The following is a 111,705-nucleotide window of genomic DNA, read 5'->3' as shown; positions in this document are numbered from 1 at the left end:
CCACCAGCCTCGACCGGAACTCCTTCCCCCCGGCCCCCTACGTCCATGCCTACAACGCAGACGGCAAGGAGATCTACAACCAGAAGACGCAGCCCCGGCGCGACTCCTGAGTAGGGTCGGGGACTGGCGCGGTGGCTGATGCTCCGTTTCCAGTCCCCGCCGCTTCAAACCGTGCATGCAGTTCTCCCGCACACGGCTTTCCGACATCGTTCACCGGCTGGCATGCACCGTCGCCCCGCGTACGTTCCCGGTCAGGCGGTAGACCCCGAGCCGAGTGATCCACCCATAGGTGTAGCGGGTGGTCCAGTTCCGGCCCGCGAGTCCGTGTTTCCGGCTGGCGAAGATCGCCAGCCGCTCGTGAACGTAGCCGTCGACCGCGTTGAACTTCCGCCCGGAGTTCCCGTTACGGAAATACGCGGCCCACCCCCGAAGGACGGGGTTGAGGTTGGCCACCACGGCGGCCACCGGCCGTTCGGTCCGGGACCGGGAGGTCGCCGCGCGGATCTTCTCCCGCAGCACCCCCAACGCCCGCGCCGAAGGCCAGCGTTGCAGGTAGAACCTGCCCCGCCACTTCCACGACTCCACCTTCCGGTGATGGAATCCGAGGAAATCGAAACCCTGTCCGCCCCCGGTGAGGCAGACAATGCCGGACTTCTCCGGATGCAACCGCATCCCGAGCCCGCCCAGCACCTCCGCCGCCAGCTCACGCGCCTGCTCGGCACGCTGCATGGTCGGCGACAGGACCACGAAGTCATCGCAGTAGCGCACCAACGTCCCCAGCCGCCGGCCCCGGTCCTGCCACGCCTCATCGAGGACATGCAGGGCCACGTTGGCCAGCAGCGGGGAAATCGGTGAGCCCTGCGGGGTCCCCGCCCCGGTCGGGGAGGTCACCCCGCCCTCCAGCACTCCCATCCGCAGCCACGCCCGGATCAGCTTCAGCATCGAGCGGTCCACCACCCGCCTGGCCACCTGGGCCATCAACGCGTCGTGGTCGATCGTCCCGAAACAGTCCCGAATATCGGCCTCGAACACCCACTCCTGCCGCTGGTTCGCCGCAGCGCGCACAGCCTCGCACGCGTCGATCGCGGACCTCTTGGGCCGGAAACCGTAGCTCGCCTCGGTGAACCGGGCCTCGAAGACCGGTTCGAGAACCAGTTTCGCGGCCGTCATCACCACCCGATCCGCCACGGTGGGAATCGACAGCGGCCGCAACTCCCCCGGCCGCCCCAGCTTGGGAATCTGGACCCGCCGCAGCACCGACGGACGATACGTATGCGTCCGCAACTGCTCCGACAGGCCCTGGAGGAACTCATCCACCCCGGCGGCGACCGCCGCGTCGACGGTCACGCCGTCCACGCCCGGCGCGCCCCGGTTCGTACACACGCTGGACCACGCCCGCCACAAGACGTCCATGCGGTGGACGTGGCCATACAGGGCATGGAACCGGCGTTCGGGTTCTTGCTTGGCACAGCGGTAGAGCGTCCACTGCAAGGCTCGGACCTTGTCCAGAGTCCGGTTCCGCTGAGGAAGCCGTCGAGGATGTCGGAGCGGTACTGCAGTCGTTTGAGGCGGTTGCGGACGAGGGCTTCGAGCCGGTCGAGGGCGACACTGGCGAGGTTCGCCAGACTTCGTTTGACGTGGGCCCACAGGTACTCGACCGCGTTCAGCTCGGGTGCGTATGCGGGCAGCACGAACACCGTCAGCCAGTCCCGCGCGTCGATCAGGTCGCGCATCGCATGGGAGACGTGGGTGTTCAGCCGGTCCCACACCAGCACGATCGGCGCCTTGACCAACTGGTGGATTCCGTCTATCAGCCCGATGTAGTCGCGCTCGGACAGGCTGCGGCGTTCACCCTTGCGCCCGGTGTGGCGCCGCAGCCTGTGGCACAAGCGGGTCCGCGAGCCCGGGCGCATCGCGATCAGCCCGGCGATGGAGATCCTCCCCGAGCGGCTGCCGCTCACCTTCACGACCGGGGTGATGCCGCGACGTCCCCAGGTGCGTCCTTTGGACGGCCTGCGGGTGAACCCGGCTTCGTCCTCGAAGCAGAGCCAGCCGTCGCAGGCCGCCCGGGCGCTTCTACCTCCGCCCAGGTCGCCTCCCTCCACGCGGCCACGACCTGCTCGTCGCGTTCAGCGGCCCGCCGCGCGGGAACCTGCGGGGTGAAGCCGAGCCGACGCATCAGCCGGGTGGCCCCCGAGACGCTGTAGGACACGTGGAACCTGCGGCCGATCAGCGTCGCCACCCGCGCACCGGTCCACACCTGGTCCTGGTCCCAGCCGTGCACGGCCGGCCCCTGCCCGAGGTATTCGGCCAGCTTCTCCCGGCACCGCGCCGACAGCTTGCACCGCTGCCCGCCCGGTCCCCGTGAAGCCAGCGCCCCGACCCCGTCCTCCCGCCAGGCCTGGTGCCACTGGTAGGCCGATTTCGCGGTCACCCGCAGCCTGCGGGCAACCTCCCTCGGCGGGACACCTTCGTCGAACAACGCGGCGGCCTCCAGCCGTACCGCCTCTCGACACTGACGTGCCTTCGCCGTCAGCCCGCCCCCATCCGCATAGCGCATACCAACGGCATAGCGCGCAAATGACTGCCAGTCAGCTACACAAACAGGCCAATCACCTTGAAGCGCCGAGGGCAGTAAGGAAGTACTTGACTGTAAATATGTGCCGACTCATAGTTAAGTACATGCCTAACTATGCTGGATCGCTGGACCGGGTGTTCCAGGCGCTGGCGGATGGAACGCGCCGGGCGATGGTGCAGCGCCTGATCCGTGGGCCTGCGCCGGTCAGCGAACTGGCCAGGCCACTGGAGATGTCACTACCGGCGGTCATGCAGCACATCCAGGTGCTGGAAGCGTGCGGGCTGGTCAGATCCGAGAAGGTCGGCCGCGTCCGCACCTGCCGCATCGAGCCGGAGGTACTGCGGACGGCCGAGGACTGGCTTGCCGAGCAGCGCACGTCCTGGGAATGGCGCCTGGACCGGCTCGGCGACTACCTGCTCGATGATCCCGGCACACCGGAACAAGGGAACTTGTGATGATCGACCGTTCTGTCACGCACGCCACGTTCACCCTCGAACGCCTCTACCCGGCCACGGCGGCCCGGGTGTTCGCGGCATGGGCCAACCCGAAGGCGAAGGCCCGCTGGTTCTCCACCCCCGACGCGGAGCATGAACTGGACTTCCGGGTCGGGGGCCGGGAGGTCAACCGCAGCCACCCGGACAACGGCCTGTCGATGACGTTTGAGTCGTTGTACCGCGACATCGTCCGGGACGAGCGCATCGTCTACACCTCCGTGTTGCACGTGGAAGACGACCTGGCGACGGTATCGCTGACGACCGTGGCGTTCTGCCCGGCCGATGGGGGCACCCGGCTGGTCCTCACCGAGCAGGGCGCCTTCCTCGACGGCCGGGAGGAGCCCTCCTGGCGGAAGCACGGCACGGGCGACTGGCTTGACGCGCTGGGCGTCGAGCTGGGTACGGGAGGGCGCGAGTGAGCCCGCGGGCGACCGCCTTGAGATGGCGGGCGCTGGTGTTGCTGGGCACGGCGTTCTTCATGACCATCCTGGACGGGACCAGCTTGCTCACCGCCCTGCCGGCCGTCGAGCGGGAGTTTCGGGTGCACGGCACCGCCGTCCACTGGGCGGTCACGGCCTACGCGCTGGCCTTTGCCGGCCTGCTGCTGCTGTGCGGCCGCGCCGCGGATCTGCTCGGCCGCCGCAGGGCCTTCCTGGCCGGGATGTCGCTGCGCGTGTCGGCCTCGTTGGGACGCGGGTTCGCCCCGACGGTCGAAGCCCCGGTTGCGGCCCGCGCTTTGCAGGGTGTGTCGGCCGCCATCATCGCCCCCGCAGCCTTGCCCATGGTGATGAACGCCTTCGCCGAAGGCAGCGAGCGGAACAGGGCACTGGGAATCTGGGGGTGGGATCGGAGGGTTCGGTGCCACCGCCGGGCTGCTGCTCGGCGGCCTGATCACCAGTACGCTCGGCTGGCAGTGGGTCTTCTGGACCGACGTCCCGGTCGGGGTGGTGGTGCTGATCCTCGCGCCGGTGATACTGCCTCACGGCCGGGGTGATGACCGTGGCGGCCGTCGTCGGCGCTCTGGTCTGCCAGCGGGTTGTGACCAGGATCGGCGTACGTCCGGTCGCGACCGTCGGCACTGCCCTGCTCGGTGGAGCCTGCCTGCTACTCACCCTGGTGGTGCCCAAGCACAGCTCACCGGAACTGCTGACATTTGCCCTGTTGGTCTTCGGGGCGGGCATGGGCACCGCCACCGTCTGTACGCAGATCGCGGCGTTCACCGGTGCCGCTGAACGGCACTCCGGTCTGGCCGCCGGACTCGCCGATACCTGCTTCGCGGTTGGTACCGCCCTCGGCCTAGCCATCGCCGGCAGCGTTGTCGCCGCGCAGGCACCCACGCCTGGGATCGCCGCGCCGCAGACGCTGGTTCCCGGTCATCAGGCCGCGTTCGGCGTGATCGGCCTCGTCGCGGCAGTGGGCGTGGTCATCGCTCCGGCCGTGCTCGGCAAGCGATCGGCACCGGTCACCAGAGAGACCGCGGCGCCTCCCGTCGACCAGATCGTGACCGACCCCATTTCCAGCTGACCCATTGAGGAGCTTCCATGTCAGACCGTGACCCGGTCGCCGAGATCGGACCCTTCAGCGACTCAGGCGCCGACGCGACCCCCTGGCCGACCGCACTGCGTGAGCTGGAGCAGGCGCGACTGTTCTGGCTGTCCACCGTCCGGCCCGACAGCCGGCCCCACGTGACACCGTTGCTGGCCGTCTGGACCGGCGGCGCCCTGTACTTCGCCACCGGTGACCAAGAGCGCAAGACGCGTAACCTCCACGCGAACGACCACTGCGTCATGACGACCGGCACGAACGTCCTCGACGGTATCGACATCACCATCGAGGGACGTGCCGAGTTGGTGTGCGATCCGGCTGAACGCAGCACCACCGCCGACGCCTACGAGAGCAAGTACGGCGACCTGCTGACGAACCCGGACGGCACCTGGCACGGCCTCGGTGACACCATCCGCTCCGGCAAGGTCCTGCTGTACCGCATCGACCCGGAGGCCGGATTCGCCTTCGGCAAGGGCGAGACGTACAGCCAGACCCGCTACCGCTTTCAGCACTGACCGCCGACTCCGCGGGCGCGTGTCAGACGGCCGAGCGCTGGCCCGTGAACCCGCGCAGGATCACCTCGGTGGACGCGGTACGGGTCCGGATCGCGGTCGCGTACTTGACTATCTGATCGTGCTGCTGGGTGATGAGTTCCCAGCGGATCGGGCGGGTCAGCGCCGGGGCCAGCTGCGGGTAGGCGTCCGGCTCGCCGGCCCGGCCGGTACAGCTTCACCTTGTTGATCCGCTTGGTCCTCGGCAGCAGATCAAAGTTCAGCAGCCTCGTGACGCCGAACCCGATTTCCGACCTTATGTGGACAGTTCAAGTTGATCTTCCTTCGGCTTGCCGCTCGGGGCGTTGGCGGTGTTGGTGCGGGCCGGAGAAGCCGCGCGCATAGAGTGAGATCTTCGATGGAGTGGCAGGGGTGGAGGCCGTGGAAATCACCGTCCAGTGGATACGGACGTCCTGGACGAAGCAGTCCCGCGGAGGAGAGGCTGCCGCCCGGAGGAACGCGACCCCAGTCGGCTTCACTGTCCCGTATATGCCGCCCTCGTTTGCGCACGTAGTCCGCATGCATGAGCGAGACGGCTTCGAGCCCCATGGCGTCGAGGAAGACCTGCGCAAGGTCGACGTCCAGCTTCGCGAAGCCGACGGCCGACTGCGCGTCCTTCCCCGAGTGCAGCCCCTGTTCGCCATCCCACCTCGGCCGCGACGGCCCCCAGCTGTGCGCCTTGCCTCCGGCCAGTGGGTCCGCTGGCAGCTCAACTACCGTTTCAGCAGCGCGGCGGGTGTGCGGGGCTGGTCGTACTGGCTGGACACCTTCAACATCGCCTATGGCCCGGTGGATGCCGACGTGTTCTTGTCGGATCCCACTGTCCACGTTGACGAGCAAGGACCGCTCCGGTAGCTCAGCCATGGGGCAATCACGCACTGGAGCCGTCCTCCTCCGCTTCCGCGTTGACCGGCTGCCTGAGGTCGGCCAGGAGTCTTTCGATGCGTTCGCTGGTGCAGCGGTGGCGTTCGACCTCGCGGTCCCAGCCGCGTTCGGCCGCGTCGCGGGCGAGGGTCAGCTCGACCTCGCGCCGTGCCCGCAGTCGTGGTGCGTACTCGGGCGTGGTGACGAACTTTGCGCAGGTCAGGTAGAGGTCGCATTCGCAGGGGCCTTCGGCGGGGAGCCGGAGGCAGCGGCCGAGTTCGAGTTCGGTCTTGAAGAAGTTGGTCTTGAGCCAGTCGACCAACGTATCCGGCAACGTGCCGTTGCGCAGTTCGTCGGCGGCAGGGCCAGCGATGGTGGCGCCGGGGCCGAGCACTGCCTGGTAGTCGCGCAGGACTTCCTGGTCGCTGATCTGCGCGTAGACGAGGGCCATGTTCACGGAGGTGTGCCCGAGGACCTTCATGATGGTGTGGAGTTTCGCGCCGCGTTCGGCGAGCTGGGTGCCGACGGTGTGGCGGAAGCGGTGGGCCGAGACGGTGCCGCGGCCGGTGCCGCCGCGGCCGCCGGGGCGGACGAGGCCGGCGGTCTTGCAGGCGGCCTGGATCGGGGTCTCGAACAGGTAGTACGTCGACAGCAGCTTGCCGTGGCTCATGAACAGGTAGCGGATCTCCTCGCCGGTCCGCTCGTCGGTGAACGGCCGCTCCGGTGCGTGTCTGCGCAGGTCGATGACCTTCTGCAGGGCCTCGGCGGCGTCCTCGTGCAGCGGAACGACGCGCTCTTGGTAGGTTTTGCGGCCGGACAGGCGGAGCCGCGGGGTTCCGTCGGGGTAGCGGTCCAGGCAGTCCAGCGGCAGGCGCTGGATCTCGGTGCGGCGGGCTCCGGACCAGCGGGCGACCAGCAGGGCGGCTCGCTGGAACGGGCAGGCGATCGCGTCGATGGCGGGCATCAGCCGGTCGAGGTCCTGGTCGGGGATGAACTGCGGCACCTTCTCGGTGTACTTCGGTGCGTCGCCGGCGCCGATGAGGGTGTGGCCTGGCACGTCGTCGTACTGCCAGAGCGCGGTGTCACGGAAGAACTGCGACAGCCCGGAGATCCGCTGGATCCGTGACATGACGCCCAGCGGTTTGCCCGTGGTCGGGGCCGGGACCTCGGCGATGTGTCCGATCCAGTCCAGGCAGTGCTGACGTCTGACGTCGGCGAAGGTCGTGATGTCGGGGTGCTGTTCGCCGAGCCACTGCCCGAAGACCCGGACCGCGAGCTCCAGCTTCTCCACCGTCGAGGGTGCGTCGGTCAGTCTGCGGGCCGCGAGCCACTTCTCCGCGACGGCCTGCATCCGGGGAGGCAGGGCCAGGGGCGGTTTCCACGACGGCATCAGCTTGCGTGGCTGGACGGCGACCTGGCCTCGGTGGAAGAGCACCACCTCCAGCTGGTGCAGGTGCGTGATCCAGCACCTGGCCGGGCCCTCGTAGAACTGCTCGGCTGAGGGGTAGAAGGCCCCGAACTCTGGATTCTTCGGGAAGAGCCGGATGGCTTCGAGGACCTCGGCGATGTGCTCGCCGGTGATGTCGGCGACGTCGGTCAGGCCGTTGCGGAGCGCGATCCGGGCCACCGACCAGTGCATCGCCTGCTTTACCGCCGGTCCGCTGTAGCCGAGGGCGATCGCCTCCTCGACCAGCGCTGTGGTGCCCAGGTCGATCCCGGCGAGCGTGGCCTGGTCGTGAACACGCAACTGGCCGACAGCGAACATCCACGGGTAGTCGAACGTCGCATATCCGCGCAGGCCGAGGTAGGTGAGGTAGGGCCGGGCCTTGTGCGAGGCGGGAAACGGCGGGGAGTGGAAGGACTCGCCGGGCAGTCGGCCCACCCGGTCGGCCAGCGGCTCAGCGAACCACGCGGACAGGTCCGGCCACCGTTCGCGAAAGGCCCGGTAGAAGCGCAGTTTGGCGTTGAGGTAGTGGTGGTTGAAGCCGTCCTGAGCGCGGACGAATCGCACGTACTCATGGTCGGGGCAGTGTTGGGGGCGCTGTCGGCGGACCGGGTCCGGGCTGGCCGCCATGGCCGCAGTGGAGATCGGGCCACCCCTCATGAAGTGGCCTCCCGCGGCTTGCCCAGGGTGTCCAGGGCCCGGTGGCAGTCGGCGACGACGGCAGGGTCGGAGACCCGGGTGTAAAGACGCGTCGACTCCGGCGAGGCGTGACCGAGTCGCTTCTGCAGCGTCAACTCTCGCATTCCGCCCTCCCACATGCGGGTCGCGTGGGTGTGGCGCAGGGAATGGGGCGTCACCCAGGGCTCGCGGATCCCGGCGCGGGCGCAGGCCCGGGAGAACATCCGCACCAGCCCGTCGTAGCCGAGAGCTTCCAGGCGCCGGGTGCCGCGGCCGCCGATCAGGAACACGAGCCGGCTGTCGGCGTCCTGCGGGCGCTCGTTCATCACGTAGGCGCTGACCGTGGCCAGGGTCTCCGCCTCGTGCAGGTCGACGACCCGCTCGAACCGGGACTTTGACCGGACGCCCTTGGGATGATCGTCACGGTGCCGGACGACCACTCGGCGCCGTCCGTAGGCCAGGTCGTCCAGGTGCAGGCCGAGGACTTCGCCAGGCCGCAGACCACCGTGGAGCATCAGCAGCACGATCGCCCTGTCACGCAACCCACGCAGTTGCGCGAGCAGCAACTGGACCTGGTCGTCGTCCAGGGGGCGCGGTACCCGCTGAACGGTCTTGACACGCACGGCCCGCCGTACGGGGCGCTGCCGGCTGGCCCGTCCCATGAACGGGCGGTGGCGGTCGGAGACACGCTGCAGCGCAGGGTCCGGGCGCTTCTCGATCGGGTTGGCGCGCTCCAGCAGCCCCGCCAGGATCACGTACTCGTAGAACGAGGACACTGCGGCCAGGATCCGGTTCACGGTGCTCGCCGCGAGCTTGGTGGCCGGGCCCTCGGCGTCCATCGTGACCACCGACAGCGTCATGCGGCGGCGCGGCCGGCGGGACGGCACCGACCGCAGGTACTCCAGCAGCGCGATCGCGTCCGGCGGCCCGAACCGCTCCCAGCTCAGATCCTTGCTTGCGAAGAAGCGCCACAGGTGCCGAAGGTCGTAGGCGTACGAGACGAGGGTGTTCGGCGAGCAGTCCCGGGCGCCGAGGAACCGTAGGAACCCCGCAACGACCTCGACCGGCACACCGTCCTCGTCGACCAGCTGGACCAAGGTCGAGCCGTCCTCGTGACGCTGCTGCTGTACCCGCACGGAAGCCCCCGGAGCCATCGCACCTGACGGCACGACCGGCCGCCCCCGCCCCTCAACGAGGGCCAAGGTGTCCAGGTAACTAAATGGCCGTGCGAGTCCGTGTAGTTGGCCTCCACGTCCATGGTGGTGTCGTGCCGCATCGTGCCCTCGATCATCGCAGCGACCTCAGAGGCGGTGCAGTTGATCAGCTGGGAGTGGATGGCCAGGGACTTCTTATCCACGTGCCTTGTGATCGTCTCGGCGCCATGTGGCCACCGCACGCCGCGGGTCAACCGGATGTGGGCCGCAGATTGTTCATGAGCAGGCCGAGGGCGAACTCGAAGCGGTCGTGTCCGGTGCCGGAGATCAGCTCGGCGGCATGGCGTCGGGTGTGCGGGAACTTCTCGGCGGGCAGTGCGGTGAAGCGGTCCAGCAACTCCTCGTGGCTGAGCACCCATTCGTGATCCTGGTGCCGGCGCCGTTGCCGGACCAGCGACTGCTCCAGTGCATAGGCGCTGACGTAGAGGGAGAGCGCGTCGCGGGCCCATCCGGCCGTCCTCGGTTCGATGCCGCCCGCGAGCAGGATCGCCAGGATTCCTTCGCCGACTCGCAGCGTTTCCAGGTTGGTCGGCACCATGGCCAGCGCGGCGCGCGAGATTCCAGGGTATTCCAGGTACAGGTCGCGGATCTGTGTGTACACCCCGAGCAGCTGCTCGCGCCAGGCGGCCGGGTCCGGTTCGGGGAGCATGACCTCGGCGTAGAGCCTGCCGATCAGCAGATCGTCGATGTCGTCCTTGTTGACGATGTGCGCGTACAGCGACGACGGACCGGTGCCGAGCACGGCGGCGACCCGGCGGATGGTCAGCGCGTCATACCCCTCGGTGGCGACGACCTCCAGGGCGGCGTCGGTGATCCGTTCGACGGTGATCGGCTTCTTGCGTGGCGCCGACGCGGCGACCTCCGCTGCGGGTTGGGCGTGGCGAGCTGCGCGGCGTTGGCGGGGATCGGCGGACATGCCGACCACTATACCTTGACGCGATCTAAGTTCGTTGAGTAGAACTTAGATCACCGAAACGAACTAAGTTCGTACCGATGTTCCGGAGGTATGCGATGCGAGTTTCCATTGTCGGAGCAGGCCTGGGAGGCCTGGCCCTCGCGCAGGGTCTGCGCGGTGCCGGGATCGAGGCCGACGTGTTCGAGCGCGACCCGGGGATCGCCGCACGATTCCAGGGCTACCGGCTCGTCCTGGACCCGATCGGTTTCCAGGCGGTGCGCGACTGCCTGCCGACGCGCTGGCACCCGCTGCTGGACGAGATCGTCATGGACGCCTCCGCCGAGCAGCTGATCCTGGACCCGCAGCTGAACGAGATCGGCAGGCTCGGCGCGGGCCGGACCGGCATCGTGGTCGACCGGCAGGTGCTGCGACACCTGTTGCTGACCGGCCTCACCGTGCACACCGATGCCGCGCTGACCGGCTACGACGTGCTGGCCGACGGCAATGGCCAAGCCCAGTTCGCCCGCCGCGACCCGGCCACCGCCGACCTGCTCGTCGGCGCGGACGGCGTCACCTCCGCGGTCCGCGAGGTGCTGTCGCCGCAGACCACCCCGACCGACACCGGCGTCCGGTTCGTCATCGGCCGCACCCCGCTGACCGACGAGTTCGCCGGCCTGTCCAAGGCATACGGCTCGAAGATCGCGGGCGACGGCGTCAGCCTGCTGCTCGGCGCGATGCGCTTCCGTACCCCGCCGAAGCAGGCCGCCGAGCAACTGGCCCCCGAAGTCACGCTGCCCGACATCGGCGACTACGTGCGCTGGGCCATGATCCTGCCGCCGAACGGCTCACCGGAGAACCTGACCGCGCAGGACACCGTGCTGTCCAGGATGGAAGGGTGGCACCCGCGGCTACGCACGCTGATCGAGCAGGCCGACCCGGACAACAGCACCCTGCTGTCCATCCGGGTGGTCAGGCCCGGTGAGCGCTGGGCGTCCGGCCCGGTCACGCTGCTCGGCGACGCGATCCACGCCACCTCCCCGACCGGCGGCAACGGCGCGAACACCGCACTGCGCGACGCCGACCTGCTGCGCCGCTGCCTGATCGAGGCACGCGAAGGCCGGCAGGATCTGCTCAGTGCGGTCGACGACTACGAGCGGCAGATGTTCGAGTACGGCGCCGAGGCCGTGCGCAGCAGTCTCGAGAAGCTGCCCGCCTTCGCCCCCGAAGCGAAACTGTCCTGAGGTCGAAATTCACCTTGCGCGATCAACCGGACCCGCCCGCTCGTGGACATCCTGATCTCCGCCAGCTGACGACGCGGTCGACCGCTGGAGGCCAGCGACAAGATCGTTCGGCCGTTGGCAGCGCACGGCGGCGCGTCGGCCCCGCACGCGCGGGGGTGGCTCGCTCGGTTGGGTCGCCCGCCGGTCGAGCAGTCGCAGCCCGTCACGCGCCCGTGGGTCAGCCTTTGTCAGGGCGGGTCGATGTGGGTCGACGGTTCGGCTCGACGCGAGTGTGCGCTGGTGGTCCCCGGTCAGCGGCGGCCGGTGGCCAGGATGACGAGGAACTGGCCGCCGCCCGGCTCGATGTCGGCGGTCACCGGCAGCCCCGGTGCCAGTCGGGAGAACCGGTCCACCAGCCAATCCGCCGCGTCCTGGGCGTCCTGCCTGGTCGGACAACGGCCCACCATCTCGCGGCCCCCCTTGCGCTCCAGCCTCGCGGCAACGGTGATCAGCGGCGCGGGTTCGGCCACGTACAGGCGGTCCGGCCAGGCGATGACCACCTTGACCGCGCCCTTGCGGGTGTTGCACCCGCGGTGCGCGAGCCGCTCGGCGACCTTGGCCTTCCGGTCGGCGGTCCGGCTGTCAACGCTGGGCCCCCTGGGATCGTTCACCGACTTGTCGGGGTCGACCGGTTCGTCGCACACCCAGCATCGCCAGCCGTCGCGCTCAGCCACATCATCGAGGAGACTCACCCGGACAAACTAGCTTGCCCGGCCGCCACCCCGCGCACCAGGGCCTCGGCAACCCGGTGAGCGGTGGTCCACGTTGTTCCCTGAACAACGGGCGAATGATCGGGAATCTGCGGTCACCACCCGGCTTTGCCGGCCTCTGGAGGAAGGTCACCGTGGTGACCGTGCCCCGGAGGCCCGGCTTCGAACAGCGTACGGACCGCCCCCCGCCCGGCGTTCGGGCGTCCCTTCGGAGCTGTCAGCAGTGTGGTGCGGGGGCGCCCGCAGCGCCTGGCGGGTACCTGACATTTCCTTGGCTGTTCATCCGCCGTCTCCACTGCCTCGAAGCTCCCGGGGGAAGGCCACAGGTGGTCCGGTGCGGTGACATCCCGCACGCGCACCGGCGCGACGGAGAGGGTGGGGCTGATGTCCGGAATAACCCGACGGAGGCTGCTGGGATCGGCGGCCGGCGCGATGGGAGCGGCAGCGGCGATGAGCCTGCTGCCACCGAGTGTCCAACGAGCGGTAGCGGCGGGGGTACCGAAGGCCGGTTCGCTGCGGGACGTCCAGCACGTGGTCCTGCTGATGCAGGAGAACCGGTCCTTCGACCACTACTTCGGCACGCTGGCCGGTGTCCGCGGCTTCGCGGACCCGAACGCGCTGCGGCTGGACAACGGGCGCTCGGTGTTCTACCAGCCCGACAGCGTCAACCCGGACGGCTACCTGCTGCCGTTCCACCTGGACACCCTCACCACGAGCGCGCAGGCGATCCCGTCCACCAGCCACTCCTGGTCGGTGCAGCACCGGGCCTGGAACGGAGGGAAGATGGACCGGTGGCTGTCCGCGCACCGGTCCGCCGACGGCGTCAACGGCCCGTACGTGATGGGGTACTACACCCGGGAGGACATCCCCTTCCAGTTCGCCCTGGCCGAGTCGTTCACCATCTGCGACAACTACTTCTGCTCGGTCCAGGGACCGACCTGGCCCAACCGGCTGTACTGGATGACGGGTTCGATCGGAGCCGACGGCGGCCAGGGCGGCCCGATCATCAGCAACTCGGCGCCCGAGCCGCTGACCTGGAAGACCTACCCCGAACAGTTGGAGGCGGCCGGCGTCAGCTGGCAGGTCTACCAGGAAGCCGACAACTACGGCACCAACATGCTCTCGCTCTTCAAGAGCTTCCAGCAGGCCGCGCCCGGCAGCGCACTGCACCGCAAGGGCATGACGGCCCGGCCGGCCGGCACCTTCGAGGACGACGCGCGCAACAACCGGCTGCCCGCCGTCTCCTGGATCCTGCCGACCGGCTACCAGTCCGAGCACCCGGACTACCTGCCCGCCGCCGGTGCCGACTACGTCGCCTCCAAGATCGAGGCGGTCGCCTCGAACCCCGAGGTCTGGGCGAAGACAGTGTTCATCCTCAACTACGACGAGAACGACGGGCTGTTCGACCACGTGCCGCCACCGGTGCCCCCGACCGCGACGCCGGGCGAGTTCGTCGGCGGTCTGCCGATCGGCGGCGGCTTCCGGGTGCCGTGCATCATCATCTCGCCCTGGACGGTGGGCGGCTGGGTCGCCGGCGAGGCCTTCGACCACACCTCGGTGCTGCAGTTCCTGGAACGGTTCACCGGAGTCCGGTCGGCCACCGTCACCGACTGGCGTCGCAACGCCTTCGGGGACCTCACCTCGGCCTTCCAGTTCAACGGCGGCGTGTGCAAGGCCCCGGCGCTGCCCCCGACCGCCGAGCAGCTCGAACTGGCCAAGTACGAGGTGTCGAACTATCCGGCGCCCGCCTTTCCGGGCGCGGGCCAACAGTTCCCCACCCAGGAACCCGGCGACCGGCCGCACCGGCCGCACCGACCCCGATAGCGCCCAGTAGCACCCGGCGGCCTTCGGCCAGGGCCCGGGCCGAAGGCCGCTGCGCACCGCCAGCAGGGCCTACGCCACGTCAGACCGGCGTCCCAGCCACCGCGACGCTGTTGCCGATCGTCAACGTGACCGCCCGTCCCCGAGAGTGCGGTCCGGGAGGTCCATGCTGAACCCGCGACGGCCACGGCCACCGGGGGTTCGAACTGCACCGAAGCGCCGAGCAACTCGACAGCCTCACCGACGTCCCCGAAGCATCAGGCCGCACCATCCGATGGCGGCTGTCCGACAACGTCGCGGTCGAGGAGTTCCGGAACCGGAGCAGCGACGCGCCACGTCGTCGGCGCGCATTCATCTGGAGCCGAGGTGAATCCGGCCGACGCCAGGTGGAAGAGGCCGCTGCACGAGCAGCAGCCGCACAGCAGATCACGACAGCCACCGGATGACGACCGCTGCCTGACGGAGCTGATTCCACACAATGATGCGGTTGACGGTCCTTCGACCGTGCCGGAGCGGTAAGTTGACGGCTGCCGACTATGGAAAGAAGCACCGACGTGACCATCGACCAGGCTGCCCTCGGCAGCGCCGTGAAGGCAGTCGCCGCCGCCGCACACGCCGATGACCCGGCTGCGCTGTACCGCGCCGTGATGCCGCCGGCGGGCACGGACACGCCTCCGGCCGAGGCCGCCAGCTGGTTCGGGTCGCTCCTCATTCACCTGGCGCTCGCCGCGGCGAGCGCTTCGCGGTTGGAGCGGGGCTGCCCCCGGGAGACCGTCGCGGGGTGGATCGGGGAGGTGCTGGGCCCGCTGCCCACCCCCGCGCTGCTGCGCGCTGCGGATCCCGGCCGCATCGACCACGTCGAGGCGGTGCGCGCCGTAGCGGACTACTCCCGGTGCCGCGAGTACGCCGTCGACCTGGTCCGGGTGGGCCTGACCGAGCCGGATGAAGCACCGGACGAGCGAGGCGTCGATGCCCACTGTGCGGTGACGAACGACAAGGACGCGCGGATCACCGTGATGGCGATGCTCGGCCGCCTCGCCGCCGTTCCCGGCGGGCGAGGTTGACGGCACCTCCCCGGTGGTGCGCGGGGCGTCGGGCCGCCTTCGGGTTGCTCGGCTCGGCCTCGCCGCTCGGCCGGACGCCTTCGCCGGGCTGCCGGGGGATCAGGTCGGCGTAGACGATCTCCACGGCCGGCTCAGCCGCCCCAGCCGAAGCTGTCGAGGGTCACGGTCGGAACGGGGGCGCCGCCCGGGGCCGCACCGACCGGGCCGGTGCGGAGCGGGCGGCGGGTGTGCCGGGCCCGGGGTGTGGACGGCGCGGACCGGGACGACGTCCCGAACGGATAGGGACGGGGACGCCGGGCAGCTCTCCCGGCTGGTGTGACCAGGCGGTGCGCGACGAAGCCGAAGCGTGGGACGTGACGGAAATGTGTTCGCCAGCGGGGGGTACCGTTGCTATACGATCACTCGGCCGACCGTCGCGAGGCCGCGACTGGCTCATCCGTGTTGCAGATCCCGGGGGACCGTTGAAGATCCGTCATTCGCTCGCTGCCGTCCTCCTCGCCGCAGCCGCCGCGCCCGTCGCCCTGGGCGCCGCCCCGGCGTTCGCCGACACCGTCCCGATGGGGCAGGAGCAGACCGACCCGGCCGAGACCAAGGCGGACGAGGAGAACCGGGCGGCGATCGAGAGGCTGCTCGTCTACCCGAACGACTACCTGCTCACGGCTCCGAGCGACTACCTGCGCGAGCACGCGGGCCAGGCCCTCGCCGGCACCCCCGCGGACCGGGCGCACTTCCTCGCGGTGGAGGCGGACAGGATCCGCCGGGACGACGCGCGGATCGCGATCCTGCGGACCATGAACGCCGCCGGCCCGGCCGCCACGAAGGCCGCCAACGCCGTGTTCGGCTCGAACGACCTCGACGTGTTCCGCGCCTACCTGAACGTCGGCCAGTACACGGCCCGGACCGAGGACGAGAACCGCGCCAAGCTGCAGCACCTCCTCGACGACCCGAACAGCGGACCGGGTGTGCGCGAGGGCGCCCAGCAGGCGCTGGCGGGAACCGCCGCGGATGTCGAGCGCTTCCTCGACACGGGGCTGAAGACGGCCGCCGAGCACGACGACCGGGTCCTGCTCAGCCAGATCATGTCCCACGGCGGCCCGGCGGTGAAGAAGGCCGCCAACGCCGCGATGTCCGGTACCGTCGAGGACGTCCGCGCCTTCCTGAAGACCGGCCAGTACGTCGCCCGGGCGGAGGACGAGAACCGCGCCAAGGTCCAGGACGTCCTCGCCGACGCGGGCACCGGCCGCCACGTCCGGGAGGCGGCCGAGAAGGCGCTCGCCGGCAGCGCGGCGGACGTCGAGAACTTCCTGAAGACGCAGCTGGAGCCGCTGCGGGCGAGCGACGACCGGATCCACGTCTCGCAGCTCGTCGAGGCCGGGGGGCCCGAGGTCCGCAAGGCCGGCCTCGCCGCGCTCGACGGCGGCATCGGGGAGGTCCGGGCCTTCCTGAAGGAGGGCCAGTTCACCGCCCGGGCCAAGGACCAGGCCGCCGCGAAGACCACTGCCGAGACCGCTACGGAGACCTCGCGGAGCGGCTCCGGTACCACCCGGGCGGTCACCACCGTGACCCCCGACGCCACGGTCGCCCCCGTCTCGGCCGCCGGCGGCACGACGACCACCGCGACGACGACCACCGCCACCACGGACGGCCGGAGCACCGCCGGTGGCTCGCTGGCCGCCACCGGCTCGACCGCCCCGCTCGGGCAGCTCGGCGCCGCCGCCGGCGCGGCCGTCGTGCTGGGCGCCGGCGCGGTCGTCGCCTCGCGCCGCCGCTCGCAGGCCTGATCACCCTCCTCCGCCGGCCGGTCCACACCTCGCGCCGGCCGGCGGAGCGTTCCCTGCACACCCGCACCCCGTCCCGCGCCCACGGACGGGCCGCGCGCCCCGCGCTCGTCCCGGCCCCCGCCCGTACCCGCTCCCCCGTCCCGCGTGGTGCAGATCCCCTCTTCTCCAGCACGCGGGACGGACACCCGGCCACTGCTCCACACCCCGGCGCCGTCCACCCGGAGGCGCACGGCCGGCGTTGAGGCGCGACGGCCCCCGGGCGGGAGCGCCCGGGGGCGGCGGCGAGCTGCGGGGCCGCGGCGTCCTCGGCCCCGCTCGTCAAATGGTGCTGCTCACGAGCGGGCCCCGCAGGGGCGCCGAAACACCGGTGCTACTTCTGCCAGCCGATGGTCTCGGGCAGCGGGCTGTAGAAGATGGTGGCACCGACGTTGGCGAGGCCCTTCCTGATGCCGTAGGTGGAGGGGCCGCTGTAGAGCGGCAGGAAGGCGTACTGCTGGAGGGCCTTCTGCTCGACCTTGTTGACGGCCGCGACCTGCTGGCCGAGGTCGGCGATCTCGCCGGTGGCGCGGATCTCCTTGTCCAGCTCGGGAGTTCCGGCTCCGGTGATGTTGGAGTCGCGGTCCGAGCAGTAGAAGTCGCACAGGTATCGCGCGCCGAAGGGGTCCGTCGAGCGGTTGCCGGAGATGAACAGGTCGAAGCGGCGGTCGCTGAGCACCTTGGAGAAGTCGTTCTCGGAGACCTTGTTGACGTTCACCTTCACGCCGACGGCCTTGAGCATCGCGGTGAGCGCTCCGGCGGTGGCCTTCTCGATGGGGTCGTCGCCGAGCACGGTGTAGCCGAGCTCGAGTTGCTTGCCGTCCTTGGCGCGGATGCCGTCGGCTCCGGGCTTCCAGCCGGCCGCGTCCAGGGTCTTCCGCGCCTCCTGCGGGTCGTACTTCAGGACAGCGGCGACGTTGTCCTGGTAGCCCTGCTGGAAGCTGTAGAGCACCGCCGAGCCGGGCAGCGGCTCCGTGTAGTCGAGGCCCTGGAACCGGATCTTCGTGATCTGCGGACGGTCGATGCTCTCCTGCACCGCCTTGCGGACCTGGACGTCACCGAGGAACGGGGACTTGGCGTTGAGGTACAGCGCGTACTCGAAGGGGCTGCCGCCGCTGCGGATCTCGGCGTCCTTGACCGTCCTCACCTGCTTGAGGTTCTCCGCGGTCCCGACGGGGGCGTAGTCGAGTTCGCCGTTCTTGAAGGCGTTGATCGAGGCGGCGCTCTCCAGGTTGACGTAGACGCGCTTGTCGAGCTTGCCCGGCCGGCCCCACCAGTTGGGGTTGCGCACGAAGGTGATGTTGCCGGAGTGCTCGTCCCAGGTGCCCACGGTGTACGGTCCGGTGCCCCATTCGGGGTGGGCCGTCTTGACGTACGCCTTGTTGAAGTTGTCGACGGTGGCGGCCTGGGGGTGCAGGAAGGTGGTGAACAGCGCGGACCAGGAGGCGTTGACGCCCTTGAAGGTGATGACCGCCTGCTTGTCGTCGGCGCCCCGGGTGACGGAGGTGATGCGGTCGTAGCCGTCGGTGGAGGAGGCCGCGTAGTCCTTGTCCGAGCCGTTGTTGGCCTTCCAGGTGGCTTCGATGGCCCGCCAGTCGATGGGGGTGCCATCGTTGAAGACGGCCTTGGGGTTGAGGGTGATGACGACCTTCTGGTCGCCGCCCTCGACCGAGACCTTCACGTCGCTGTAGTAGTCCGGGTTGTACTGGACCTCGCCGGTGGGCGAGTAGGTGATGGCGTGGGCGTTGTACCAGGACCAGATCCGCGAGGAGTTCAGGGTGCCGTTGACGTTGAAGGGGTTGCCCTGCTCGTCGAAGGTCCCCGCGGTGGTGTAGGTGCCGCCGTCCTTGATGTTCTCGTACGGCTGGGGGTTGTAGTCGGTGACCGAGGACGCGATCTTGGCGGCGTTCTCGGCGTTCGGCCCGGAGGATCCGCCGGGGGATCCGCCGGGGGATCCGCCGGAGGCAGACGAGGAGGAGGACGAGGAGGAGGACGGGGAGGAGCACGCGGTGGCGGCGACCAAGACGGCCGCGGCGAGCGCGAGGGGTAGGGCGAGCTTCCGGCGCATGGGTTGTCCTTGGTGGGAATCGGTGAGAAGGGGGTGGGACGGGGCGGGTGTCAGACCGCGTGGCAGGCGTACTGGTGGTCGGAGCCGTCCGGGGCGCCGACGGTCGCCGGCCGCTCGGTGCGGCAGCGGGTCCGTACGCTCTCGTCGGCCTCCCGGTACAGCGGGCAGCGGTCGACGAACACACAGCCCTCCGGCAGCCGGGTGGCACTGGGCTGCTCGCCCGCGAGGACGACGCGCTCGCGGTGGCGCTCGCGCTCCGGGTCGGGCACCGGGATCGCCGACAGCAGGGCCTGGGTGTACGGGTGCCGGGGTCGGGCGAAGATCTCCTCGGTGGCACCGGACTCGACGATGTGCCCGAGGTACATCACCGCGATGCGGTCGGAGACGTAGCGCACCACGGCCAGGTCGTGCGCCACCACCAGGTATGCCAGGCCCAGTTCGCGCTTCAGTCGGGCGAGCAGGTTGATGATCTCGGCCTGCACGGAGACGTCCAGCGCGGACAGCGGTTCGTCCAGGACCAGGAGTTTCGGCTCGCGGGCCAGGGCGCGCGCGATGCCGACGCGCTGGCGCTGGCCGCCGGACAGGGCGGCGGGGAAGCGGTCGCCCATGGCGCGGTCCAGGCCCACCAGGTCCAGGAGACGGGTGACCCGGGACCGGATGGCCGTCCGGTCGGCACCGGCGGCCTGGAGCGGTTCGGCCAGCAGGTCGAAGACGGTCAGGCGGGGGTCCAGGGCGTCCGTCGGGTCCTGGAGGACGATCTGGACGTCGCGCCGCAGCTCGCGCACCTGGGCCGCCGACCGCAGCGTGGCGACGTCGGTGCCGGCCACTTCGATGCGACCGCCCTCGGGGGCGCGCAGCCGCAGCACCTCGCGCAGCGTGGTGGTCTTGCCGCTGCCGGACTCCCCCACCAGGCCCAGGGTCTCGCCCGCGCGCAGTTCGAAGTTGACGTGGTTGACCGCGTGCAGGGTTCCCACCCGGCGCTTGAGGAGGGCCCCCTTGGTGACGGGGAAGGTCTTGACCAGGTCCTCCACGCGCAGGACCACCTCGCCCGCGGTCCGCTCTCCGGCGCGGGACGGCGGCACGGGAGCGGCGCGCCCGGCCGGGTCGAGGGTTCCGTCGGCGATCTCCCGCGCACGGTGGCAGGCGACGCGGCCGCGCTGCCCGACCGGTGCGGTCGATTCCGGTGCGGTCGAGTCCGGCGCGGTCAAGTCCGATGCGGTCAGGTCCGGTTCGGTGGTCCGGCACACGTCCTGGGCCACCGCGCAGCGGGGCGCGAAGGGGCAGCCGCCGGGCAGGCCGACCAGGGAGGGCGGCTCGCCGCCGACCGGGATCAGGGGCCGTTCGACGCCGCTGTCCACGGTGGGGACGCTGGCCAGCAGCCGGGCGGTGTAGGGCATCGTGGGGCGGCGGAAGAGCTCGTCGACGCTCGCGTGCTCGACGATCCGTCCGGCGTACATGACGGCGACGTCGTCGGCGTGGCCCGCCACCACGCCCAGGTCGTGGGTGATCAGGACGAGGCCGGCGCCGGTCTCGCGCTGGGCCAGGCGCAGCACGTCGAGGATCTGCGCCTGGACGGTGACGTCGAGCGCCGTGGTGGGCTCGTCGGCGACGAGGACCGAGGGCTTGTTGGCGATGGCCAGGGCGATGACGACGCGTTGGCGCATGCCGCCGGAGAACTCGTGCGGGAACGACTTGGCGCGTTCGCGCGGGTCGGGGATGCCGACCAGGTCGAGCAGTTCCACCGCCTGCTCCCACGCGTCCTTCTTCGACAGTTCCCGGTGCACGCGCAGGGCCTGGGAGAGCAGCCGACCGACGCTGAAGATGGGCGTGAGCGCGGACATCGGGTCCTGGAAGACCATGCCGATGTCCTTGCCGCGCACCCGGGAGAGGCCCTTGTCGTCCATCGCCGCCAGGTCGCGGCCGCCCAGCAGGATCCGGCCGCCGAGGCGCGCGGTGGGCGGCAGCAGGCCCATGACGGCGAGGGCGGTGGCGGACTTGCCGGAGCCGGACTCGCCGACGATGCCCAGGGTGCGCCCTGGCAGCAGATCGAAGCCGATGCCGCGCACGGCCTCCACCGGTCCGGCCTCGGAGGGGAAGGAGACGCTCAGGTCGCGTACGGACAGGACGGGTGCGGGCTCGGTGGGCCCGGCCGGGGAGCCGGCCACGGGCCCGGTGTGGTGGGCGGGTGCGAGGGTCATCGTCGGCCTCCTGCCGCGCCGGTGGTGGACGTGGGGTCGAGGGCGTCGCGCAGGCCGTCGCCGACGAAGGTCATCGAGACGGTGAGCAGGACGGTCAGCCCGGCGGGGAAGGCGAAGAGCCACGGGGCGCTGGTGATGGTGCCCGCGCCGTCGGCGAGCATCGTGCCCAGCGACACGTCCGGGGTCTGCACGCCGAAGCCCAGGAAGGACAGGGCGGTCTCGCTGAGCACGGTGGAGACCACGCCCAGGGTGAGGTTGACGATGAGCAGTGAGCCCAGGTTCGGGATGATGTGGCGCACCACGATGCGCAGGGGGCGCACGCCCATGTACTCCGCGGCGCGCACGTAGTCACGCTCGCGCAGGGACGTGGACACCGACCAGACCACGCGCGCGGTGGACATCCAGCCGAACACCGTCAGCACGAGGATGAGGACCCGCCAGTCGCCCGCCAGCCGGTGCGAGACCAGGGCGAGGATGAGGAAGGAGGGCACGATCAGCAGGAAGTGGATGACGGCGAGGGTGGTCTTCTCCACCCGGCCCCCGAAGTAGGCAGCGCCCGCGCCCACGACCGCGGCGATGGCGACGGTCAGCACGGACACGCTCACCGCGATCACGAGCGAGCGCTGGAGGCCGTGCACGGCGGCGGCGTAGACGTCGTTGCCGCCCTGGTTGGTGCCGAACCAGTGCTCGGCGCTGGGGGCCTGGGTCAGTGCCGAGAAGTCGGCGTCCGCGTAGCCGTACGGGGTGAACAGGTCGCCGAGCGCGCTGAACAGCACGAGCAGCAGGAAGATCACCACGCCGGCGACGGCGATCCGGTTGCGCAGGAAGCGCCGTAGGTAGAGACGGCGCCGGCCCAGATAGTGCCCGTCGTGCCCGTCGTGCACGTCATGCACGTCATGCCTGTCGCGCCCATCGTGCCCGGTGGGCGGCGGATCGGCGGCTCGCGCGGGTGCGATGGCGAGTACGCCTTCGGAGGTCGCGTCGGGGCTCACAGGGGTGCCCATCTCAGCTCACCCGCACTCTCGGGTCGAGGAGAACGGTGGCGATGTCCGCGAGGATCGCACCGATCGCGGTCAGGGCGGCGGCGAAGGCGGCGGTCGCCACGGTGCCGTGCACGTCGTTCTTGCCGATGGTCTGGATGAAGTACTGGCCCATGCCGTTCCAGCCGAAGATCGTCTCCGTGAGGACCGCGCCGGTGAAGACGGCCGGGATGCTGAAGGCCACGGACTGTGCGGTGGGGATCAGGGCGGTGCGCAGGGCGTGCCGGCGGATCGCCTGGGCACGGGTGAGCCCGGTGGCCCGGGCGGTGCGCACGAAGTCGGAACCGATGACGTCCAGCAGCAGGGAGCGCTGGGTGAGGTGGTAGCCCACGTAGCCCGTCAGGGTGAGCGTCAGCGTCGGCAGGATCAGGTGCAGCAGCCGGTCACCGACCGTCGCCCAGAACCCTTCCACGCCGGGCGAGTTCTCCCCCGCGACGTACAGGAAGTGCCAACCGGCCTGCTCGTTCAGCCGGATGGCCAGCAGCACCAGGGCGAGGGCGGCGATGGACACCGGGACGTTGAACAGCGCCATGGAGAGGGCCTGGGCTGCCCGGTCCCTCCAGCCGTACTGGCGCGAGGCGGTGTGGACCGCGAGGGCGACACCGACGACGACCGACAGGACCGTCGCGCCGATCACCAGTTCGGCGCTGACGAGGGAGCGGTAGCCGATCTCCCCGTTCACCTGGACCCCGACCGGGGAGCGGCCCCAGTCGAAGTGCAGGACCACGCTGGTCAGCCAGTCCCACCAGCGGTGGAGCAGCGGCTCGTGCGGGTCGAGGTTGTAGGGGGCCAGGGCCCGGGATATCTGCTCCTCGGTGCGGACCGGACGCAGTTCCTTGAAGTTCGAGCGCGGGTCGAGGAACCAACTGGCGAGGAAGTAGGTGGCGTTGGTGGCCATGGCGATCACCAGGAACCAGCCCGCCGCCCTGCGTGTCACGTACCGGAGCACGGACGGCACCTCCCCACCAGGTGCGGCGGGTGCGCCTGGGGAACGTCGGGTCTGGAGGAGGTACGCATGCAGGTAGAAACCTTCTGGGGCGAGAGCCGGGTGCACGATCGTGCAGATGCGAGTCTGTGTACGACTGGTGCGCGACGCCAGTGATCTGGGCATATGTACATGGGAACGAAACACCCCCGCAGCAAAGAGGCGTTGAACCCACTCCCCCGTTCACATTCGCAGGTGGCCGGGTCGACGACGTCTTCCCGAAACACCTCGGCTCCCCACACACAGTCGAGCGAACCTGTGGGGCCATGGAGCACAAGTACCTGCTCAGGGGGCGGGCCGGGTACGCAGGGTGCGGTCGGCGAGGGTCGTCAGGACCAGGACGACACCGACGCCGACCATGATCCAGGCGATGAGGTGCATGCCGCGGTCGGAGACGTGGGTGCGGAAGACGATGCCGGTGATTGCGGAAGCGACGATCGAGCCGAGGTAGCCGAAGGTGCGCAGCAGGCCGGAGGCGGTGCCGAGTTGTTCGGCGGGGGCGTGTTCGTAGAGGGCGGTCTGGTTGCCCGCGCCGGACGTGCCCATGGCGACGCCGAAGATGAGCGTGACCACCACGACCCATCCGATCCAGCCCGAGGTGCTGAGCAGCAGTACGCCGGCGGATCCGATGAGGCAGGCCAGGGCCGCTGCTATGACCGGTCCGCGCACCGGGTTGTGCCGGGAGACGAGCGAGATCACCAGGCCGGACATGAGCGTCATGGGCAACAGGAGCAGTCCGGCTTCGGTCCCGGACAGGCCGCGGACGCTCTGGGCCCACTGGGTGACGCCGTAGAGCACGACGTACGCGCAGACCAGGACCAGGCCGTAGCGAAGGTAGGTGCCGGTCAGGGCCCGGTTGCCGGCGAGCAGGCGCAGGTCGAGGAACGGGGTGCCGGCTCGCAGCTCCCACAGCACCAGGGCGATCCACAGCACGGCGGAGATCGCCAGCAGGTACCAGTGGGCGTCGGGCAGGGCGAACAGGAACAGCAGCAGCGTGATCATCGCGGCGGCGAACCCGGCGATGCCGATGGCGTCCAGGGCGGCCGCGACGTCACGGGCGCGTCGGCTGCGGTCCGGTGGGCTGTCGGACGGGCTGTCCGGTGGGCTGTCGGACGGGCGGTCCGGTGGGCTGTCGGGTGGGACCCAGGCCACTGTCGTGACCAGCGCGACGAGTGCGACCGGAACGTTGATGAAGAACACGGACCGCCAGCCCAGCGCGGCCACCAGAACACCGCCCAGGGGCAGTCCGAGCGAGGCGGTGGCGATGCCGGCGATCTGCAGGCCGCCCAGCACTCCGCCCGGCGGCTTGTCCAGACCGGCGTCCTCGGCGCGGCGGCGGATCAGCAGCATGGCCGTCGGATAGGCGCACGAGGTGCCCGACCCGATCAGTACTCGGCTGATCAGGAGGATCGGAAGACTGTCGGCGGCGCCGCCCATGAGTCCTCCGACGATGACGAGTCCGATTCCGGCCAGGAACACCCGTCGTGGGCCGAACACCTCGGCGGCCTTGCCCGCGGTGGGCTGGGCGATCGCGCTGGCCAGGTACAGGGCCGTCACCAGCGCGGCGGTCTGCCCGATCGACACGCCGAGTCCGTGGGCGATCGGTACGAGGGCCGTGGCGATCAGCGAGCTGTTGATCGGGTTGAGCGCCGAACCTACGAACAACGGGGTGGTGAATCGCCAGGAGAACGGACGCCCGGGCGGTATCCCGTTCACCGGCGGGGCGTTGGTCGTCGGTCCGGGGGCTGGCATCGGAATCTCCAGTACATGGTGGTCGCAGAGGCTCGGCGAGGCGCCCGGGCGACAGCGTGGCGGCATCCGGGGTCGCGGGCTCATCGCTGGTGGAGGACTCGCCCAGGACGTCGGCGACGTGGTCGACGAAGGTGACGGCGGCGGGACGAGGCGTCGCACGGCGCACGCCGGACCAAGGCCTGCACGGCTGACGGCGTGGTTCGTTCGAGTGGATTCGTGTCGCGCAGCGGTGCGACGGCGGTGTGCGGAGGCGGGAGGCGGTCATGACGGTCCGTTGGCCTCCCCTCGTACGCGAGGATATGGGACTTGCGAGCTGAGGGAACATCAGTTCGCTGGAACCGACTTCGCGGTGGTGCGGATGATCTGGCCGTTTCCGTGGCGAGGGAGTCTGCCACTGGCGCAGCAGCAGGAGGTTCGCATGGTGGTTTAGGTTGGAATCCACGGGGAGTCGGCGACAGGTCCAACACGAGAGCCCACCAAGCAGTCGCCCGCCTCCTGCCCTGCTTCCCGCTCTGCTTCCTGCTCAGCTTCGTGCCCTGCTTCGTGCTCAGCTTCGTGCTCTGATCGGAGAACTCGCGTGTTCACCAACAACACACACCCCGTCGTGGTCCTGCACGACCTGGACGACGTCCGCGCCGAGCTCCTGGCGGAAATACAGACGGCGGGCGCGGCGGAGCGACCCGGGTTGGAGGCAGCCCTGCGTGTGGTGGATCGCCAGATGATCGTGGCGGACGAGGAGCGTGTCCGCCGGTGGGCAAGCCGGATCCTGTCCGCGGCGGACGTCGACCCCGCGCTGGACCCGGTCCGGGCCGTGAAGGTGCTGCGGGACGCCGTCCCGGGGCTGGGGCTCATTTCAGCGAACGACCTGGTGAAGTCCGTTCTCCCCCGCTGACACGGGCGAGGCGCGGCAAGCCGGGGCGGGGCCGCCGTGTACATCAGCTGAGGACCCGCGGAGCTGAGGACCCGCGCACCCGCGGCACGACCACGGCGACTGCCGCGGGTCGGACTGCCGCCAGGTCGGGCGCCCGCGTCGGCCGCCGCGCCGGCGAGGACGCCGCAGGCCCCGCCTCGGCGTCGAGCGTGGCCCGCGGCTGCCGGAGGACCGCGCTACCGGGGTCGGTTCGTCGGGCCCAGACCAGGAAGCGGCGTGGTCCACCAGCGGGCCTTGTACAGCTCGGTTCCGGTCAGGGCGAGCGTCCCGTCGGGGTGGTGGAAGGTGACGGCGGAGGTGCACCAGGAGCAGGGCCCCGCGTGATCGGGCGTGACGGTGAGCAGGCGACCGGTGACGGGCTCACTGCCCACGCTCTTGATCCCGCGGGCCGAGTCCTCCGCGCCCAGCCCGACGGCTTCGAAGCGGTCGAGGTGTGAGTCGTAGCGCCACAGGCGGTCGCCGGTGCTGAGCCAGAACGTCCCCGGCGCGGAGCGCACAGGTGCGAGGTCGTGTCCCCCGACTTCCGGAAGGGGGACACTGCGTTCGGGGGTGAGGGAGGGGATGTCGGGCGTGCCACCGACCCGGAGGGCCAGCAGGGTGTCGTCCCCGAGCACCCAGAGCAGCTCCGCGCCCTCGTCCCACTGCACGGCGTGGGCCCCGTCGAGTTCCTGCTCGGTATAGGTGGTGCTGCGAGGCCCCTCCGAGGCCGCGTACAGCCGCACCCATCCGCCGGTGCTGGCGACCACGGCGACGTTGCCGTCCGGTAGGAGCTCCGCGCTGTGGGGGTTGGCGGAGGTGCCGAGATCCGTGGCCCAGATCGGCGTGCCGGTCGCCGTGTCGACCAGGGCTGCCAGGCCACCCGAGGCGGTGACCAGGAGGGAGCCTTCACCGTCGAGCACCACGTCCCTGGCCTCGGTGGGCCTGGCCCAGCTGCGGGCCGGCTCCAGGTCGGCCAGCCGATCGTCGCCGTCAGCGGTCCACGACCACACCACCGGCAACCGGTCGGCCTCGGGTTCGGCCTCCCGCGCCGTCTCGCCGTCCAGGACGAGAACCTGCCGGGACGCCTGATCGACCGCGACGATCAGCGCACTGCCCCGAACGCCGGCCTGCCCGGACCCCGGGTCGGTCTGCCCGGGCCCCGGGTCGGCCGCAGCGAGCGGCGGACCACCCGGCACGGGTGCCCGCCCGGCCTCCTGATCAGCCGCGATGACCACCGCACTGCCGCGGGGCTCTCCGCCGCTGCCGTCCACGGCATGCGGGGCGGGGGTCGAACACGCCGTCAGCATCAGGCCGCCCAGGACGGATCCCACCCTGAGGCCCGCTCCGGCTCTTGCGCACACTGCCACGTCCCTTTCGCGAGATTATTTTCAGACTTTCCACTCTGCGTCCCGGCGCCCCGGCCCGGCGTCATCCTCGTCGCGGCGTCCGGGTGAACTCGCCCCAGCGGGCCCTTGACGTCATCCGTATAGACCGCGTGCGCGTCCGGTGGAAGCATTGGTGCCAACGGGTGACCTACAGTCACCTCGAAGTTCTCCCCAAGGAGAGTCATGCGGATCAGCACGCGCATGCGCGCCGCCTCGGCTGTGCTCACCGTCATCGCGGGCAGCCTCACGTTCGCCACGGTCGGAGCGGGAACCGCCAGCGCGGGCAGCCTCACGTTCGCCACGGTCGGAGCGGGAACCGCCAGCGCGGCCGACTGCGGCCAGGTGCTCGGACCTGCCCGCACCATCGTGGCCGGCGGCCAGTCGATCGGTCGGGCCTACCTCGCGTGGAACTCCTGCAGCAAGCAGGCCTACACCGAGATCAACCTGTGGAACACCAACTACGTCAACGGCAACTGGCACAGCGGACTGATCGACGTGAAGTCCAGCTCGAACTACAACTCGAACACGGGCTCGCCCCAGCCGAACGTCGGCTCGTGGTGGTGGGACTCCGGATACATTCCGGTGACCGGTGTTTCGAACACCCGCCTCTACCACGGCAACTGGAACTTCACCGCCGGCGGCCACAACTGCAACGGTCAGACCGTCACGTGGAACTTCTCCAACGGAAGCTACGACAGCAGCCAGGAGTCCCTGCCGCACTGCGACTGACGCTGACCGGCTCCCCCGGGCGGCCCCGTTCCCGCGGAACAGGGCCGCCCAGGCGGCGGACCGGTCGTCGGCGTCCGGGCGGGAGAGAGCGGCCCGCAGCTCCGGCTGGGCCTCCTCGGTGGGCGGGTACTGGCCAGCACCCGCATCCGCGCGCCGGCGCTGACACCGCGCGCCCGACGGGCCGCCCGCGGCTGGAGCCCGCCACCCGGGGAGGATGGCGGGCTCCTTCGCGTTCGGTCTCGCCGTACGTGCTCAGGCCCGGCGCAGCACCCGGCGCAGCCAGAGGGCGCCGGCCCCGGCGGCCGTCAGGGCGAGGCCGCCGAAGGCGAGGCCCGCGGTGTGGTCGGTCCCGGTGGAGGCGAGCTGGACGGATGACGGCGCGGCAGGCTGCGCGGCGTCGGCGACGCGGGCCTGCTGGATGGACGGCGCGGTGGAGGTGGTGGACGGGTCCGCCGGAGCCGAGGCGCTCGGGGCGCTCGGGGAGGACGCGGAGACCGGCACGGCGGCGCCGGCCGGGGCCGACGGCGCCGAGGAGGAGGACGGGCTCGGCTCGGGCGCCTTCGTGGCGGCGGGCAGCACCTGAATCGTCGAGCGGGTACCGCAGTTCGTGGTTCCCCGGAACGGCTGGCCCTCGTTGACGAACACGCACGGGCCGAGCGTGGTGGTGCCCGCCGGAGTCTTCGCGTCGTACGACACCCGCACCCGGGCGACGGCCTTGCCACCCGACCGGAGGCTGGAGTCACGGCCCTGGAGGTACACGCCGTAGGGGTCGTCGGGCGCGATTCCGGCCACCTTGTCCAGCGTCCGCCAGGCCCCGTCCGCCGTACGCACCTGCACGGTCGCGTACCGGTCCACGAACAGGACGTTGCCGAGGTTGGTGTAGTCGGACGGCGTGGGGTTGTCGAGGGTGGCGTCGAACTCGACCGGCGCGCCGCCCGCGACGACGGTCGCGGGCACGTGGTCGAGCGAGCTCGTGATCGAGGTGACCTTGATCGTGCGGGTCACCTCGGCCTGCGCCGCCTCGTGGGGGTCGACGACGACGGCGGAACGCAGGGCGATGGACCGGAAGCCACCGTTGGTGGCGCCGTTGTGGGGCAGGCCCATCGGCGCGCCGATCCGCAGGTCAACCCTGAGAGTCCCCCCGGCCGGGACGGTGAGCCCGGGCACCGTCCCGTCGTACACGACGCCTCCGGAGGTGCCGGTCATCACCAGCGGCACCGACTTCCACGTACCGTCGGCCGGGTCCCTGTAGTCGATGACGATCGCGTCCGGCGGCGTTCCGACCTCGGTGACGGTCTGCAGCTCCAGGTTGTAACCGGTGCTCTCCTGGCCCGAGTTGGTGATGTCCTCGGTGAACTCGACCGGCCCACCGGCGAATCCGACCGAGGCCGGGGCCTGGACGGAGAGCGAGGTGTGCGACGGCTCTCCCGCGAAGGCCACCGGGGCGGCGGCCACGACCGATCCGCAGACTGCGGCCACACCGAGGGCGGCGACGACGATGGCACGACGGGTACGACGAACATGAACGATGGCGGACACAGTTCTCCCCTGAAACCGTTCTGCGGGCAGGCCGCAGCAGCGCGCTGATGACTGATGACTGAATGACTGATGGCGAGCGGGCCGCAGCAGGTTTGTGTGCGGCCGGGGGGCGACCACGGCCCCGCTTCTCACTGTCATAGACGTGGAGCCCGGCCAAAGGTTGCAGGCGGTCGGAAAGAAATTCCTCCCCATCTCCGGACACCTGCCGACGACGAGCGATCTCGGCGCAGCCGGGCCGTCAGCCCCAGCGGGCGGATCCCGACAGGCCCCTGACACACCCTCAAGTTACTATCGGGTATTTTTAAGGGGCCTCACATCTCCACCCTCGCGCCGTTCCCCGACGGCGCGTTCCAGGACGCGATCGTCTCGGGCCTGAAGGCCTCGGTGGCGGCGGGCAACAAGCTGACCGTGCGGGTCCTGGTGGGGGCCGCCCCCCTTTACAACATCACCGCGCTGCCGACCAGTTACCGGGACGACCTGCTGGCCCGGCTCGGCCCGGCCGCCGCCGGCGTCACGCTGAACGTCGCCTCGATGACCACCTCGAGGACCGCCCTGTCCTGGAACCACTCCAAGCTGCTGGTGGTGGACGGCCGCAGCGTGATCACCGGCGGCATCAACAACTGGAAGGACGACTACATCGACACCACCCACCCGGTGTCCGACGTCGACCTCGCGTTGACCGGCCCCGCCGCCGCCTCGGCCGGCTCCTACCTCGACACCCTGTGGGGCTGGACCTGCAAGAACACCGGAGTGCTGTCGAGCGCCTGGTTCGCCTCCAGCAACGGCGCGCCCTGCCTGCCGAACCTGGAGAAGGACGCCAACCCCGGCCCCGTGCCGGCCACCGGCAACCTGCCGGTGATCGCGATCGGCGGTCTCGGCGTCGGCATCCGGAGCGCAGACCCGGCCTCCACCCACCAGCCGGACCTGCCGGCCGCCTCCGACGCCAAGTGCGGCCTGGTCGCCCTGCACGACAACACCAACGGCGACCGCGACTACGAGACGGTCAACCCCGAGGAGAGCGCGCTCCGGGCCCTGGTGGCCGGCGCCACCAGCCACATCGAGATCTCCCAGCAGGACCTGAACGGCACCTGCCCGCCGCTGCCGCGCTACGACCTGCGCCTCTACGACCTGCTCGCCGCCAAGCTCGCCGACGACGTGAAGGTGCGCATCGTGGTGAGCGACCCGGCCAACCGCGGCACAGTCGGCAGCGGCGGCTACTCGCAGATCAAATCCCTCTCCGAGATCAGCGACGCGCTCCAGGCCCGGCTGGCGGCCCGGACCGGCGACGCGTCCGGCGCGAGGGCCACCATGTGCCGGAACCTCCAGCTCGCCTCCTTCCGCGCGGCGCCGACCGCGACCTGGGCCGACGGTCACCCGTACGCACTGCACCACAAGGTCGTCGCGGTCGACGGCTCGGCGTTCTTCGTCGGCTCGAAGAACCTCTACCCCGCCTGGCTACAGGACTTCGGCTACCTGGTGGAGAGCCCGGACGCGGCCGCCCAGCTCGACGCGAACCTGCCGGCACCCGAGTGGCGCTACTCGCAGGCCGCCGCCACGGTCGACCACACCCGCGGCATCTGCCCGAGCTGAGCGCGTTCTCCGTCCGTCAGGATCTTCCGGGGCCGCCGACGTCTCAGCACCTCGGGGCGCCGGACGGTCCTGCCGACGTCGTAGCGGGGTGCCCGGTGTCCGTTCTCGGCACCGGGTGTCCATGAAGTCGCCCTCGATCAGGCAGTGCGCCGTGCTCGTCTCCTGCAGCACTGCCGACACCTCCCAGCCGACCGTCGTCTTTCCGACGCCCGCACCACCACCGATGAGCAACAGTTCGTAGGCCATGGCGGGCCATCATGGCAGGCCCGGGCCGCCGCCGCGATGGGAATTCGGCGGGCCCGCCAGGGTTCGCCGTCAGAGTTCGCCCGCCAGGATCCGGCGCTCCTTCTGCGGATCGATGCCGAGCACGTCGCCCTGTAGACCCTGGGTGTAGGGCTCCTCGCGCGGGCCGCGTTCCTGCAGCCAGGCCCAGGTGTCATGCACCGTCTCGGCGAGCGGGCGACAGCGCAGCCCGGCCGCCGCAGCTGCCCGGGAGTCCGCCCGCCAGATCGCGCCGGCGCTCCCGTTGTCATCGAACTCCGGGTACCAGAGTGGGAGTTCGCTCCACGGCCGGACGCCGGCCGCGCGCAGCCGCTGGTCCTCAACCCAGACCAGTTCGGCGTTCGAACCGCTGGCCGCCGCACAGGCCGTGAGCAGTTCGCCGTAGGTGCTCGACCCCGGCAGCGAGGTGGTCACGAACCGGCCGCCGACGCCGCGTTCCCCCAGGTCCAGCCCGAAGGCGGCGAAGTCCCTGGCATCGACCAGTTGGATCGGCAGGTCCGGCCTGCCGGGGGCCAGCACGCGCCCGCCGCGCGCCGTCCGCTCCAACCACCAGGGCAGCCGCCCGATGCTCTCGTGCGGGCCGATCAGCAGACCGCAGTTGAGGACGGTCGATCGATCGGTGCCGAACTGTTCGAGCACAGACCGCTCGCAGCCCGCCTTGAGCGCGGTGCTGAATGGCAGGCCGGGTGGCGAGTCGGCCGGGCAGTCGGGCCAGCGGGCGAAGGCGTGGACCGAGGAGACGAAGACATAGTGGCTCGCGTGCTCGCGCAGCAACCGGGCCGAGGTGGCGACGGCGTGCGGCTGCTGGCCGCTGGTGTCGATCACCGCCTCCCAGGCCCGGTCGGGGCCCGGCGCCCGCTCGACCAGCGCGGCCAGGTCACCGGCATTGTGGCGGTCACCGCGCACCGTCACGGTGCCCGGCAGGTCGGGTCCGGAACGGCCTCGGTTGAACACGGTGACCTCGTGGCCCCGGGCCAGGGCCTCCGTGACGAAGGCGCGGCCGAGGAACACCGACCCGCCGAGAACGAGGATTCGCATGTGACGATCATGCCCCGGAGGCCGTGCCGCAGAACCGTGCGGCATCCGGCGGGTTCTCCCGGTCCCGCTGAGTGGCCGAGGCCCGGGCCGGACCGGACCGGGCCGGGCCGTAGCCGTGGCAGCGGCGGTGACGCGTGCCGTGTCCGTGGGCGAGCTCGTCGCCGCACTGCGGGGGGGGCGGTGGTCAGCGGCAGGGGGGATCGCTTGGGAACGGTCCGGGGGCCGGGAGAGGAGAGCCCGGCACGGGCGAGGTGCAGGAGGCCAGTTCCCGAAGCAGCTCGGCGCGCAGTTCGAGGTCCGGGCCGGGGTCGGCGGCGAGTTCGCGGGTGGAGTCGATGGATTCCATGCATCCGGGCTCTCTCTCGCGCGGTATCCGGCATACGCCCGCGGACTCGTTGCGACCGATCCGGGCCGATCCGGATACTCGGTGCGCAAGCCGGCGCGGACCTGCGCGGCCGCCGCCGTCGAGGAAACGAGGAACGCATGCGACTGATCGCTGTCGAAGAGCACTTCCTGCCGTCCGAGCACGGAAAGGAGGTGATGGCCGGGTATGGCCTACCACCCGCTGCGGCGGGCCCGTTGGCGGATCTCGGCGCGGGTCGGATAGCGGTCATGGATGCGGCCGGCATCGATGTCCAGGTGCTGTCGGTGGTCGCTCCGGCCGCTCAGGAAGTACCTCGTCCGCGTGCGGTTGACCTGGCGCGGGCGCTGAACGACCGGGCGGCAGAGGCGATCCGGCAGTACCCGGGGCGATTCCGCGCGCTGGCGAGTCTACCCATGCCCGTCCCTGAAGCCGCCGCAGCCGAAGCCTTCCGTGCGGTGCGCGATCTGGGGTTCTGCGGAGTCATCATCAACGGCCATACCGGTGGCCGATTCCTCGACAGCGCCGAGTTCGAACCGGTCCTCGCGGCGGCGGAGGAGCTCGGGGTCCCCGTATACCTGCACCCGACATATCCGCCGGCTGCTGTCATCAAGGCATACGGAGCAGGTCTCGACCCGACTGTCGCTGCGTTGTTGGTGACAGCAGGGTGGGGCTGGCACGCCGAGACCGGGATGCACGTCCTGCGCATGGTGCTGGGCGGTGTGTTCGACCGGCACCCGCGTCTGCAGGTCATTGTCGGGCACATGGGGGAGAACCTGCCGTTCTCCCTGCTGCGTGCCGATGAGGTCCTCAGCCGTCTGCGGCCGGGGCACGAGTCCGTCGCCGACACGGTGCGCTCCCACGTCCACCTCACGATCAGCGGGTACACCACCGTCGCTCCCCTGCAATGTGCGCTGACGGTGTTCGGAGCCGACCGGCTGATGTTCTCCACGGACTATCCCTTCGGAGACCCCGTCCAACACGCCACGTTCCTGCAAACCGCTCCGCTCAGCCCCGAGGACCGCGACAAGATCGCACACACCAACGCTGAACGCCTTTTCAACATCTGAGACTTGATGTCGCCCTTCCAGGTGGCAGTGGCCGACGCGGCGCCAGCACGGGTTCTCCACCCATCCCCTTCGATCAAACACGAAGGCGCCTCATGCAAGTGACCCACCACCGAAACACCAGGGGCGGCACGCCACTCGTGAGCAGACCGCACAGACCGCAAAACAGCAGGCTGGCACGGCGCCGGGCACCAGAACGGCGTCCCGCCCGGGCGGTTCCCCGCAGGCCCGACGCCGCGCGCTCCGCTCAATGGAGAGTGCCTCCGATCCCCGGTACACCCGCTTCCTCCACACCGAGTCAACCGATCAGCTCGAACCGACGCCGAAGGTCCGCAGTTCGTAGTAGTCGCCGCTGTACGTGCCGTCGGGTCCCTTCTGGAGCATGAAGGCCACCGGGCCGGAGCGGTGGAGCGGGCTGTCGATGGGGGCCCGGCCGGCGGCGAAGGCGGTGTCCACTCTGGGCTTCATGGCGTCCAGCCAGGTCTTGGTGGACTCCGGTTCCGCTCCTGGGTGATCCAGGCCGGCGCAATCATGGAGGAAATCGGCTTGCTTCGCGGCGGTGGCCGTCACGTGGCAGGACCAGGTCGTCAAGTCGCCGTCGATGGTCCACGCCGCGGCGATCCACATCGCGGTGTTCCCGTCCTGCTTGACGCCCGAGGCGTGCCAGACCGTCGGCCGGCCGGGGAAGTCGACCTTCTCCCGGGCCTTCATGGTGATGCCCCAGGTGGTGGCCAGGTGGTTCAGATACGACTCGCCGGTGTACCCGGGCTCGATCACCTGGCTCCTGACCGTCGGAGCCTCGGCGGCGGCCACCGGCTCGGTGGGCCAGTCCGCCGGACTCCCCACGCTCGGGGCGGCGCTGGAGGGTGCTGCCGTGCCAGCCGGGGGCGGTAGGTCCGGGCCTTCGCCTGGGCCGAGCCGAGTGGCGGCTTCGACTCCGGGCCGGTGCGGCTCCTTGCCGTGCGAGGACGAACAACTGGCCAGGACGGCGAGGGTCGCTGCGGTCACGGCAAGGCGCGTCAGGGGGTGAGCGGCACTCAAGAACGGCTCTTTCGGGCTGAGGTGTCGCGCGGTCGACCAGGACGGCCCCGCTCGCCGACGCGAACGACGCCCTGGTCCCGCTTTGGGGGTCGTGATCCTAGCCGCCGCGATCGCCCTGCTGGCGGGTGCGACCGCGCTCCTCCTCAGCCGACGGCGGCGTCTGGAGGGCCGGCCGCAGGCCGAGCGGCTCTGGAACCAGGCCTGGTACTGCGCCCGGTGCGGCACCGCTCACTTCCCGCCCACCGCCGGGCAGGGCACCCAGGCACTCGTCCTCGCGGACTTCCGCAAGGCGGTCTGAACGGCCGGCGGCTACGGCGACCTCGCCGAGCAGTACCGGCCGTAGGCACACGTCCGCCCGGCCTGGCCCGGCTGGGGCGGGCGTGCGTCTGCGGGGCGGGTGAGGCGGTTCGTGCTGGTGGGGCCGTGTCAGCGGGAGGGGCCGATGCCCCAGGCGGCGGCCCGGGCGGCCGCGGCCGCGCGGTTGGGCAGGTCGAGCTTGGCGAGGATGTGCTCGATGTGGGTTCCCACGGTGCGGGGCGTGATGTGCAGGCGCTCGGCGATCTGCCGGTTGGTGCGGCCGGCGGTCAGTTCGGCCAGCACCTGGAGTTCGCGTGGCGAGAGCCCGCCGGGCCGGGGCGCGTTCGCGGCCGGGCCGGGCGCGGCGAACGCCTCGGGTGGCGGGCCCGCGTGGGCGGTGACGGCCGCCGCGAGGGCCTCGGTGAGGAGGGTGACCACGGCGCGCGCCGGATCGGGCGCGCGCCGCGGCCGGCGGGTGCTGACGTTCAGCATGCCGACGTACCGGCCGTCGGCGGCGAAGAGGCACTGGGCCACGCCGTCCTCGATACCGAGGGGGCACAGCACCTCCCGGAAGCCCGGGGATGCCGCCAGGAGCCGCCCGGGAACGTCCCCGAGCCACAGGGCGCCCCGGGCCGGCCTGCGGAGCACCGGGAACACCGGGTCGCGGTGCAGGCGGGTCTCGATGTAGGCCGTGGCGTCGTCCGGGTAGCTCCCGGCCAGGGTGGTGTGGCGCCGGCGCAGCGGATCCCACCTGGTCAGGGAGGCGTGGTCGTACTCCACCACCTCCGACAGCGCCGCCAGGACCGCGTCGACGCCGCCCGCACCGCTCGTGGCGCTCCTGGCGGCCTCGCGCACGCGCAGGGCCGCCTCCAGGATGTCCGCACCGCCGCGCCGTGTTGCCATCATCCAAGGATGATCATGTGCCCGGGTTGCGTCAATCGCGCAGGGTGTCGTGCACGACCTGCCCGTCCACGACGGTCAGGACGACGGGCATCGCCGGGATGTCGTGGGCATCGGCGGCGAGCAGGTCCCCGTCCAGCACGCAGAGGTCGGCGACCTTGCCCACCTCCAGGGAGCCCTTCCAGTCGTCGGCGAAGTCCTGCCAGGCCGCGTCGATGGTGTAGGTGCGGATCGCCTCGGCCAGACCGATGCGCTGCTCGGGACCGCTGACCCGGCCGTCGGCCTTCGACTCGCGCAGCACCATGGTCGCCACGCCCTGGCGCCAGTCCGGGAACGTGACCGGGGCGTCCGACCCGCTCGCGACCCGCACCCCGGCGTCGATGGCGTCCCGGTAGGGCCAGGCGTAGGCGGCCCGCTCGGCGCCGACGAAGTCCTCCTCCATGTCGGCGACGGTCCACTTGATGGTGGGGTTCATGTTGACGCCGAAGCCGTGCGCGGCCAGCACCTCCATGCCGTACGCGGTGAGGAAGTCGCCGTGGATGACGTAGTGGCGGGCGTCTGGCCGCGGGTGCTCGGCCATGGCCGCGGCGAAGGCGTCCGCGACGGTGTCGATGGCCCGGTCGCCGGTGACGTGGACGCCCACCTGGTGCCCGGCGGCGTGGGCGTGGCGGATGATGGCGGCGATCTCGGCGCTGCGCTCGGTGTCGCTCCGGCCGCCGACGCACAGCGAGCCGCAGCCGCCCCCGACGTACGGCTCGTGCATCCAGGCCGTCTTGTTGGGCACGACACCGTCGGCGAAGACCTTGACGCCGTGGATCGCGAGGCGGCGCGGATCGGCGCCGCCGGGGGCGGCGGGCTCGAAGGGTGCGCCGGGTACGCCGGACCCGCCGGGTTCGCCGAGGGCCGTGAGCGCGGCGAGGCCGCGGGTGAACTCCTCGGTGGTGCTGGCCATTCCGGTGGGCAGGAGCAGGACGCCGACGCGGGCGGTCAGTTCACCGTCGGCCAGCAGCCGGCGGTAGACGTCGAGGGTCTCCGTGCCGAGCGCGCCCCGCATGATGCCGTCGCCGCCGGGGCCGAGCCCGGGCTCGGTGTAGCTGGTCACGCCGAGCCGGGCGAGCGTGGCGAGGGCCGACCTGACCGCGCCGGTCCGTTCCTGTCGGCTGAGCGCCGGCAGCGCGTTCTGGACGAGGTCCTGGGCGCCCTCGTGGAGCAGCCCGGTGGGCTCCCCCGCCTCGTCCACGACGATGGCCCCGCCGGGCGGCGCGACGGTGTGCCGGTCGATCCCGATCAGCTCCAGCGCCTTGGAGTTGACCCAGGTGGCGTGCCCGGAGAAGGAGTACAGGACGACCGGGTGGTCCGGGCTCACGGCGTCGAGGTCGCGCCGCGAGGGCAGCCGCGACGGATCGGCGACGCACTCGTCGAGGTAGCCGGTGTCCCAGCCGTGCCCCGTGATCCACTGCCCGTCCGGGACCCGGCCGACGGCCTCCCGCACCGCCTCGGCCACGTCCGCGAGGGAGGACACGGCGGGGTGGCCGAGGTGGAGGGAGAGCGGCGGCGACGCCATGCCGAAGGCGCATCCGTGCAGATGCGAGTCGTTGATACCGGGAAGCAGCGTCGCCCCCCGCAGATCGACGACCCGGGTGCCCGGTCCGATGAACGGTGCGACGTCGTCGCGCCCGCCGACGGCACTGATGAGCCCGCCGGTCACCGCCAGGGCCGAGGCGACGGAGAACTCCGCGTCGACCGTGACCACCCGCCCGTCGAGAAACACCAGGTCCGCATACGTGTGCACAGAAAGGCCCCTTTCGAAGACCGGGCGCACCACGGCCGCCCGGAAACGCTCTCCCGAGGACTATGTCCGCGCACCCGTCCCTCGCACATCGGTCATCCCACCGATACACGCTCCTCCGGTAGCGGGGTGACACCCCACGGGTCAGGGCGGGGCCGTGCAGGGGCTACATGGTCCAGCGGATGGTCAACGGCTTGCCGTAGCCCGCGAGGCCTCGAAGGAGCAGCTCACCCAGGACGATTCCGCTGTCGGTGACGAAGAACGGCATGGAGTACGGGAAGTCCTTCGACCACTCGGGAAGCGCGATGACGGACCCGTCGGGGTTCCAGCGCTGCGCGTAGAGCTGGGCGCGGGCCGGCCACGGGTCACTGGTGTACCCGACGATGACGCCCTGGTCGTTGATACCGGTGGCGACGCTCGTGAGCGTGGTCGGCGCGAGCGGCAGAGGCGTGCCGTCGACGGCCCAGCGCGCTGCCTGTCCTCCCAGGCTGCCCACCACCGTGCCCGCGTTGTTCACGGCCTTCGCCTGGCTTCCCGCACCCAGGTCGGAGACGGCGCCGGCGGCGTTCCAGACGAGGGCGTGGTCCGCGCCCGGCTCACCGCCCGGCCGGCCGGCCCCGATCACGACGCCGGAGTCGGTGATGCGGGCCGCGCTGCTGGTCACGTAGCCCGCCGGCACGTCGAGCGCGGTGACGGTCCCGTCGGGGCTCCACGCCACCGCCCGCCGGGAGACGATACCGCCGGCCGGGTACGAGTAGCCGACCGCCGTACCCGAGCTGTTGACGGCGACGGCCTCGCTCTCGGTGTCACCCGGCAGCGGCGGCAGGACGACGGGGGCACCGCTCGGCGGCCACGCAACGGCGTGCTTCGCGGTCGCCGCGCCCCAGGAGGACCCCACCGCGGTGCCGTTGTCACCGATCGCGGCGGGGGCCGCCGTCGTGTCGCCGGGCAGCGGAAGCAGTTCGGTCGGTGTGGACGGGGAAGTCCATCGCACCGCGTGCTGCCGGCCCCCGACCTGCGCGGCGGAAGTCCCCACCACGGTACGGGCGTTGTTGATCCCGACCGGACTACCACCGGCGTCCCCCGGCAGCAGCGCGAGTGGTTCGGTCGACCAGTCCGCCCTCCAGAGCAACATGTACGTCCTGATGTTCTCGTTACGGGTGAGGTCCCCCACGATGACGAAGGAGACGCTGTCCCCGTTGCCGTTGGCGGCCTTGAGTTCACTGGAGTAGGTACCGGGCTCGATGGGCGGCGACCCGACCGAGATACCCCCGGGGTAAGGGTTGGCGGCCGCCGCCGGTGCCGAACCCACGGCCAGGGCCGCGGCCGTGGCGGCGGCGACGGCCGCCGCGACTGTGCGAGAGGTGCGCTTGCTCATGGGATGTGCAGCTCCTGTCTCTCGTTGACGTCACGGAGGCACCGTCGAGCCGATGGCACGCCGCTTCCCCGCCCCCGTGCCGCGCACCAGTCTCCGCCAGCCCGGCCGGGACGCGCAGCCCGATCGGTGATTTGCCCCCGACCGGTTCGTCACCGGATCAGCGCGAACTCGCCGACAGAACACGGATGTTGCGGCGCCGGAGGGCGGCTTGCGGCCGGACCCTGAGGAACGAGGGGCAGGTGTCCCGCTATGGTCGGCTGGGCACTCGGGATCCGGGGTACCGGTCATCGACGGAAGCGGGGCTGGAATCGTCATGGTCAGGTCTGTGGTGCGGTTGATCACCGGGGCACCGGGGGCGGGCAAGTCGACACTTCTGGGTCGGCTGCGGGAACGGCCGGTCACGGTGGTCGACTTCGACGAACTGCCCGACGACGACGGTCGGTTGCTCGGTATCGACATCACCTCCCCGGACGCGTCCGGCATCTGGCCCGACTACAACCGCCTGTGGGTGCGGATCGCGGGCATGCTCGCGCGGGGAGGCGGGCCCGTCCTGGTGTCCTGCCCCATCACCCCGGCCGAGTGGGAGGCCGCCGCGGCCGATGTGCCGGACGCCCCGGAGGTCGTCTGGGCGCGGCTGGACTGCGCGGACCACGACCGCCGCGTCCGTTTGGCCGCCCGCGGCTGGAGCGCGGAGCAGGTCGAGGAAGCCGTCCGGGACGCCGACGAACTGCGCGAACTCGTCCCCACGGCCTTCACCAGCTCCGACCGTGCCCCGGTGGAGGTCGCCGAGGACATCCTGCGGTGGATCACCGACTCCCCCAACGCCTGACCCGGCGACGATCGGAGCCGATTCCCTTCCCCCGGCCGGGTCGACCACGGCGACCGCTGCCGGCGGCTGCACGACCGGCGGCGGTGACCCCCGGCAGCCGGCCGTCGGCCGTCGGTTGTTGGGTGTTGGGTCTTGGGTGTTGGGTGTTGGGTCTTGGGTGTTGGGTGTTGGGTTGACGAGATCGTTCGTGCCCGGGAGCATGTGTCGCCGCGTGCGTGCGCGGGTGTGTGCAGACCGGATTCGTGGGGTGTGGGGTCATGAGGTTCGTGGTGTCCGAGCGGTGCGTGGGAAGGATCGGGCTGGCCGTCGGCGCGGTGCTGGTGTTGGCGGCCTGCGCGGTAGGCGGGGGCGATGGAGCGTCGGCCGGTTGGCCGGGGGCCGGCAAGCAGGCGTACGGCCCGGCCCCCACCGAGGCGGTCGACTCCCTCAGTTCCGTCGGCTCCGTCGGCTCCGTCGGCTCCGTCATGGCCGTCAGGGCCGCGTTCGGCAGGGCTGCCGGGACCATGGACCTCGCCGGGCCCGCCGCTGCGTCCGGCCCGGTGGCCGAGGTCCGGCAGGCCGGTGCACCCGCGACCACCCTCTCGATCACGGAGGGCGAGGTCGGCGAGGTGGGTCCGCACGGGACGATCACCTACCCGTCGGTGACCAGCTGCCTGGTCGTCACCGTCTACCTGCGGGACGGCGGCAAGGTCGGCGGCCATGCCAGCCTGTTCCAGGTCCCGGGGAAGTACTACTCGGACGAGGTCCTGCCGGCCATCAAGCGTGCCGTCGGTGGCCGACGGGTGGCGGCCGTCGACGTCAGCGGGGCCGTCGGGGCCTGGAACCCCTCCTACCTTCAGAAGGCCATCGAGCGGTACACCGACGGGTCGGTCCCCGAGCCGACGGGCGACGCGAAGGGGATCGGTGACGTGGTGGCCAAGATCCTGGGCCGACAGGGCAAGGAGGTCACCGTCCGGGACGTGCCGGACGGCGACATCACCAGGTGAGCACCGCGTCGACGGCCCGGCCCCGTACGCGAGGGGAATGACCACGGCCCGCGCGCCATAGCCTCCGAGGAGAACGAGCCGACGGGGCACCGACCACCGGGGCGCGGGCCCGGCCTTCGGCGGGACGGGGCACCCGCCGGTCCCACTCAGAGCGCCAGTTCGACGAGGCCTGCGAGCAAGCCGACGACGATGCCCAGGACCGCCACGGCCGTAAGCCCGATGAGGAGGCCGACCACCAGGGTCATGGCCTCCGGGGCCTCACCACGCCGGACTCCGACCAGCAGCCAGCCGGCCGGCACCGCGCCCAGTACGAGAATCATGCCCGCGCCGATGCCGTACTTCACGGCGGGCGCCGACGACGGCTCGTAGGCCACGCCCCGCACCAGCCGCACCGGGAGCCGGGTGCCGGCCCGGTGCTTGCCGGTCGTGCCGTTCACCACGATCGGGCGGGCCTCGCCCGCGGAGGCGCCGGCCGGCGTGAACCGCCCCTGGCAGTCGGTGCCGTCGCTGTTGCCCTCGCTGTCGGACACCTCGTAGCACCGGTCCACCAGCACCACGCCGTCTGGCGGGCCCAGCCCCATGGCCGCGCCCATCCGCTCCGCGCTCAGCCACCAGGCCAGCCACACCGCCCCGGTCAGGAGCGCCACCGCCAGCATCCCCGCCGCCACACGCACCGCCGCACGCGCTGCCACACCCCACACGCCGCCTCCCCGCGCACGCACCACGACCGCCGCCCACCGTTGTTGCTGCTGCGCCCACCGCCCCGCTACAAAGCCGTACGAGCCGCACGAGCCGCGCCCGCGGTGCGGGGCCTGCCCGACCGCCGGGACCGGTACGGCCAACTGAGGATGTCAGCAAGGCAGTTGGCACGCAATGCCCCACCCGGGCCCGGCGGCACCCGATGCCGATGAACGACGCGGTGCCGGACGGGCGCGCCCGTGCGCACGTGGAGGCGGTGTCGGCGCGGCGGAGGCCGCGGCCCAGTCCGCTCTTCTCCTCAGCTCGGCGCGGGCGCCGCACCGTCGAGGACGAGGTCGATGATCCGCCGGCTTGCCCGTTCCGGGTCCAGCTGGTCGGTGCTGCCCGATGCCATGCGGGCGAGGAGGGGGGACACGAGGAGTTCGGAGACCAGGTCGAGGTCGATGTCGGGGCGGATCTCTCCTCGTTCCACGCCGCGTCGCAGGACATGGTTCATGGCATTCCGGCGGGGAGTGACGATCTCTTCGAAGTAACGGCTGTGCAGCCGCGGGAAGGTTGCCGCCTCGGCGTTGAGAGCGCGCAGCATGCTGCTGGCCCGTTCGTCGACGACGCGCTCGGCCAGGGCCTGGAGAAGGACCGCGAGGTCGGCGCGGGTGTCGGCGCGGGTGTCGGCGCCGGCCGGCAAGGGCCGCGGTTCGTTGATCGTCTCCAGCACGTCGAGGTAGAGCTCGTCCTTGGTCTTCCAGCGCCGGTAGACGCTGTTGCGCGAGACCCCGGCCTGCTTGGCGATGGTCACCAGCGACAGGCCGGTGAGGGTGGCGCCCGAGGCGACCATGCCGAGGACCGCATCGATGATGGCCGTGTCGGTGGCGGGGTCACGCTGCCGGCCCCCGCGGCGGCTGGGGAGTTCCGTGGTCACGCCGGTAACGATACAGGCCTGTTGCGTTAGGGGGCCGCCAGCAGGCAATAATGGAACAGAGCTGTTCTGTTTCCTTTGGAGGGTCCATGCCGGTGCCAGGTCCCATCGCTCCCGCCACCAGGGCCGACAGCAGGACCGCTTCGTCCGCTGCCGCCCCGACGCCACCGCCCGCACGCGTCCCCGTCCTGATCGTGGGCGGCAGCATCGTCGGGGCTTCGGCCGCCCTGTTCCTCGCGGCCCGGGGCATCACCCCCGTCCTGGTCGAGAAGCACTCCGCGGTCTCGACCAGGCTGCGCGCCAAGCTGTTCTATCCGCGAACGATGGAGGCCTACCGCTCGGTCGGGGCCGACCAGGACGTCTACGCCGTCCAGCACCGACTCCCACCGGCCGAACACGCCGCGGTGGTCGCCTCGCTCAACGGCCCGGAGCTGCGGCGCTGGCGGCTACCGGCCGCAGCGGACTTCAGCCGCCTCTCGCCCTGCCCCAGCGCCTTCGTCAAACAGGCCGACCTGGAGGAGGTCGTCCGCGCCCACGCCCTTGCGGCCGGCGCCGACCTGCGCCTCGGCCACCGCCTTCTCGAACTGCGCCGCCACGACGACCACACCGTGGCCCGGATCCGCGGCGCCGACGGCGCCACCTACACCGTGGCCGCCGACTACCTGCTGGCCGCGGACGGCAACGGCAGCGCCGTCCGCGAGCACCTGGGCATCGGCCGCAGCGGCACCGAGGTGGTCGCGGACGTCATGGAGATCGGCTTCGAAGCCGACCTGCGCCAGGTGCTCGACGGCCGCCGGCTCGCCCTCGCCTTCACCGGCCCACCCGAGCACGCGTTCCTGAGTTGGAACACGGCGCAGGACCGCGGGACGGTGTCGGTGACCTACGACCCCGACACCACGGATCCAGCCGCGTTCGACGTCCAGCGCTGCCGCGGCATCGTCTCGCGCGCGCTCGGCCTGGCGCCATCGCACTTCACGCTCACCGGACACCGGCCCTGGCAGATGGGCGGCTGGCTGGCCGACTCCTACCGCGCCGGCCGCGTCTTCCTGCTCGGCGACGCGGCCCACGTCACCCCGCCGACCGGCGGATTCGGGGCCAACACCGGCATCCAGGACGCCTGGAACCTCACCACCAAACTCGTCTCGGTCCTGCGCGGCCACGCCGACCCGCGGCTGCTGGACGACTACGAAACCGAGCGCCGCGCAGTGGGCCGGATCACCGTGGACCAGGCACTCCTGCGCGCCCGCGACCGCGCCCGGGCCCCGATCGAGGACCGCCCGCTGCTCAGCGAGGCGGCAGTGGCCATCGGCTACCGCTACCCCATCCCCGGCGACGACCCGGCCGCCGCCCTCCCGGCGGCCGACGAGCCGGAACGCTGGCACGGCGAGCCCGGCACCCGGCTGCCGCACCTACCGCTCCCCGACACGGACCGGCCCCGCTCCACGCTCGACCTGGTCCGCGCCGGCCGCTACCTGGTTCTCGCCGGACCCGAAGGACACCCCTGGATCCGGGCCGCACGCGAGCTGGATCCGCACAACGCCTTCCTCGACACGGCACTCCTGCCCCGCCGGATCGCCCCAGCAACGGAACGGCCCGCCGACACCTGCGGCATCGGCGACCACGGCGCCCTGCTGGTCCGTCCCGACCACGTGATCACCTGGCGCACCGCCCACGCCGCCCCGAACCCCCTCACAGTCCTCGCCGCCGCCACGCGACGGGCGTTGGGTGGCTTTGTTCACAAAAGAACCGGTTCTGGTCCAGCTCCCTGGAATTGGCCAGAGCCGGTTCTCATGAACAAAGCCACGCTGGGAGCCGACCTCCCCTCAGCACGCTGAGAAATCCCAACAAAATGGGGTGGAAGATGCCTTCCGGCCGAGCGAGGATCTCTTACTACTCGCCGACGAAAGGGCAGCAATGGGCGACAGGTCGCCGAGGGAGCTCATCTACCTCGCCGATGACGAGGGGAACAGCGTCACAGTCAACGTCCTGGGGCGTAACCTCAGGTGGACCACCGGGCTCGACGCCGAGATCGTCGTCAAGACGCCCTTCGTGTCCGGCCGCATCGACCTGGCGTTGTCCGTTTCGAAGATGGAGAGTTGGGCCGACGCGCTGGACCGGCTCGACGCCGGCGAGGACGTTGCGTGGATGGAGATGAGCAGAGGGCCGTCCATCTTCATCCAGCTCACCGGCGAGCGTGACTGTCCGGAAGTGGTCGTAGAGGACGAGTCCAGGTCCATGGTCACTGTGCGGATCCCGCTCGTCCCGCCGGACGACTGGATCGCCGACCATCGCCAGCGTCTGCGCCAGGTGATGGATCACTGGGTTCCGATGCTGTCGAGGTAGGGAGACAAGCCGCCGCCGGCAGATGAGTGCGCATCCGAGAGTGAGGAAGGCTTCGTGGATTTCGTCGCGGATCTCTTCAGCGGATCCGCAGACGGCGGAACCAGTGCAGATGGGCGAACCCGCGCTCCACGAACCGGCGTTGAGTGCCAGGACCAGAGCCGTGGGAGGTACCGCGTCGGGCGATCACCGGCTTCACTCCGAGAGCCCGGACAAGGCGGCGGTACTTGTCGTGTTCGTAGCCGCGGTCGCCGAGCACGATCTCCGGGCGACGTCTGGGGCGTCCGCGCCTGCCGCGTACCGGCGGCACGGCTTCGAGTAGCGGGATGAGCTGGGTGACGTCGTTGTGATTGCCACCGGTCCGGATGCCGTTCGCGCCCCGGATGCCGAACCCGACGCTCGACCTTGGACAGCAGTGGCTCGACCACTGCCCACAACTCGTCATCGACGTCTCACGGCTTCGGTCGAGCCATCCCGCACCCCCGGATCCACGCTCCCGGAGTGATCCAACCACCTCGGAGATCATTTCGTGAGGGATTCTGAGGCGGCTTCGACCGGCGGCCGCAACCACGGTGCCGAGGCAGCGGAGTGCTCTACCGGTCGCGCCGAGGGCCGGGCGTCGTCGGGCGGCTGAGTGCCACGGCTGCCTGGACGGTGTTCGCCTGGTGCTCGGCCTGGCGGGCGACGGGCAGCCAGGTCGGCTGGAAGCGCCGCTGGTACTGGGCGCACCAGTCCTGGAGGAGGTGGTCGAGTCGGGCGGTGGCCGGTGTGGTGGGTGCCTTGGCCGCCTCGGCGGCGCGGCGGAGCAGCGCCGCCGCGCGGACCGGGATCCGGTGGGCCCACAGTTCGATGCCGGCGAGTTTCGCCTCCGTCATGGGCGTCGGGTGGAGGAGGCGCTGTCCGGCGGCCCGCGGGTCCCATGCGTGGGCCAGTTGTCGCGCTGCCGTCAGCGGCGTGCGCGCAGCCCGGAGCAGGGCGGTGTCGTCCAGGTGGGGCAGAGCTTCGTCCATCAGGTCGGTGAGCAGGCGCCCTCGCTCCCGGACCTGGCCGGCGCAGGCGGTCAGGCGCGCGTAGGGGTCGTCGGCCGGGCGGGTGTCCCCGAGGTGGGCGCCGGCCCAGGCCGGCGTCTCGACGATGACCGTCTCGCCGCCGTAGCGCTGGGGGGCGAACCAGGTGGTGGCGCGGACGCCTCCTGTCTCCTGCTGGGGCTGGGCGGTGTGAGGTTGGCCGGGGCGAGGTTGGCCGGGGCGAGGTTGGCCGGGGCGAGGTTGGCCGGGGCGAGGTTGGCCGGGGCGAGGTTGGCCGGGGCGAGGTGGCGCCAGCATTCCGGTGCTGCTTTCCTGCTGGTCGATGTGGTGCGGCGCCATCATGAAGACGCCCGGGCCCGCTTCGCGCAGCCAGAAGGCGTCGTAGGGGCCGGTCTCGACCGGGATCCCCAGTCCGGCGGCGGAGTTCGCGAACGGCTCGGCGAGGCCGGCCGGATCGCAGGTCGACTGGAGGAAGGTCCCGCCGACGTCGGCGCTGTGGAGGGAGAACTGGAGGGACGGCCGGAGGTCGTCGATCAGGTCGAGGAGGATCCGGCTCTCGGGAAGTCTCCCGCCGATCGCCGGCGCCCACTCGGGCTGCTCCTCGGCGGCGGGGCGGAAGTAGTGCTCGAAGTACTCGGGCAGGCTTCGGGTGCCGGCGCCGGCCTCTGCGAGGCGTGCTCCGTCGGGGTCGAGGCAGAGCAGGAAGTTCCAGGTCACCGCCTGGTGCAGAGACGGCTGCGCGAGGACGCGGTGGGCCAGTTCCACGATGCCGGCGCGGCCGGAGAACTCGTCGGCGTGCGCACCCGTCACGATCAGCACGTTGGCGGTGGCAGCGGCGTGGCCGATCGTCAGGAGCACCAGCGGCCGGCCGGCGCGGGAGGTTCCGACGGGGCGCGCGCGGCAGAGCTCCGGGTGTCTGGCGGCCAGCAGGTGTGCTGTGTCGGCGAGTTCTTCCAGCGTGGGGTACCGGTCATGAAGCAGGACCGCCCTGCCGGCGCTGGTCGACGTATCGGTCAACATCGGTGCCCTCCCTTGTCTGACCGTCCAGTCTCGCGCCAAAAGCGGCGGCCTGCACCTCGTGGTGCAGGCCGCCGCCCGGTGTGCGCGGCGTTGTCAGGCCGCGGTCCTCAAGTCCCGCCGTCGGCCCCGGTTCGCGTCCAGGTGAGCCGGTCGGTGAGCGGTTACCAGCTTCCCTTGAGGGGGATCCAGCCCGGGTTGCCGAACGTCGTGGTCACGGCGGCGGTGCTGTTGTCGTTGGTGAGGTAGAACGTCGCGGTGGCCGGGTCGTAGCCGCCGACGCTGTCCTTGCCGGAGCCGTTCCAGTCTCCGACGAGGGGCTTCCAGCCGGGGTTGCCGAACTTGGTGGTCACGGCGGTGGTGCTGTTGTCGTTGCTGAGGTAGAAGGTCTGGGTGTTCGGGTCGTAGGCGCCGATGCTGGTGACGCCGTCGCCGTTCCAGTCGCCGACCAGCGGGGTCCACCCCGGGTTGCCGAACTTCGCCGAGCCCGCGACGGTGCTGTTGTCGTTGCTCTCGTAGAAGGTGGCGGTGGCCGGGTCGTACGCGCCGATGCTGTCCTTGCCGTCCTTGTTCCAGTCGCCGACCAACGGGATCCAGCCGGGGTTGCCGAACTTCGCGGTCACGGCGGTGGTGCTGTTGTCGTTGCTGAGGTAGAACGTGGCGGTGCTGGGGTCGTACGCGCCGACACTGGCGACGCCGTCGCCGTTCCAGTCGCCGACCAGCGGGATCCAGCCCGCGTTACCGAACTTCACCGAGCCCGCAACCGTGCTGTTGTCGTTGCTCTCGTAGAAGGTCTGGGTCGCCGGGTCGTACGCGCCGATCCGGTCCGAGTACGGCTTGGCGTGGTCGGTGCTCAGGCCCGCGTTGCAGTTGGGCCAGGCACCCGGGCCCTGGCCGGCGAGGATCTTCTCCGCTACGAGGATCTGCTGCTTCTTGGAGGCGAGGTCGGGCCGGGAGGCGTAGGCCACGCCGCCGTAGGCCTTCCAGGTGGGCAGTGTGATCTGCAGGCCGCCGTAGTTGCCGTTGTTGGTGTTGATGCTCCAGTTTCCGGTGCTCTCGCACTGGGCGACCTTGTCCCAGGTGGCCACCGAGGCGGCTTGGGCCGGTGCCTGGGAGGCGACGGACAGGACGGCCGCCCCCAGGGCGACAGCGGCGAGCGAGCGGGTGCGACGGGTGTGACCGGTCTGACGGGCGGTCGACTTGTTCTCGGGCATGCTCGACTGACTTCCTCTCGTGTCGGTTGGGGGCGGACTACCAGCGGCCGGCGATCGGGACGTCGCCGGGGCTGCCGTAGACGAAGCTGGTGGCGGTGGTGCTGTTGTCGTTGCTGAGGTAGAAGGTCTGGGTGTTCGGGTCGTAGGCACCGATGCTGGTGACGCCGTCGTTGTTCCAGTCGCCGACCAGCGGGGTCCAGCCCGCGTTACCGAACTTCACCGAGCCCGCGACGGTGCTGTTGTCGTTGCTCTCGTAGAAGGTCTGGGTCGCCGGGTCGTAGGCACCGATGCTGTCCTTGCCGTCCTTGTTCCAGTCGCCGACCAGCGGGATCCAACCCGGGTTGCCGAACTTCGCGGTCACTGCGGCGGTGCTGTTGTCATTGCTGAGGTAGAACGTGGCAGTGGCGGGGTCGTACGCGCCGACGCTGTCCTTGCCGGAGCCGTTCCAGTCACCGACCAGCGGGATCCAGCCGGGGTTGCCGAACTTCGCGGTCACTGCGGCGGTGCTGTTGTCGTTGCTGAGGTAGAACGTCGCGGTGGCCGGGTCGTACGCACCGACGCTGGCGACGCCGTCGTTGTTCCAGTCGCCCACCAGCGGGGTCCAGCCCACGTTGCCGAACTTCGCCGAGCCCAGCGTGGAGCCCGCGTTGTCGCCTTCGTAGAAGGTCTGCGTGGACGAGTGGTACACGCCGGCCTTCGTGGCCCGGGTCTGGACGTCGTCGACGATGTTCTTGTAGCGCAGGGCCTTGTACTCGCTGTTGGGGTGCGAGTCGAGGGTGCCGTTGATGGACGCGCCGGTGACGTGCTTCACCGGGGTGGAACCGAAGGAGTAGTACGAGAAGGTGGTGTGCGCGGCGTCGTCCCACTTCTCGAAGAGGAGGACGTGGTTGTAGTAGCTGTTGAGGACGTCGCCGGCCTTGAGCTCGCTGCGCGGGATCTCGTAGGTGTAGGAGTCCGCGATGCCTTGGGTGTTGGGGCTCGCGCCCAGGTGCCAGGCCATGGAGACGTAACCCGAGCAGTCCGTACGGTAGTTGCGGCCGCTGGAGTCCGGGTAGGAGCCGCCCTGGTTGTAGGGGATCGACTTGCCCAGCCAGTACTGCGCCCGCTGGATGACCTCACTGCGGGTGACCTTGCCGTCGATCGAGGACGAGGCGGAGACAGCGGCGGTGGCCGCGTGAGCCGCGGTGGTGGTGACGGCCGTCGCGGCTATCGCACCGGAAGCGGCGAGGGAGGCGGCGAGGGCGACGTGGGCGAGCCTGGACAGCGTGGACGAAGGCATGGCGGAACTCCTCTTGCTGGTTGCGGGTTGCAGGGTCGAGACGGCATCGGATGCCGGACAGCGTCGTACGGGCGCAGCGGTACTGCGGGTTCAGCGGCGGCGTGGGTTCAGCAGCCGGGGGGCGCCGGTGGCTGGTAGCGCCGGCGCATCAGGGGTGAGGCCTGGTGGCCTCGGGCGATCAGGACGTGGGCCCGGCTCAGGGTGTCCTGGTCGACGGCGGGGTCACGGCTGGCGAGGTAGACGAGCAGGTCGACGCGGTCGGCCTCGCTTCGGACAGTGATGTGCTGGAGGCCGTCGTCGGGGCGGGCGTGGGCCCACAGGACGGCGCGGACCTCGGCCGCCTCGCCCGCTTTGTCCACCTCGGCCGCCTCAGCCGCCCCAGCCGCCTCGCCGGACGGGACCGGCCCGGCGCTCTGCCTGCGGTGCAGGGCGGCGTAGATGACGTCCATCCGCGGGTCAGCCGCCCCAGCCGAAGCTGGCGTTGACGGCGGTGTCCGGGGTGCTCACCGACAGGACGGCGGGGGCGGCGAGCAGCGCGCCCAGCGAGATGGCGATGGCCGCGGCGGCCTTGGCGATACGGTTCTGGATCACGATCGGCTGTCCTCAACTGTTGCTGACACGAAGGGATTTCTCCGATCGGTGCGTCCCGCGGTTGACGCTCCGTCCGGCTGCCGTCCGGGCTGTCTTCCTGGCGGCGATCACTAGCTTTGCCGGTCGGGGGGCGGCTCGGAAGGCCTTGCGGGTGTCGCCAACCGGCCTGTCCGACTCCGGACAGGCCGTCATGGACATGACCAGAACCGGGTGGCGCGGCCTGCCGTCGAGGCCGGATATTCGACCTTGAGGGCCGTGTCATCCCATGAAAGGATCATGAAGCTTCGTGTGCTGTCACAGCCACGAGAGCTCACGGATCATCACACAAGGGGGACACCATGTTGCAGGCGCTTGGACTATCGGCCCGCGCCGAACAGGTCTACCAAGCCCTGCTCGACCACCCCGCCGACGACGTCGAAGCGATAGCCGGGCGCTGCGCGACCACCGCCACCCAGGTCCACGACTGCCTCGACGAACTCGGCGCCCTCATGCTCGTGCGCGCCTCCGCCGACCACCCCGGCCGGATGCGCGCCGTCGACCCGGCCGTCGGCCTCGCCGAGATGCTCGCCCGCCAGGAAGCCGACCTCGCCGCCCGCCAGGCCGCCCTCGCCGCGTCCCGCGCCGCCGTCACCCGCATGGTCGCCGAGCGCGCCGAACACCACGCCGCCCACGGCGAACGCCTGCTGGGCATGGACGCCGTCCACCACCGCCTGGAACAGATGAGCCGCACCACCACCACGGAAGCCCTCAGCAGCCAGCCCGGAAACCAGCGCCCCGAGGACCTCGACTCCTCCCGCCCCGGCGACGCCGGCGCGCTCGCCCGCGGCATCACCATCCGCACCCTCTACCAGGACTCCACCCGCCACCAGCCGCACGTCACCGGATACGCCCACTGGCTGCTCAGCCAGGGCGGCGAAGTCCGCACCGCCCCCACGATCCCCCAGCGCATCGTCATCGCCGACCGCCGCGAGGCCCTCGTCCCCATCGACCCCGAGGACCACCGCAAGGGCGCACTGCACGTCACCGAACCCGGCATCCTCACCGCCCTGCTCGACCTCTACGAGCAGGCCTGGAACACCGCCGTCCCGCTCGGCGCCGCCTCCCCCGGCGACCCCACCACCGGACTCACCGCCACCGAGCGCGAACTGCTGCGCCTGCTCGGTAACGGTCTCACCGACGACACCGCCGGCCAGCGCCTGGGCATCTCCTCCCGCACCGTCGGCCGCCACATGGCCTCCATCATGGAGCGGCTCAACGCCAGCAGCCGCTTCGAGGCCGGCATCAAGGCCGCCCAGAACGGCTGGCTCTGACCGGCCCGAAGTACGCCGTGTCAACCCGCGGCGCCCCGACCGATTGTCACAGTCCGATCCTCGCGATGTCCTGGTGATTGTGACGCCACACGTGCCACCGAAAGCCACTGACCGACCGTCATGGTGGGTGTCCAGCAAGCCAGCACGCACCGTCATCGGGGAGCCACCATGTCCGTCCGCCGCCGTCGCCCGCTGCTCGTCACCGCCGTCCTCGCCGTCGGCGCCGGACTCGTCCTGACCGCCTGCGGGCCCGACAACACCGACCCGGCCGCCGGCCCGAAGGCCTCCCCCACCACCGCGGCCGTCACACCCGCCCCCACCGGCGCGACCCCCGCAACCGGGGCACCGACCGCACCGACCACGGGCCCGGCCTCGCACACCCCCACGGGCGCACCCCACACACCGTCCGGCACCAGCCCCTCCACCAGCACCCGACCCGGCACCGGCAACGCCCCCGCCCCCGCCCCCGCCGACGCCAGCCCGTGCGACATCAACAACCTCTCCATCCACGTCACCGCACGCCCCGGAGCACCCAGCCAGCGGGTCATCGACATCCACAACACCGGCACCACCGCCTGCAGCCTCAGCTCCTCCCCCGGCGTCAACCTCGGCAACTCCACCGCCCGCGACCAGAGCAACAACATCCGGCCCGTACTCGCCAGCGGCACCCAGCGCTTCCCCCTCCCCGCCGGCCAGAACGCCTACGCCGTCATCGACCTCAACCCCAGCGGCGCCACCACCGGCACCACCCCCGACATCAACGAACTCAACGTCCTCACCGACCAGGACGACACCAACATGCCCCTCGCCGCCACCCACAACTTCCCACTCACCAGCGACACCCGCGTCCTCAACCCCCACCTGGGCAACTACCGCGCCACCACCGCCGACGCCGTCACCTCCATGACAGCCGCAGGCAAGTAACCCCGACCACACCACCGGCACCCACCCACGGCCGGACCCGGGCGAGGCGACGAGGTCACGGGCCCGGTCGGTGTTCCGGTGCGACGGTGATCAGCGGGTGGAAGTGGGCGAGTTCGGCGGGCTCGTCGACGGGTTCGCCGTCGGCCTCGATCCACGCGTGGGCGCGGAACGGGGCGGTTCGCACGCCCGTGCGCCAGGTCGGCCAGGTGCCGCGCGTGCGGCACAACAGCGCTGCGGCGATCGAGCGTTGGAGACACCCCTGGCCGGCGCAGCGCATGCTGAGGGCGACCACGGCCTGCCGGGCGGCCAGCGCCTCGGCCCGGCCGGCGGGGCGGGCGCCGCGCCGCAGTGCGCTCATCAGCCGACGGATCCGGGCCGGGGGGAGCCGTTCGACCAGCCGCGCCGCGCCGATCGCCGCGAGCACGGCCGGCCGCAGGTGCCAGGGCGGCCGGCCCACGTGGTCGGCGTGCGCGTGCAGGCTCATCCGGTGACCAGCCCGGCGGTGCGCAGGCTCTCGTGCAGCCGGTCGACGTCGGAACGTGCCCGGGCCGCCGTGACCGGGAACCGGCCGCCGAGGTCGGCGGCGATCTCGTCGGCGGTCCGGTCCTCCAGCAGGGACCGCAGGATGAGCAGCCCGGTGCGGTTCAACTGGAAGTAGCGGCCGGAGCGTTCGTCCAGGACGACGGCGCCGTCGTCGGTCGGGGTGAGCGTCACGTCGGGGCGCAACCGGGTGGCCATTCAAGCTCCTTGGGCGGTGGTCGGGGAAGCGGGGTGCCGGCTCGTCCCGTGGGCGCGCAGCCAGTGCTCGCAGGCGAGCGTCGCGTCCAGGGCCGCGTAGGAGGTGCCGGGCGGGTACAGCCCGAGGCAGGCCTGCCGGAGGACGGCGGGGTCGACCAGTCCGGCGCGGGCCAGGGCGCTGTCGTCGATGAGCGCGGCGAGTTCGGCGCGGTGGCGGGCGAGCCCCTGGTAGGTGTCCGGACTGAAGTCGCCCTTGCCGGTGCGCCGGAGGAGGTCGGCCGGCACGTCGGGCGCGACGGCCGCGGTGAGCAGCGGCTTGTACGCGAAGGGCGTTCCGCGGGTGGCGGGGTCGGCGGCCAGGCAGGCGTCGAGGACCTGGTCGTCCAGGAAGGGCACGCTGTACGGCGTTCCCGCGCGGGCGGTGGCGTCGATCAGCTGCCGCATGGCCGCCGCGCTGTGCCGGACCATGCGCAGCGCCTGGTGCTGGGCGTGCTCCGGCGCCAGCGGTTCCGAGCCCTGGCCGGCCCGCAGCTGTTCGCGTACCAGTTCGGCGGTCCGGGCGGTGGCCCAGGGCGGCAGCCGGGGTGCCATCCCCCAGCCGAGCAGTTGGGTGGTGCGCGGCGGGTCGGGGTGGGTGAGGCGGTCGGCGGCGCGGGCGAGCCAGGCCGAATACGGCCGGGGGTCGCTGAGGGCGCTCAGGGCGTCCGGTAGCGTCCAGCGCAGGCGGGCCCGGTGTCCGCGCAGGTGGCGGGCGGCGGTGGCCGGGTGCCGTGGCAGGACGGTGCGCAGGTAGGCGGGCAGGGCCTGCAGCACCTCGTCGCCGCCTTCGCCGCTGATCCGCAGCCGGGCGCCGTGCGTCGCGAGCAGCCGGGCGACGGCTTCGTCGCGGGCTCTGGTCCGGGTCCAGGCGAACGGTTCGTCGCCCTGCGGTCCGGGTGTGTCGATGTCGGCGAACATCGCGGGAATGTCCTCGGCCGCCAGCACGAGTCGTCGGCCGGGCAGGTGGTGCGCGGCTCGCTGCGCCCAGGCGGCGTCCTCGTGGTGGGGGTCGACGGAGCCGATGGTGACGGTGAGCAGTTCGGCCGGGCCCGTGGCGGCCAGGAAGCACAGGGGTGTGGAGTCCAGCCCGCCGGAGAGGTCGGCGGCGATGAGCCCGCCGTCCCTGGTCCGGGTGTCGACGGCCCGGCGCAGGGCCTGGCCGAGCGCCGTCGCGGCTTCGGGCCGGGCTCGCCGCGGGGCCGGCGGGTGCCAGTGGGCGACGGTGCGGGCGGGGCGTCCGGGGGCGAGCACGGCCGCGTGGTTCGGCGGCACGGCGGCGAGTCCCGGCCACAGGGGCAGCGCGTCGACGGGGTGCGGCAGCGGCTCGGCGAGCCTGAGGGCGAGCCGGTCGAGGGACGGGCTGAGGCCCGCGGCGGCGGCCAGGACGTCGGCCCGGTCGGACAGCACGGGGACGCCGTCGACCTCGGCCAGGTGGAGTCGGCGCAGTCCGGACAGCGAGCCGCGCGCGGCCACGGTGCCGTGCACGGTGGCGAGGAGGTGGAAGCTGCCCGCGAGGTCGCCGCCGAGGGCGAGCACGTCCCGCGGGTCGCGAACGCGTTCGGCGTGGCGGCGCAGGCGGTGCGGGTCGGCGTCGGAGGTGCCGAACACGGCCAGCGCGACCGGTCCGGCCTGGGCGGTGACCGGCTCGTCGGCCGGCCAGTGGCCGAGGATCCAGGGACGCCCGCTGGGGTGGTGCAGGGCACGGCACTCGGCCGTGCCCCACACCGCGGCCGTCGCGGCCCCGGCTTCGGTGTCCGGAAGGACCACGAACCAGGTCCGCGGGTGACCGCTCATCGGCCGGTTCCTCAGGGGGCGAGGTAGTAGCCGTGGACATCGGACTGGTTGCCGATGTCGAAGCCCCGGGTGAGGTCCGCGAAGTCACCGAGTTCGATCAGCATCGGGGGCTCGTACACGTCCAGCGTCGGGGGCTCGTACACGTCGGTCATGACGATGTCCTCTCGTTCACAAGGAGTGGGACGCGATCACCGGCCGGTCGAGTACAACTGTTCTCTGCCGACTCCCCGATGGACAAGCGGTGCCGGAGGCTTCGGCCGGAACCTGACGGTCTCCCACCTGGGCGGCCGGTGCCGCTCCCGGGGCTGCCGGGCACGTGAGTGCCGGTCCGCGCGCACGGAGGGCGGAGGGGCTGGATCCGGCCAGAGGGAAACGCGGGAGAACGCGGGCCCGCCGCTGCCGTGGCCGCCGGCGGGCGCCGCGAGCCCTCGAAGCCCCGGACGTCACCAGAGGACCGGCATGCTCCGCAGGCCGAAGACGATGTCGTTGTGCTTGAACGCGGACTGCGCCAACGGCTCGGCCAGCCGTAGCCCCGGCACGCGGCGCAGCAGTGTGGTCAGCGCGACCTGCAACTCGATCCGGGCCAGCTGCTGGCCGATGCACTGGTGCGGACCGAACCCGAACGCCAGGTGTGTGCGGGGCGGTCGGCGCAGGTCGACGGTGTCCGGGGCCGGGAACACGTCCTCGTCCCGGTTTCCGGACGGGATCGCGGCGACCAGCCAGCTTCCCGCCGCCACCGCGGTACCGCCGACGGTGACGCCCTCCGTGGCGTACCGCAGCAGCCCGAACTGGATCACGGACAGGTAGCGCAGCAGTTCCTCCACGGCCGTGCCGATGGTGTCCGGGGCGGCCCGCAGCGCGGCCACCCGCTCCCGGTCCGCCATCAGCACCAGGGCGCTGAGCGCGATCATGTTGGCCGTCGACTCGTGCCCGGCGACCAGCAGCAGTACGCCGAGCGTAGCCAACTCCCCTACGGTCGGGGGGTGTTCGGTCGCCTCGCCGCGGACGATCAGCCGGCTCAGCAGGTCGTCCTGCGGCTCGGCCCGGCGCCGAACGATCAGCTCGCCGAGGTAGCCCTCCAGCCGTCGGGTGGCCGCGTCGCGAGTGGCCGCGTCGGCCCCGAAGCCGACCAGCACCTCGCTGTCGCGCTGGAAGGACTCGTGGTCGTCGTAGGGCACGCCGAGCAGCTCGCAGATCACCAGCGACGGGATCGGCAGCGCGAAGTCCCGTACCAGGTCAGCGCTCGACCCGGCGAGCATCGCATCGACGTGCCGGTCGGTGATCCGCTGGACGGACGGACGCAGCGCCTCCATCCGTCGCACGGTGAACTCGCCGATCAGCAGCCGTCGCAGCCGTGCGTGCTCTTCCCCGTCCAGCTGGATCATCGAGCCCGGGGCCGGGTCGCGCCGGTCGTAGGAGGGCAGCATGTGCATCGATCCCGCGCCGCGGGAGCTCAGCCGGGGATCCGTGAGCACGCTCCGGATGTCCTCGTAGCGGCTGACCAGCCATGCGTCCATCCCGGCCGGGCAGCGCACCGGTGACACCGGCGCGTGGGCGCGCAGCCGGGCGTAGGTCTCGTCGGGGTCGAGGGGGCGGGAGTCCGGCCGGGTGACCGGGAATTCGGGGAGTCCGGAGAGTTCTGATGCCGGGTCAGGGCTGGGTTTCGTCATGGGTGACGGCTCCAGGATGACGGAGGGAGAGCTCATCGCGCCGACGCGTACGGGGCCGGCCGTCCTCACGGACCGGGGTGGGTCCGGCGCGGCGGCCGCGCGGCCGGCTGAAGCGTCGGACCGCCGGGCGTTCGACCAGTGTGTAGAGGGCCGCCGCGAGGACGAGGCTGATCGCGACGGTGAGCAGGATGTGCACCAGCCGCGTCGACGCGGCGCCGCCCGCCGTCCCGCCCGTGGCGTGCACGCCGTCGATCGGGCCGTACTGGATGACGAGGTAGTGCACGAGGTAGAGGGCGAACGAGATCTCGCCGAGCCACACCATGGTCCGGCCGCTGAAGGGGGTGCGTGCGGTGCGTACGTCGGCGGAGGCGGCGGCCGCGATCAGCAGGGCGAGTGCGGCCGCGGTCGGTCCGGCGCAGAGGCGGAACACGCCGGGCAGGTGGGACTGGACCACCACGCAGGCGATGGTCAGCAGGAACGCCGGCGTCATGCCCAGACGGATCCACTTCCCCGAGATCACGATGCGCGCCATCAGGATGCCGAAGACGAATTCGAGCATCCGGTCAGCCCGCCGAGGGCGTCGAAGTCGGGAATCCAGGGCTCGATCAGCAGCAGCGGCGGGATCGTGTTGATCACCATGATCGGAACGCCCGCAGCGGCCATCAACGCCACGGTGGCCGTGAAGGTCGTCAGGTGATTCGGAAGGATCTTCACCAGGCGTCGGCGCCAGAACAGTCCGGCGGTGTCGTTCGGGTCGGCGACCCAGGTGAGGATGAAGCCGCTGAGCACGAAGAAGAACGCCACCCCGACCGGTCCGAGGGTCGTGATCAGGTACGGCAGACCGGGGTGTATCGATCCGACGATCTGACCGGCCAGGTGGGATACCAGCACGGCGAACGCCGCGATGAACCGCATACCGGTCAGCGACGGCAGGCGGCTCGGACGAGCGGACGGTTCCGGCGTCTGCATCACCGCTTCCCTGTCGATGACGACATCCACGCCACCAGGGCTTCCCGTGTGGAATCCGAGCATGTGCGCAGACTGTTTGGGCCACTATCAAATGGCCCCGCCGGAACGGTCAAGCGGATTTCCTCGATGCACCGCATCGCACCGTGCGGCCCAGCGGATCGGCCCAGCGGATCGGGCAGGCAGGCCGGCCCGGGCCGGCGGACAGGCGACCCGGCACACGTCCCGTCAGAGACGGAGGGCAGGGCCGGGAATTCACCCACGTCAGGCCCCGTATCGGTCGGCGAGTGCGCGGGCGGTCGCGGCCAGCCGGGCACGCAGCTCCGGTGGTTCGAGGACCTCCACGTCGGTGCCCAGTCTCAGGAACTCGTCGTGGGCGTGGCCAAGGGACTCGATGGGCACGGACGCCCTGGTCCAGCCGTCCGCCTCGGTCACCCCCGAATCCGCGACCGCCCGGTCGAACGCGCGGCCGAGCTGCTCGCGGCCCCGGGCGACACCGCGCGGCGACAGTCGCACCGTCGCCTCCGCGGTGTGCAGTCGGGCATGGAAGTCGGCGAGCCGGTCCCGCCAGTGTGCAGCCAGGTCGAAGCTCGCGGGTATCTGGAACTCCTCTTCCAGTTCTCGCAGTTCGAGGATCTGGTCGACCCGGTACGTACGCGGGGTGGCACCGCCCGCGGCAGCGACCAGATACCAGCGGCCGGCCTTGAGGACCAGTCCGTACGGCTCCAGTCGCCGTTCCACCTCGGTGGGCGCCTTCCACCGTCGGTAGCGGACCCACACCCTGCGCCGGTCCCAGAGCGCGGCCGCGACGGCCGCCAGGTGCGGCGTCTCGTCCACGTCCCCGTACCAGCCGGGCGCATCGAGGTGGAAGCGCTCCTGGATCAGCCCGGCCCGCTCGCGGAGCTCCGCCGGTAGGGCGGCCCGCAGCTTGAGCTCGGCGGCCGCCAGGACCTCGCCCAGGCCCAACTCGGCCGCCGGGCCGGGCAGCCCGGCCAGGAACAGGGCCTGCGACTCATCGGCGGTCAGGCCCGTCAGCCGGGTGCGGTACCCGTCGAGCAGCCGGTAGCCGCCGCCGTGACCGGCCTCGCCGAACAGCGGGATCCCGGCGGCGCCGAGCGCTTCGAGGTCCCGGTAGACCGTGCGGACCGACACCTCCAGCTCGTCGGCGAGCTGCCGGGCCGTCATCCTTCCCCGGTTCTGGAGGAGCAGGAGCAGCGAGATCAGTCGGCTGGCGCGCACAGCTGTCAGTATCCACTGACAGGAGGTGTCAGTGGACCGGTTCTAGCCTGCGGCCATGATCGATTCCGACTTCCTCCACGGTTCCCGGGGCATGGCCGTCCGCAGACTCACCGGGGTTCCGGCCGGCGGTGACAGCCGGGCGCAGGAGTTCTCCGTGAACGGCGGACACAGCAGGGCGCTCGACCGGGTCACGGAGCTCAGCCGTGTCCAGTTGCAGGACGCCTCGTGAGCATCGTCGAACTGCGCCAGTACACCCTGCACCAAGGTGCCCGCGACACTCTGATCGACCTCTTCGAGCGGGAGTTCGTGACCGGACAGCAGGCAGTGGGCATCACCGTCGGCGGCCGGTTCCGGGACCTGGACGACCCGGACCGCTTCGTCTGGCTGCGCAGCTTCCCGGACATGGCGTCGCGGGCACGAGCACTGCACGCCTTCTACTACGGGCCGGTCTGGAAGGAGCACCGGGACGCCGCCAACGCGACGATGGTGGACTCGGACGACGTCCTGCTGCTGCGCGGCCCGGGCTTCACCACCCCGGCCGACGCCGGACCGGTCGTCGCGACCATCTGCCACCCCCTGAACCCCGCCGCCTTCGCCGACCACTTCGAGCGGCGTCTGCGCCCGGAACTGGCCGTCCGGACCCCGCCGTTGGCGGTTCACCGCACCGAACACGCGGAGAACGACTTCCCCGCCCTGCCCGTACGGGCCGGCGAGGACGTCCTGGTGTGGTTCACCACGGGCGACACCGCCCCCCTGCCGGACCTCTCGACACACCTGCACTCCGCCCCGCAGCAACTGCACCTCTCGCCCGCGCGGCAACACTCCCGCTGAAGCCTGTCGCAGCGGGCCGTGGGTGGGCAGGCCGACGTCCGGCCTGACCTGCTGCGTCACCCGCCGAGCACGGGGTCGTGCGAGGTGGCGACGGCCTGCACCGCGCTGGTGCGGGCCGTCGCTCCCCGCTTTCGGGCCGGTGGCCGGCGGGAACGGAGCAGTCCGGCTGGAGGACTACGAAGCGGCCGGTGGTTCCACCCGGGCGTGCGTCTCCGGCGGCACCGGGAAGCGCCTCAACAACTCCTCCATCCAGGCGGCCGGATGGGTGGCCTTCGCCGCCCCGCCAGGGAGGGCACGCGCTTTGCGGATGCCCTCGATCAGTGCCTCGACGGCGGCCCGGGTGGTGTACCGGTCGGCGACCCACTGACGGCCCGCCCGCCGCACCTCGTCCTGGCCGGGCAGGTCGAGCAGCTCAAGGGCCTTGTCCGCCAACCGATCCGTTTCGAGCTCCGGGATCCGCCACGCGGACGGCGAGTCGAACAGTTCCGCTCCGCCGCCGGCGGCGTAACCCGTCACCAGGCAGCCGCTGGCCATCGCCTCGGCCGGCGGCAATCCGAAGCCCTCGCCCTCGGGCGCTCCCAACGCGATGAACACCGACGTGTCGGACAGGACGCGAGCGACCTCCTCGTGGGGGACCGCGTGGATGTCGTACAGCTCCACGCCCTCGAACCGCGGGTCGGCGTGCAGCAGACGGCGGAGCAGCGTGGTCTCGATCGGGCGCTTGCGGGACATCCACGCGATGCGCCGAACCCGCTCGGTCGACGCCGGTCGGAACAACTCGGTGTCAATGACGTTCGGCACCAGGTGCGGTTCGAACTCGGGCAGGGCGCGGCGGAACATGTCGACGCCCGCCTTCGAGATCGTCCACAGAGCCGGCCGGTCCGACCATCCCGGATACGGGCCGGGTTCGGGGCAGGTCAGGAAGTTGACGTAGTGCCCCTGCGAGTAGATCACCTTGTGGCCGCCGGGCGCCGGGTCGTGGCCCGGGACCACGCTGACCTCGTGCAGCACCAGCACGTCCTCGGGCCCGAGGTCCAAGGTCATGCCGGACAGCGTCGGCACGTCGTCGTCGAACCACGTGTAACGGAATCCCGGCGTTGGCGTCCAGCGGAACGCCTCGACGCCGACGGCCCGCAGCAGCGAGACCTGCTGGTTCAGCACCCGAATGCCGCCCAGCGGGAACTGGAACTCGAACGACGCGTAGATCACTCGGCCGGTCATCGTGCCTCCCTGAGAAACAACGATCGGTAGGACCAGACCACGGGGGTTACGGGCGTGGGCGGTTGGGCCGGGGAGGCGGCATCGCCTTCCCGGTGCCGTGGAGCAACGTCCGTGCACAGCGGCTGGGCCTGGCCCGTACTCATACGCTCAGGGTGGCAGCAATGCCCCCGCGTGTCACCGGCCCGACGCGGTCGAGGGCCGCCACTCTCGCCTGATCAACCCGGACACCCACGAGTCGGACACCTCGCCGTTCACGACGCAGTCTTCCCGCAACGTCCCTTCACGCACGAATCCGATCTTCTCCAGGACCTGGGCAGATGCCACCTTGCGCGTATCGGTCACGGCCTGCACCCGATTCAGGTCCAGTGCGTCGAATGCCCACTGCAGCACGGCGGTTGCGGTCTCCGCCGCGAAGCCGTGGCCCCACACCGCATCGTCGAGGCAGTAGCCCAACGACGCGCTGCGGTAGTCCGGGTTCCATCCGGTCAGACCGCACCAGCCGACGAAGGCCCCGTCAGAAGCACGGTCGATGGCCACCCGCGCCCCGGTGCCTTCGTCCGCCATCTTCCGGCACATCGCGATGAAGGCGCTCGGCGCGGGCCTGTTCGGTTCACGGCGGGGAGTCCCGATAGCGCATCACATGGGTGCTGCTGTGCAGCGCGAGGAGGGAGTCCGCTTCGGCGTCGGTGAAGGGGCGCAGTCGCAGGCGAGCGGTGTGCAGAACGGGGGTGGCCAAAGTCATGCGCACCATCTTGTGCCCTCTTGGGCAGGCAGAACACCGAATATCCCTCAGTGGGTACTGACGGCCGATAGGCCGAACAGGAGGGCCAGGGCGAGCTGGAGGGTTGCGGACGCCGGGCGCCGCCGCCAGAGGCACAGACCGCCGGTGACCAATGTCGCCGTGAACGCGACGACCAACCGAGGGACAGCAGTACGGGCGCCGCATTGACGTCCGCCGAGGGCCGGACAAAGTCCATGCCCAAGCGCGGCCTGAAGGACGGCCGCGAACAGGACGACATCCAGCGCCAGCAGACACGCCACCACGATCGGCGTGCCGTTCGAGCGATCCGACCGACCAGGCCGTCGAAGCCTCATGCATCCCCCAGGAATTGCGCCGCCGCGATGACCTCCTCGGCGTGACACCGAAGACCGTACAAGCCTCCGGCGACTCGACGCGATCGGCCGGCACCACCCCGCGCCGCCTCAACCCCTGGCCCGGCTCCGCGACTTCTCCTGAACCGGCCACATGAGGGCCGTCCCGGCCGGGGCGCGGGTCAGGTGGTGCGGGCTCGGATGCGAGGCGCGCCCACGAGGTCGTCGAGGGGCACGGCGTGGACCTCGGTGAGCGGCAGCAGCAGTTCCAGGGTGGGCTTGCGGGTGCCGCCCTCCAGGCGGGAGAGGGTGCACCGTGACGCGACCGCGGATAATGGCCGTGGCCGCGGGCCGGCGGCGCCGGCGGCCTCGATCGATGGAGAGGCAGAGGACGGATGACCCTGAAGGAAGGCCGGCGCGTCAGGTTGGCCGAGGATCTCGGGATCGGTGAGGCGGTCGCCGGGGAGCCCGGGGCCGTCGTCGGGTTCCTCTCACTGGGATCCGGGGTGGAGGGCACCGTCGAGCGGGTGGACGGGGAACTCCCGGAGAGCCATGAGGTTCGCGAGTACCAGCGGCTCAAAGCGCTGTTCGAGGACTACGGGCACACCATGCCGGTGGCGAGCCGCGAGCGCCTGGAGGCGGAGATCGCCGCGCTGGAGCCGCAGTGGACCGCGCACCGGGAACGGGGGAACCGGGTGACGGTCCGGGTCCGGCTGGACAACGGCTTCGTCCTCGACGGGGCGGACCAGGACATCCTCACTCCACTGTGAGGGAGGACGTCTCCGGGGCCTTCGTCGGGACGGGCGGCCGCCCGGGTGCTCGTACGCCACGCCAACTGACAAACGATGGACGGGCGTTGCGAACGGTGCGGTGAACGGCGCGAGCCGCACCGTCCATCGTTTGTCTGTCGGCGCGGCGCATCGTTCACCACGGCGCGGGACACCGCCCGCGCCACCCACCGAAGGCACACGGAATCGAGGGAACCATGCGTACCTCCGCACGCTTCGCGGCGCTGGCCGCGGTAAGCGCCATCGGGCTCGGCACCATCGCCACCGGCACCGCCCAGGCCGCCCCGGCCACCGCCCAGGCCACCACCCAGGCGGCCCGGAGCACCACGGTCCACCTGCACAACGGGACCGGCTGCTCGCTCTACCGGACCGGCTACGCTCTGGCCCACGGCATCTGGACGCAGGGCCAGGAGCCGCCGCAGACCCTGGGGAACACCGGCGACGCCACCTTCCAGTCGGAGAGCAACGGGTTCCTGACCGGCACCGAGGGCTGGGCGACGTTCAGCACGTACGGCTGCGAGGAAGGCTGGCGCAACAACAACACCGTCCAGCTGCACTGGGCCAACCCCTACACCGGTTCCAACAGCTACGACGAGAATGGCACCAGCAGCGTCTTCCGCACCACCCGTGAGAGCGGCTCCGGCGACAACGCCGACGTCTACTGGGGCGTGTGGAAGAACTGATCCCGGCCGTCGGGCACCGCCAGGGTCGCGCAAGCGCCGCCAGATAGTCCAGGATCTGTCCGGCCCCCGCCCCCCGGCGCCTGTATCGGGTGATCCGGCGCCTGTACCGCCGCACCGCTCGCCGCACGCCGCCGCATGAAAAGCATGAGAAGACGGTGCCCCGCCACTGGGTGCCGAACGGCCCGGGCCGTTCGGCACCCGCCGGCCGGCACCGCCGGGAAGCGGAGGAACCCGGGAACACCTCCACCACGCGCTCACCGCAGGTGCCGCAGCGACCGCCGAGCGCCGCACCAGCCCCCTCCGGCCCGGTAATTCGATGGCGCGCTGCGCGCCGAACCCCGAGCCTGGTCACCGTGTCAGAACCCAAGCATCGGATCCGCGCCCTCCACACGGCCACCACGGTGACCGTCTACCAGGCGTACCCTCCGGAGATCGGCCTGCCCGCCGCACAGGACGGCCACTTCCCGGCTGCCTGGAAGAGGGACCGAATGACGTGGATCAAACCGTCGTTCCTGTGGATGATGTACCGCTGCGGATGGGCGGGCAAGGAGGGCCAGGAGACCGTCCTCGCGGTCGAGATCACCCGCGAGGGCTTCGAATGGGCCCTGGCGAACGCCTGCCTGGCCCACTACGAACACGGGCTGCACCCCGACCGCGCCACCTGGAAGCGCCAGCTGAAGCGGGCCCCGGCCCGGGTGCAGTGGGATCCCGAACGCGATCTGCACCTACAGCCGCTCCCCCACCGCTCCCTCCAACTCGGCCTCGCCGGCGAGGCCGCCGAGCGCTACGCGGAGCAGTGGATCGTCTCGATCGACGACGTCACCGCACTCGCGCACACGGTCCAGGCCCAGGTGAGGGACGGGGCTCTGGATGCCGCCCGGCAGCTCCTTCCCGTCGAGCGCCCCTATCCGGCGGACGACGCGCTGCTGAACCACCTGTGCGGTTGAGCCGGTCCCGAGCGCTCGGGGCCACGGGCTGCTCGTTCCGTCGCCGTCCACCAGGGCAGCTCGCGACGGTCCGAGACGTGGTGCACCATCAGTTGACACCGGGGCCGGGGTAGCGTTGCCCGGTCCAGCCGCCGGTGGTCAGCCGTCGGCGGCGAGGCGGTTCAGCCACTCCCCCAGCAGATGCTGCTCGGCGCCGCTGAGCGTCGTCTGTTCGGGCAGTGCGGCGCGCAGGGCGCGGGCTGCGCCGGCCGGGCCCGGCTCGTTCACGGCCGGCTGCCGGTTGGTGACGGCGGCGACCATGCACTCCCGAAGGGTGGTCAACAGGGCCGGGTCGCGCCGGTCCCGGGGCAGGGACAGCCAGGTGAGCACGGCGCCGCGCGCCGTGGCGTGGATGATCTGGGCCGCGAGTTCCTCGTCGACGCGGAGCCAGCCGCCGACGGCGAGGCGTCGGATGCGGCCCATCAGGATCTCCATGCCGGCCTTGAAGGCGGCCGAGGTGGTCCCGGTGGGTTCGGTGTACATCAGCGTGTACAGCGCGGGGTTGGCCAGACCGAACTCGACCGCGACGTCCCAGCCGGCTCTCAGGTCCTCGATCGGGTCCCGGGGGTCGGGGTCGACGTGCTTGGTGGCGAGGAACGCGGCGAAACCGTGCTCGGCCACGGCGTCGAGCAGCCCGTCCTTGTCGCCGAACAGCCGGTAGATGGCCGGCGGCTGCAGGCCCGCCGCATCGGCGACCGCGCGGGTGGTGACCGCGTCGCGGCCCCCGCGCGTCAGCAGTCCGATGGCGGCCTCGATGACCCGCTGCCTGGTCTGCTCCCGGCCCGGGGAGGCGGGGGCGGACTCAATGGTGGACGCGGTGGCGGTGGCGCCGTCCCTGTCGCGTGAAGGCGATGGCATGAATCAACGATACCGCACCACTGGTTCCATCGTTATTATCAGTGATACCTTTAAAGTGTTTCCACTGGAACCACCTCGTCGCGACACGGGAGCACATCATGATCATCGTGACCGGAGCCACCGGACAGCTGGGGCGTCAGATCGTCGAGAGGCTGCTGACGCGCGTACCGGCGGCACGCATCGGCGTCAGCGTCCGCGACCCGCAGAAGGCGCAGGACTTCGCCGACCAAGGGGTACGGGTGCGCCAGGGCAACTTCACCGACGCCGCCGGCCTCGCGCACGCCTTCGAGGACGCCGCGCAGGTCCTCGTCGTCTCCGTCGACAAGATGGGCGAGGAGTGCGTCAGGCAGCACCGCACCGCGATCGAAGCGGCCGTCACGGCGGGCGCCCGTCGCATCCTCTACACCAGCCAGATGGGGGCCGGCGCGACGTCGCGCTTCCAGGCCTGCCGCGACCACGCCGCCACCGAGGAGGCCCTGCGCACCTGCGGCGTGCCGTTCACCTCGCTGCGCAACGGCTTCCACGCCACCAGCGCGGCGCACTTCCTCGGCAACGCGGCACAGTCCGGCCGGCTCGCGCTCCCCGCGGACGGGCCGGTCGCCTGGACCGCGCACGCCGACCTCGCGGACGCAGCCGCCGCCATCCTGGCCGACGAAGGCCGCTTCGACGGCCCCACGCCGCCGCTCACGGGCCGACAGGCGCTCACCTTCGACGACATCGCCGCCATCACCACCGAGCTCACCGGCCGCACCGTCACGCGGACCACCGCCCCCGACGACCAGTTCCGCACGCAGCTGACGGGCCAAGGCGTCCCCGCGGAAACCGCCGACCGGTTGCTCGGCATCTTCGCCGCCAGCCGCGCCGGCGAGTTCGCCGCCACCGACCCCACCCTGGCCGACCTGCTCGGCCGCGATCCCGTCACCCTGCGCACGGTGCTGCGCGAGCAGCTGTCCGAAAGCTGATCCACCGAGGGCGCCGGGTGCCGGATGCCGGTGCCCGGTCCTGGCCGCTCGGCGGCGGTCGGGCTTCGGGCCGCCGTCCGCGCCCCGCCTACACCGCCGTCCGGGACCACCTCCCGGACGGCGGCCCGGACGGCAGGGCACCCCGCTCCTGAGGGAGCGCCCCGGGTGTGCCGGCCCAGCGGAGTCGCCCGGTCAGGAGACGCGCTTCAGCTGCCAGGCGTTGTTGTTGAGGCTCGGGTTCGACCAGGCGACGCAGCTGCTGGTGTAGTACGAGCCGGTCTGGACCCAGCCCGCCGGCGGGTAGGTGGTGGAGCAGGCCTGGACCACGGTGCCGACGGGCAGTCCGGTGAGCTGCTTCATCTGCTTGATGTTCGGGCTGAAGCTCTGCGTGCCGCAACTGCTGCTGTAGCCCCAGCTCACGTCGACGTAGCCGGCCGGGGTGAGAACGCTTCCGCACGAGGTCGTGACGTCGCCCGGGGCGGCCTGGGCGGGCGCGGCGGTCAGGGCGAACGTCGCCGCGGCGCCGGCGATGGCCATACAGGTGCGAAGACGGATCATGGGCGAAAGCTCCTTCTGATCACGGGTGGGTGGCCGATCAGGCCGTGGAGCCATTCCTACGGTTTGATCACCGGCTTCGGATAGCGGCTTTCAGGCCTAAAGGCCCCCCGGGCAGGACGGCGTCCGGGCACCGGAACGGCGGCGTGGCAGGGGCGGCGTTGTGGTAAAGGGCGTTGTGGTCGACGCCGTCGGGCGGGACTGCGGGGAGTTGCGGATCCGCTCCGCCGCGGGGGTCCGGACGCTCCGGGCATCGGGATTTCTCCTGCGGTATGCGAACTTGTGCGGTCGTATCCGAACTTGATGCGATTTCCGGCCCTTCACCTGTCACACACACCAGTGAATGCGCCCCGAAACCAGGACGTGGACGACCGGTTGTCGCTCTCCTGGGGGTCCTGTCCGGATCGGGCAGATGTCCGCCGACCAGGAGAGTGGGGATCAGGTGGGGACGAGAAGGAGAAGGAAGGGCGTCGCGCGGGCCGCGGTGCTCGCCGCCGCGCTGTGCGGCGGCGGGGCGCTGACGGCGCCGGCGGCGTTCTCGCAGACGGAGGACGGGACGGTGACGGTCCGGGTGATCCGGGCCGTGGACTCCTCCGGGGTGTGGACGCCCGCGCTGGAGCCGGGGCTGGCGGGCGTGAAGGTGACGCTCACCGGCGAGGCGCGGGCCCACGTCGAGGGCACCACCGGGGCCGACGGGACGGTGACGCTGGCGCCGCCGCGGAGCCGGGAGCACGGCGGCACGTACCGGGTGCAGGTGGTGAATCCGAAGCCGGGCGTGCTGTTCCCGGCGTTCGCCTCGCGGCAGGGGCTGGACGGCGCGCCGAACCAGCTGAGCTCCAACGAGGAGTTCGTCGACCTCTCCGACGGCAAGAACGTCTCGTACACCACCGGGCTGTGGTACCCGGGGGACTACTGCCAGCAGAACGCGCCGCTGGTGACGACCTGCCAGAACACCACCTGGGGAGGCGGCGCGCAGCGCACGCTGGTGTCGTTCCCGTACCGCGCGCGCGGCCAGGACGGCGTGGACGTCAACGTCACGAACCTCGCCACCGACGCGCAGACGGGCACGCTCTACGGCATCGCGTGGAACAAGGCCGACCGGCGGATCTTCTCCTCGGCGGCGGCCAAGCGCACCACGGACTACGGCCCCGGCGGCGCCGGCGGCATCTACGTGACCGACCCGGCGCAGGGGCGGACCACGCTGTTCACCACCGTCCCGGACGCCGGCAGCACGGCGCACGGACCGGGGACGGACGACGCGTTCCTCGTCGCGCCGGGCAAGGAGAGCCTCGGCGGGCTCAAGGTGACGAACGACGGCAGGGACCTGTTCGTCGTCAACCTCAACACCCGCACGCTGTACCGCTACGACGCGACCGCGCCGACGGCCGCGCAGCCGAGGGGCGTCTACCCGGTCCCGGACCCGGGCTGCGCCTCGGCCGGGGACTGGCGGCCGTTCGGCCTGGGCCTCCAGGACGGCGTCGGCTACCTCGGCGGGGTCTGCTCGGGCGAGTCGACGGGCAAGGCCTCGGACCTGCGGGCGGTCGTGCTGCCCTTCGACCTGGCCACCGGCCGGTTCCGCGCGGCCGTGCTGGACCAGCCGCTGGACTACCCGCGCCAGTCGACCGTCGGATCGGGCCCGTGCGACGGCGCGGGCTGGTTCCCGTGGACGAACACCTACCCGACCACGCAGAACGGCCAGACCTGCGCCGGTTTCCGCGCGCAGCCGGAGCCGGAGCTGGGCGAGGTCGGATTCGAGACGGACGGCTCGATGCTGCTGGCCTTCCGCGACCGCATGGCCGACCGGGCGACGGGCCAGTCGGGGTCGGGCGCGGCGGTGGGCGAGGTGCTGTCGGGCGGTGACCTGAACAAGGCCTGCCTGAGCGGCGGCACCTACGTGCTGGACGCCAACACCGGCTGCGGGCTCTCGCCCCGGGGCGCCCGCTTCTTCGACACCAGCCGGATGGGCGTCCACCACAACGCGGCCTACGCCGGGATGGCGCTGTCCAAGGTCGAGAACACCATCGGGACCTCCGGGTTCGACCCCAACAGCACGGCCTTCGGCTACGGCACGTCGTTCGTCCAGCGCGACGGCAGGCAGGACCCGGCGTTCGGCCTGCGGCTCAACCCGGCGAACGTGCCCGCGCCGTTCGGCAAGGGCGCCTCGATGGGGGACCTGGAGGTGCTCTGCGACCAGGCGCCGCTGCAGATCGGTAACCGGGTCTGGTACGACGCCGAGCACAAGGGCATCCAGAAGCCGGGCCAGCGCCCGGTGGAGGGCGCCACCGTCCACCTGTACGACGGGCCGGGGAAGCTCGTCGGCACGGCGCGGACGACGGCGCGCGGCGAGTACTACTTCGACGACTCGAACGTGGACGGCGGGCTCAAGCCGCACACCAAGTACACGATCCGGCTGGACAACCCCGCCGACTTCGCCGAGGGTGGCCCGCTGTACCAGTGGGTGCCCACCCGGCACGACGTCGGCGACAACCCGTTCATCAACTCCAAGGGCGTCGTCCCGCCGGGCGGAACGTACGCCGAGCGGGAACTGACCACCGGCGGGCCGGGCCAGGACGACCACACCTTCGACTTCGGCTTCCGGCCGCAGGAGGGCGCGCTGACGCTGGTCAAGCACGACCAGGACGGCAGGCCGCTGGCCGGGGCGACGTTCCAGCTGTGGCGCTGGAACGGCGGGCCCAGCTGGCCGCAGACCGCCGGCGGGCACCAGGACTCGCCGGTCGGCGATCCCTGCACCACCGGGGCGGACGGCATCTGCCGGATCGTCGTCGGACCGGGGACGTACTACTGGGTGGAGGTGAGCCCGCCCGACGGCTACGCGGCGCCGGCCGTCACGGTCTTCGGGCCGCTGGTGCTCACCTGCGAGACCCTGGACGACGGGATCACGGTGACGGTCGTCAACCGGCTGCTCCCGTCGGCCGGTTCGGGCGCGGCCCCGTCGTCGCCGGATGCGGTCTCGACCCCGACCCCGCCCCCGACACCGAGCCCGTCGTCCTCGGTGGCGGCGGTGGCGTCCTTGTCGCCGCCGTCGCCGCCGTCGTCGCCGAGCGCCTGGCCGTCCCGGCCCGATGAGCGGCCCGGCGGCGCGCTGCCGACCACCGGGGCCGGCAGCGTGCTGCCGCTCGGCGTGACCGGTGCGGCGGCGCTGCTGGGTGCGGGCGGCGTGCTGGTCGTGGTCGCGCGCCGGCGCGGGGCGCGGCACGCGTAGTGGAACCAGGCCGGGCCCGTGGCGAGTTCGACGGCCACGGGCCCGGCCGGGCGGCCCGTACGGCTTCACCCAGGGCAGAACGCCACTCCCTTCCCCTGGTGCCCCGGATCCCTAGGCTGGAGGGGTGAGCACTCATGCGCCGAACGAAGCCCGCGTCATCCCCCTGCGCCCGCACACCTCGTCGCCCGGTTCCGGCGGGGCGACCCGCGCCCCGCAGCGGCCGGCGGGAGCGTCACCGGCGCCCGCGCCCGCGCCCGCGCCGAGGGAACCCCTGTGGCGCGACCTCGTCGGCGACGCGTTGCGCCGCGAACGGCTCGCCCAGGAAAGGACGTTGAAGGACGTGGCGGAGGCGGCCCGGATCTCGATCCCGTACCTGTCGGAGCTGGAGCGCGGGCGCAAGGAGGCCTCCTCCGAGGTCCTCGCGGCCGCCGCCCGGGCCCTCGGGTTCGGCCTCGCCGACCTGCTCTCGCTCGCGCAGGACGAGCTGACCCGGCACACCCGGAGCCAGATGGGCCGGAGCCAGGTGGGCCGGGGCGCGGTGGGCCGAAGCCGGTTGGACCGGAGCCGCACGTCGCCCACGGCGCAGTACGACGGGCTCTGCCTCGCCGCCTGATCGGACCTGCCCCGACCGACGGCCGGTACGACGGTGGCGCGCCCCGCCGTACCGGCCACGCCCGCGCGGAGTCAGCCGAACGCGAGCCGTCGGCTCAGCACCTCGTCGGCGAGCCCGTAGGCGACGGCCTCCTCGGCGGTGAACACCTTGTCCCGGTCCATGTCCGCGCGCAACGTCGCCACGTCGTGGTGCGTGTGCCGGGACAACACCTCCTCCACCTGCGAGCGGGTGCGGACCATCTCCTTCGCCGCGAGGCTGAGGTCGGACACCGTCCCCTGCCGGCCGCCGCTGGCCGGCTGGCCGAGCAGCACCCGCGCGTGCTGGAGCACGAACCGCCGCCCGGGGTCTCCGCCGGCCAGCAGCACCGCCGCCGTCGACGCCGCCTGACCGACGCAGAACGTGGAGATCGGCGCCTGCACGAACGTCATCGTGTCGTAGATCGCCATCAGCGAAGTGAACGATCCACCGGGCGAGTTGAGGTAGATCGAGATCTCGCGTTCCGGGCTCTCCGACTCCAGGTGCAGGAGCTGCGCGATGACCACGTTGGCGACCCCGTCGTCGATCTCGGTGCCGAGGAAGATGATCCGCTCGTTCAGCAGCCGGCTGAAGACGTCATAGGAGCGCTCGCCCTGCGCGGTCCGCTCGATGACGTAGGGAACCGTGTACGACCCCATGTCACAGCCCCATCCGTCGGCGCGACGCGGCCGGGCGGATGTCGGCGACCGACTCCACCACCCGGTCCACGATCCCGTACTCCCTGGCCTGCTCGGCCGTGAACCAGCGGTCCCGGTCGCCGTCCCGCGCGATCGTCTCCTCGCTCTGCCCGGTGTGCTCGGCGGTGATCCGCTCGATGGCCTTCTTGGTGAACTGGAGGTTCTCCGCCTGGATCTCGATGTCGGCGGCGGTGCCGCCGATGCCCGCCGAGGGCTGGTGCATCATGATCCGCGCGTTCGGCAGCGCGAACCGCTTGCCGGGCGCCCCCACGGTGACCAGGAACTGGCCCATGCTGGCGGCGAACCCCATCACCAGCGTCGAGACGTCGTTCGGGATGAGCCGCATGGTGTCGTAGATGGCGAGCCCCGCGGTGACCGACCCGCCGGGGCTGTTGACGTACAGGCTGATGTCGGTGCGCGGGTCCTCCGCCGACAGCAGGAGCAGCTGCGCGCACACCCGGTTGGCCGACACGTCGTCGACCTGGGTGCCGAGGAGGACGATCCGCTGGGCGAGCAGCTGCGCCGCGAGGTGGTCGTCGAAGCGGCTGGGCGGCGTGCCGCCCTCCTCCGCGCGGGGCGCGAGCGTGGTGAGGGGAGTCATCCGGTCTCCTTGTCGAGATGCCGAGGTGTCGAGGTGTCGAGGTGTCGAAGTGTCGAGTCGAGGTGTTGAGGCGGGCTTGCCCTCGACTCCACTCTTGACCCCGGGAGACCTCCGGATGCGTTTTCTCTGCCCGCCGCAGATTCGCCACGGGCAGAGGCGACGGCCCGGGCCCGGCGGCGCACGGCCCGGCGGCCGGCCGGGAGAGCCCCCGACCGGCCGCCGGGCGGGACGGTCAGAGCGGCAGGCCCTGCCAGCCGCCGAAGGTGGTGGGCGTCGTGCCCGCGCGGTAGTAGACGCGGCCGTCCGAACCGATCGCGAACACGTGGAGGACGCCGCCGCCGTCGACGAGTGCGGCCGGGTAGTCGAGGACGGTGCCGCCGAGGTCCTGCCAGGTGCCGTAGCCGGAGTTCGGGGCGGTCTGGGCGGTGGTGCTCACGCCGCCGCCGCGGTTGCGCTCGAACAGGACGACCCGTCCGCCGACGGTGGCCGCCGCCGGCTCGCCCACTCCCCCGTCTCCGCCGAGGGGGGCCGGGGACTGGCTCCACTCGCCGCCAGGCCGGGTCTGGTAGCTGACCAGCATCGCGCCGGTGCCGGCCTCGCGGTAGGCGAGTTCGATGCGGCCGTCCTGGTCGAGCGCGGCCTTGGGCGGGCTGGCCGGCCGGGCGCCCGGGATCGGGCCCGGGCCGCCGAAGGCTCCGTTCGGGGCGCCCTGCCACCAGCCGAGGATTCCGGTGCGGGTGCTGGCGAACACCTCGATCGCCCCGACGCCGTTGCGGATCGCGGTGACCGGGTCCTGGAGGTCGGTGCCGCCCAGGTCCGTCCACGTGCCCGTCCACACCCCGCCCGGGGTGGTCTGCCAGATGCTGCTGAGACCGCCCCCGCCGTTCTTGACGAACAGTTCCAGCCGCCCGTCCTGGTTGCCGGCCACCACGGGCACGCCGACCTGGTCCTCGTTGCCGAGTCCGGTGTTGGGGTTGCCGTGGTCGGCCCAGCTGTTCCACCACCAGCCGTTGGGCGCACCCTGGGGCAGGGAGATGATGTGGTGATCGGTCAGGCGGCGGGCGAAGACCTCCAGCCGGCCGTCGGCGTTGGTCCCGACCGCGATGCCCGGCGCCAGTCGCCCGCCCGGGTCGGCCATCCGCACCGGACCGCCCCAACTGCCGTCCGCCTGGCGCCAGTAGGTGTAGAGGACGCCGGCCCGGACGACGAAGACCTGAGGCCGGCCGTCCTGGTTCAGCCCGGCCCAGGATGTGCCCCGCGACCAGCGGTAGTACATCCGGGAGAACCAGGCGTCGGAGTAGTTCCCCGAGTGGTCGTGGCTGGCGTACTCGGAGACGAACACGCCCTTGGCGCCGGTCGTCGCCGGGTCGAGGTTCACCGGGGAGTCGCTGATGTTGTAGTCCCGGTAGTTCACCTGGATCAGCGGGCCGCCGTACAGCAGGGCCGCCTGGCCGGCGAACTTCGCGGCGGAGACGTGGTCCGAGTGGTCGCCCGAGTAGCGGCTGTCCGGGAGTTCGTCCTGGGCCCGGAGCACGGTCGGCTGGTACGTCACCATCAGCTGCCGCAGCACCTCGACGACGTCCGCCGCCGTGTAGGTCGACGGCCCGGACAGCGGGCTGCCGACCGGGACGACCGTGGTGTCGGTGCCGCCGGCCAGGACTGCGCCGAGCCCGGCGTCGTGCAGGTTGAGGAAGATCAGGTGCACCGGGCGGCCCTTGAGGACGTACCGTTCGACCTGCTTGCCCGCGACCGTCCACGCCTCGGCCGTCCAGTGCCCGACCTCGTCGGTCGCCGGGTCGGTGTCGCCGACCCCGGTCATCCGGGAGTAGGCGTTGATGGCGCCCATCTGCCGGTTCCAGGTGCGCAGCGGCTCGCCGGCCGTGTCCCAGCAGGACGTGGCGCACGGGTCGCCGGTCGCGTTGCCCGCGGTGACGAACACCGTGACGGACGGGGTGCCGATGGCGAGCGCGTTGGACAGGTCCGGGTTCATGAACAGGATGTCGTCGTCCTCGTGCGCGACGACCTGCATGAACAGCGGCCCGGAGGGGGCGGCCGGGGCCGCCCCCACGGCCGCGGCCGCGCGGGTCGCGGTCCCCTTGGCCAGGACGGGCGCGGCGAGGGCGGTGAGCGCGACGGAGGTGAGGAGTTGCCGTCGTCCGATTGCCATGTGATTCCCCCCAATTCGAGATCGGCATGTGATCACGCCAGGACGAGGCTAGCGCATATCGGGAAGGCAATACCCTGGACCGCATCGCGCAAATTGCCATCGGGGGAAGTCAATTGACGCATCATCAAATTACTTCAACCGCTCCCCGCCCATCGGGCCTCTTTCCGGACGATCCCGTTCCTTTCGGAGATGGAATCGGCCCAGCGAGCGATAAGACGACAAGCCGAGTCCAACCCGTGCGGCCGGGTGGGGCAGGAGGCCGGTCGCGCGAGGTGACGGTGTGTCGGCAGATCCCGCCGGTCGATCCTCCCGAGCACCCGGCGGCGCCCCGCGGCGGTCAGCCGAGCGAGTCCACCAGTTCGGCGATCGCCGTCAGCGGCTGGTGGGCCGCGAGTTCGGCGGCCAGGTCGGCGGCGTTGGCGCGGTAGGCCGGGTCGGCCAGGACCAGGTCGACGGCCTCGCGCAGCTCCGGCTCGCCCGGGCGCCCGGTGCGCAGGTCGATGCCCACACCGCGCCAGGCCACCCGGGCGGCCACCTCGGGCTTGTCCTCGCTGCCGCCCGCGACCACCAGCGGCACCCCGAAGGCCAGCGCGGTGTGGACACCGCCGTAGCCGCCGTTGCTGATCAACACGTCGGCGTGCGGCAGGAGCCGGTCGAACGGCAGGTAGCCGGCGGCCCGCACGTTGTCCGGCAGGCCGCCGAGCGCCTGCGCCAGCAGCTCGGGCCCGTCCGGGCGGACCGTGGCCGCGACCACCAGCAGGTCGGGGCGGTCGGCCAGCGCCCGCACCGCGGGGACCAGCAGCTCGGTCAGGTCGTCATTGGCCAGGGTGCCCTGGGTGACCACCACGACCGGGCGGTCGGAGGCCAACTCCGGCCACCACTGCGGCAGTTCCACCTCGCTCCGGTTCTGCGGCGCCAGCGCGCCGATGTAGCGCAGCGAGGCCGGCGCGTCGCTGCGCGGGTACTCGAACCCCGGGACGGTCAGCTGCAGGTAGTGGTCGGGCCCGGTGACGGCGGCGTTCACCCGTGGCCCCGGCGGCAGTTCGGCCCCGACCCCGGCGAAGACCTCGGCCGCGTACTGCCGCAGCGGCTCACCGCGCAGCGCCGCCTCGGCGTTCAACTCCCGGTTGCGGGCCAGCCCTTCCGGTCCCGCCTGGGGCGCCAGCGCAAGCCCGAAGGGCGCGGTGTCGACACTCTGCAGCATCGGCGGGGACACCCCGATGCCCACCACGGCCGGCCGCTCGCCGCGCGGATGGGCCAGCGCCAGAGCCACCGCTCCGTGGAAGAAGCAGTCACCGAGCACGACCGTGGCCGGGAACTCCGCCAGCAACGCGCGCAGCGCCCGGTACTGCACGGGCACCGGGTCGATGAAGATGTTCCGGGCGTCGAAGGCCAACCGCTGGGGCCCGGGCGGCAGTTCGGCCCGCCCCGGGAAGGAGTCGTTGATCCGGCGGTCGTCGAAATCCGCCTCCGGCGGCAGGGCGACGAAGCGCGCCCCGGTCTCCTCGGCGGCCCCGGCGAACCGCGCCCCGCCGAGGAAGACCACCTCGTGCCCGCGCGCCACCAGGTCGGCGGTGATCGCCAGCATCGGCGCGGTGTGCCCGTGCGCGGGCATGGCGGCAGTGATGATCCTGGACATGTGAAACCCCCCATAGTCGTTCGTCGGCCGGTCCGTACGCACCCCGTGGTCGCCCCCGCGCACCCGGCCCACAGCGCAGGCTAACCCACCACGCCGCGTCCGCCCGGCACCGACACCGGCGGCGGGACGGCGGGGCGGCGGGGCGGCGGGGCCAGGCGGGACGGGCGGGGGTACCCGTCCCGCCGGCTCGTCAGGCAGTCAGGCAGTCAGGCAGTCAGGTCCTCAGCTGGTCAGCTCCTCAGCTCGTCAGCCACGGTCGTCAGGAGACCACGTCAGCCGGGCAGAGCCGCTGGGTGCCCGGGCGTCCACGCACGGTGGCGTCCACGCAGCCGCCCGGCAGGCCGTCGTGGACGGTGGTGCCGAAGTTGGCGGTGACGGTCAGCGTGCCGTCGCCGAAGACGGTCCGCTGCACCAGGTGGTCGCCGGTCAGCCAGCGGAAGGAGGTCAGCTGCTGGGCGCCGGCCGCCTGGTGCAGCGGCGCGAAGTACTGCTGCAGGGCGGCCAGTTCCCGAAGGTTCTGCCCGTCGTGCGGGTCCTTGTCGCTGAGCACGAAGTTGAGCGGGGTGTTGTCGAGCATCGCCAGCAGCGCACGCGTGGTCTTCTGCTCCGGCAGCTTGCTGAAGGGCAGTTCCCAGCGTTCGACGTTGACCAGCGAACCGTGCAGCGCCGTCTCGTACAGCGGCACCCGGTACCGCGGGTCGTACATCGCCTTCAGGGCGGCGGCCACCCGGGCCTGGTGCTCGGGCTTGAAGTCCGTGGTGCGCACCGGCTTGAAGAAGGTGGCGGCGGCCTGTTCCGGGGCGTAGCCGCCCCAGGCGCCGTCGTCCTTGGGGTCCTGCGGCCCGTTGTCGAAGTGCCCGGACTCCATCGCCCACAGCCGCCCGTCCACCGGGGTGCCCGAGCCGTGGTCGAAGGCCAGCACCTGGTTGGCCCAGGAGCCGGCGGACTCCGAGCCCAGGACCAGCGGGGCGGGCCGGCCCGTGGACGCGTCGTACGAGCCGTCCGTCAGGCGCCGCATCCGGGCGAGCCGGTTGGCGCGGTCCTCGTCCATGGTCATCGCGTGGCCGGGGTCGAAGTCCTGGAAGAGCTCGCCCGCCGCGTCCACGTCGAGGAAGTAGCTGTCGGCCCCGTTGGCGACCAGCGAGCGGGTGCGGTCCGCGAGGTAGTGCTGCTGCGGCTCGGCCTGCTCGAACGCCTGCGAGCTGAGGTAGCAGCCCTTCTTGTGGAAGCCGGGTTGCGGTGTTCCGTCGGCCCTGAGGACGCAGAACCGGGGGTAGACGTCGTCCGGCCAGACGGAGTTGGGGGACGAGTCGTCCGTCTTCTGCTGGCCGTTGGCGAAGGAGTCGTACGGCCCGACCAGGTAGCCGGCGGCCTCGGCGGCCTTGACGTCCTCGCCCGTCATCGGCGAGTCGTCGGAGTCGTAGCCGAGCCAGAGCCGGGAGACGCCCAGTTCCTTGAGCCGGTCGAGGTAGGCGGGCCGGCGGGCGCCGCCCCAGGCGTAGGCGTGGAAGGCCCCGAGCAGCTTCGCGGTCTGCGGGTTCTGCTTGATCTTCTCGCTCAGGCTGCCCAACTGCCCGTGCTCCGAAAGCCAGTTGCGGTAGTCCACGGCCGGGGCCACCGGGGAGCCGTCGGTGAGGGAGAAGGCCACGGTGTACGCGCCGGTGCCGTTCCCGGCGGAGAATCCGTGCTCGGCCGTGGCCCGCAGCCGCCCGTCCTGGGAGGCGAACGTCAGCGACGTGCCGATGTCGGTGGGGACGATGTAGCTGACGCCGGCCCGGCCGGAGCGGAGCGTGTAGCCCCACATCGGCATGGACAGCTGCGAGCTCAGCTCCTGCTCCTCGCCGACCAGCGCCCCGTCGGAGGAGTTCCAGAACGGGTCGTCGACGGGAACGGACAGCCCCTCGCCGCGCGGGAGCTGGACCTCGGCGGCGGCCGGATCGGTGGCGGTCACCGGCCACCGCACCGAGGTGTCGCCGCCGCTCCCGGTGAGGGCGGTCCCGGTGAGGGTGACCAGCAACCGGCCGTGATCGGCGCGGACTTCGGCCCGCAGGCCCTTCTCCGGATACGACCAGGCGGCGCCGCTCGCCGTCCTGACCGGGGCGCTCGCCCTGCCCAGCCCCTGGGCGGCCGGAGCGGACAGCAGGACCACCCGCCCGTCCTCGGTCCGGGCCTCGGCCCGCAGCGTGGCCGCGTCGATGGTGGCGGTGCCGCCGCGCACCGGCACGTCGACGCGCCCGTCATGGACCCGCACCCGCATCGGCGAGGCGGAGCTGCCGGTGGCGCTCGCCACGGTTGCGGACACCAGCGCGGTGGCCATGGCGAGGACGAGAACGGCGCGCGGAACGTGTCGGCGGGCGGGGCCCGCAAGGGATGACGTATGAGTACCGGTGTGCATGACACAGTGATACGGAGGACTCCTAAGAAGTCCTTAAGAACCGACCATTGACCACCGGTCATGCTGACGCGGCACCCGAGCTTGAACCTGCCGGTCCTGCGGTCCGGCAGAGCGCTCGGTGGGGCGAGGGACGGCCGTCAACGCCTCCGCAGATCGAGCGAGACGACGGTCAGCCGACGCAGTTCCTCCGGGGCGTCCGGGTGCCTCCCGTCGGTGACCTCCGAAAGGGTGCCGAACGAACCGGGGTAGACCATGACAGAAAGGCCTTCCTGGACAAGACACGCGAATATTGCGGACTCCTCCAGAAAGTACTGTGCGGACATTTCGACCCGCCTCTCCAGGTCGGCCTCGGCAAGTTGGCCGGAATTCCTGGTGTGGAAGCTCCGCCCGAACGCGTCCACGGACTCCCGGAAGTTCCGGTCGGCCCGGTGGTAGTCGGTGAGGCTTCGATGGTGCTTTGCGTAGGAATCCCACCGCTGTACTTCGGAGCAGCGCAGGAACGTGAATTCGGTCTGCTCGCGTTCGGCCGCGAACAGGGCCCGGGTGTCGGCGATGAAGCGGTCGCCCAGGGCCAGCGCCCGGGAGAGCTCCTCGTCCTCCGGCAGGCCCCGGGTGGACGCCAGGGTGATCCGGTGGATGCTGTCCCCGACCAGCACCGTGCAGCGGGGGAACCGCCTGGCTATCCAGCGGAGCATCGCGGCGATCTTGCCCGGAGCGAAATTGCCGTTCTCCAGACTGACGCCGAGGAAGCACTGCCCCTGATCCGCCAGTCCGGTCCGCCGGGCCGGAGGGGAGACTGAGTCAACACTCGCCTTGTAGAAGGTTTTCGGTTGATTCTCGGAAATTCCTGATATGCCGACAGGAGTCTGTTCGTAAGGAGGCATGCGAAAACCCCTCCGGGCCATCGAACGAGTGAGCGACGATCGGTACGGGGTCGACGTTAGATTTCGTCTGACTGATCGTCAAATTGCTTCAACTCACCTACGAAACAGGGGCAGTGGGGCATGGGCGTGACAGAGGCCCTGACCTTGACAGACAGCCGATGACAACGGGGACGACCGTCGCGGGGGAGCCGGCGGCCCGTCAGCGCGCGGCTTGTCCGAGGCCGTCGAGGATTCGGCAAACTGGCACTCGCCCTGCCCGACGAATGATGTCCACGGCCGCCGCCGACAGCGCACCACCCACCGGCAGCCCCTGGGAGCTCCGATCCTTCGGCTCTGCGCGGCACGACACGGGTTGATCCAACTTCGGGGCTCTGGGTGTCAGTTCGCGGTTTCGGCGAAATGCTCAGACGGTCCTCAAATCCGACCGGAAGGTCTTGCCCCGCCGCGTCGGATGAGTGACGGTATGTACCGGCTTCGTTTACAGAACGCAACCTGAGTCGCCCGGATGGCGGCGTGTCGTGGGGGAGATCAGCGTGGCCGAAGACGCCGACTACATCATTTCGCCGCCGACGGGCCCGGGCGGTGGTGGCCCGGCAGGCGCTGGGGCCCGTCCTGCTGGGCCGCCTTCGGCATCCGGCGCGGCGCCGTCGCCGTCGCCGTCGCCGTCGCCGCAGTCGCAGTCGCAGTCGCCGGTTCCGCAGCACGCGCCGACGGCAGGCCCGGGCAGGCCCCGGCTCGCTCGGGTACCGCGCCACTGGCAGCTGATCGTGGCCGCGGTCGTGCCCTGCCTCGTCCTGGCCGGCGTCGGGTGGTGGCTCTGGCCGCAGCAGCCGACGAGCCTGCCGCCGCACGTGGCCGCGGGTACGGTCCAAGCGGACCTCGTGAGCCCTGACAGCGTCAGTCGGCTGGCCGGGACGACGCTGGTCGCCGGCCCGCAGTCGAACCGTCCGCACGCCCCGCTCGCCGTGTCGCCGTCGGAATGCGCCGTCGCGGCGGGACCGACGACCCAGTCGGTCTACGGACAGGCGTGGACCGCGTTCCTGTCGGCGACCTACCAGGACGCGGGGGCCACGGGTGCCTACACCGTGAACCAGGTCATCGGCGTGTTCCCGGACAGCGAGAAGACCGGCGCGGCCTTCCAGGCGCTCACCGACGGTCTCACCAAGTGCCCGTCCTCGACGGTCACCGACCAGGCAGGTCGTACCGCGAAGTGGGCCTACACGGCCCACCCTCCCACCGAGGTCGCCGTGGCGTGGACGGCGGCGCAGGACGGCGCACAGGACGGCGGCGCGCAGTGGGCCTGCCACCACCAGGCGCGGGTGAAGGGCACGAGTCTGGTCCAGGTCGCCGTCTGCCAGGCGGGCGACGGCCAGCCGACCACCGCGAAGCTCGCCGACGAGCTCACCGAGAAGGTGAGCGGATGACCGCGTCCCCGTACGGCCCGGCCGCTCGCGGCCGGCGAACCGTACGGACGACTGTGCGGATGACCGTACGGACGACCGTACGGCGATTCGTTCTCCTGGCGCTGGCGGCCGTGCTGGTGCCGGTCGTCGGCGCGGGAGCGCCCGCGTTCGCGGCCACCGGCGCTGCGGCCGTCCTGGCCCAGTCGGGCGGCGTCGCCCTCCTGGTCCCGTCCGGGGACGTCGCGGCCGCCTCGGCGCAGCTCATCCGGGAGGTCGAGGACTTCAACCGGCAGGAGGCGGAGATCGCGCAGCAGGAGAAGGCCGTGGTCGCCGAGGCGGAACAGATCACCAAGGATGCCGCAGCCCTGCGCAACGACACCGCGGCGTTCGAGAGCAAGGCCGCCGCCGCGAAGCAGAAGGCCGGCAGCTTCGGGACGCGCGCGGCGGCCCTGGCCTCCAGGATCGATGCCCACAACAACAAGCCGCACACCTTCGAACTGCCCGCGCAGGCCGCCGCGTCCAGCGCGTACGACGCCGAGGCGAGCGAACTGAGGACCGAACAGGCGCAGCTCCAGGCCGAGAAGGGCAGCCTGGAGAACGAGCAGTCCCAGCTCGGGCAGGAGGAGTCCAAGCTCAGTTCCAGGCAGTCCCAGCTCAGCGCCGCCGCCAAGGCCCAGGAGGCGAAGGCCAAGGAGCTCCAGGCCAAGGAGCAGCAGCTCCAGCCCCGGGCCCAGCAGTTGCTCCAGCAGATGGCCCAGGCCACCCAGAGCCTCGCCGACAATCCACCGGACCCGGCGGCGGCGATGGACCAGGGCGGTGACGCGGCCGCCCCTCCACAGCACCGCGCTCACGCCCCGTCCCAGAGCCAGAACCGGAGCCAGAACCAGGGTCAGAGTCAGAGCCAGTCCCAGAGCCGGAGGCGGGGGGTCGACACCGTCGACACGGCCGACGCCGCCGGCACCGCCGACAGCCCGTACCAGCAGCCGCGAACCTCCGCCCTGAAGGCCTACGCGAAACAGGCCGGCACCACCGTCGACATGCGCCCGGGCACGGCGTACCTGCTGCCCGAGGCCGTCGGGCAGCTTCCCGCCGCACAGGCGGCGCAGCTCGGCAGCCCGTCCATCGCCTACGACGGGCTGGTCCGCAAGCCCGACGGGAACTACACGGCCCTCCAGGTGCAGATGCCGGGGGCTGCCGCGGCCCCCGCCCTGGAGGTCTTCAGAACCGCCATGGACCGCCGGGGCCGGCTCGTCGCGTACAAGGCCGGCGTGAAACTCGTCATCGACGAGATCAAGACCGTCCAGCCGGCGCCGGAGCCCCCGGAGACCGGCCCCGGGAGCCCGTCGCCCTCTCCTTCCGGCAAGGCCGCCTGCCTGACCCAACCCCGGGGCAGGCCGAGCGGCAGCGGATGGATCCTCAACACCGAGCAGCCCGTGCCCAGTCGCAACCGGACCGCGGGCCCGAGCCCCTCCGGCTCCCGGGCCCCCGCGCCGGCCACCAGGGCCGGCAAGGCGGAGGCCTGCCTGACGAACCCCCTGGTCAAGGGGGACGAGGCCGGCGGCGACATCACGGGCTGGGAGGACGCGAACGCGCAATCCCCCGGCGGCGGCCTCGCCCGCTGCCACCTGATCGCCAACGTCCTCGGGGGAAGGGGCAGTCACAAGGAGGACTGGATCAACCTCGTCCCGTGCTACCAGCTCGGGATGAACATCAAGGGGATCAGCATGAGGATGTTCGAGGCCAGGGTCCAGAAGGAGGTGAACGCGCTGTCCGCGGACGGGGACGCCGCCGTGTACTACGTGGTGACGCCCCTCTACCGGGACGACGGCAGCACGATCCCGTGGGGCGCGAGCATGAGCGCCACGGTTCAGCTGCCCGATGGCGCGTCATGGCCCGTCTTCAACGAGCAGACCCTCCTGAACGTCCCCGGGGACGGCGGGCCCAGTCTGGGGAACTGAGACCGGGAGACCGGGACAGGGGAACCGAGACCGGTACGGCTGGGAGGCCGGAATGACCCGCACCACCCCGCCGAGGCCGGATGACATCGTGGCGGCCTTCCCACGGCTGGCCCCGCTGGCCCGGACGGCGACCCGGCTGCACCCGCGGCCCGGATCGCCGTCCCCGCGGGAGAGCTCGGTCGGAGGTCCGCTGCTGTGGCCCGCCGCCGAGCCGTGGCCGCACTGCGAGGGCACGCACCGGGTGCCGGCCGTGCTGCCGGCGACCTCCCCGGCGGATGTCCGGCTGTTGCGCGAGATCCGGGCGGCCGCCCGGTCCCGGCCACCGGGCGCCCGCGCCTACACCCCGCAGGAGCGCGCCGTGCTGGCTCGGGCCGGCGCCGGCCGCCAGTGCCCGCCGTGGCCGGTCGCGATGCTGGCCGTGGCCCAGCTGTACGTCCGCGAGGTGCCCGACCTGCGTCCGCCCGAAGGCGCGGACCTGCTCCAGGTGCTGTGGTGCCCCTTCGACCACCCCTTCGACCACCCCTTCGACCGCCCCTGGGGGAACATGCCGAGGACCGAGCTGTTCTGGCGGTCCGCCACCGCGGTCGGCGAGGTCCTCACCGCGCCTCCGCAGCCGCCCGCGATCCAGTACGAGGACTACCTGCCGCAGCCGTGCCTGGTCTCCCCCGAGCAGGTCACCGAGTACCCGCTGGCGGTGGAGCTCGACCCGGACCTGCGCGCGCAGGTCCGGGCGTGGAGCGCGCGGCGGAAGACCGGCGCGGAGCCGGACAGCGCCTACGACGGGGCGGAGGACGGCTACTACGACCGGGAGTTGTCCGTCGCCCCCGGTTGGAAGGCCGGCGGCTGGGCTCCCTGGAGCTTCACCGATCCCGCTCCGCAGTACTGCCGCGCCTGCGGCTGCCGGATGGACCCGATGCTGACCATCGCCACGAAGGAGCACCGCGCAGACGTCCACAGCTGGATCCCGTACGAGGACCGGGCCGCCGCGAACCGGGACGCCGTCCACCCCGATCCGGCGGCACCGACCATGATCACCGTCGGCGACGGGTACAACCAGCAGATCTACGCGTGCCCGGCGGCCCCGGACCACCCGCACGCCGCACTGCTGCAGTAGCCGGCCGGAGCCGCCGCGCTGCGCCCGGGCCGACGCCCCGCGACCCGAACGGAGTATGCCGCGCCCGGAAACTCGGCAGCGCCCGCCGCAGGCGACGGGCAGCGGGAACGGCCGCGCCGGTGCGTGGACGTCGAGCGGCTGGTGGGGCGGTCGCGGACGCGGATCGGCAGAATCGAGGCGTGGGGGCGGCCCCGGCTGCGCCGCAGGCGGCTACGTGAGAGGACCATGCCATGCCCGACTTCCACCCGAAGCACGATCATCTGATCGTCAAGCCGATCGGGGTTCCGACCCCGCAGGACCCGGAGACGTGGACGGGCGAGGTGGTGGCGGTGGGGCCCGGCCGACAGCTGGGGAGCGGCAAGCCGCACCCGGTGGACGTCAAGGTCGGCGAGAAGATCCTCTTCAACAGGCTCTCCGGTTCGGAGATCCGGGTGGAGGGCGAGGAGTACGTCGAGCTTCCCGAGGACGAGATCCTCGCGCTCTCCGCCGAGTAGTCCCGACAGCCCCGACAGCCCCGAGTCGCTGTACCACCGTGCCCCCGAGACCCCCTTGGAGATTCCCGCCATGACCGAGCAGGCACCGGCCCGGATCGGCGTCACCGGATTGGCCGTGATGGGCCGCAACCTGGCCAGGAACTTCGCCCGCCACGGCTATCGGGTGGCCGTGCACAACCGCACGCTGGCGCGGACCACGGCGCTGCTGGAGGAGTTCGGGCACGAGGGCGAGTTCGTGGCCGCCGAGACCACGGAGAAGTTCGTCGCGGCCCTGGAACGCCCCCGCCTGATCGTGATCATGGTCAAGGCCGGGGCGCCGACCGACGCGGTCATCGACGAGCTGGTGCCGCTGCTCGACGAGGGCGACGTGGTGGTGGACGGCGGGAACGCGCACTTCCTCGACACCAGGAGGCGGGAGGCGGCCCTGCGCCAACGCGGCCTGCACTTCGTGGGCAGCGGCATCTCCGGCGGCGAGCAGGGCGCCCTGGAGGGGCCGAGCATCATGCCCGGCGGCACCCCGGAGGCCTACCGGGTCCTGGGACCGCTGCTGGAGGACATCGCGGCCAAGGTCGACGGCAAGCCCTGCTGCACCCACGTCGGACCGGACGGCGCCGGCCACTTCGTCAAGATGGTCCACAACGGCATCGAGTACGCCGACATGCAGCTCATCGCCGAGGCGTACGACCTGCTGCGGCACGGCGCCGGACTGCAACCCGACGCGATCGCCGAGGTCTTCCGGACCTGGAACGGCGGGCGCCTGGAGTCCTACCTGATCGAGATCACCGCCGAGATCCTCGCCCACACCGATGCGGCGACCGGGAAGCCCTTCGTCGACATCGTGCTGGACCAGGCCGAGCAGAAGGGCACCGGCCGCTGGACGGTGCAGAGCGCGCTGGAGCTCGGCGTGCCCGTCAGCGGGATCGCCGAGGCGGTCTTCGCCCGGGCGCTGTCCGGCAGCGTGCCGCTCCGGCAGGCCGGCCGGGGGCTGCCCGGCCCCACCGAGACCTGGCTCGACAGCGCGGCGGCGGACCGGTTCGCGGAGGACGTCGAGCAGGCGCTGTACGCCTCCAAGATGGTGGCCTACGCCCAGGGCTTCAACCAGATCCAGGCCGGCAGCGCGGAGTACTCCTGGCAGATCGACCCCGGTGAGATGGCCGCGATCTGGCGCGGCGGCTGCATCATCAGGGCCCGGTTCCTGGACCGGATCAGGGCCGCGTACGAGGCCGACCGGGAGCGTCCCACGCTGCTGACCGACGCGCACTTCCGGGAGGCGCTCGGCTCCGCGCAGTCGGCCTGGCGGCGGGTCGTCTCGACGGCGGCCCAACTGGGGGTGCCCGCCCCCGGCTTCGCGACCGCGCTCGCCTACTACGACGGCCTGCGGGCGGAGCGCCTCCCGGCCGCACTCGTGCAGGGACAGCGGGACTTCTTCGGCGCGCACACCTACCACCGTGTCGACCGGGAGGGGACCTTCCACACCCGTTGGGAGCTGGAGAGACGCCCGGAGGAACAGCGCTGAGACACCTGAGACACCCGCAACCACCGTGCGGGAGCGACATACGGACAGACCGGCGCCACAGAAGGTGATTCCGCGGTCACCATGGGTAGGAGCGTGGCGCAAACCCCTACCTCCAGGAGACCCGCATGGCCCAGCAGGCCGACCTCATCCTCCACGGCGGCGAGATCGTCACCGTCGCCGAGAGCACCGGAAGCACCGCGAGCAGCGAAAGTGACGCCCGGCGCCCCGAGGCCGAGGCCGTGGCCGTGGCCGTGGCCGTGGCCGTGGCCGTGGCCGTGGCCGTCAAGGACGGCACGATCGTCTTCGTCGGCCCCCGGCAGGAGGCGCTGGACCAGTGGCGCGGCCCGCACACCGTCGTACGGGACCTCGAGGGCCGCGCCCTGCTGCCCGGCTTCGTCGACGCGCACGGGCACCTCGGCGGCATCGGCCTCCAGGCCACCATCGCCAACCTGCTGGCCGCGCCGGACGGCGACGTCACCGGGCTCGACTCGCTGAAGGACAAGCTGCGCGACTGGGCCGGGAGCACGGTGGGCGCGGACTCCGAGTGGATCGTCGGGTTCGGGTACGACGACGCGATGCTCGCCGAGGGCCGCCACCCCACCCGCGACGACCTCGACGAGGTGTCCACGGACCGCCCGGTGCTCGCCATCCACCAGTCCTTCCACCTCGGCGCGGTGAACAGCCTCGGCCTGGAACGGCTCGGCTACTCGGCCGCCACGCCCGACCCCGAGGGCGGGGTGATCCGGCGGCGCGAACTCGCCGTCCCGCCCGCGCACGGCGAGCCCGACGGGGTCCTGGAGGAGAAGGCGTTCACCCCGGCTTCGGACCTGGCGCTCGCGGGGCTGCCGGAACGGGCACAGCTGATGCTGTTCATCACCGGCGCCGCCACGGCGGCGAGCTTCGGCTTCACCACCGTCCAGGAGGGCGGCACCACCCTCGCCAACCTCAAGGCGCTGCGGGACACGGCCGCCGCCGTGCCGTTCGCGGTCGACGTGGTCGCGTACGTGAAGGCCGGCGAGGCGACCTCCTCCGCACTGGACGACCCGATCGGGGTGAGCGACGAGTACGTGGACGGCGTCCGCGCGGCCGGGGTGAAGCTGGTGCTGGACGGCTCGCCGCAGGGCCGCACGGCGTGGCTCACCGCGCCGTACCTGACGCCGCCGGCCGGTCAGCCCGAGGACTACTGCGGGTACCCGGCGGAGCGGGACGACGCGGTGGTGGCCAAGCAGGTCAGCACGGCGGTCGAGCGGGGCTGGCAGGTCCTGGCGCACGTCAACGGCGACGCGGCGATCGACCAGTTCCTCCGGGCGGTCGAGGCGGCCGGGCCGGGCCGGCGCCCGACCGTGGCCATCCACGCGCAGACCGCCCGCGAGGACCAGGTCGAGGCGTTCGCCCGGCTGGGGATCGTGCCGTCCTTCTTCTCCATGCACACCTACTACTGGGGCGACTGGTACCGCGGGACCGTCCTCGGCGAGGAGCGGGCGGCCGCCATCTCCCCCGCCCGCTGGGCGCTCGACCGCGGCCTGCGCTACACCTCGCACCACGACGCGCCGGTGGCGCTGCCCGACTCGATCGCCGTGCTGTCCAGCCAGGTGACCCGGCGCACCCGAACCGACGGGGTCGTCCTCGGACCGGAGCAGCGGGTGTCGGCCCTGGAGGCGGTCCGCGCGATCACCCTCGACGCCGCCCACCAGTACGGCGAGCAGGACCGCAAGGGCAGCATCGAGGTCGGCAAGCTCGCGGACCTGGTGATCCTCAGTGCCAATCCGCTGACGGTCGACCCGGAGGCGATCCGCGACATCGAGGTCGTCGAGACGATCAAGGCCGGAACGACCGTCCACCCGCCGGCACCCGCCGCCCGGGCCTCCGCGACCCCGGCCACCGCGCCCACCCCGCAGTGGGGCTGCTGCTGAGCGTCCGGAGCCGGGCCGGGGAGCTTCCGACACACGCATTCCGACACGAGACGAGGGCGTAGAGCAATGGTGTCAACCACGCAGCAGGGACGGTTCGCAGGCAAGGCGGCCGTCGTGACCGGTGGGAGCCGCGGGATCGGCGCGGCCGTCGCCCGGCGGTTGGCGGGCGAGGGCGCGGCCGTGGCGATCGGCTACCGGGGCAACCAGGAGGCCGCGGACGCACTGGTGGCCGAACTCGCCGCCGCGGGCGGCCGGGCGATCGCCGTCCGGGCCGACGTCGCGGAGCCGGAGCAGATCGCGGCGCTGATCGAGCGGACGGTGGCCGAGTTCGGGCAGTTGGACGTGGTCGCCTCCTGCGCGGGCATCGAGTACTTCGGCGCACTGGAGACCATCACGCCGGCCGACTTCGACCGGGTCTTCGCGGTGAACACGCGCGGGCAGCTGTTCACCGTGCAGCACGCCGCGCCGCATCTGCGCGAGGGCGGCCGGATCGTGCTGACCTCCTCGGTGAGCGCCGGCAAGGCCGTCTTCCACCACACCTTGTACGCGGCCAGCAAGGCCGCCGTGGAGTCGATGGTCCTGAACCTCTCCGCCGAGCTGGGCACGAGGGGTATCACCGTCAACGCCATCGCCCCGGGCGGGACCGACACGGACATGGCCGCCGAGAGCGCGCCGCACTACGTGCACCCCGACCTGGCCGGCACGCAGGACCTGGCGCGGCTGCTCGGCACGCTGACCGCACTGCGGCGGCTGGCCCGGCCCGAGGAGGTGGCGGCGGGCTACGCCTTCCTCGCCTCCGACGACGCCGCCTACATGACCGGCCGCACCCTCCAACTGGACGGCGGGACGTTCTGAGCGCCCCGCGCGGACCTTCTCCAGGGAACCGGGGCCAACCGACGCGGGCGGGCCGGCGGGGGGTGGCAGGCGGGGGGTCGCAGGCGGGAAGCTGCCGGTGGATCTGCCGATCGGCGGCGCGGCGCGGACCTAACGTTCGGTGCGGCGCCGGACGCAGCGGGGCGGGCGCCGCAGGAATCCCCCGCTGGCTCGTCAACTCCGCTGTCCCCGGAAGGACTTCAAGCCCACCCATGTCCAGACTCCGCTCCCGGGTCGCCGCCCTGGCCGCCCTCGCCACGATCGGGTTCGGCGCCCTCACCACGGGTACCGCCGACGCCGCCCAGGCCGCCGCCCCCGCCGCGGCTCCGACCGCCGTGACCGCCGCGCCGTCCGAGCCCACCCACATCCCGATGAACAGCCTGCTGAACCGCGACCAGGCCTGGTACTCGCCGAACGGCCACATCATGCTGGCCATGCAGGGCGACGGCAACGTCGTCCTGTACCGCGACACCACCCCGATCTGGGTCGCCAAGGGCGCCGTCCCCAACGGCAACGTCCTGGTCATGCAGGGCGACGGCAACCTCGTCGTGTACTCCGCCGCCAACGCCCCGCTGTGGGCCAGCAACACCGGCGGCAACCCCGGCGCCGAACTGGCCGTCTACAACGAGGGCGCGATCGCCGTCCAGCTGAACGGCAAGATCCTGTGGACCAGCGCCCCGTCGACGCCGACCCTGCCCAAGTGCCCGCCGTGGGGCCCGCCCTACCCGGGCCAGGTCACCTGGCCGTGGTGCCCGACCTGGCCCTTCCCGAGCTGACCCCCACCCCGGACGGTCACGCGACCGGCCCGTGCCCCCGCCGCCCGAACGGCGGCAGGGGCGCGGGCCGGTGCCGTGACGGTTGACCGGCGTACCGGCCGGCGGCCGTCCGCGCCTACGCGTCGGGCCCGTGGATGTCCTGGAGCGCGAGCCGCAGCAGCACGTGGTCGGCGACGGAGCGCCAGCCGCTGTCGACGGTCAGCGAGTGCGCACGGTCGGGGAAGTGTTGAGGTCGCTCGTCGCCGTCGAGTCGTCGTACAGCTTGTACACCGAGCGGGTGACACTGTCGGGCACCATGCGGTCCTCCTGGCCGGAGATGAGCAGCAGGGCGCCCGCCGTGCGTTCCCGGTGTCCACCCTCCGGCGCGGGTGTGCCGCGCCGTCCGCACAACGCGTGCAGTCAGGCACCGTGGATGAGGACGACGGGGGTTCGGGTCACGGAACAGTCCCTCCGCGGGGCGTCGGTGGGTACCCGGCACAGGTGTGTGCGGGAGCGGAAGGGACCAGGGTCGTCCATCGGTGCCCACGGCGGAAACAGTCGAATGACGTAACGTCACCGAACAATGTCCCCGACCATGTCGCCGACCGTGCGATGCCCTGTCGGCGCCGCCCCGCCGTGTCGGCGCTCCCTGCCCGCCCGTCGGGGATGGTCGGGAATGGTACTGCACGGCCCCGGGGGAATGCCGCACACTGCCGGCACCCTCCTCCACGGAAGCTCCGGCGTGGGTACCATGCGCAACGTCATCCATTACTAGGGAGTGAACGGTTGTGACCAGCCAACCAGCCAGCACGCTCCGTACGCGGCTCGTCGATCAGGCCGCATCGGATCTGGAAGAGAACCGTCGGCGTCAGCAGGAACTGGCCGAGGAGGCCAGGATGCTGAAGCAGGAGGAAGCCCTCCTGGTCGACATCCTCCGCCTCGCCGAACGGTACGAGGGCCTGTCGGAGCCCGCGCCCCTGCCCGAGCAGGCACAGGACGAGCCCGTGCTCACCGGGGCGAAGCGACGCCGGGCGTCCGCTTCGGCCCCCGCCCGCACACCCGCGCCGCGCTCGCCGCGCTCGGCACGGACGGGAAAGACCGGGAAGACGGGGAAGAGCGGGGCCACGGCGCGGACGGCGCGGACGGTGCGGACGGGGAAGCCGGCACAGGCCGCCGCGGCCGGGACGTCGCGGCAACCCCTGCTCGGAGAGCTCCTGTTGTCCCTGCTCAGCGGTCACGACGAACCGCGCCTGGCGAAGGAGCTGCGGGAGGAACTGCTGGCGAAGCACCCGGACCGCGCCCCCACCCCGCAGGTCGTGCGCAACACCCTGGAGTCGCTCGTGGCCAAGGGGAACATCCAGCGCCACAAGCAGCAGCGGTCCGTGCTGTACACCCTCGCCGAGTCCGGCCGGCACGCGCTCGCGGCGCAGGAGGACGCTCAACGGCCTTGACCTCAACTGCCGTTGAGTACGGGAGGCCCCCGATCCCGGGCTTCTCCTCGCTCGGCGCCCAGGGACGCGTACGTGTGTCCAACGGCCTCGCGTATGACAGTCATGTGTCTCGCCGATGCGGTCACGTGACTGTCATACGTGTGAGAGAGCCGGCCGGATGTCGCTCCATCCGTGCCTCCGGGGCGGGCGCTCTCCGCCGCCCCGTCCTCATCGCGGACCGGCCGTCGCCACCCCCTCGCGCCGGAGCGGACGCTGCCAGCCCGTCGCCCGTGCCGTCTCGGACGCGGCAGGGGCATGCTCCTCCAGCCTGTTCAGGGCGTCCCTGAGGGCGACCCACGTCGTGATGCCCGGCTTGGGGAAGACGCGGTACAGGTGGGCGCTGACGGTACGCGGGGATGCCGCCCGCCGGGGAAAGGGCGTTGGTCGCCTCAGGTCGCGAGGGGCAGGTCCAGGACCCGGCGCGCGGCGCGTTCGCCGGTGGCGAGCGCGGCGTTGGTGGTGCTGTAGGCGAAGTGGTCCCCGGCCAGTTGGACGGGGGAGGCCGGATCCAGGCTCGCGGTGAAGGCGGCGAGGTCCCGGTACCCGCCGGCCGGGCGGGCGAGGACCGCGTTCTCCCAGCGCTGGACGACGGCCATCTCCCGGTGGTCGTCGATGTGGGCGGCCAGACCCGGCATCACCTCGCCCACGGCCGCGCGGGCGTCGGCGATCACCGTGTCGTCGTCGAGGGCCATCCGGGCGGCGTTCCAGTGGTGCCGGAAGACCAGGGTGACCAGGCCCCGGCCGGCGGGGGCCCGGCCGGGGCCGAGGTTGTGCTCGTACAGCGCGACGCACAGGTCCGGGTGCTCCCGGCGCGGCACGGCGACGCCCAGGGCCGTCTCGGCGGGAGGCCGACGCAGCCCGAAGGTGACGTGGACGTCGCTGGTGTACCGGACCCCGTCGAGGTAGCGGCGCTGGTCGTCGTCGAGGGTGGTGACGATCCGGGCCGCGACCGGGGCGGGCACGGCCACGACGCAGGCGCGGGCCCGCTCCGTCCGGACCTCGCCGTCCCGCTCCCACACCACCACGGCGCCGCCCCCGTTCCCGTCCCGGCGGACCTCGGTCACGTGGGCGCCCAGTTCGACACGGGTGCCCGGGGCGCGCATCACGGGGGTGTCGAGGAGGTGTCCGGGGAGGCTCCCGACGCCGCCGTCGAAGGTGAAGCTCGCGGCCCCGAACGTGCCCCACATGATGCAGAAGGCGCCGACGGCGGCGACCTCCTCGGCGGGTACGAGGAACTGGGTGCTGCACAGGGGCTCGATCAGGTAGTCCAGGAGCTCCCGGTCGAGCCTGCGCAGGGCGTGCTCCCGAGCGCTCTCCCCGTCGATCCCGGCGGCGCCGGACATGTCCTCCCAGCGCAGCCGGCGGCGGGCGGCCGCCAGGTCGCGCAGCAGGTTCAGCGCCTTGAACTTGGCGCGCCACCCGAGCAGTCCGGTCCGCAGGAGTCCCGAGGCCTGGACGAGTGAGAGCCGGTGCACCCGGCCCTCGCGCAGCACGCCCAGCTCGTCCGAACACGGGAGCATGCGCGTGGCGAGCCCCGCGTCCTCCAACAGTCGGATCATGGGCGCGTAATTGCGGGAAAGCCAGCTCGCGCCGCGGTCGACGCGATATCGGACGTCTCCGACCGGCACTTCGCGGGTGGACATCCGGCCTCCGACGTGGTCCTCCTTTTCGAACAGAGTGACGTCGCAACCGGCCTGGCGCAGCCGAAAAGCGGCGGCCGCTCCCGCGATTCCGGATCCGACCACGATCACGCGGTCCTCACGGTCCTTTTCGGCCATGTGGCGCCTCCTCGGACATCCCGGTTCCCCGGGTTTCTTTTCGCGTGGGCAGAAACACTCTGGGACGACGCGGAGTTGTCCGTCAACCCCACCGGACCTCCTGCGGCACGACCACCATGGCGCTCCTGCCAGCACCTTGACGCCCCGTTGACACCCGTGGACACCGGTGTTGAGATCGATGCGAATCGAGGGCGGCGGCGGTGCGCCGCCGTCACCGTCGCCGTGTTCACGGCCTCCCACGCCAGAAACCGCGAGAAACCGCGAGAAGCCACAAGAAGCCGCGAGAAGCGAAGCACGAAATCCGGTGCGCCGCACCGAACGGACTGGCGTGTCGCCAGGGGGCGGTACAACGGCACTGATCCAATCGGCGAGGAAAAGGAGGTACCGCATGCGGAAGGAACCGCCGACGGAACGCGAACTCCCGGCGTACGGGGACGAAGTCCTCGCCTTCGCCCACCCCGCGCAAATGGAACGTCTGAACGCCCTGGCCGATTTGTGCGATCCCGCGACGACCGGCGATCTGGCGCGTTGGGAATTACCGGCCGGGGCCCGTTGTCTGGAAATCGGGGCGGGGGCCGGGACCTTGGCCCTGTGGCTCGCCCGCCGTCACCCCGAGGGCGAGGTGACGGCCACCGACACGGACCTCCGCTTCCTCGCGGGCCCGCGCCACCCGGCCCTGCGGGTGCTGCGACACGACGTGCGCACCGAAGGGTTCCCGCCCGACACCTTCGACCTCATCGTCGCCCGCAGTGTCCTGTGCCACCTGCCCGATCGTGCCTCGTTGCCGGGGCGCATGGCGTCCTGGCTGAAGCCGGGCGGCCGCCTGTACATCGAGGACCCCTCGTTCTTCCCCTCCGCCTCCTCCCCCGATCCGGTCGTGCGGCGCCTCGGGGCCGCCGTCACCACCACCCTGGCCACGACGCTCGGCAGCGACGTGGCGGCCTGGGCCCGGTCGTTCCCCGCCCCGCTGCGGGGGCTGGGACTCGGCGAGGTGGGGATGCGGGTCCACTGCCCGACGCTGACGGCGACCAACGCGGCGGGGCGGGCCTGGGCGCTCTCGATCGCCGATCTCCTGCCCGCGATGGCACGCTCCGGCGCCCTCGGGGAGGCGGAAGGCGCCGAGGCGCTGGCCCACCTGCGCCGCCCCGGGTTCGTCGACACGGCGCACGCGATGATCGCCATGTGGGGCGTTCGCCCGGCGCGACGCCAGCCGGAACGACAAATGGCGCGACAACCGAAGGCGGGGGCTGCATGACGATCGACGTGCTCAAGGGCTCCGCGATCCGGGACGTCCCGGCCCGCCACGGCGACCACGCCGGGACCGCCGACGCGCAGACCCTGCGGTGGGTGGAGGCCGCCGGCCTCTGCGAGACGTCGGCGGAGCTGCGCAACCTCGCGCGGATCCGTCCCGGGCTGTTGGCGGCGTGGTGCCATCCGCGGGCCGACCGGTCGGACAGCGCCCTGGTGGCGATGTGGATGGCCTGGCTGTTCCTCCTCGACGACCGGATCGACGAGGGCGACCTGGGGCGTGACGCCGATCGCCTGGAGGAACACCTGCACGAGCCGCTCGGCATCGTCTCGTACGGGTCGGTTCCCACCTCGCCCATGGGGCGGGCCCTCGCGGAGATCGTCGAGCGGGCCTCGGACGCCATGCCCGACGCCTGGGTCCTGAGGTTCCGTCGTCACGTGGCCGACTACCTGTCCGGCTGCGTCTGGCAGGCCGCCCACCGGCAGGCCGGCCACGTCCCGTACCCGGACGGGTTTCCCGCCTGGCGCCGGGCCTTCGGAGCGATCATGCCCTCGTTCGACCTCGTCGAGCGAACGGACGGCTGCTTCCTGCCCCCGTCCCTGTACTACTCCCGCCCCTTCCAGGAACTCCTCGTCGCGGCGGCGGACCTGGTGTGCTGGACCAACGACCTGATGACCGTGGACAAGGAGGCCGCCCAGGGCGACCCCCACAACCTGGTGCTCGTCACCGCCCACCACGGCGGCATGGACCGGCACGCCGCCACCCTCCTCGTGACGGACGCCTTCGAGGACCGCCTGCGCGCCCACGCCCGGGCCCGCCGCGAACTCACCGGCCTCGCCCGCGCGCTCGCCACGCCACCCGCCCTCCGGCGGCAGGCCGACCACTGCGCCGAGGCGCTCCTCGACTGGGCCCGGGGCCACCTGGAATGGGGCCTGAGCACGCCCCGGTACCGCACCGGAACGACAACAACCGCGCCTGCGCCCACGGGAGAGGACCACCATGCCGACACCCCCTGACCCCACCGGCCGCCGCCCGGCCCGGGTGCCGGGCGCCGTCCCGCTCCTCGGGCACGCGATCCGGCTGGCCAGAGCGCCCCTGGCCTTCCTCGACGCCCAACGCCGCTACGGGGACGTGGTCGAGTTCCGCATCGGCCCCCGGCCCGCCTACCTCCTCAACCACCCCGACCTCGTCATGGCCCTGCTGACCGGACCCGGGGGACGCTTCGACCGCGGCGAGATCTTCACCAAGTCCCGCCCCCTGTTCGGAACCGGCATCGCCGTGGCCGACGGCACCCACCACCGGGACCGCCGCCGCGTCGTCCAACCCCTGCTGAGCGCCGCCCGCCTGCCCGGATACCTCGACACCATGGCCGAACTCGCCACCGCCCGGGCCGACTCGTGGCACCACGGCCAACGGATCGACCTCAACGCCGAGATGGCCGAACTGACCCTGAACGTGGTCGCCGCGACCCTCTTCGGCCGTCCGCTCCCCGCCGGCGCCGCCTCCGTCGTCCACCACGCCCTGCCGGTCGTCGTGGCCGGACTGGGCCGCAGGGCCTACGGGCCCGCCGCCGCGTTCCTCGACCGGCTGCCCGGCCCGGAGCGGCGCAGCTACCACACCGCCCTGAACGACCTCCACGGCGTCGTCGACGCCCTCATCGACGCGGACCCGCACAACGCCGCCCTGACGCACCTGTCGGTCGGCGCCGACCGGCGGCAGGTCCACGACGACGTGACCTCCCTGCTGGTCGGCGGCTCCCACACCAGCGGCGCGGCCGCCGCCTGGCTGTTCATCCTCCTCGCCCGCCACCCCGAGCTCCGCCGCCGGGTCCGCGGGGAGGTCCGCCGGGTCGTCGGCGACCGCCCCGTCGAGCCGGCGGACCTCCCCGCGCTCGTGCTCACCCACCGCGTCGTCCAGGAGACCCTCCGGCTCTACCCGCCGATCTGGCTGTTCCCCCGCCGTACGGGCAGTGCGGTGGAACTGGGTGGCCACCGACTCCCGCCCGGGGCCCAGATCTTCTACAGCCCCTACGCCCTGCACCGGGACCCGCGCTGGTACCGCAACCCGGGCGCGTTCGACCCCGACCGCTGGGACCCGCAACGGCACCCCGCTCCCCCGCGCGGCGCCTACCTGCCCTTCGCCGCCGGTGTGCACGGCTGCCCCGGCGGCGACTTCGCCCTGGCGGAGCTCACCCTCCTGACGGCGGCGGTCACGGCCGCCTGGCACGTGGACCCGGTCCCGGGCAGCCGCCCCCGCCCGATGGCGGCGGCCACCCTCGGCCCCGCGCCCCTCACCGCGACCGTGACCGCTCACTCCTGAACCCGCCCCTGAGCGGCTGGTCACCCGGCCGTCGACCTCCCCGCGCGGGCCCTCACGTCACCTCCGCCAGAACAGGTGGTGCGCCACCCCGCTCGGGCTGGGCACCACCTCCAGGTGGAACCGGTCCAGCAGCTCGTCGGGGGACTCCCAGAGCCGTAGCCCGGGGCCGAGTTCCACCGGCGACACCGCCACGTGCAGGGTGTCGACGAGGTCGGCGGCGAGGAACTGCCGGATGGTGCCGACCCCGCCACCGAGCCGGACGTCCTTGCCCTCCGCGGCCTCCCGCGCCCGGGCCAGGACCGTGGCCGGCTCGCCGTCGACGAAGTGGAACGTGGTGTCGGAGAGCGTGAACGACGGACGCTCGTGGTGGGTCATGACGAACACCGGGGTGTGGAACGGGGGTTCGTCACCCCACCAGCCGCGCCACTCGTCGTCCTGCCAGGGCCCGCGCTGGGGCCCGAACTTGTTGCGGCCCATGATCTCGGCACCGATGTTGCGCGCGAAGTCCCGCGTGAAGTAGTCGTCGAGGCCCCGGCTCCCCCCGGGAGCCGTCCGCATGGGCCAGCTCGCCGTGGCCCCGGCCCAGGCGAACAGCTTCTCGGGATGGTCATGGCCGAACGGCCGCTCGAAGCTCTGGTGCTCACCGGCACCGGCACCGACGCCGTCGCTGGAGACGTTGAAGTTCATGACTCTGAGCAGTTGGTCCACGTGTTCCCTCGTCAGGTCTCGTCGTCGCGTCACCGTGCGGCGAGGCGCCGCACATCATGACGTCGCAGCGGACGCGGCCGAATCGACATCGGCCCGAAACTTCTTCTCGGGGTCCTGCTCATCACTCGGGGTTGGTGGGGGCGGTGGTGACGGCGACCGCGTTCGCTCCGACGATCACCAGCATGGCGAGCCAGGCCGCCGCGCCGAGGTGCTGGCCGAGCACGACGAGGCCGATCAGCGCGGCGAAGACCGGGTTGACGCTCATGAACACGCCGAAGAACTGCGTGGGCACCCGCCGCAGCGCCAGCAGATCGGCCAGGAAGGGCACGGCCGAGGACAGCACGCCGGCGGCCAGCGCGCAGGCCAGGGCGGCGGCGGTCGGGGGACGGAGCCACAGCACCACGATCCCGACGGGAAGGTAGAGCACCCCCGAGAGCGCGGCGGCGGCGGCCGAGCCCTCCAGCCCGGGCAGGCGGCGGCCGACGACACGGTTGAGCAGGATGTAGCCGGCCCAGCACACCGCCGCGAGCAGGGCCAGGGCGATGCCCGGGTAGTCGGTGGACGGCGAGGGCCGGGCCAGGACGACCACCGCGGCCGCGGCGGCCACCGCGCACAGGGCGTCGAGGCGCCGGCGCGAGCCGATCAGGGCCACCGCGAGCGGACCGAGGAACTCCAGGGTGACGGCCAGCCCGAGCCCGATGCGGTCGATGGCCGTGTAGAGGGACAGGTTCATCACGGCGAACACCACCGCGAGCCCGAGGACCGGACGCCACTGCGCCGCCGTGAACGACCGCGGCCGCGGCCTGCCGACCGCCCACAGCACCCCGGCGGCCACCCACTGACGGACGGCCACCACACCCGCGGGGCCGATCACCGGGAAGGCGAGCGCCGCCATCGACGCTCCGGCCTGGTTGGACAGGCCGGAGCCCAGCATCAGCGCCACCCCGGCCAGGCGCCCGTCACCCCGGGCGGTAGCGGCGTCGTGAGAACTCTTCAGCACCATGCCCTCCACAGTGGAGCCGACGTAGTCATACGCAAAATGCATTCACCGGCCCATTGATACGCTGGGCGTATGGATGAGCGACGACGAAGTCCCGCCGATCTGGAACTGAAGCACCTGCGCTGCCTGGTCGCCATCATCGACACCGGCAGCTTCACCGACGCCGGCCCCGAGCTGGGCATCTCCCAGGCCGCCGTCTCCCGCAACCTGCACGCCCTGGAACAGTTCCTCGGGGTGCGGCTGCTGCACCGCACCAGCCGCACGATCGCGCCCACGCCGGCCGGCGTGCGGGTCCTCGCCCGCGCCCGCGTCCTGCTCGCCGGCGCCGACGACCTGGTCGAGGAAGCGACCGCCGGCCACGCCCGGCTCCACCTCGGCCACGCCTGGTCCGCCTTCGGCCGCCACACCACCGACTTCCAGCGCCGCTGGCACGAGCGCCACCCCGAGGTCGAGCTGCGCCTCGTCCGCCACAACTCCCCCACCGGCGGGCTGGCCGAAGGCATGTGCGACCTCGCCGTCGTCCGCGCCCCGCTCGACCTGAAGCCCTGGTCACACGCCCTGGTCGGCCACGAACACCGCATCGTCGCACTCGCCTCCGACGACCCGTGGGCCCGCCGGCGCAGCATCCGCCTCGACGAGATCCCCGCCCGCACCCTCGCCATCGACCGCCGAACCGGCACCACCGCCCTGAACCTGTGGCCCGAGGAGCAGCGGCCCGCCGTCATCTACACCCACGACATCGACGACTGGCTCGCCGCCATCGCCACCAGCCGCTGCATCGGCGTCACCCCCCAGGCCACCGCCGCCCAGTACCGCCGCGACGGCATCGTCTACCGCCCCCTGCGCAACGCCGCCCCCGTCCCCGTCCACCTCATCTGGCGCCGCCAGGACCCCCACCCCGCGACCCACGCCGCAGTCGCCCTCGCCATCGACCTCTACCGCGAGAAGCCCGACTCCCCGCCGCCCCCGCGAAAGTGACAGCGGCACCCCAGCAGGGCCGCCTCGCTCTCCCGGGCACACGAGATCCGTGACAGGGCTACGGCAGCGGGCCGAGGTCGCCTTCGATGACGGTCTCCGTGATCAGGGGGCGCTCCCAGAGGGTCAGGAGTTCGTTCGCGAGGGCCATGATCGGGCGCAGGTCGTGATCGCTCGGGGCCTCGATGGCGGCGGCCGACAGGCCGCGCGGGACGGCGCCGGCGTCGAGGAGGCAGCGCCAGTCCTCCGGGGTCAGCTCCAGGAACTCCAGTCCGGTCAGCCGGGCGACCTCCCGGGGGTCGGTGAGCGCCCCGGGGCCGGCGTAGAGGGTGCGGAGCCGGGGCAGCCCGACGAGAGGGTTCAGACTGACCGGTTCGCCGCGCCACCCTCCGAGGGTCAGGACCTCCAGGTCCACGGACGGGGCCGGCCTCGCCCCGGGCACCGGCTCGGGCAGGCGCCGCCACGGCTCGGGCACCGCGCCCTCGACCAGAGTGAGCGCGCCCGGGTGGGCGTTGCCGATGCCCGGGTCGACGGCCGGGCCGTGGTCGAACAGATGGAGCACCGCCTTCCCGCTCGGCGGGATCTCCGCGGCGAAGGCGACATCGCCGATCCCGGCCTCGGTGAGCGCGGCCCGGACGCGGTCGATCGCGTCGTGCGCCTCCTGGTTGTCGGACACCAGCATGGCGCGCCCGGCCTCCGGGAACCGCATCCTCACCGGCACGCTCCACCCCTGCCGGCCGATCAGCCCCGCCACCTCGCCGCCCGGCGCGGCGAGCGCCTGCGCGTGGTCAGCCCGCAGGAGCCGCAGCAGGGGCTCCCAGGTCGCGAAGTCGTACAGCGAGGACGACGAGGGCCGCAAGGACGGCAAGGACGACGACGAGGACAACGGGGGCCTCCAGCAGGTCCGGTGATCACGGCAGTGGCGATTATGACGCCCGCCCCCGACAGTTCGGAGTGCTCCGGGAGGCCGATGCACCCAGGCCCTACCCGTGCTGCCCCAGTCCGTCGCGCAGCAGGGCGAAGGCCCGCTCGGCGGCGCGGACGGCCTCCGGGTAGTGGTCGTCGGCGGACGTGCCGTCGGCCAGGCGTTCCTGGTTCATGACCGCCAGTTCCCGCTGCACCACGATCACCTGGGTGGCCACGAGACGGGCGTCGAGCGGGTCGACGTCGGCCTCCAGCAGTGCCTCGGCCAGCTCGTCGCTGCCGCGTGCCGCGTAGCGGATGATCCGTGCCGCCAGGCTCTCGGTCTCGACGATCATGCGGAGGAAGGCCATCACCTCGGGGTCGTCGCACAGGCCGGTGTTCGGGTCGCGACGGGCCAGGGCGTCGAGCATGGCCGCGCGCAGCGCTTCCAGCGGCGGCTGGCCGGCCGGGCGGGCGCGCACCGTCCGGGCCGCTTCGCTCTCGTGGTCGGCGAACCGCTGGAGTACGAGGTCTTCTTTCGTCGGGAAGTACGCGAAGAGGGTCCGCCGGGAGACCTCCGCCGCCTCCGCGATCTCGGTGATCGAGACCTGGTCGAAGCCCCGGTCGAGGAAGAGGCGGATCGCCGTCGCCGCGATCGTCTCCCGGGTGCGTTCCTTCTTGCGTTCCCGCAGGCCCATCTGCTGATTCATGCACTCACTCTACCTTGTGGTAGACTGAGTGCAGAATTGCACCCAGTTTCTTCTTTCGGGAGGTCATCGTGCGAACCGAGGTCATCGTGGTGGGGGCGGGCCCGACCGGGCTGATGCTGGCGTACGAGCTGACGCTGGCCGGAGTGCCGGCCGTCGTCGTCGAGAAGCAGCGCACCCACAGCACCCAGTCCCGGGCGGGCGGACTCCAGCCGCGCACCGCCGAGGTGCTCGACCTGCGCGGGCTGCTGGAGCCGCTGCTCGCGCAGGAGCCGTCCGACAGCACCACCGGCGGGCACTTCGCCACCCTGCCGGTCGAGCTGGACTGCCGGCCCTGGCGCACCCGGTACCCCCACCCGGTCAACGTTCCGCAGATCCGGCTGGAGGCCCACCTCGAGCGGCTCCTCGGCGAGCAGGGCGTGCCCGTGCTCCGCGGCCACGAGGTGACGGCGGTCGCGCAGGACGCGGAGGGGATCACGGTCACATGGCACGCCGACGGCACCCCGGGCGGCGGTGACGCCCCCGACGGCGGTGAGGTCCGGGGCGACGGTGAGGTCCGGGGCGGCGACGGTGAGATCCGCGGCCGCTACCTCGTCGCGTGCGACGGCGGGCACAGCACGGTCCGCCGGCTGCTGGGCGTCCCGTTCCCCGGCCGGGAGCGCCGGATGTCCGCCGTGGCGGCCGACATCACCCTCGCCTCCCGGTCCGAGACGGTCCCCACCGAGCGCAAGCACTTCAGCCAGTACACCCGCGTGGCCGGCGGCTTCCACTCGATCCTGCACCCCATCGGCCCGGACCTGTACCGGATACTGTTCGGCAGGCTCTCCGGACAGGGCCCGGACCGCGAGACGCCGGTCTCGGCCGACGAGGTCCGCGAGGCGCTGCACGCCGTGTACGGCCCCGACACCGAACTGGGTGAACTGCGCGCCGCCTCCCGGTTCGGCGACGCCGTCCGCCAGGTCGAGCGCTACCGCGAGGGCCGGGTGTTCTTCGCCGGGGACGCGGCGCACATCCACATGCCGATCGGCGGCCAGGGCGTGAACCTGGGCCTCCAGGACGCGGTCAACCTGGGCTGGAAGCTCGCCGGCACGATCCGCGGCTGGGCGCCCGCCGGCCTGCTCGACAGCTACCACGAGGAGCGGCACCCCGTCGCCGCGCGCGTGCTGCGCCACACCCGGGCCCAGGCCGTGATCATGAATCCCGGCCGGGACGAGGAGCTCGGCACGGTCCGCGAGCTCGTGACCGAGCTGCTGGGCCTGCCCGACACCAACCGGTACGTCTCGGGCATGATGTCCGGCCTGGACCTTCGGTACCCCGGTGTCGGCCCCCGGCTGATCGACCTGGACCTGACCACCGAGGACGGCCCGACCCGGGCGAGCCGGCTGATGCGCTCCGGCCGGGGCCTGCTGCTCTCCCTCGACGGCAGGCGGCGGTCGGTCGGCGACCGGTCCGACCGGGTCGAGCACGTCATGGCGAAGACCGACGAGGACGTGGACGGCGCCGGCGCCCTCCTGGTCCGCCCCGACGGCTACCTCGCCTGGACCGACACCGACGGCACCCCGCTCGACACGGCCCTCGCCCGCTGGTTCGGCTGAGGCCCCGGGCGGTTCGTCGGTACGCCACGATCCTCGGCGCGCCGACGAACCGCCCGACGCGCTGTCGTCACCTGCCGCACGGGGCGTCCGCCGGTTCTGCGGAGGCCTCGCCCGGGAGGAGCGCGGCTCGCTCTATCTGGAGCATCCGATCCAGATAGGCTACGGTGAAACCATGGCAAGGACCCGGGAGTTCGACACCGAGGCGGCGGTGAGCCGCGCCATGGAGCTGTTCTGGACGCGCGGCTACGAGGCGACCTCGGTGCGCGACCTGACCCAGCACCTGGGGATCGGGCAGGGGTCCCTGTACGCGGCGTTCGGCGACAAGGCCGGCCTGTACCGGGCCGCGCTGGACCACTACCGCGCCACCCTCGCGGCGGATGCCCTGCGCAGCCTGGAGGAGGGGGCGGACGCCCGCTCGGCGATCCGCACGATGCTGATGGAGCGGGTCCGCATCGCCGCCGAGCACGGCGGCCGGGGCTGTCTGGCGGTCAATGCCGCCTGCGAGCGCCTACCGGGGGACGCGTCGATCCGGCGCACCGTACGGGACATGCAGGATGTCAGCCGGGACGCGCTCGCCGAGGTGCTGCGGGTCGCGGCGGAACGGGGTGAGATCGCGGCGCGGCACGACCCGCAGAGCCTCGCCGCCTTCTTCGTCACCTTCCTCAACGGGCTGCTGGTCTCCTCGAAGATCACACCGGACCCCGAAGCCCTCGCACCCGTCGTGGAGGTCGCGCTGACCGCCCTCGACTGATTTTTTCATGTCCGCAATCTGTATCGCACGATCCAGATAAGGGCCGGGCCCCGCACCCGCGGAATCCGCCGCTCCATCCCTGCTCCATCGAAACGCTCCACCTCTGCTCGATCGCAACGCTCCATCGACACTTCGGAGGACCCGTGCCCATCGCACCCACCCCGAGTACGCCCGCCCTCGGCGGCAGCCGCTGGAACACCTTCCCCGCGGCCGGCACCGCCCTGACCGCCCGTGAGTTCTTCACGGCCACGGAGCCGCTGCTCCAGGGCGTCATCGATGACAACGCCCTCACCACCGCCGACGGCGAGGTGCTGGAGGCGCAGATCCGCGCGACCCTCGCCCTCGGGACCCGGGAGACCTCCCTGCCGCTGGCCGTCGGACCGGGCAGCGCCCCGGCCGCTCGCGAACTGGGCGCGCAGGCCGAGGAGATCGGCCATGAGCTCGCCTCCTGGGCCGCCGCGGCCCTGGAGCGCCTGCTCGCCGACCGGATCGCGCTGCCCGCCGGCCCGCTGGTCGTCCGCAGCCACTGCTACGGCCACCTGCTCACCCCTCCCGCGACCGACCTGCTCCTCGGCCGCCGTGGCGGACCCGTCACGATGCAGCTCTACAACGAGTGGCTGCACCAGGTCGTCCTGCTGCGCGACGCCCTGCTGCCCTTCACCAACTGGCAGGACGTCCCGCTGCTGATCACTCCGACCGGGCTGCGGCACATCGAACCGGCCCGGGACGCGTTCCTCACCGAACTCCTGGTCCGCCGGATCCGGCACGCCAGCATCGTGGCCTTCGCCCGCCACGCCGTCACCGGCACCTCCGGCAGCTCCGGCTCGTCCGGCACCCTCGGCGCCCCCAACCCCTCCGGCCCGGCCGGCTACGGCTTCGAGGCGAGCGGCGGCACCGTCCTGCCGGCCGTCCTCGACCAGCCGCCCCTGACCGCCCCCCGGTACCTGCTGACCTGGCGTCCCGACCCGGCCGCCGACGAAACCGTCACGCACGTCGCCGAGTTGCGGGACTACTACGCCGCGCCGCGCACCCTCGTCGAGCACCTGCCGCCCGCCACCGCCGCACCGGGGCCGCTCACCGGCCGCATCACCGGCCGCATCGTCGCCGGGCCGGTCGCCGGCGGGGCCCGCACCGCCGCCATCGAGCTCACCCACGACGGCGCCACCGCCCGCGTCGACCTCGGCCAGGCCCTGCGCGGCCACCGCTTCGCCCACCGGCCGGACGGCGCCACGGGCGACGTGCCCGCCGACGCACCGGTCGCCGACCCGCCCGCCGCCGCGGACGTGTGGACGGCCCTGCGCGCATCGGGGCTGGTGTGGACGCAGGCGGGTGACGCCGTCCTGGACGCCACCGGCCAGGGCGACCTCGTCGTCCTGGCCCTGCTCGGCCGGCTCTACCCGGAGAACGTCACCCTGCACCCCGCCGACCGCCCCGTCACCCACCCCGCCGAGCGGGCAACCGCCTCCGGCAACGGCCCGAGCCGGCTGGTGGTCCGGATAGATCCGCCGCAGGCCGACTGACGCCCGCGCCACGAAAGGAAGCACCGCCCCTCGGTAGCCGACGCCCGGCCACCGAGGGGCGGGTACGGGTCAGCCGGCCCGGTAGCGGGTGGCGAGTTCGGGGCTCTGCGCGCCGAACGCCGCCAGCTCGGCCCGGAAGACGGCATCGAGCAGGCTCGCGTCCTCGACACCGGGCGCGCAGACGACCTCGCCGAGTTGCAGGCCGCGCAGGGCCGCGGTGACGACGTCCTCGGCACTCATCCTGGGTACGGCGCTGAGATCGAGGCCCTGGCGCTCGTGGAACTCGGTGGCCACCACCCCCGGACAGACGACCTCGACCTGGACGCCGGTGCCTTCGAGCTCGGCGGACAGGGTCTGGCTCATCGCGACCAGGTGGGCCAGGGCACCGGCGTAGACGGCGCGGCGGGGCAGCTGGGACTGCGGGGCGGGTCCGCTGAAGGCGATCATGCCGGCCACGTTGATGATCGCGCCCCGGCCGCGTTCCTGCATGCCCGCGACGGCGGCACGGGTGAGCAGGGTGGGGGCGAGAACCTTGACGTCGACCAGTTCGCGGGCCAGATCCGCAGGCAGGTCGGCGAGCCGCATGTAGTGGGCGACTCCCGCGTTGTTGACCAGCAGTGTCAGCGGTTCGGCCGCGCAGATCCGCGCCACGGTGTCGATGCCCTCGCCGGTGGAGAGGTCGGCGGCCACGGATCGCACCTCGACCCCGGTGTGGGCGGCGGCGAACTCCTCCAGCCGCTCCCGGCGCCGGCCGACCAGCACCAGGTCGTAGCCGTCGCCGGCCAGCCGCTCGGCGAATGCCCTGCCGATTCCGGAGGTGGCGCCGGTGACGAGTGCGAGGTTGCTCATGGGCGTCGTTCCCTGTCGGTAGTCGGCCGAGGCGGCCGGAGTGCGGGTCTCGCGGCGTCACGAGGGTGCTGTCCGTGGCTGATCGATCGTCAGTGGGTCGGGGGCCCGTACCGGGTGGCGACTGCGGTGATCGCGATGAGGACGGTCGCCGTGACCGCGATCGTGGCCCAGGCGGGGAGCAGCGGTCCTGCGGGGAGGACTGCGGACACCAGGTCGAAGAAGAGCTCGAACCAGCTCGCCCGGTACCCGTGTCCGGCCGGGGCCGGCATCCCGGTGGAGTCGTTCACCGCTCCAGGGTGGTGATCGTGCCCCGGCCACGGGGTGCGGCACGCCGTGGCCGGGGCGAGACCCCACCGGTCAACCGTGTGACCCCGCGGTCACCACGGTCACCACGGGACGGGGCCCTCCTCCTCGAAGAACCCTCCGGTGGGGCCGTCGGGGGCGACGGTGGCCATCCGGACGATGATCTTGGCGCACTGCTCGGCCGACACGGTGCCGCGGGGGTTGAAATCGGTGGCGGCGGATCCCGGGTGGACGGCGTTGATCCGCATGTCCGGGAAGGCGTTGGCGTACTGGACGGTGATCATGTTGACCGCGCTCTTGGACGAGCAGTAGGCCACCATCGGGAAGGTCGCCTCAAGGCCGGCGGGGTCACTGCACCGGGCGAGGGAGCCGCCGCTGCTGCTGACGTTCACGATGACGGGGTGGTCGGCGGCCTCCAGCAGCGGCAGGAAGGCGTGGGTGACGCGGACGAGGCCGAAGACGTTGGTGGCGTAGACCGTCTCCATGTCGTCGGCGGTGATCTCGGCAGGCGGGTTCCACCTGCCCGGGACGCCGGCGTTGTTGACCAGGACCTCGAGCCGGCCGGCCTCCTCGCGGATCAGCCGCGCGGCGGCCTGGACGGACTCCTCGCTGGTGACGTCGAGCTGCACCGCGCGGGCGCCGATCCGCTCGGCGGTTTCCCGGCCCCGTTCCAGGTCGCGCGCACCGAGGTAGACGGTGTGTCCGGCCCCGGCCAGCTGGCGGGCGGCCTCCAGGCCGATCCCGCGGGTGGCTCCGGTGATGAGTGTGGTCGTCATGGCGTGCTGTGAAGGCGTCGGGCCCTCGTGATCCGGGGCTCCTCGCGCCTTCACCTCCTTTCCGGGTGGGTGGGACCGCACGGTCGCGCCGTGCGCGTTCCTACGGTGTGCTCAGGGCTGTGAGCCGTTGCCTGCTCTCCTCGTCGGCGGCGGGCATGACCGCGAGGAACTGGTCGCGTTCCTGGGCGACGGTGAGGACCTGCCAGTCCAGCCGGACCTCGCCGACGACCGGGTGCAGGATGCGCTTGCTCCCGAAGCTCCTGCCGGAGACCCGGTACGTGGTCCACCAGTGCTGGAAGTCGGAGTCCCCGGCGCTCAGCTCGGCGACCAGTTCGGCGAGCCTGGGGTCGCTGGGGTAGCGGCCGGCGTCCATCCGCAGGTAGGCGACGCACTCGCCCGCCGACAGGTCCCAGTCCGGCACGCGCTCGCGCGTCCGCGGGTCGAGGAACGTCAGCCACAGGTAGTTGCGGTGTTCCTCGGGAACCGCGGCGAAGTCGAGCAGCAGCTCGGCCGCGAGGTCGTTCCAGGCCAGGATGTCCATGAACCGGCCCAGGACCACGGCGGGCGTGGTCCGCAGATCGGCCAGTACGGCCAGCACCGCGGCGGGCACGACCTGGTGCTGTGAACGCCGCTGTCGGCGGGCCGGGGCCAGGTCGGCCAGCTGGCGCAGGTAGTCACGCTGGTCGTCGTCCAGCAGCAGGGCGCGGGCCAGCGCGTCCAGGACACTGCCGGACGGTGCGGGCAGCCGGCCCTGTTCGAGGCGGGTGTAGTAGTCCACGCTGATCCCGGCCCGCCCGGCCACCTCCTCCCGGCGCAGCCCGGCCACCTTGCGCGACCGTTCGTACGCGGGAAGTCCGGCCTGTCGGGGGGAGACCTCCGCGCGCCGGGCACGCAGGAACGTGGCGAACTCCCGGCGCTTGTCGTTGTCCGTGCTCACACCGGCCACTGTGCCAGGGCGCCGCGCGAGCTGGGAGGACATGTTTTTCCCTGGAAGAACGTGTCCTCCCGGCCCCGGCCCGCGGCAGCGACCATGGGTGGAACGGCCTGCGGCAGGACGGTTTCAGGCGCGACGGACGCCCCCACGCCTGCCGGGGTGGCCAGCGGGTCCACCAGCGGCCCGGAGTGCGGTCAGGGCATGGGAACGGCTTCCAGGCAGGGGTGGATGGTTCCGTACTCGGCCGGTGCGGCGAGGACTTCCGCGATGGTGCCCCGGATCTGGACGCGGAACAGGCCGGTGGCGTCCTCGTAGACGGGCTCGCGCGCGGGGCCCAGTTGGTCGGTGAGGTGCACGATGACGGTGTGCGCTGCGGCGTGGGCGCCGGGCGCGCCGGGCAGGGCGATGGCGTAGCGGCGGACGGGGTCCATGGTTCTCGGCTTGCGGTGGTGCGGGGTGGCCCGCGAGCGGTCAGGGGTCTGCGTTCTCGGTGTGCGGGGGGCCGGCGGGGCGTTCGGTGGCGGCGGGGGTGAAGAGGCCGGTCGTCTCGGTGATCGCGAGCAGGCGCTCGACCTGGGTGCTGGCCGCGGTGATCGCGAGGGTGCGGTCGGTACGGTGCGCGGTGCTGCGCAGGCCCAGCAGGAGGTTGAGGCCGGAGCTGTCGCAGAAGGGGACGCCGGACAGGTCGACGTCGAGCCCGGTGCCGCTGGCCTGCAACGCGCGTCCGAGGGTCTCGTCCAGGCCGCCGGCGACGCCGAGGTCGATCTCGCCGCGGACCGTCGCACGGACCCGGTCCCCTTCGACGGCGAGCCGGACCAGCAGGCCCTCGGCGACGTGCAGGTCTGTGGGCACGCTCCCATTGACCGGGGGCGGCGCGGGGGGTGGAGGAGTCGGGGTCGGGGCAGCGGAACGCGCCACGGGCGGCTTACCGCGCATGGTCTCTTCTCCTGCCTGTGAGCCGTGGGACGACATCTCCAGCGTCTGCCGAATCCCTTCTCACGTCAACCGATACGTGAACGGAAATTCGTCAATGGCAATGCGTGCAATCGGGTTCGGCCATGCGTGTCATCGGCGTGTCATCGGCGTGTCATCGGCGTGTCATCGGCGCGCCCTCGGCGTGCCCTCGGCGTGCCCTCGGCGTGCCCTCGGCGTGCCCTCGGCGTGCCCTCGGGTTCCTACGAGAGACCGAGCACGCCGTGCCGGCCGAGGGGCGGGTGGGCGGGCGGAGCGGTCAGCGCAGCAGGACGGCCAGCAGTTCCGCCAGCGTCGGGCCGCTGTCGGCGGGGTGGCGCAGCTGCTTGCCGTCGAGGACGCGGTAGACGTTGGAGCGTCCGACGCGGTGGTGGCTGAGATAGCCCGCCGCTTCGAGGTCGGCGATGATCCGCTGGACCGCTCGTTCGGTCAGCAGGCAGCTGGTCGCTATGTCGCGCACCCTGATGCCCGGGTCCCGGGCGATCTGCACCAGGACGCGCGCGTGATTGGTCAGGAACGTCCACTGGCGCCCGATTGCCGGCTGTTCTTCCACGCCCTCAGGATAGGACGGTCGCGTTGGCTGAGACATGAGAGGAATTCGCGTGCTCCTTCCCGCTTTTCGTGGTCGCGGCGTCGCACCGTCGTCAGCCCTCGATCGCGTTGGCGATGCGGTGGAGCACGCCGCCACTGGACGGGCGGCGCGGCGCGGTCTCGCGCATGGCCTGCATCCGCTCGCCGATCTCCTGGAGTTCCCTGCGGCCGAGTGCGGCCCGGACCATCGGGAACCAGGAGCCTTCCTCCTGCTCGATGTGCCGGTCGACCGCGTCGATCAGGACGGCGGTCTTGGCGTCGTAGCCCTCGTCGCCGGGGCTCATCCGGCTCAGCTCCTCACAGAGCAGGTCGGCGACGTGGTGTTCCTGCCGGGCGCGGTCCATGTCCTCGGCGAGGCCGGGAACCTCCTGACGGATCCTGGGGTAGACCAGTTCGTCCTCCAGGTAGGTGTGGACGGTGAGCGCCTCCACGATCCGCTCGACCGTCTCGTGCCGCGCGTCGCCCCCACCGTCTCCGTCCCCGTCCCCGGCGGCGAGTTCCCGGTACTGGCGGAACAGGCGGCGGACTTCCTTGTGGTCCTCCCTCAACAGGACGATGGCATCGTTCGACATTGCTCGTCTCCTCACTCAGAGGCTTCCCCTCCCGACCCAGGCGTGTCCCCCGAGGCTCCTTCGTCAAACACCGCACTGAAACACCGCACTGAAACACCGCGCGCCTCTGCCCAGCACCGCTGACCTCCTGCTGCGACACCGACGGCCGCTCGCGCGCGGTTTGCCGGGCCACCCACCGGGCAGCCGCCCCGCCGACACGAGCCGGGGGCCGCCGGCCCGGCCGCCCCGCGCCGTTCCCAGGACGGAGATCGCGACATGCCCATCAACCCCGAAACCCCCCAGCCCGAGCCGCCCGCCGACCCCGGACCCGGACCCGACGCCAAGAACGCCAAGAACGCCACGGACGCCACCGACGCCACGGACGCCACCGACGCCACCGACGCCACCGACGCCAAGGACGCCGCACTCGACGCCTTCCGCGCCCCCGACCCGGACGGCCCGCTCACCACCGACCAGGGTGTGCGCGTCGACGACACCGACAACTCGCTCATCGTCGGCGACCGCGGCCCCACCCTGCTGGAGGACTTCCACCTCCGCGAGAAGCTCACCCACTTCGACCACGAGCGCATCCCCGAACGCGTGGTGCACGCCCGCGGCGCCGGCGCCTACGGCTTCTTCGAACCGTACGAGTCGCTCGCCGGGTTCACCTGCGCCGACTTCCTCCAGGAGGCCGGGCGCCGCACCCCGGTGTTCGTGCGCTTCTCGACCGTGCAGGGCCCGCGCGGCTCCGCCGACACCGTACGGGACGTCCGCGGCTTCGCCACCAAGTTCTACACCCGGCACGGGAATTACGACCTGGTGGGCAACAACATGCCGGTGTTCTTCATCCAGGACGCCGTCAAGTTCCCGGACTTCGTCCACGCGGTGAAGCCCGAACCGCAGAACGAGATCCCCACCGGCGCCTCCGCGCACGACACCTTCTGGGACTTCTGCTCGCTCCAGCCCGAGTCCACCCACATGCTGATGTGGGTGATGTCCGACCGGGCCATCCCGCGCAGCTACCGGATGATGCAGGGCTTCGGTGTGCACACCTTCCGCCTGGTGAACCGGGACGGGCGCGGCACGTTCGTCAAGTTCCACTGGCGACCGCGGCTCGGCGTCTGCTCCCAGGTGTGGGACGAGGCCCAGATCACCGCCGGGCGGGATCCGGACTTCCACCGCCGGGACCTGTGGGAGGCGATCGCGGCGGGGGACTTCCCCGAATGGGAGCTCGGTGTCCAACTGGTCACGGCGAAGGACGAGTTCGCCTTCCCCTTCGACCTGCTGGATCCCACGAAGCTGATCCCGGAGGAACTGGTGCCGGTGCGCCCGGTGGGGCGGATGGTCCTCGACCGCAACCCGCAGAACTTCTTCGCCGAGACCGAGCAGGTGGCCTTCCACACCGCCAACGTCGTGCCCGGGATCGACTTCACCAACGACCCGCTGCTCCAGGGCCGCAACTTCTCCTACCTGGACACCCAGCTGATCCGCCTGGGCGGCCCCAACTTCGGCCAACTGCCCGTCAACCGCCCGCTGGCCGACGTGCGGACCAACCACCGCGACGGCTACGGCCAGCAGGTCGTCCACCCGGGGACGAGTTACGCACCGAACTCGGTGGGCGGCGGCTGCCCGTTCACCATGGGCGGCGGCCACCTGCCGGAAGGGGTGTTCCAGCACTACCAGGAACGGGTCAACGGCAGGGCGATCCGGCGGCGCAGCCCCAGCTTCGCCGACCACTACAGCCAGGCCGCGCTGTTCTGGCGCAGCATGGCGGGCTGGGAGCAGCGGCACATCACCGCCGCGTTCGCGTTCGAGCTCGGCAAGGTGGGCGACGAGGAGGTACGGCGCCGGATGGTCGGCAACCTGGTGCGCGTGGACCCCGACCTGGCGGCGGAGGTCGCCCGGCGCATCGGCGTGCCCGAGCCGCAGCCGGCGCCCGAGGACCGGGCGGCGGCGAAGGGCGGCGAGGCGGCGGGCTCCCGGGTCTCCCCGGCGCTCAGCCTGGAGAATCTGCGCGGCAGCGGCATCCGTACCCGCAAGGTCGCCGTGCTGACCGCGCCCGGGGTCGACGGAGGCCAGGTACGGGCCGCGCACGAGCGGCTGGGTGCGCAGGGCGCCGTCGTGGAGACGCTGGCCGCGCACGGCGGTCACGTGGCCGCCCGTGGCGGTGACCCTCTGCCGGTGGACCGCCCGCTGCCCACCACCGCCTCGGTGCTGTACGACGCGGTGGTGGTTCCGGACGGCGCCGGGCCCGCGCTGGCCGCCGATCCGGACGCCGTCCGATTCCTCGCCGAGGCGCTGCGCCACGGCAAGCCGGCGGCGCTGCTCGGCTCCGGCGTCGAACTGGCCCGGGCGGGCGGTTACGACGCGCCCGGGGGCCTGGCCGGCGTCACGCTCCACGACCCGCGGGAGCCGGCGGATCCGGCCCTGTGGGACGGCTTCGCCCGGCTGGTCGAGCAGCACCGCTTCCCGGAGCGCTGACGCCGCAGCGGCGCCACGGACGTGGGGGGGGCCCCGCCGGGGGGGGGGCGGGGGCCCCCCCCCGGGGGGGGCGGGGGGGGGGGGGGGGGGGGGGGGGCCGCCGGGGGGGGGGGGGGGCGCCGGCCCCCCCCCG

Annotated in this window: 101 protein-coding genes and 9 pseudogenes; 48 read left to right on the top strand and 62 right to left on the bottom strand. The window is 71.9% G+C overall.

Annotated elements, in window-relative coordinates; genetic code table 11:
* Positions 1 to 210: 210 nt before the first annotated feature.
* The 3 genes and pseudogenes from ltrA to ACIP37_RS14935 all read right to left on the bottom strand — a co-directional run bounded on the left by ltrA (position 211) and on the right by ACIP37_RS14935 (position 2,560).
* The gene (gene ltrA, locus ACIP37_RS14945; RefSeq protein ID WP_400806508.1) at positions 211 to 1,356 is read right to left on the bottom strand and encodes a group II intron reverse transcriptase/maturase; all 1,146 of its coding nucleotides are present in this window, start codon (positions 1,354 to 1,356) and stop codon (positions 211 to 213) included.
* Positions 1,344 to 1,988: pseudogene (locus tag ACIP37_RS14940) on the bottom strand (transposase); the annotation flags it as partial. The pseudogene ACIP37_RS14940 and the gene ltrA, both read right to left, overlap by 13 nt.
* Positions 1,964 to 2,560 carry a winged helix-turn-helix domain-containing protein gene (locus tag ACIP37_RS14935; protein ID WP_400806511.1) on the bottom strand — a complete coding sequence of 199 codons (597 nt, stop codon included), beginning with the start codon at positions 2,558 to 2,560 and terminating at the stop codon, positions 1,964 to 1,966. The gene ACIP37_RS14935 and the pseudogene ACIP37_RS14940, both read right to left, overlap by 25 nt.
* A gap of 122 nt (positions 2,561 to 2,682) precedes the next feature.
* On the opposite strand from ACIP37_RS14935, the gene ACIP37_RS14930 reads away from it, so the two are divergent.
* The 5 genes and pseudogenes from ACIP37_RS14930 to ACIP37_RS14910 all read left to right on the top strand — a co-directional run bounded on the left by ACIP37_RS14930 (position 2,683) and on the right by ACIP37_RS14910 (position 5,132).
* Positions 2,683 to 3,033: a metalloregulator ArsR/SmtB family transcription factor gene (locus tag ACIP37_RS14930; RefSeq protein ID WP_363623773.1), complete on the top strand. Its 351-nt coding sequence runs from the start codon at positions 2,683 to 2,685 to the stop codon at positions 3,031 to 3,033.
* Positions 3,033 to 3,491 (top strand): SRPBCC family protein, encoded by a 459-nt coding sequence (locus ACIP37_RS14925; protein WP_363587086.1) that lies wholly within the window; start codon positions 3,033 to 3,035, stop codon positions 3,489 to 3,491. Before ACIP37_RS14930 ends, ACIP37_RS14925 begins: the two co-directional genes overlap by 1 nt.
* 59 nt (positions 3,492 to 3,550) lie before the next feature.
* A pseudogene (locus tag ACIP37_RS14920) lies at positions 3,551 to 4,034 on the top strand (MFS transporter); the annotation flags it as partial.
* Between the two features lie 37 nt (positions 4,035 to 4,071).
* A complete protein-coding gene (locus tag ACIP37_RS14915) occupies positions 4,072 to 4,596 on the top strand; it encodes an MFS transporter (protein WP_400806514.1) in 525 nt (174 codons plus the stop codon).
* 17 nt (positions 4,597 to 4,613) lie between these two features.
* Complete coding sequence (locus ACIP37_RS14910) at positions 4,614 to 5,132, top strand: pyridoxamine 5'-phosphate oxidase family protein (protein WP_400806516.1); 519 nt, start codon at positions 4,614 to 4,616, stop codon at positions 5,130 to 5,132.
* A gap of 43 nt (positions 5,133 to 5,175) precedes the next feature.
* On the opposite strand, the pseudogene ACIP37_RS14905 reads toward ACIP37_RS14910, so the two are convergent.
* Positions 5,176 to 5,395: pseudogene (locus ACIP37_RS14905) on the bottom strand (Tn3 family transposase); the annotation flags it as partial.
* Positions 5,396 to 5,549: 154 nt separating this feature from the next.
* Here ACIP37_RS14905 and ACIP37_RS14900 point away from each other — a divergent pair.
* On the top strand, positions 5,550 to 6,023 hold the full coding sequence (locus ACIP37_RS14900) for a hypothetical protein (RefSeq protein ID WP_363587089.1): 474 nt from the start codon (positions 5,550 to 5,552) through the stop codon (positions 6,021 to 6,023).
* A gap of 16 nt (positions 6,024 to 6,039) precedes the next feature.
* Here the strand turns inward: ACIP37_RS14900 and ACIP37_RS14895 are convergent, their stop codons facing one another.
* From ACIP37_RS14895 to ACIP37_RS14880, 4 genes and pseudogenes are all read right to left on the bottom strand, one after another.
* The gene (locus tag ACIP37_RS14895) at positions 6,040 to 8,043 is read right to left on the bottom strand and encodes a tyrosine-type recombinase/integrase (protein WP_400843950.1); all 2,004 of its coding nucleotides are present in this window, start codon (positions 8,041 to 8,043) and stop codon (positions 6,040 to 6,042) included.
* Between the two features lie 89 nt (positions 8,044 to 8,132).
* A complete protein-coding gene (locus ACIP37_RS14890) occupies positions 8,133 to 9,290 on the bottom strand; it encodes a tyrosine-type recombinase/integrase (protein WP_400806521.1) in 1,158 nt (385 codons plus the stop codon).
* Positions 9,291 to 9,388: 98 nt separating this feature from the next.
* A pseudogene (locus tag ACIP37_RS14885) lies at positions 9,389 to 9,550 on the bottom strand (Tn3 family transposase); the annotation flags it as partial.
* An 8-nt stretch (positions 9,551 to 9,558) separates the two neighbouring features.
* Positions 9,559 to 10,284, bottom strand: a complete 726-nt coding sequence (locus ACIP37_RS14880; protein WP_363587092.1) for a TetR/AcrR family transcriptional regulator — start codon at positions 10,282 to 10,284, stop codon at positions 9,559 to 9,561.
* Positions 10,285 to 10,379: 95 nt separating this feature from the next.
* Here ACIP37_RS14880 and ACIP37_RS14875 point away from each other — a divergent pair, with 95 nt between their 5' ends.
* Positions 10,380 to 11,504 carry an FAD-dependent oxidoreductase gene (locus ACIP37_RS14875; RefSeq protein ID WP_400806523.1) on the top strand — a complete coding sequence of 375 codons (1,125 nt, stop codon included), beginning with the start codon at positions 10,380 to 10,382 and terminating at the stop codon, positions 11,502 to 11,504.
* Positions 11,505 to 11,794: 290 nt separating this feature from the next.
* On the opposite strand, the gene ACIP37_RS14870 is transcribed toward ACIP37_RS14875, so the two are convergent.
* On the bottom strand, positions 11,795 to 12,235 hold the full coding sequence (locus tag ACIP37_RS14870) for a hypothetical protein (protein ID WP_400806526.1): 441 nt from the start codon (positions 12,233 to 12,235) through the stop codon (positions 11,795 to 11,797).
* A gap of 402 nt (positions 12,236 to 12,637) precedes the next feature.
* Between ACIP37_RS14870 and ACIP37_RS14865 the strand changes: the two genes are divergently transcribed.
* The 3 genes from ACIP37_RS14865 to ACIP37_RS14855 all read left to right on the top strand — a co-directional run bounded on the left by ACIP37_RS14865 (position 12,638) and on the right by ACIP37_RS14855 (position 16,919).
* Positions 12,638 to 14,077, top strand: coding sequence for an alkaline phosphatase family protein (locus ACIP37_RS14865; RefSeq protein ID WP_400806529.1), 1,440 nt, complete (start codon positions 12,638 to 12,640; stop codon positions 14,075 to 14,077).
* A gap of 551 nt (positions 14,078 to 14,628) precedes the next feature.
* Positions 14,629 to 15,138 carry a hypothetical protein gene (locus ACIP37_RS14860; protein WP_400806532.1) on the top strand — a complete coding sequence of 170 codons (510 nt, stop codon included), beginning with the start codon at positions 14,629 to 14,631 and terminating at the stop codon, positions 15,136 to 15,138.
* Between the two features lie 461 nt (positions 15,139 to 15,599).
* Positions 15,600 to 16,919 (top strand): ALF repeat-containing protein, encoded by a 1,320-nt coding sequence (locus tag ACIP37_RS14855; protein WP_400806535.1) that lies wholly within the window; start codon positions 15,600 to 15,602, stop codon positions 16,917 to 16,919.
* Positions 16,920 to 17,289: 370 nt separating this feature from the next.
* On the opposite strand, the gene ACIP37_RS14850 is transcribed toward ACIP37_RS14855, so the two are convergent.
* The 5 genes from ACIP37_RS14850 to ACIP37_RS14830 all read right to left on the bottom strand — a co-directional run bounded on the left by ACIP37_RS14850 (position 17,290) and on the right by ACIP37_RS14830 (position 24,998).
* Complete coding sequence (locus ACIP37_RS14850) at positions 17,290 to 19,023, bottom strand: ABC transporter family substrate-binding protein (protein ID WP_400806537.1); 1,734 nt, start codon at positions 19,021 to 19,023, stop codon at positions 17,290 to 17,292.
* 50 nt (positions 19,024 to 19,073) lie between these two features.
* Positions 19,074 to 21,221, bottom strand: coding sequence for an ABC transporter ATP-binding protein (locus tag ACIP37_RS14845; RefSeq protein ID WP_363587102.1), 2,148 nt, complete (start codon positions 21,219 to 21,221; stop codon positions 19,074 to 19,076).
* On the bottom strand, positions 21,218 to 22,114 hold the full coding sequence (locus ACIP37_RS14840) for an ABC transporter permease (protein WP_400806541.1): 897 nt from the start codon (positions 22,112 to 22,114) through the stop codon (positions 21,218 to 21,220). Before ACIP37_RS14840 ends, ACIP37_RS14845 begins: the two co-directional genes overlap by 4 nt.
* A 112-nt stretch (positions 22,115 to 22,226) precedes the next feature.
* Complete coding sequence (locus tag ACIP37_RS14835) at positions 22,227 to 23,210, bottom strand: ABC transporter permease (protein WP_363587103.1); 984 nt, start codon at positions 23,208 to 23,210, stop codon at positions 22,227 to 22,229.
* Between the two features lie 321 nt (positions 23,211 to 23,531).
* Positions 23,532 to 24,998 carry an MFS transporter gene (locus ACIP37_RS14830; protein ID WP_363587104.1) on the bottom strand — a complete coding sequence of 489 codons (1,467 nt, stop codon included), beginning with the start codon at positions 24,996 to 24,998 and terminating at the stop codon, positions 23,532 to 23,534.
* Positions 24,999 to 25,575: 577 nt separating this feature from the next.
* On the opposite strand from ACIP37_RS14830, the gene ACIP37_RS14825 reads away from it, so the two are divergent.
* Positions 25,576 to 25,890: a hypothetical protein gene (locus tag ACIP37_RS14825; RefSeq protein ID WP_363632773.1), complete on the top strand. Its 315-nt coding sequence runs from the start codon at positions 25,576 to 25,578 to the stop codon at positions 25,888 to 25,890.
* Positions 25,891 to 26,105: 215 nt separating this feature from the next.
* Here ACIP37_RS14825 and ACIP37_RS14820 read toward each other — a convergent pair whose 3' ends face one another.
* Positions 26,106 to 27,239, bottom strand: coding sequence for a DUF6528 family protein (locus ACIP37_RS14820; RefSeq protein WP_400806546.1), 1,134 nt, complete (start codon positions 27,237 to 27,239; stop codon positions 26,106 to 26,108).
* A gap of 237 nt (positions 27,240 to 27,476) precedes the next feature.
* Between ACIP37_RS14820 and ACIP37_RS14815 the strand changes: the two genes are divergently transcribed.
* The gene (locus ACIP37_RS14815; protein WP_400806549.1) at positions 27,477 to 28,022 is read left to right on the top strand and encodes a hypothetical protein; all 546 of its coding nucleotides are present in this window, start codon (positions 27,477 to 27,479) and stop codon (positions 28,020 to 28,022) included.
* 252 nt (positions 28,023 to 28,274) lie between these two features.
* Here the strand turns inward: ACIP37_RS14815 and ACIP37_RS14810 are convergent, their stop codons facing one another.
* On the bottom strand, positions 28,275 to 29,561 hold the full coding sequence (locus tag ACIP37_RS14810) for a hypothetical protein (RefSeq protein ID WP_400843947.1): 1,287 nt from the start codon (positions 29,559 to 29,561) through the stop codon (positions 28,275 to 28,277).
* A 384-nt stretch (positions 29,562 to 29,945) separates the two neighbouring features.
* Between ACIP37_RS14810 and ACIP37_RS14805 the strand changes: the two genes are divergently transcribed.
* A complete protein-coding gene (locus ACIP37_RS14805; RefSeq protein WP_400806554.1) occupies positions 29,946 to 31,151 on the top strand; it encodes a phospholipase in 1,206 nt (401 codons plus the stop codon).
* A 315-nt stretch (positions 31,152 to 31,466) separates the two neighbouring features.
* Here ACIP37_RS14805 and ACIP37_RS14800 read toward each other — a convergent pair whose 3' ends face one another.
* Positions 31,467 to 32,471 carry an NAD-dependent epimerase/dehydratase family protein gene (locus tag ACIP37_RS14800; RefSeq protein WP_400806557.1) on the bottom strand — a complete coding sequence of 335 codons (1,005 nt, stop codon included), beginning with the start codon at positions 32,469 to 32,471 and terminating at the stop codon, positions 31,467 to 31,469.
* A gap of 184 nt (positions 32,472 to 32,655) precedes the next feature.
* Positions 32,656 to 32,817 carry a hypothetical protein gene (locus tag ACIP37_RS14795; protein ID WP_400806559.1) on the bottom strand — a complete coding sequence of 54 codons (162 nt, stop codon included), beginning with the start codon at positions 32,815 to 32,817 and terminating at the stop codon, positions 32,656 to 32,658.
* 137 nt (positions 32,818 to 32,954) lie between these two features.
* Between ACIP37_RS14795 and ACIP37_RS14790 the strand changes: the two genes are divergently transcribed.
* A complete protein-coding gene (locus ACIP37_RS14790) occupies positions 32,955 to 33,902 on the top strand; it encodes an amidohydrolase family protein (RefSeq protein ID WP_400806561.1) in 948 nt (315 codons plus the stop codon).
* Between the two features lie 303 nt (positions 33,903 to 34,205).
* Here ACIP37_RS14790 and ACIP37_RS14785 read toward each other — a convergent pair whose 3' ends face one another.
* Positions 34,206 to 34,907 (bottom strand): hypothetical protein, encoded by a 702-nt coding sequence (locus ACIP37_RS14785; RefSeq protein ID WP_363587116.1) that lies wholly within the window; start codon positions 34,905 to 34,907, stop codon positions 34,206 to 34,208.
* A 124-nt stretch (positions 34,908 to 35,031) separates the two neighbouring features.
* Between ACIP37_RS14785 and ACIP37_RS14780 the strand changes: the two genes are divergently transcribed.
* A complete protein-coding gene (locus ACIP37_RS14780) occupies positions 35,032 to 35,238 on the top strand; it encodes a hypothetical protein (RefSeq protein ID WP_400806564.1) in 207 nt (68 codons plus the stop codon).
* 128 nt (positions 35,239 to 35,366) lie between these two features.
* Here ACIP37_RS14780 and ACIP37_RS14775 read toward each other — a convergent pair whose 3' ends face one another.
* From ACIP37_RS14775 to ACIP37_RS14765, 3 genes are all read right to left on the bottom strand, one after another.
* A complete protein-coding gene (locus ACIP37_RS14775) occupies positions 35,367 to 36,143 on the bottom strand; it encodes a LuxR C-terminal-related transcriptional regulator (protein ID WP_400806566.1) in 777 nt (258 codons plus the stop codon).
* Between the two features lie 28 nt (positions 36,144 to 36,171).
* A complete protein-coding gene (locus ACIP37_RS14770) occupies positions 36,172 to 37,929 on the bottom strand; it encodes an amidohydrolase (protein WP_400806568.1) in 1,758 nt (585 codons plus the stop codon).
* Positions 37,930 to 38,092: 163 nt separating this feature from the next.
* Positions 38,093 to 39,304 carry a hypothetical protein gene (locus tag ACIP37_RS14765; RefSeq protein ID WP_363587119.1) on the bottom strand — a complete coding sequence of 404 codons (1,212 nt, stop codon included), beginning with the start codon at positions 39,302 to 39,304 and terminating at the stop codon, positions 38,093 to 38,095.
* 313 nt (positions 39,305 to 39,617) lie between these two features.
* Here ACIP37_RS14765 and ACIP37_RS14760 point away from each other — a divergent pair, with 313 nt between their 5' ends.
* On the top strand, positions 39,618 to 40,133 hold the full coding sequence (locus ACIP37_RS14760) for an AAA family ATPase (protein WP_400806569.1): 516 nt from the start codon (positions 39,618 to 39,620) through the stop codon (positions 40,131 to 40,133).
* Between the two features lie 257 nt (positions 40,134 to 40,390).
* The gene (locus tag ACIP37_RS14755) at positions 40,391 to 41,119 is read left to right on the top strand and encodes a hypothetical protein (protein ID WP_400806572.1); all 729 of its coding nucleotides are present in this window, start codon (positions 40,391 to 40,393) and stop codon (positions 41,117 to 41,119) included.
* 146 nt (positions 41,120 to 41,265) lie between these two features.
* On the opposite strand, the gene ACIP37_RS14750 is transcribed toward ACIP37_RS14755, so the two are convergent.
* Both ACIP37_RS14750 and ACIP37_RS14745 read right to left on the bottom strand, forming a co-directional pair.
* A complete protein-coding gene (locus tag ACIP37_RS14750; protein WP_400806574.1) occupies positions 41,266 to 41,766 on the bottom strand; it encodes a hypothetical protein in 501 nt (166 codons plus the stop codon).
* Positions 41,767 to 42,116: 350 nt separating this feature from the next.
* Positions 42,117 to 42,737 (bottom strand): TetR/AcrR family transcriptional regulator, encoded by a 621-nt coding sequence (locus tag ACIP37_RS14745; protein ID WP_400806577.1) that lies wholly within the window; start codon positions 42,735 to 42,737, stop codon positions 42,117 to 42,119.
* A 104-nt stretch (positions 42,738 to 42,841) separates the two neighbouring features.
* Here ACIP37_RS14745 and ACIP37_RS14740 point away from each other — a divergent pair, with 104 nt between their 5' ends.
* Both ACIP37_RS14740 and ACIP37_RS14735 read left to right on the top strand, forming a co-directional pair.
* Positions 42,842 to 44,569: an FAD-dependent monooxygenase gene (locus ACIP37_RS14740; RefSeq protein WP_400843958.1), complete on the top strand. Its 1,728-nt coding sequence runs from the start codon at positions 42,842 to 42,844 to the stop codon at positions 44,567 to 44,569.
* Positions 44,570 to 44,588: 19 nt separating this feature from the next.
* On the top strand, positions 44,589 to 45,077 hold the full coding sequence (locus tag ACIP37_RS14735) for a DUF5959 family protein (protein WP_363632743.1): 489 nt from the start codon (positions 44,589 to 44,591) through the stop codon (positions 45,075 to 45,077).
* Here the strand turns inward: ACIP37_RS14735 and ACIP37_RS14730 are convergent.
* A pseudogene (locus ACIP37_RS14730) lies at positions 45,078 to 45,435 on the bottom strand (transposase); the annotation flags it as partial.
* A 211-nt stretch (positions 45,436 to 45,646) separates the two neighbouring features.
* Between ACIP37_RS14730 and ACIP37_RS14725 the strand changes: the two are divergent.
* Positions 45,647 to 46,339 (top strand): annotated as a pseudogene (locus ACIP37_RS14725) (hypothetical protein); the annotation flags it as partial.
* A gap of 438 nt (positions 46,340 to 46,777) precedes the next feature.
* On the opposite strand, the pseudogene ACIP37_RS14720 reads toward ACIP37_RS14725, so the two are convergent.
* From ACIP37_RS14720 to ACIP37_RS14700, 5 genes and pseudogenes are all read right to left on the bottom strand, one after another.
* Positions 46,778 to 47,122, bottom strand: a pseudogene (locus ACIP37_RS14720) (M14 family zinc carboxypeptidase); the annotation flags it as partial.
* 161 nt (positions 47,123 to 47,283) lie between these two features.
* Positions 47,284 to 48,333 carry a transglycosylase family protein gene (locus ACIP37_RS14715; RefSeq protein WP_400806582.1) on the bottom strand — a complete coding sequence of 350 codons (1,050 nt, stop codon included), beginning with the start codon at positions 48,331 to 48,333 and terminating at the stop codon, positions 47,284 to 47,286.
* A 37-nt stretch (positions 48,334 to 48,370) separates the two neighbouring features.
* The gene (locus ACIP37_RS14710; protein WP_400806585.1) at positions 48,371 to 49,612 is read right to left on the bottom strand and encodes a VCBS repeat-containing protein; all 1,242 of its coding nucleotides are present in this window, start codon (positions 49,610 to 49,612) and stop codon (positions 48,371 to 48,373) included.
* A 107-nt stretch (positions 49,613 to 49,719) separates the two neighbouring features.
* Positions 49,720 to 50,061 carry a hypothetical protein gene (locus tag ACIP37_RS14705; RefSeq protein ID WP_400806587.1) on the bottom strand — a complete coding sequence of 114 codons (342 nt, stop codon included), beginning with the start codon at positions 50,059 to 50,061 and terminating at the stop codon, positions 49,720 to 49,722.
* 7 nt (positions 50,062 to 50,068) lie between these two features.
* Positions 50,069 to 50,203, bottom strand: a complete 135-nt coding sequence (locus ACIP37_RS14700) for a hypothetical protein (protein WP_363587130.1) — start codon at positions 50,201 to 50,203, stop codon at positions 50,069 to 50,071.
* Between the two features lie 338 nt (positions 50,204 to 50,541).
* On the opposite strand from ACIP37_RS14700, the gene ACIP37_RS14695 reads away from it, so the two are divergent.
* Complete coding sequence (locus tag ACIP37_RS14695; RefSeq protein WP_400806591.1) at positions 50,542 to 51,513, top strand: LuxR C-terminal-related transcriptional regulator; 972 nt, start codon at positions 50,542 to 50,544, stop codon at positions 51,511 to 51,513.
* A 168-nt stretch (positions 51,514 to 51,681) separates the two neighbouring features.
* On the top strand, positions 51,682 to 52,437 hold the full coding sequence (locus tag ACIP37_RS14690) for a DUF4232 domain-containing protein (protein ID WP_400843943.1): 756 nt from the start codon (positions 51,682 to 51,684) through the stop codon (positions 52,435 to 52,437).
* 55 nt (positions 52,438 to 52,492) lie between these two features.
* Here ACIP37_RS14690 and ACIP37_RS14685 read toward each other — a convergent pair whose 3' ends face one another.
* From ACIP37_RS14685 to ACIP37_RS14650, 8 genes are all read right to left on the bottom strand, one after another.
* Positions 52,493 to 52,921: a lasso peptide biosynthesis B2 protein gene (locus ACIP37_RS14685; RefSeq protein ID WP_331745183.1), complete on the bottom strand. Its 429-nt coding sequence runs from the start codon at positions 52,919 to 52,921 to the stop codon at positions 52,493 to 52,495.
* The gene (locus ACIP37_RS14680; protein ID WP_363586890.1) at positions 52,918 to 53,175 is read right to left on the bottom strand and encodes a lasso peptide biosynthesis PqqD family chaperone; all 258 of its coding nucleotides are present in this window, start codon (positions 53,173 to 53,175) and stop codon (positions 52,918 to 52,920) included. The genes ACIP37_RS14685 and ACIP37_RS14680 overlap by 4 nt, the downstream gene beginning before the upstream one ends.
* Positions 53,176 to 55,008, bottom strand: coding sequence for an asparagine synthase-related protein (locus ACIP37_RS14675; RefSeq protein WP_400806597.1), 1,833 nt, complete (start codon positions 55,006 to 55,008; stop codon positions 53,176 to 53,178). It lies immediately after the preceding gene.
* Between the two features lie 11 nt (positions 55,009 to 55,019).
* Positions 55,020 to 55,160 (bottom strand): lasso RiPP family leader peptide-containing protein, encoded by a 141-nt coding sequence (locus ACIP37_RS14670; RefSeq protein ID WP_350878647.1) that lies wholly within the window; start codon positions 55,158 to 55,160, stop codon positions 55,020 to 55,022.
* A gap of 291 nt (positions 55,161 to 55,451) precedes the next feature.
* Positions 55,452 to 56,678 (bottom strand): cytochrome P450, encoded by a 1,227-nt coding sequence (locus ACIP37_RS14665; RefSeq protein WP_400806599.1) that lies wholly within the window; start codon positions 56,676 to 56,678, stop codon positions 55,452 to 55,454.
* The gene (locus ACIP37_RS14660) at positions 56,659 to 57,237 is read right to left on the bottom strand and encodes a hypothetical protein (RefSeq protein ID WP_363586893.1); all 579 of its coding nucleotides are present in this window, start codon (positions 57,235 to 57,237) and stop codon (positions 56,659 to 56,661) included. The genes ACIP37_RS14665 and ACIP37_RS14660 overlap by 20 nt, the downstream gene beginning before the upstream one ends.
* The gene (locus tag ACIP37_RS14655) at positions 57,210 to 57,677 is read right to left on the bottom strand and encodes an acyltransferase (RefSeq protein WP_363586894.1); all 468 of its coding nucleotides are present in this window, start codon (positions 57,675 to 57,677) and stop codon (positions 57,210 to 57,212) included. The genes ACIP37_RS14660 and ACIP37_RS14655 overlap by 28 nt, the downstream gene beginning before the upstream one ends.
* Positions 57,678 to 57,908: 231 nt before the next feature.
* Complete coding sequence (locus tag ACIP37_RS14650) at positions 57,909 to 58,883, bottom strand: helix-turn-helix transcriptional regulator (RefSeq protein WP_400843940.1); 975 nt, start codon at positions 58,881 to 58,883, stop codon at positions 57,909 to 57,911.
* A 55-nt stretch (positions 58,884 to 58,938) separates the two neighbouring features.
* On the opposite strand from ACIP37_RS14650, the gene ACIP37_RS14645 reads away from it, so the two are divergent.
* Both ACIP37_RS14645 and ACIP37_RS14640 read left to right on the top strand, forming a co-directional pair.
* Positions 58,939 to 59,112: a hypothetical protein gene (locus tag ACIP37_RS14645; protein WP_363586896.1), complete on the top strand. Its 174-nt coding sequence runs from the start codon at positions 58,939 to 58,941 to the stop codon at positions 59,110 to 59,112.
* Positions 59,109 to 59,714: an NIPSNAP family protein gene (locus ACIP37_RS14640; RefSeq protein ID WP_400843937.1), complete on the top strand. Its 606-nt coding sequence runs from the start codon at positions 59,109 to 59,111 to the stop codon at positions 59,712 to 59,714. The genes ACIP37_RS14645 and ACIP37_RS14640 overlap by 4 nt, the downstream gene beginning before the upstream one ends.
* A gap of 174 nt (positions 59,715 to 59,888) precedes the next feature.
* On the opposite strand, the gene ACIP37_RS14635 is transcribed toward ACIP37_RS14640, so the two are convergent.
* From ACIP37_RS14635 to ACIP37_RS14625, 3 genes and pseudogenes are all read right to left on the bottom strand, one after another.
* Positions 59,889 to 60,935, bottom strand: a complete 1,047-nt coding sequence (locus ACIP37_RS14635) for a glycosyltransferase (RefSeq protein WP_363586898.1) — start codon at positions 60,933 to 60,935, stop codon at positions 59,889 to 59,891.
* 174 nt (positions 60,936 to 61,109) lie between these two features.
* Positions 61,110 to 61,677 (bottom strand): annotated as a pseudogene (locus ACIP37_RS14630) (GNAT family N-acetyltransferase).
* Positions 61,678 to 62,230: 553 nt separating this feature from the next.
* A pseudogene (locus ACIP37_RS14625) lies at positions 62,231 to 62,401 on the bottom strand (XRE family transcriptional regulator); the annotation flags it as partial.
* 21 nt (positions 62,402 to 62,422) lie between these two features.
* Between ACIP37_RS14625 and ACIP37_RS14620 the strand changes: the two are divergent.
* The 3 genes from ACIP37_RS14620 to ACIP37_RS14610 all read left to right on the top strand — a co-directional run bounded on the left by ACIP37_RS14620 (position 62,423) and on the right by ACIP37_RS14610 (position 64,445).
* The gene (locus tag ACIP37_RS14620) at positions 62,423 to 62,797 is read left to right on the top strand and encodes a hypothetical protein (RefSeq protein ID WP_400806602.1); all 375 of its coding nucleotides are present in this window, start codon (positions 62,423 to 62,425) and stop codon (positions 62,795 to 62,797) included.
* A 215-nt stretch (positions 62,798 to 63,012) separates the two neighbouring features.
* Positions 63,013 to 63,498, top strand: coding sequence for a hypothetical protein (locus ACIP37_RS14615; protein ID WP_363586906.1), 486 nt, complete (start codon positions 63,013 to 63,015; stop codon positions 63,496 to 63,498).
* A 353-nt stretch (positions 63,499 to 63,851) separates the two neighbouring features.
* Positions 63,852 to 64,445, top strand: a complete 594-nt coding sequence (locus tag ACIP37_RS14610; protein ID WP_400335883.1) for a DUF4291 domain-containing protein — start codon at positions 63,852 to 63,854, stop codon at positions 64,443 to 64,445.
* A gap of 138 nt (positions 64,446 to 64,583) precedes the next feature.
* Here ACIP37_RS14610 and ACIP37_RS14605 read toward each other — a convergent pair whose 3' ends face one another.
* Positions 64,584 to 65,342: a TetR/AcrR family transcriptional regulator gene (locus ACIP37_RS14605; RefSeq protein ID WP_400806604.1), complete on the bottom strand. Its 759-nt coding sequence runs from the start codon at positions 65,340 to 65,342 to the stop codon at positions 64,584 to 64,586.
* A gap of 98 nt (positions 65,343 to 65,440) precedes the next feature.
* On the opposite strand from ACIP37_RS14605, the gene ACIP37_RS14600 reads away from it, so the two are divergent.
* Positions 65,441 to 66,304: an NAD(P)H-binding protein gene (locus ACIP37_RS14600; RefSeq protein ID WP_400806607.1), complete on the top strand. Its 864-nt coding sequence runs from the start codon at positions 65,441 to 65,443 to the stop codon at positions 66,302 to 66,304.
* A gap of 192 nt (positions 66,305 to 66,496) precedes the next feature.
* Here ACIP37_RS14600 and ACIP37_RS14595 read toward each other — a convergent pair whose 3' ends face one another.
* Positions 66,497 to 66,862 (bottom strand): hypothetical protein, encoded by a 366-nt coding sequence (locus ACIP37_RS14595; RefSeq protein ID WP_363586909.1) that lies wholly within the window; start codon positions 66,860 to 66,862, stop codon positions 66,497 to 66,499.
* Positions 66,863 to 67,271: 409 nt separating this feature from the next.
* On the opposite strand from ACIP37_RS14595, the gene ACIP37_RS14590 reads away from it, so the two are divergent.
* Positions 67,272 to 70,082 carry an SdrD B-like domain-containing protein gene (locus ACIP37_RS14590; RefSeq protein WP_400843934.1) on the top strand — a complete coding sequence of 937 codons (2,811 nt, stop codon included), beginning with the start codon at positions 67,272 to 67,274 and terminating at the stop codon, positions 70,080 to 70,082.
* Positions 70,083 to 70,206: 124 nt separating this feature from the next.
* A complete protein-coding gene (locus tag ACIP37_RS14585; protein ID WP_400806613.1) occupies positions 70,207 to 70,695 on the top strand; it encodes a helix-turn-helix domain-containing protein in 489 nt (162 codons plus the stop codon).
* Between the two features lie 71 nt (positions 70,696 to 70,766).
* On the opposite strand, the gene ACIP37_RS14580 is transcribed toward ACIP37_RS14585, so the two are convergent.
* From ACIP37_RS14580 to ACIP37_RS14555, 6 genes are all read right to left on the bottom strand, one after another.
* Positions 70,767 to 71,369, bottom strand: a complete 603-nt coding sequence (locus ACIP37_RS14580) for an ATP-dependent Clp protease proteolytic subunit (protein WP_331745151.1) — start codon at positions 71,367 to 71,369, stop codon at positions 70,767 to 70,769.
* Position 71,370: 1 nt separating this feature from the next.
* Positions 71,371 to 72,009, bottom strand: coding sequence for an ATP-dependent Clp protease proteolytic subunit (locus ACIP37_RS14575; protein WP_363623848.1), 639 nt, complete (start codon positions 72,007 to 72,009; stop codon positions 71,371 to 71,373).
* 232 nt (positions 72,010 to 72,241) lie between these two features.
* Positions 72,242 to 74,176: a PIG-L family deacetylase gene (locus tag ACIP37_RS14570; protein WP_400806618.1), complete on the bottom strand. Its 1,935-nt coding sequence runs from the start codon at positions 74,174 to 74,176 to the stop codon at positions 72,242 to 72,244.
* 337 nt (positions 74,177 to 74,513) lie between these two features.
* On the bottom strand, positions 74,514 to 75,815 hold the full coding sequence (locus tag ACIP37_RS14565) for a nucleotide disphospho-sugar-binding domain-containing protein (RefSeq protein WP_363627657.1): 1,302 nt from the start codon (positions 75,813 to 75,815) through the stop codon (positions 74,514 to 74,516).
* A 259-nt stretch (positions 75,816 to 76,074) separates the two neighbouring features.
* Positions 76,075 to 78,132 (bottom strand): glycoside hydrolase, encoded by a 2,058-nt coding sequence (locus tag ACIP37_RS14560; protein ID WP_363586915.1) that lies wholly within the window; start codon positions 78,130 to 78,132, stop codon positions 76,075 to 76,077.
* Between the two features lie 215 nt (positions 78,133 to 78,347).
* Positions 78,348 to 79,094, bottom strand: a complete 747-nt coding sequence (locus tag ACIP37_RS14555; protein WP_400843931.1) for a tRNA-dependent cyclodipeptide synthase — start codon at positions 79,092 to 79,094, stop codon at positions 78,348 to 78,350.
* Between the two features lie 455 nt (positions 79,095 to 79,549).
* On the opposite strand from ACIP37_RS14555, the gene ACIP37_RS14550 reads away from it, so the two are divergent.
* The 9 genes from ACIP37_RS14550 (at position 79,550) to ACIP37_RS14510 (ending at position 90,571) form a co-directional block, all read left to right on the top strand.
* Positions 79,550 to 80,518: a sensor domain-containing protein gene (locus ACIP37_RS14550; RefSeq protein WP_400843928.1), complete on the top strand. Its 969-nt coding sequence runs from the start codon at positions 79,550 to 79,552 to the stop codon at positions 80,516 to 80,518.
* Positions 80,519 to 80,577: 59 nt separating this feature from the next.
* Positions 80,578 to 82,455, top strand: a complete 1,878-nt coding sequence (locus ACIP37_RS14545; protein ID WP_400806623.1) for a DNA/RNA non-specific endonuclease — start codon at positions 80,578 to 80,580, stop codon at positions 82,453 to 82,455.
* 52 nt (positions 82,456 to 82,507) lie between these two features.
* Positions 82,508 to 83,569 (top strand): hypothetical protein, encoded by a 1,062-nt coding sequence (locus ACIP37_RS14540; protein ID WP_400806626.1) that lies wholly within the window; start codon positions 82,508 to 82,510, stop codon positions 83,567 to 83,569.
* Positions 83,570 to 83,799: 230 nt separating this feature from the next.
* Positions 83,800 to 84,063 carry a hypothetical protein gene (locus tag ACIP37_RS14535; protein ID WP_363586919.1) on the top strand — a complete coding sequence of 88 codons (264 nt, stop codon included), beginning with the start codon at positions 83,800 to 83,802 and terminating at the stop codon, positions 84,061 to 84,063.
* A 70-nt stretch (positions 84,064 to 84,133) separates the two neighbouring features.
* On the top strand, positions 84,134 to 85,579 hold the full coding sequence (gene gndA, locus ACIP37_RS14530) for an NADP-dependent phosphogluconate dehydrogenase (RefSeq protein ID WP_400806629.1): 1,446 nt from the start codon (positions 84,134 to 84,136) through the stop codon (positions 85,577 to 85,579).
* 125 nt (positions 85,580 to 85,704) lie between these two features.
* Positions 85,705 to 87,492, top strand: a complete 1,788-nt coding sequence (locus ACIP37_RS14525; RefSeq protein WP_400843925.1) for an amidohydrolase — start codon at positions 85,705 to 85,707, stop codon at positions 87,490 to 87,492.
* A 114-nt stretch (positions 87,493 to 87,606) separates the two neighbouring features.
* Positions 87,607 to 88,347 (top strand): SDR family oxidoreductase, encoded by a 741-nt coding sequence (locus ACIP37_RS14520; RefSeq protein ID WP_363586922.1) that lies wholly within the window; start codon positions 87,607 to 87,609, stop codon positions 88,345 to 88,347.
* A 230-nt stretch (positions 88,348 to 88,577) separates the two neighbouring features.
* Positions 88,578 to 89,141, top strand: a complete 564-nt coding sequence (locus ACIP37_RS14515; protein WP_363586923.1) for a hypothetical protein — start codon at positions 88,578 to 88,580, stop codon at positions 89,139 to 89,141.
* A gap of 767 nt (positions 89,142 to 89,908) precedes the next feature.
* Complete coding sequence (locus ACIP37_RS14510; protein ID WP_400806636.1) at positions 89,909 to 90,571, top strand: hypothetical protein; 663 nt, start codon at positions 89,909 to 89,911, stop codon at positions 90,569 to 90,571.
* Positions 90,572 to 90,999: 428 nt separating this feature from the next.
* On the opposite strand, the gene ACIP37_RS14505 is transcribed toward ACIP37_RS14510, so the two are convergent.
* A complete protein-coding gene (locus ACIP37_RS14505; protein ID WP_363627665.1) occupies positions 91,000 to 92,388 on the bottom strand; it encodes an NAD(P)/FAD-dependent oxidoreductase in 1,389 nt (462 codons plus the stop codon).
* A gap of 466 nt (positions 92,389 to 92,854) precedes the next feature.
* Between ACIP37_RS14505 and ACIP37_RS14500 the strand changes: the two genes are divergently transcribed.
* The 3 genes from ACIP37_RS14500 to ACIP37_RS14490 are packed head-to-tail and all read left to right on the top strand — an operon-like array spanning position 92,855 to position 95,956.
* Positions 92,855 to 93,643, top strand: a complete 789-nt coding sequence (locus ACIP37_RS14500; RefSeq protein ID WP_400843922.1) for a class I SAM-dependent methyltransferase — start codon at positions 92,855 to 92,857, stop codon at positions 93,641 to 93,643.
* Positions 93,640 to 94,653: a terpene synthase family protein gene (locus ACIP37_RS14495; protein ID WP_400806641.1), complete on the top strand. Its 1,014-nt coding sequence runs from the start codon at positions 93,640 to 93,642 to the stop codon at positions 94,651 to 94,653. Before ACIP37_RS14500 ends, ACIP37_RS14495 begins: the two co-directional genes overlap by 4 nt.
* Positions 94,637 to 95,956, top strand: a complete 1,320-nt coding sequence (locus tag ACIP37_RS14490) for a cytochrome P450 (RefSeq protein ID WP_400806643.1) — start codon at positions 94,637 to 94,639, stop codon at positions 95,954 to 95,956. The genes ACIP37_RS14495 and ACIP37_RS14490 overlap by 17 nt, the downstream gene beginning before the upstream one ends.
* A gap of 57 nt (positions 95,957 to 96,013) precedes the next feature.
* Here ACIP37_RS14490 and ACIP37_RS14485 read toward each other — a convergent pair whose 3' ends face one another.
* Both ACIP37_RS14485 and ACIP37_RS14480 read right to left on the bottom strand, forming a co-directional pair.
* Positions 96,014 to 96,664, bottom strand: coding sequence for a dihydrofolate reductase family protein (locus tag ACIP37_RS14485; protein WP_363627668.1), 651 nt, complete (start codon positions 96,662 to 96,664; stop codon positions 96,014 to 96,016).
* 121 nt (positions 96,665 to 96,785) lie between these two features.
* A complete protein-coding gene (locus ACIP37_RS14480) occupies positions 96,786 to 97,598 on the bottom strand; it encodes an EamA family transporter (protein ID WP_363586946.1) in 813 nt (270 codons plus the stop codon).
* Between the two features lie 138 nt (positions 97,599 to 97,736).
* On the opposite strand from ACIP37_RS14480, the gene ACIP37_RS14475 reads away from it, so the two are divergent.
* Positions 97,737 to 98,642, top strand: coding sequence for a LysR family transcriptional regulator (locus ACIP37_RS14475; protein WP_363586930.1), 906 nt, complete (start codon positions 97,737 to 97,739; stop codon positions 98,640 to 98,642).
* Between the two features lie 58 nt (positions 98,643 to 98,700).
* On the opposite strand, the gene ACIP37_RS14470 is transcribed toward ACIP37_RS14475, so the two are convergent.
* The gene (locus ACIP37_RS14470) at positions 98,701 to 99,321 is read right to left on the bottom strand and encodes a hypothetical protein (protein ID WP_400843919.1); all 621 of its coding nucleotides are present in this window, start codon (positions 99,319 to 99,321) and stop codon (positions 98,701 to 98,703) included.
* Here ACIP37_RS14470 and ACIP37_RS14465 point away from each other — a divergent pair.
* The gene (locus ACIP37_RS14465) at positions 99,320 to 99,550 is read left to right on the top strand and encodes a hypothetical protein (RefSeq protein WP_363586949.1); all 231 of its coding nucleotides are present in this window, start codon (positions 99,320 to 99,322) and stop codon (positions 99,548 to 99,550) included. The genes ACIP37_RS14470 and ACIP37_RS14465 overlap by 2 nt on opposite strands.
* 72 nt (positions 99,551 to 99,622) lie before the next feature.
* Here ACIP37_RS14465 and ACIP37_RS14460 read toward each other — a convergent pair whose 3' ends face one another.
* A complete protein-coding gene (locus ACIP37_RS14460; protein WP_363586931.1) occupies positions 99,623 to 100,252 on the bottom strand; it encodes a TetR family transcriptional regulator in 630 nt (209 codons plus the stop codon).
* A 68-nt stretch (positions 100,253 to 100,320) separates the two neighbouring features.
* Between ACIP37_RS14460 and ACIP37_RS14455 the strand changes: the two genes are divergently transcribed.
* The 3 genes from ACIP37_RS14455 (at position 100,321) to ACIP37_RS14445 (ending at position 104,115) form a co-directional block, all read left to right on the top strand.
* Positions 100,321 to 101,844, top strand: a complete 1,524-nt coding sequence (locus ACIP37_RS14455) for an FAD-dependent monooxygenase (protein ID WP_400806648.1) — start codon at positions 100,321 to 100,323, stop codon at positions 101,842 to 101,844.
* 172 nt (positions 101,845 to 102,016) lie between these two features.
* The gene (locus tag ACIP37_RS14450) at positions 102,017 to 102,595 is read left to right on the top strand and encodes a TetR family transcriptional regulator (RefSeq protein ID WP_363586933.1); all 579 of its coding nucleotides are present in this window, start codon (positions 102,017 to 102,019) and stop codon (positions 102,593 to 102,595) included.
* 143 nt (positions 102,596 to 102,738) lie between these two features.
* The gene (locus ACIP37_RS14445) at positions 102,739 to 104,115 is read left to right on the top strand and encodes a hypothetical protein (protein ID WP_400806652.1); all 1,377 of its coding nucleotides are present in this window, start codon (positions 102,739 to 102,741) and stop codon (positions 104,113 to 104,115) included.
* Between the two features lie 69 nt (positions 104,116 to 104,184).
* Here the strand turns inward: ACIP37_RS14445 and ACIP37_RS14440 are convergent, their stop codons facing one another.
* The 8 genes from ACIP37_RS14440 to ACIP37_RS14405 all read right to left on the bottom strand — a co-directional run bounded on the left by ACIP37_RS14440 (position 104,185) and on the right by ACIP37_RS14405 (position 109,112).
* The gene (locus ACIP37_RS14440) at positions 104,185 to 104,964 is read right to left on the bottom strand and encodes an SDR family NAD(P)-dependent oxidoreductase (RefSeq protein ID WP_400806654.1); all 780 of its coding nucleotides are present in this window, start codon (positions 104,962 to 104,964) and stop codon (positions 104,185 to 104,187) included.
* A gap of 89 nt (positions 104,965 to 105,053) precedes the next feature.
* The gene (locus tag ACIP37_RS14435) at positions 105,054 to 105,251 is read right to left on the bottom strand and encodes a hypothetical protein (RefSeq protein WP_363586936.1); all 198 of its coding nucleotides are present in this window, start codon (positions 105,249 to 105,251) and stop codon (positions 105,054 to 105,056) included.
* Positions 105,252 to 105,350: 99 nt separating this feature from the next.
* Positions 105,351 to 106,043, bottom strand: a complete 693-nt coding sequence (locus ACIP37_RS14430) for an SDR family NAD(P)-dependent oxidoreductase (protein WP_400806658.1) — start codon at positions 106,041 to 106,043, stop codon at positions 105,351 to 105,353.
* Between the two features lie 100 nt (positions 106,044 to 106,143).
* A complete protein-coding gene (locus ACIP37_RS14425) occupies positions 106,144 to 106,980 on the bottom strand; it encodes a helix-turn-helix transcriptional regulator (RefSeq protein ID WP_363627676.1) in 837 nt (278 codons plus the stop codon).
* A gap of 191 nt (positions 106,981 to 107,171) precedes the next feature.
* On the bottom strand, positions 107,172 to 107,408 hold the full coding sequence (locus ACIP37_RS14420; RefSeq protein ID WP_363586939.1) for a DUF6296 family protein: 237 nt from the start codon (positions 107,406 to 107,408) through the stop codon (positions 107,172 to 107,174).
* Between the two features lie 40 nt (positions 107,409 to 107,448).
* A complete protein-coding gene (locus ACIP37_RS14415) occupies positions 107,449 to 107,829 on the bottom strand; it encodes an STAS domain-containing protein (RefSeq protein ID WP_400843914.1) in 381 nt (126 codons plus the stop codon).
* 379 nt (positions 107,830 to 108,208) lie between these two features.
* On the bottom strand, positions 108,209 to 108,538 hold the full coding sequence (locus tag ACIP37_RS14410; protein WP_363586941.1) for a helix-turn-helix domain-containing protein: 330 nt from the start codon (positions 108,536 to 108,538) through the stop codon (positions 108,209 to 108,211).
* A gap of 55 nt (positions 108,539 to 108,593) precedes the next feature.
* On the bottom strand, positions 108,594 to 109,112 hold the full coding sequence (locus ACIP37_RS14405) for a hemerythrin domain-containing protein (protein ID WP_400806662.1): 519 nt from the start codon (positions 109,110 to 109,112) through the stop codon (positions 108,594 to 108,596).
* Positions 109,113 to 109,367: 255 nt separating this feature from the next.
* Here ACIP37_RS14405 and ACIP37_RS14400 point away from each other — a divergent pair, with 255 nt between their 5' ends.
* The gene (locus ACIP37_RS14400; protein WP_400843912.1) at positions 109,368 to 111,572 is read left to right on the top strand and encodes a catalase; all 2,205 of its coding nucleotides are present in this window, start codon (positions 109,368 to 109,370) and stop codon (positions 111,570 to 111,572) included.
* Positions 111,573 to 111,705 lie beyond the last annotated feature (133 nt).

This window comes from Kitasatospora sp. NPDC088861 (assembly GCF_044750105.1).
GTDB lineage: Bacteria > Actinomycetota > Actinomycetes > Streptomycetales > Streptomycetaceae > Kitasatospora.
Note: the sequence above shows the minus strand (reverse complement) of the source record. Positions and strands in the feature narration are given on the sequence as shown.

Excerpts from the sequence above, each read along its gene's own strand:
- ACIP37_RS14765 (WP_363587119.1), bottom strand. The coding sequence starts at position 39,304 with ATGAGCAAGCGCACCTCTCGCACAGTCGCGGCGGCCGTCGCCGCCGCC.
- ACIP37_RS14695 (WP_400806591.1), top strand. The coding sequence starts at position 50,542 with ATGTTGCAGGCGCTTGGACTATCGGCCCGCGCCGAACAGGTCTACCAA.
- ACIP37_RS14565 (WP_363627657.1), bottom strand. The coding sequence starts at position 75,815 with ATGTCCAGGATCATCACTGCCGCCATGCCCGCGCACGGGCACACCGCG.
- ACIP37_RS14600 (WP_400806607.1), top strand. The coding sequence starts at position 65,441 with ATGATCATCGTGACCGGAGCCACCGGACAGCTGGGGCGTCAGATCGTC.
- ACIP37_RS14505 (WP_363627665.1), bottom strand. The coding sequence starts at position 92,388 with ATGGCCGAAAAGGACCGTGAGGACCGCGTGATCGTGGTCGGATCCGGA.
- ACIP37_RS14690 (WP_400843943.1), top strand. The coding sequence starts at position 51,682 with ATGTCCGTCCGCCGCCGTCGCCCGCTGCTCGTCACCGCCGTCCTCGCC.
- ACIP37_RS14555 (WP_400843931.1), bottom strand. The coding sequence starts at position 79,094 with ATGCCTCCTTACGAACAGACTCCTGTCGGCATATCAGGAATTTCCGAG.
- ACIP37_RS14450 (WP_363586933.1), top strand. The coding sequence starts at position 102,017 with ATGGCAAGGACCCGGGAGTTCGACACCGAGGCGGCGGTGAGCCGCGCC.
- ACIP37_RS14580 (WP_331745151.1), bottom strand. The coding sequence starts at position 71,369 with ATGGGGTCGTACACGGTTCCCTACGTCATCGAGCGGACCGCGCAGGGC.
- ACIP37_RS14875 (WP_400806523.1), top strand. The coding sequence starts at position 10,380 with ATGCGAGTTTCCATTGTCGGAGCAGGCCTGGGAGGCCTGGCCCTCGCG.
- ACIP37_RS14705 (WP_400806587.1), bottom strand. The coding sequence starts at position 50,061 with ATGGACGTCATCTACGCCGCCCTGCACCGCAGGCAGAGCGCCGGGCCG.
- ACIP37_RS14400 (WP_400843912.1), top strand. The coding sequence starts at position 109,368 with ATGCCCATCAACCCCGAAACCCCCCAGCCCGAGCCGCCCGCCGACCCC.
- ACIP37_RS14615 (WP_363586906.1), top strand. The coding sequence starts at position 63,013 with ATGCGTACCTCCGCACGCTTCGCGGCGCTGGCCGCGGTAAGCGCCATC.
- ACIP37_RS14790 (WP_400806561.1), top strand. The coding sequence starts at position 32,955 with ATGCGACTGATCGCTGTCGAAGAGCACTTCCTGCCGTCCGAGCACGGA.
- ACIP37_RS14620 (WP_400806602.1), top strand. The coding sequence starts at position 62,423 with ATGACCCTGAAGGAAGGCCGGCGCGTCAGGTTGGCCGAGGATCTCGGG.
- ACIP37_RS14490 (WP_400806643.1), top strand. The coding sequence starts at position 94,637 with ATGCCGACACCCCCTGACCCCACCGGCCGCCGCCCGGCCCGGGTGCCG.
- ACIP37_RS14440 (WP_400806654.1), bottom strand. The coding sequence starts at position 104,964 with ATGAGCAACCTCGCACTCGTCACCGGCGCCACCTCCGGAATCGGCAGG.
- ACIP37_RS14760 (WP_400806569.1), top strand. The coding sequence starts at position 39,618 with ATGGTCAGGTCTGTGGTGCGGTTGATCACCGGGGCACCGGGGGCGGGC.
- ACIP37_RS14545 (WP_400806623.1), top strand. The coding sequence starts at position 80,578 with ATGACCGTACGGACGACCGTACGGCGATTCGTTCTCCTGGCGCTGGCG.
- ACIP37_RS14535 (WP_363586919.1), top strand. The coding sequence starts at position 83,800 with ATGCCCGACTTCCACCCGAAGCACGATCATCTGATCGTCAAGCCGATC.
- ACIP37_RS14680 (WP_363586890.1), bottom strand. The coding sequence starts at position 53,175 with ATGGCCACCCGGTTGCGCCCCGACGTGACGCTCACCCCGACCGACGAC.
- ACIP37_RS14495 (WP_400806641.1), top strand. The coding sequence starts at position 93,640 with ATGACGATCGACGTGCTCAAGGGCTCCGCGATCCGGGACGTCCCGGCC.
- ACIP37_RS14590 (WP_400843934.1), top strand. The coding sequence starts at position 67,272 with ATGTCCGCCGACCAGGAGAGTGGGGATCAGGTGGGGACGAGAAGGAGA.
- ACIP37_RS14475 (WP_363586930.1), top strand. The coding sequence starts at position 97,737 with ATGGATGAGCGACGACGAAGTCCCGCCGATCTGGAACTGAAGCACCTG.
- ACIP37_RS14570 (WP_400806618.1), bottom strand. The coding sequence starts at position 74,176 with ATGGCAATCGGACGACGGCAACTCCTCACCTCCGTCGCGCTCACCGCC.
- ACIP37_RS14710 (WP_400806585.1), bottom strand. The coding sequence starts at position 49,612 with ATGCCTTCGTCCACGCTGTCCAGGCTCGCCCACGTCGCCCTCGCCGCC.
- ACIP37_RS14850 (WP_400806537.1), bottom strand. The coding sequence starts at position 19,023 with ATGCGCCGGAAGCTCGCCCTACCCCTCGCGCTCGCCGCGGCCGTCTTG.
- ACIP37_RS14560 (WP_363586915.1), bottom strand. The coding sequence starts at position 78,132 with ATGGCCACCGCGCTGGTGTCCGCAACCGTGGCGAGCGCCACCGGCAGC.
- ACIP37_RS14830 (WP_363587104.1), bottom strand. The coding sequence starts at position 24,998 with ATGCCAGCCCCCGGACCGACGACCAACGCCCCGCCGGTGAACGGGATA.
- ACIP37_RS14410 (WP_363586941.1), bottom strand. The coding sequence starts at position 108,538 with ATGTCTCAGCCAACGCGACCGTCCTATCCTGAGGGCGTGGAAGAACAG.
- ACIP37_RS14665 (WP_400806599.1), bottom strand. The coding sequence starts at position 56,678 with ATGACGAAACCCAGCCCTGACCCGGCATCAGAACTCTCCGGACTCCCC.
- ACIP37_RS14525 (WP_400843925.1), top strand. The coding sequence starts at position 85,705 with ATGGCCCAGCAGGCCGACCTCATCCTCCACGGCGGCGAGATCGTCACC.
- ACIP37_RS14575 (WP_363623848.1), bottom strand. The coding sequence starts at position 72,009 with ATGACTCCCCTCACCACGCTCGCGCCCCGCGCGGAGGAGGGCGGCACG.
- ACIP37_RS14500 (WP_400843922.1), top strand. The coding sequence starts at position 92,855 with ATGGAACGTCTGAACGCCCTGGCCGATTTGTGCGATCCCGCGACGACC.
- ACIP37_RS14645 (WP_363586896.1), top strand. The coding sequence starts at position 58,939 with ATGATCGATTCCGACTTCCTCCACGGTTCCCGGGGCATGGCCGTCCGC.
- ACIP37_RS14595 (WP_363586909.1), bottom strand. The coding sequence starts at position 66,862 with ATGATCCGTCTTCGCACCTGTATGGCCATCGCCGGCGCCGCGGCGACG.
- ACIP37_RS14605 (WP_400806604.1), bottom strand. The coding sequence starts at position 65,342 with ATGCCATCGCCTTCACGCGACAGGGACGGCGCCACCGCCACCGCGTCC.
- ACIP37_RS14465 (WP_363586949.1), top strand. The coding sequence starts at position 99,320 with ATGGCGCGCCCGGCCTCCGGGAACCGCATCCTCACCGGCACGCTCCAC.
- ACIP37_RS14515 (WP_363586923.1), top strand. The coding sequence starts at position 88,578 with ATGTCCAGACTCCGCTCCCGGGTCGCCGCCCTGGCCGCCCTCGCCACG.
- ACIP37_RS14540 (WP_400806626.1), top strand. The coding sequence starts at position 82,508 with ATGACCCGCACCACCCCGCCGAGGCCGGATGACATCGTGGCGGCCTTC.
- ACIP37_RS14470 (WP_400843919.1), bottom strand. The coding sequence starts at position 99,321 with ATGCTGGTGTCCGACAACCAGGAGGCGCACGACGCGATCGACCGCGTC.
- ACIP37_RS14755 (WP_400806572.1), top strand. The coding sequence starts at position 40,391 with ATGAGGTTCGTGGTGTCCGAGCGGTGCGTGGGAAGGATCGGGCTGGCC.
- ACIP37_RS14670 (WP_350878647.1), bottom strand. The coding sequence starts at position 55,160 with ATGACCGACGTGTACGAGCCCCCGACGCTGGACGTGTACGAGCCCCCG.
- ACIP37_RS14405 (WP_400806662.1), bottom strand. The coding sequence starts at position 109,112 with ATGTCGAACGATGCCATCGTCCTGTTGAGGGAGGACCACAAGGAAGTC.
- ACIP37_RS14420 (WP_363586939.1), bottom strand. The coding sequence starts at position 107,408 with ATGGACCCCGTCCGCCGCTACGCCATCGCCCTGCCCGGCGCGCCCGGC.
- ACIP37_RS14935 (WP_400806511.1), bottom strand. The coding sequence starts at position 2,560 with ATGCGCTATGCGGATGGGGGCGGGCTGACGGCGAAGGCACGTCAGTGT.
- ACIP37_RS14815 (WP_400806549.1), top strand. The coding sequence starts at position 27,477 with ATGCGGATCAGCACGCGCATGCGCGCCGCCTCGGCTGTGCTCACCGTC.
- ACIP37_RS14635 (WP_363586898.1), bottom strand. The coding sequence starts at position 60,935 with ATGACCGGCCGAGTGATCTACGCGTCGTTCGAGTTCCAGTTCCCGCTG.
- ACIP37_RS14865 (WP_400806529.1), top strand. The coding sequence starts at position 12,638 with ATGTCCGGAATAACCCGACGGAGGCTGCTGGGATCGGCGGCCGGCGCG.
- ACIP37_RS14795 (WP_400806559.1), bottom strand. The coding sequence starts at position 32,817 with ATGGAATCCATCGACTCCACCCGCGAACTCGCCGCCGACCCCGGCCCG.
- ACIP37_RS14930 (WP_363623773.1), top strand. The coding sequence starts at position 2,683 with ATGCCTAACTATGCTGGATCGCTGGACCGGGTGTTCCAGGCGCTGGCG.
- ACIP37_RS14675 (WP_400806597.1), bottom strand. The coding sequence starts at position 55,008 with ATGAGCGGTCACCCGCGGACCTGGTTCGTGGTCCTTCCGGACACCGAA.
- gndA (WP_400806629.1), top strand. The coding sequence starts at position 84,134 with ATGACCGAGCAGGCACCGGCCCGGATCGGCGTCACCGGATTGGCCGTG.
- ACIP37_RS14845 (WP_363587102.1), bottom strand. The coding sequence starts at position 21,221 with ATGACCCTCGCACCCGCCCACCACACCGGGCCCGTGGCCGGCTCCCCG.
- ACIP37_RS14480 (WP_363586946.1), bottom strand. The coding sequence starts at position 97,598 with ATGCTGGGCTCCGGCCTGTCCAACCAGGCCGGAGCGTCGATGGCGGCG.
- ACIP37_RS14925 (WP_363587086.1), top strand. The coding sequence starts at position 3,033 with ATGATCGACCGTTCTGTCACGCACGCCACGTTCACCCTCGAACGCCTC.
- ACIP37_RS14800 (WP_400806557.1), bottom strand. The coding sequence starts at position 32,471 with ATGCGAATCCTCGTTCTCGGCGGGTCGGTGTTCCTCGGCCGCGCCTTC.
- ACIP37_RS14880 (WP_363587092.1), bottom strand. The coding sequence starts at position 10,284 with ATGTCCGCCGATCCCCGCCAACGCCGCGCAGCTCGCCACGCCCAACCC.
- ACIP37_RS14660 (WP_363586893.1), bottom strand. The coding sequence starts at position 57,237 with ATGCTCGAATTCGTCTTCGGCATCCTGATGGCGCGCATCGTGATCTCG.
- ACIP37_RS14715 (WP_400806582.1), bottom strand. The coding sequence starts at position 48,333 with ATGCCCGAGAACAAGTCGACCGCCCGTCAGACCGGTCACACCCGTCGC.
- ACIP37_RS14460 (WP_363586931.1), bottom strand. The coding sequence starts at position 100,252 with ATGAATCAGCAGATGGGCCTGCGGGAACGCAAGAAGGAACGCACCCGG.
- ACIP37_RS14775 (WP_400806566.1), bottom strand. The coding sequence starts at position 36,143 with ATGATGGCAACACGGCGCGGCGGTGCGGACATCCTGGAGGCGGCCCTG.
- ACIP37_RS14430 (WP_400806658.1), bottom strand. The coding sequence starts at position 106,043 with ATGACGACCACACTCATCACCGGAGCCACCCGCGGGATCGGCCTGGAG.
- ACIP37_RS14685 (WP_331745183.1), bottom strand. The coding sequence starts at position 52,921 with ATGAGCCTGCACGCGCACGCCGACCACGTGGGCCGGCCGCCCTGGCAC.
- ACIP37_RS14910 (WP_400806516.1), top strand. The coding sequence starts at position 4,614 with ATGTCAGACCGTGACCCGGTCGCCGAGATCGGACCCTTCAGCGACTCA.